Genomic DNA, 113,474 nt, shown 5'->3' on the forward strand with positions numbered 1-113,474 from the left:
TCTTCATGATCGCGATAGAAGTGGTGGGCACGCTGCGCTTTGCCCACCCTACGGTACTAAGCCAAGCCGCCGTCGACCCGAAAACACTGGCTGGTGATACGCTGGCTCTCGTCGGATGCGAGAAACAGCACCATGCTGGCGATGTCTTCCGGCGTCACCGCATCGGGAACGGCCTGGCGGGTGCGCAGCTCGGAGATCTTCTGCTCGTCCGGAAACCAGAGCCGGCGCTGGCGCTCGGTGATCACCATGCCGGGCGCGATCGCGTTGACGCGAATGCGGTCGGGGCCGACTGACCTGGCCAGCGAATTGGTGAAGCCGACGATCGCCGCCTTCGCCGCGGCATAGACCGGCAGCGCCGGCGCACCGCGGATCCACGCCACCGACGACATGTTGATGATCGAGCCGCCGCCGCGCGCCTGCATCTGCGGCACCACCGCCTGGGCCGCAAAGAAGACGTGCTTGAGATTGACGCCGATCGTCCAGTCGAATTCGGCCGGCGTCACCTCGGCCAGCACCTGACGCTGGTCGTTGGCGGCATTGTTGACGAGGACTGCGGCATCGCCGAGCGATCCGTGCACCCGCGCCATCGCAGCGCGCAAGGCGTCGATGTCGAGGAGGTCGCAGGGCACAAACAGGGGCGCGGAGCCGGATGTGGCCGCGACGTCCCGCACCAGCGCTTCGCCGGCGCTCGCATCGATGTCGAGGAAGGCGACGCGGGCGCCCTGGGTCGCGAAGGCGCGCACGAAGACGGCACCAATGCCGCTGGCGCCACCGGTGATCAACACCACGCGGCCGGCAAGGCTGGGATAGATAGTCCGGGTCATGCGATCAGCCGCTCCGTTTCGGGGTCGAACAGGCAAATGCGCCGCGTGTCGAGCGCGAAGGTGGCGGTCGCGCCGGGCGCGGGACGGATATCCGGGGTGATGCGCGCCAGCGCAGTCTCGCCGCCGAGACGCAGCAGCACGATTGTCTCGGCGCCGGTCGGCTCGATCATCTCGACCGGCGCGTCGACGAGGACGGGCGCCTCGCCGGAAAAGACGCGGCTGGCCTCGGCGATGCATTCCGGCCTGATCCCGACGACCACCTCGCGGCCGAGATAAGATGCTGCCGAATCGTGTCCATGCAGGCGCAGACGAACCTCGTCCGGTCGCCCCGCGCCGATCACGGCCACGGGTCCGCCGCTATCGGCCTCGAGCCGCCCCGGCATGGTGTTCATCGGCGGCGAACCCATGAAGCGGGCGACGAACAGATTGGCCGGATAGCGGTAGACTGTGTCCGGATCGGCGAACTGCTGCACCACGCCCCGATGCATCACGGCGATGCGCGTTGCCATCGTCATCGCCTCGATCTGGTCGTGGGTGACATAGATGATGGTGGCGCCGATGCGCTGGTGCAGCCGCTTGATCTCCATCCGCATTTCGACGCGCAGCTTCGCATCGAGATTGGAGAGCGGCTCGTCGAACAGGAAGAGCAGGGGATCGCGCACCAGCGCCCGTCCCATCGCCACGCGCTGGCGCTGGCCGCCGGACAATTGCGACGGCTTGCGGCTGAGCAGGGGCTCGATCTGGAGGAGGCGCGCCACATTCGCCAGCGCCTTTTCCTGCTCCGCCTTCGGAACGTGACGGCATTCCATGCCGAAGGTGATGTTCTGGCGCACCGTCATCGACGGATAGAGCGCGTAGGACTGGAACACCATGGCGATGTCGCGATCCTTGGGCGGGACGTCGTTGACGACGCGTCCGCCGATCTCGATCGTTCCGTCACTCGGACGATCGAGCCCGGCGACGATGTTGAGCAGGGTGGACTTGCCACAGCCGGATGGCCCGACCAGCACGGTGAACTCGCCGCTCTCGATGTCGAGGTTGATGCCCTTCAGCACCTCCAGATTGGCGTAGCGCTTGGACAGGGTGCGAATGCTCAGTGCTGCCATGACGACCCCATCATTTCACTGCGCCGGCGGTCAGGCCGCGCACGAAGTACCGTCCGCCGAGGAGATAGATCAGCAAAGTGGGCAGCGCTGCGATGATCACCGCGGCGCTCTGCACGCCATGCTGCGGAATGTCCGCAATTGCGGCAGAGAGCGCGATGAGCGCGGCCGTGACGGGCTGCTGCTGGCCGGTGGTGAATGTCACGCCATAGAGGAACTCGTTCCAGATATGCGTGAACTGCCAGATCACGGTGACGATCAGAATGGGAGCCGAGAGCGGCAGGATGATGCGCCAGAAAATACGAAAGAACCCGGCGCCATCGATGCGTGCGGCCCTGATCAATTCATGGGGGATGGCGACATAGTAGTTTCGGCAGAACAGCGTGGTGAAGGAGAGCCCCTGGATCGTGTGAATCAGCACGAGACCCGTCAGCGTGTTGATGAGACCGGTGTCCCGCAGCACGATGGTCCAGGGAAGCAGGCGCATCTGCTGGGGAAGGAAGAGGCCGAGGGTCACGATGCCGTAGATCCAGCTATCGCCGCGAAAGCGCCAGAGCGACACGGCGTAACCGGCGACAGCACCGAGCAGGGTCGAGAAAATCGTCGCCGGGATGGTGACGAGTGCGGAGTTCAGCATGTACGGCCGGATGCCGGCGCAAGTCTCGGCGACGCAGAAGCCGCTCCAGGCCTTGGCGTAGTTGCTCCAGGCCAAATGTTGCGGCCAGCCGATCATCGAACCCTGCGCGATCTCCTCGTTGGTGCGGAGAGAGTTCAGGACGACAACAACGAGTGGCGCGAGATAGGCCGCAGCGAACAATGTCACGACGAGATAGATCAGAATTCGGCTCGGTGCGAAGCTGCGGTCACGCATGGGTGGCCTGCCTTCGCTGGACATAACGCCACGCCGCATAGGGTAGCAGCACCGCAAGCAGGATGAGCAGCATGAGCACCGCCGCCGCGGCACCCCGGCCGAGCTGGCTGCGCTGGAACATGAGGTCGTAGACGACAAGGGCCGGCAGCTGGGTCGCGATTCCCGGCCCGCCATTGGTGAGCGCACGGACGAGATCGAAGGCTGAAATCGCGAACTGCAACTGGACGACGACGACGGTGATGGTGATCGGCCAGAGCGTCGGCAGAATGACCCGCCAATAGGTTCGGACCGGTCCGGCGCCGTCGATCTGGGCGGCCTTGATGATGTCGGAATCGACGGAGCGAAGGCCGGCGAGGAAGAGCGCCATGGCGAAGCCGGAGGATTGCCAGATCGCGGCAATCACGATCGTCCAGATCGCCATGTCGCGGTCGATCAGCCAGTCGAACCGGAAGGAGGTCCAGCCGAGGTCATGGACGAGCTTCTGGATCCCGATGCCGGGATTGAGTAGCCAGCTCCAGACCGTGCCGGTGACGACGAACGACACCGCGAGCGGATACAGGAAGATGGATCGCAGCACATTCTCGCCGCGAATGCGCTGATCGAGCAGGATCGCCAGCATAAGGCCGGTGATCAAACTCAGCAGCACGAAAGCACTGCCAAACAGCAGCAGATTGTCGAAGGCGATCTGCCAGTTCCGCGATGCCAGGACCGCGTTGTAGTTGCGCAAACCCACCCAGCCCGTAACCGGAACAAGCGTCGAGGGCGTGAACGAAATCCAGATCGTCCACAGCGAAAACGAAATGAGATGCGCAGCCGACAACAGCAGTGGCACCCAGATCATCAGATATTCGGGCAGCCGGCGCACGAGATCAGACGTCGCCGGCCGCGTTGCTGTGGAGACGGTGTCGGTCAACGCGAACCCTCGACGGCCTCGGCGAGGCGGGTGACCGCCTGCTCCGGCGTGATCGTCTTGTTCTTCACATACTCGGTGAGCACGTCGATCATCGCGGCCGTCAGGCCGTTTTCCTGTGCCATATTGTGCGCAAGACTCAGGACGGCCTGATTGTTGGCGACAGCGTCCTTGAGCGCGGCTGCGGTCCGCCGTTGACCGTCCGACCAGCCCTCACCGGAGAGGTCGACATCGGTGCGCACCGGGATCGATCCCGTGATCTGCGAGTACATGGTCTGGATCGCCGGATCCATGACGAGCTGGGCCATCAACGTCTGACCGGCCTGGAGATCCGGCTCCTTGCGCTGCCAGAAGATGAAGGCGTCGGCATTCAACAGGAAGACCGGTTTGCCATTGTCGCTCGGGCCCGGCGTGATCATGAAGTCGTCGAACTTGAAACCGGCGTTACGCAACACGCCCTGCGCCCACCCGCCCATGATCATCATGCCCATGTCACCGTCGACGAAGCGCTTCAAATTGGTGGCGTAGGGTTGGGCGCCGACGTTGGGGTCCATCCAGTTGGCGATCTTGCGGACCTGGACGAAGGCAGCCTTGATCTCGGGGCCCTCCAGGGCCTTCTTGTCGAGATTCATGATGGCCGCACGGTATGCCGTGGGACTGATGCCGGCCAAAGAGGCCTCGAATTTCTGCCCGTCATCGGGGCGAGTGCCGCCGTTGGCGATGGGGTAGGTGATGCCGCCCGCCTTCATCTTGTCGGCGAGATCGTTGAAGTCGGCCCAGGTGACCGGGACCTTGTCGGCCTTGGCCTTATCCATCGCGCGCTTGGAGAGAAACAGCATGTTGGTGCTGTAGATCTGCAGCGGCAGTGCAATCCACTTGCCTCCCGGCTTGTGCAATTTTGCGAGGTCCGGAGCGACGACCTTTTCGTAGCCGGCGGCCGCGACGAGGGCGTCGAGATCGACGGTCGGGGCGATCTTCGACCAGGCCGCAATCTCGGGGCCCTTCAGCTGCGAACAGGCCGGCGGATCGCCGGCGATGATCTGAGCGCGCAGCTTGTTCATCATCTCGGTGGTGAAGCCGGGGACGGGCGAGTGCTGCCAGACGCCGCCTTTCTCCTCGAATTTCTTGCCGAGTGCGGTGATCGCCGCGCCATCGCTGCCTGCGGACCATTGCGAGATCGCGGTCAGGCGCGGCTTGGCCGCGCCTTGCGCGCGGGCGAATGCCGGTAATGCGAGTGCGGCCGCAGATCCAGCGAGCAGACGGCGCCTTGTTGTCGTGATCGGCATGGCAGTTCCTCCCGGTGTGAACTTTCTTGGCGCGTTGAGCCACGCGGCTCAGGGCATGTCAGGCGGCCTCCGTGGAAGCCGCGGGCATCCCGCCGCGGCTGGCGAGACAAAAGGCGGCGAAGGCGAGAGCTGCTTGCGGATCGTTGCCGTTCGAGGGCGGCACGAAGGCGAGCGACACCTGCGCCAGTTTCCGTCCGCCGAGAAGGCAGGCGTCGATCCCATCGACCACCGCTTTCCGATCCTCCTCAGAGAGAAGCGACGGCCAGCCGCTGATCGCGACGCCGTTGCACGGCTTCACGTTCAGCGTGTTGCCGATCGAAAGGCCCAGCCGGAACAAGCGCTGGCGCAACTCCTGGCGCATTCGCGACGAGCGCGGGATCGTGCTCACCCATTCGCCGCCGAGCTGGAGCAATTCGGCCTCGGTTACGCCGAGGAGCTCGGCGAGGGCTGGAAGCGACGTATAGGCCTCGACGCAGCCATGGTGACCGCAGCGGCAGCGCGGCCCGTCGGCATTGAAAACCATATGGCCGAGCTCAACCGGCTGCGGGGCATCGGCCTCCAGCGGATCGTCCATCCAGGCGCCGGCAACGCCCTGGCCGACGAAGACGAAGAGATGTGCGCCGCTGAAGGGATAGTCCTGCGTACGGCAGCGGTGAAACGTGGCGTGTGCGACCACCGAGTTGGTGAACTCGACCGGCACGCCGGCGAACATTCCGCCGAGCATGTCGCCGATGCGTTCGACGTCGCACGGAATGATCGGATTGCCCGCGGCGCTCAGGCGGCCGAGGCCGGGAATGGTGATGCCGATCTGCGCGAGACTGATGCGGCGGCGGCGCGTCCAGTCGCGCAGCAAGGTGAGGGCTTCGCGGAACACCCGGCCGACGGTCTCGACGGTCGGCTTCTTCAGCAACGGAACACGCTCGGTGTAGTGCATTTCGCCCGACATGCCGCCCACGCCCACGCTGAGCCACTGGCCGGTCAGCTCGAGGGCCGCGAGCGCCACGGAGCCATCGAGCGACACGAGCCCTGTCGGACCGCCGACATAAGGGGCGGGGCGCCGCACTTCCTCGATCAGGCCTTCGGCTTTCAGGTCAAACAGGATGCGCGACAGGCTCGCCTCGGACAGGCGCACGGCCTTGGCCAGCGGCGGCCGGAACGAGCCGCCGGACTGGAGCAAGTGAGTCAAAATGGCAGCACGCGTCTGCCGCCGACTTCTCGGCTGCTCCGGCATTTCCATCCCTGTCGTCATTCTTACTTAGTGTAAGAATTTGCGCGCGGAGCGTTTCGACTGTCAAGCGATTGCGGACGCGATAAGTCGACTAGTTGTTGTGCGTGGCAGCAAGATGAGGCGAAGAACCGATCAAGCTTTCGGTGCGGTGCCTTCGGCCCACTCCGGTAATTCGGCCTTCGGGTCGTACCAGTTGGCGGAATCCGATCGCCAGATGTGCACCTCAGGCCGTTCTGCGATCGGTGTGTCGAGGCAGCCCATCCGCAGCAGGACCGTGCTCCTGCCCTCGCGCGAGGCGACGATGTGTGATCCGCATTGCGAGCAGAAATAGCGGGTTTTGCCGGGCGAGGATTCGAAGCCGCGCAGCAAGTCTTCGCCCTTGGTCCAGCGGAAGCGGTCGCGCGGCACGTTGGTGACTGTGGAGAAGGCCGATCCGTGCGTCTTGCGGCAGGTCTGGCAATGGCAGTGCATGATGGTGCACGGGGTCGCATCGACCTCGTAGGCAACGCCTCCGCAGAGGCAGCTTCCGGTCAGCATCGGGTTCTCCATATCGTAGGGTGGGCAAAGCGCAGCGTGCCCACCGTTTCTGGCTCCGTCTCGGAGAGGTGGTGGGCACGCTTCGCTTTGCCCACCCTACGGCGTCCTCCAAAACAAAAACGGCGCCATCGCAGGATGGCGCCGTTTCCAAAAGCCGCAATGGCCGATCTTACTTGCGATCCTTGATCGCGACGTAGTCGCGGCGGGTGACGCCGGTGTAGAGCTGGCGCGGACGGCCGATCTTCTGCTGCGGGTCCTCGATCATCTCGCTCCACTGGCTGATCCAGCCGACAGTGCGGGCGACCGCGAACAGCACGGTGAACATCGAGACCGGGAAGCCCATCGCCTTCAGCGTGATGCCCGAATAGAAGTCGACGTTCGGGTAGAGCTTGCGGTCGATGAAGTACTGGTCGCTGAGCGCGATCTTCTCGAGCTCGAGCGCCACCTTCAGCATCGGATCGTCGCCATGGCCGGTCTCCTTGAGAACGGCATGACACATCTTCTGCATGATCTTGGCGCGCGGATCGTAGTTCTTGTAGACGCGGTGGCCGAAGCCCATCAGGCGGACTTCGCTGTTCTTGTCCTTCACCTTGGCGATGAATTCCGGAATCTTGTCGACCGAGCCGATCTCGGCGAGCATCGCGAGCGCGGCTTCGTTGGCGCCGCCATGCGCCGGGCCCCAAAGGCAGGCGATGCCGGCGGCGATGCAGGCGAACGGGTTGGCGCCGGAGGAGCCGGCGATGCGCACCGTCGAGGTCGAGGCGTTCTGCTCGTGGTCGGCGTGCAGGATGAAGATCTTGTCCAGCGCGTCAGCGAGCACCGGATTGATCTTGTACTCCTCGCACGGCACGGCGAAGCACATGTGCAGGAAGTTCTCGGCGAACTTCAGCGAGTTCTTCGGATACACGAAGGGCTGGCCGATCGTGTATTTGTAGGCCATGGCCGCCAGCGTCGGGATCTTGGCGATCATGCGCATCGACGCGATCATGCGCTGCTTCGGATCGTTGATGTCGGTGGAGTCGTGGTAGAACGCGGCGAGCGCGCCGACGGAGGCCACCATCACCGCCATCGGATGGGCGTCGCGGCGGAAGCCCTGGAAGAAGCGGGCCATCTGCTCGTGCACCATCGTGTGATGGATCACGCGGTCGTCGAAATCCTTCTTCTGCGCGGCGGTCGGCAGGTTCCCGTAGAGCAGGAGGTAGCAGGTCTCGAGGAAGTCGCCGTTCTCGGCGAGCTGCTCGATCGGGTAGCCGCGGTATTCCAGCACGCCGGCGTCACCGTCGATATAGGTGATCTTGGACTCGCAGCTTGCGGTCGAGGTGAAGCCGGGATCGTAGGTGAACAGCCCGGACTGGGCGTAGAGCTTGCCGATATCGACGACATCAGGCCCGACGCTACCGCTGTGGATCGGGAGATCGTAGTTCTTGTTTCCGACCGTCAGCGTGGCGGTCTTATTGCTTGCTTTTGCGTCCATCAGAGGTCCCCGATGTGTGGTGAAACGGGCCGGACCCGGAAGGCCCCAATGACTTGGTAGGGCAGGCCGGATATTCCAGAAGGTACGGGTGAGATGGGTATATTATTGCTGTGTGCGCTGCAAGATCGCCGCACGCATGGTCGACTTACGTCGTAGCCTGGTCCTTGGCCTAGTCCTTGGACTGGTCCTTAAGCCGGCCCAGGCTTTCCTGGCGCCCCAGCACGTCCAAAACCTCAAATATACCAGGCGATGTCGACCGTCCCGTTAGCGCCGCCCGCAGCGGCTGGGCGACGGCGCCGAGCTTGAGACTATTTTCCTCGGCAAAGGCGCGCAGCGCGGCCTCCGCATTCGCCGCACTCCATGTCTCGACTTTCTCCAGCGCGGAATGAAGCTGGCCGATCAGCTTGCGGTTCTCGGGCGTCAGCAGCGCTGCCGCCTTGGGATCGAGCTCCAGCGGCCGGTCGGCGAAGATGAAATAGGCGCTGTCGATCAGCTCGATCAGCGTCTTGGCGCGCTCCTTCAGGGCCGGCATCGCCTTGAGAAGCTGTGCCCGCGTCGTGTCGTTTAACTTGGCCTTAAGCTCGTTGCGGCTGGGCACGACGTGGTCGAGCACGTCCTCGAACATCTTCACGAGTGATTGATCGTCGGCGTGGCGGATGTAGTGGCCGTTGAGGTTTTCGAGCTTGGCGAAATCGAAGCGGGCGGCGGCGCGGCCGACGCTGGCGAGGTCGAACGCGGCGATCATCTCCTCGGTCGAAAAGATCTCCTGGTCGCCATGGCTCCAGCCGAGACGGACGAGGTAATTGCGGAGCGCGGCCGGGAGGTACCCAATGGCGCGGTAGGCATCGACGCCGAGCGCGCCGTGGCGCTTCGACAGTTTCGAGCCGTCCGGGCCATGGATCAGGGGGATGTGGGACATGCTCGGCAGCGCCCAGCCCATGGCGTCGTAGATCTGCTTCTGGCGGGCGGCGTTGATCAGGTGGTCGTCGCCGCGGATGACATGGGTGACGCCCATGTCGTGGTCATCCACGACCACTGCGAGCATGTAGGTCGGATTGCCATCGCCGCGCAGCAGGACGAGGTCGTCGAGGTTCTCGTTCTGCCAGACCACGCGGCCCTGGACCTGGTCCTCGATCACGGTCTCGCCGGTCTGCGGTGCGCGCAGGCGGATGGTGGGCTTGACGTCGGAAGGCGCGGTTGCCGGGTCACGGTCGCGCCACATGCCGTCATAGAGGCGGGTGCGGCCTTCCGCGCGCGCCTTCTCGCGCATGGCGGTGAGCTCCTCTGCGGTGGCGTAGCAGCGATAGGCCTTGCCTTCGGCGAGGAGCTGCTCGGCGACCTCGCGGTGGCGGGCGGCACGGCTGAACTGGTAGATGACGTCGCCATCCCAGCCGAGCTCCAGCCATTTGAGGCCGTCGAGGATGGCGCCGATCGCAGCCTCGGTGGAGCGCTCCCGGTCGGTGTCCTCGATCCGGAGCAGCATCTTGCCGCCGTGCTTCTTCGCATAGAGCCAGTTGAACAGCGCCGTGCGGGCGCCCCCGATATGGAGGAAGCCGGTCGGCGAGGGAGCAAAGCGGGTGACGACGGAATCGGTCATTCTTGGCAGGGCCTATGCATTGGAGGCGGTGGTATATAACAGGACCGGAGCATAACTAAAGCCCGGCAGTGGACCGCTAAGCTCTTGGCTCAGCCAAGCGAATTTGGCAGAAGGGCCGCTGATTTCCCTACAGGATTTTCGTAATGACAGAACCGGTGGCGAACGAGGTTGGGCGCGATTTCATTCGTGACATCATCCAGGCCGACCTCGATCAGGGCAAATACCAGGAGATCGTGACCCGGTTCCCGCCGGAGCCGAACGGCTACCTGCATATCGGCCACGCCAAGTCGATCGCGCTCAATTTCGGCATCGCCCAGGAGTTTCCGGGCCGCTGCCATCTGCGCTTCGACGACACCAACCCGGTCAAGGAAGAGCAGGAATACATCGATTCCATCCAGGCCGACGTGCACTGGCTCGGCTTCGACTGGGGCAAGAACCTGTTCTTCGCCTCGGACTATTTCGACCGCCTGTACGAATGGGCGGAGAAGCTGATCCGCGACGGGCTCGCCTATGTCGACGACCAGACCCAGGAGCAGATCCGCCTCGCGCGCGGCACGCTGACCGAGCCCGGCAAGAACTCGCCGTTCCGCGACCGCAGCGTGGACGAGAATCTCGACCTGTTCCGCCGCATGAAGGCCGGTGAATTCCCGAACGGCGCGCGCGTGCTGCGGGCCAAGATCGACATGTCCGCGGGCAACATCAACCTGCGCGACCCCGTGCTGTACCGCATCCTGCATGCGCATCATCCGCGCACCGGGACCAAGTGGAGCATCTATCCGAGCTACGATTATGCGCACGGTCAGTCGGACGCGATCGAGGGCATCACGCACTCGATCTGCACGCTGGAGTTCGAGGACCATCGGCCGCTCTACGACTGGTTCATCGAAAAGCTGCCGGTGCCGTCCAAGCCGCACCAGTACGAAATGGCGCGGCTCAACCTGACCTACACGCTGCTGTCCAAGCGCGTGCTGACCCAGCTCGTCCGCGACGGTCATGTCGCCGGATGGGACGATCCGCGCATGCCGACTGTAGCGGGGATGCGCCGCCGCGGCGTGCCGCCGGCGGCCTTGCGCGAATTCGTCAAGCGCATCGGCGTCGCCAAGGCCAACAGCGTCGTCGATGTCGGCATGCTGGAATTCTGCATCCGCGAGGAGCTGAACCGCACGTCGCAGCGGCGCATGGGCGTGCTGCGACCGCTCAAGGTGGTCATCGAGAACTACCCGGAAGGGCAGACTGAAGAGCTCGAGGCGATCAACCATCCCGACGATCCCTCGGCCGGCACGCGCAAGATCACGTTCGGCCGCGAGCTCTATATCGAGCAGGACGACTTCATGGAGAACCCGCCGAAGAAGTTCTTCCGCCTGTCGCCCGGCAACGAGGTGCGGCTGCGCTACGCCTATTTCGTCAAGTGCACCGGCGTGATCAAGAACGACGCGGGCGAAGTGGTGGAGCTGCGCTGCACCTACGATCCCGCGACCAAGGGCGGCAACGCGCCCGACGGCCGCAAGGTCAAGGCGACCATGCACTGGCTGCCGGCGGCGACGTCGGTGCCGGCGGAGATCCGCATCTACAACCAGTTGTTCTCCAACCCGAGCCCGGACGCCTCGAACTTCGCGGCCGATCTCAATCCGCAGTCGCTGGAGATCCTCTCCAACGCGCGGATCGAGGCATCGGTTGCGGAGAGCAATGCGACCGTGCCGATGCAGTTCGAACGCCAGGGCTATTTCGTGCGCGACAGGGACTCGACGCCGGGCAAGCCGGTGTTTTCGCGCACCATCGGCCTGCGCGATACGTTCGCGAAGGAAGTCGCCAAGGGCTGAGGGGATTGGGCCTATGAGCAGTGAAGCCGACGCGATCGTTTCCGCCATCATCGCGAAATGGTGCGCCGGCTTCGCGACACTCGATGCGGCTGCGCTGTCGTCGCTCTATGCGAAGAACGCGTTCTTCTTCGGCTCGAATCCAAGACTCTATCGGGGCAGGGACGGCGTCGCCGACTACTTCAACGGCCTGCCGCGCTGGCGCCAGCCGAGCGCCGTGTTTTCCGAGGTGCGCGCCACGCAAGCCAGCCCGGACCTGATCAACATGGCTGCGATCGTGTCGTTTGACCTCGCTGGCGAGCGGGCGGAGTTCTCGGTCAAGATGAGCTGGGTCATCCTCCGTGAGGACGGCGACTGGAAGATTGTCAATCACCATGCCTCGTCGCGCGCGCCGTTGATCTAGCCGTCGCGCTACTCCGCCTCTCTCGTCATTCCGGGATGGCCCGAAGGGCTAGGCCCGGAATCCATAACCCCGGCTTGTGGTTATGGATTCCGGGCTCGCGCCAAGTGGCGCGCCCCGGAATGACAATAGCAACGAACGCTGCCCCCGCGCGTTGGGGTGGGTCCAACAAGGAACCCACCATGCAGAACATCGCAGAGCATATGGAAGTCATCGGCGCCGATGGCGTCCACATCGGCACGGTCGACAAGGTCGAGGGCCATCGCATCAAGCTGACCAAGAAGGACAGCGGCGAGGGCAGCCACAAGGGCCACCATCACTTCATCGACAAGGGCCTCGTCGCCGGTGTCGAGGGCAACAAAGTTCGGCTCTCGGCCAAGGCGGACGTCGCCGTGACGATGGAAGAGGAAAAGTAGGGGGCCGTTCGCTCCGTTCCTGATCCGTACCGCTATTCGCGCAGCCGCACGTTCCGGTAGCCTCCTGGCCTGTCGCGTATCGTAAGGTGCAGGGAATGGCGGAGCCGGGCCGGCCAGTTCGGTCCCAGGGGATTGCGGGGACTTGGATCGCGGGGACTTGGCCCGTCGGCCGAGCTGCATCCGCGGGCGGCCTCGTGCCGGCAGGGTTCGACCTCTGGACGTCGCTGGCCGAGACCCTGCGCGAATGGGCGCGCGCCGAGGCCGGCGCCGGGCGATTGTTGCCGTGGGTGCCGGTCGCGTTCGGCGGCGGCATCGCGCTCTACTTCGCCGCCGATCATGAACCGGTGCTGTGGGTCGTTGCTGCGACGGCCATCGTGCTCATGCTTGGCGCGGTGCTGTTGCGTCGGAGCCAGTTGTTTGCGCCGGCGATCATGATCGCGGCGGTGGCGGCCGGTTTTGCCATGGCGACCTGGAAGACGGCGCGGATCGCGCACACGGTGCTGGCAAAGCCGCTCTATTCCGTCTCGCTGTCGGGCTTCGTCGAGACCCGCGACATCCGCGAGCGCACCGACCGCTTCGTGCTGCGTGTCACCGCGATGGAGGCGCAGCGCAGCGACGTCAAGCTCGAGCGCGTGCGCCTCTCCGTGCGCAAGGGGACTGCGCCCGAGGTCGGCAGCTTCGTGCAGTTGAAGGCGCGGCTGTTGCCGCCGTTGTCGCCGGTGCGCCCCGGCAGCTATGACTTTTCGCGCGACATGTTCTTCCAGGGCATCGGCGCCTCCGGCTTCGTGATGGGCACGATTGCGGCATCGGTGCCGCCGGATGCCGGTGGCTTGCGGCTGCGTTATGCCGCCTTCATGCAGGGTCTGCGCGATGCGATCGACGCGCGCATCCGCGCCACGCTCGAGGGCGACAACCGGGCGATTGCGACCGCGCTGCTCACGGGCCGGCGCGATGCGATCACCACGCCCGTCAACGACGCCATGTTCATCTCGGGGCTCGGACATGTGCTCTCGATTTCCGGCTATCACATGGCGGTCGTCGCCGGCGTGGTCTTCTTCGCGGTGCGCGCGCTGCTGGCGTTGATCCCTGGAATGGCGGCCGGCTTTGCCATCAAGAAATGGTCGGCGGCTGCGGCGCTGGTCGCAGCCGCGTTCTATCTGCTGCTGTCGGGCGCGGAGGTCGCGACGCAAAGATCGTTCTTCATGACGGCGGTGGTGCTGATCGCGGTCATGGTCGATCGCCGTGCCATCACCTTCCGCACGCTGGCGGTGGCCGCGCTGATCGTGCTCGCGGTCGCACCGGAAGCACTTGTGCATCCGAGTTTTCAAATGTCCTTCGCCGCGACGCTCGGACTGGTGGCACTGGTGCAGATCGGCATGCCGAACCTGTTTGCGTCGCCAGATCATTCCGCGACCGCGCGGATTGCAATGTGGGGCGGGCGCGAGATCGCGATGCTGTTCCTGGCCTCGCTGATCGCGGGGCTCGCGACCACGCCCTATGCCGCCTTCCATTTTCACCGCGTGACGCCGTTCGGCGTGCTCGCCAACCTCGGGGCGATGCCGGTGGTCTCGGCCCTGGTGATGCCCGCGGGCCTGTTGGGCTTGATTGCAGCGCCGTTCGGACTCGATGGTCCGTTCTGGTGGCTGATGGGGATCGGCATCGACTGGATGGTTGCGGTGTCGCGCTGGGTGGCCGCTTTGCCGGGCGCGGTCGGCCGCATCTCGGCTTTCGGCATCGCACCGCTGATCGCGGCAAGCTTGGGGATCATCGTGATGGGCTTGTTGCGCACGCCGTTGCGCTGGGCCGGCGCGGTGGTGTTGTTGGCCGCGATCCTCTGGGGACTGTGCGCGCGGCAGCCCGATGTCCTGATCGCCGGTGACGGCCAGAGTGTCGCGGTGCGGGGCAGGGATGGGCACCTGCATCTGATCAGGTCGAGCAAGGATAGTTTTCTTCTGAAGGAATGGCTCGCGGCCGACGCCGATCCGCGCGATGCCGGGAGTGCGTCACTGGCTGCCGGCGTGTCGTGCGACGAGGCCGGCTGCGTGACGCCGCTCGCCGACGGGCGCCTGGTCGCGCTGGCCTTGCGCATCGATTCACTGGCTGACGATTGCAGCCGTGCCGCGCTGGTGGTGACGGCGCGGCCGGCGCCGCCGGATTGCGCAGCGATGGTTGTCGACCGTCAGCGTCTCGCAAGGCAGGGCGCGCTGGCACTGACGCGAAGCGGCGACGGCTTTGCGGTTCAGGCGGCGAAGGCAAGGGGGGCAGATCGTCCGTGGTCGCCGGCGGCCGCCGGTGAGGCGGATTTCGGCGCGAGCCTTGCGCCGCAGGCGGCGGCTCCCCGCAACCGCGACGCGACGCCATCGGAAGCCGACCTACAGGCCGAGGATTGAGCGGATGGGTTACAGATACCAGGCCAGCACGGCGTCGAGCCTGGCGTTGCCGATCACCGGCAGGACGACCATCTGGCTCAGTCCAGAGGCGCTGGCCTGCAAGGCCGCGACCGAGCCGTCACGCGCGAGATCGTCGTTGAGTGCGGGCATGCCGGTGGCCCAGGCCCCGCCGATGCTGCCTTCGCCTTTGGCGATGGATTTCGTCGCATAGAGCGCGGCGAGGTCGGTCTGCGCGCTGCAATCGCCGGCGCGGAAGACCAGCGCCGAACGGGCCTCGTCCGGGACCCAGATCTCGAAGCGTCGCGCAATCGGGGTCGCCTGCGCGGAGAGAAATGTCAGCACCCAGGTCTGATCGGTGCCGGCCCGGTAGGGAACGCCGACGCCGAGATTGATTCCGACCTTGGCGGCGTCCTCCCAGCGCAGAAAACTCCTGGCATCGTGCAGATCCTTGATGACCAGCGGCAGGCCGGCTTTCCAGATGCGGCCGGGCAGGCCGAAGCCACGCGGAAATCTGGTGTGGCGGGAGTTGAATTCGAACATGTCGGCGGTGCCGTAATAGCCGTCGACGAGCCCCATCTCGTGGGAGGTTTCGGCATCGTTGTGCCAGAGCTCGATCGCGCCGACATGGGCCTCGTCGTCGCCGCAGAACAGCACCATGACGGCTTGCAGGAATTCGCCTGAAAACACCGGCACCGCCACGCCGCAGGTCAGCCCGGCGGCGATGGCCTGATCGGTCCGCTTGAAATAGGAATCGGTGAATCTGGTGAGGATCACGGGGTGGCCGCCGGCCCAGGCCTTGCCGGGAAGCCCCTCGTCATATCCGAAGTGCAGATCCTCGCTCACGTCCCTAAACGCGGACAACCCTTCGCCGTAGAGGCCGCCGCCGAATTCCAGCCGCATGCGCGTGCGGTCAGGCACCCAGAGTTCAACGACGCGAATGAAGGTCTTCATCGAACGTGCCCGCCGTCTCAAGCCGCACCAAGCATCGGCCATTTGGCTGCGGAACGGACGTTCAAAATTCAGGCAGGACAGCGCAAACTTCGTGCGGTGGGAGACGCCACGGCTTGGTCCGCCCGATGGAGTTTCGCGGGACACAAACGACACCATCTCGCCGGCCTCGGCCGGCGATGGCGATTTTCAATCCTGGCCCGACCTGCCGGCCGGGAATGGCTGCATCAGCCGATCGGCAGGCGGGTGATGGTTGTCCGGCTGTCGGTGATGGTCTGCGGCTTGTGCTCGCGCTCGCCGAGCGGCTGGGTCACCGGTAGCTGCAGCACGGTCGCACGCTGGCCTTCGACCAGCTGCGTCACCAGCACGGATTTGCCGTCGGGGAATTCGATCGCATCATGATGGCGATCGGGAATGTGCGGATCGATCTTGCCGAACTTGCCGACGCGCGAATTGACGGTGCGCGTCCAGATCCAGCGATTGTCGTAGCGGACGTTGTCGGCGAAGGCGAGCTCCGTCCCCGGGAGCAGGCAGACCGCGACGGTCGGATCGGCCGCGGAGGCAAAGCCGCGCGTCGAGGTGCCGCGGAAGGTTGTCGTGACGATCGTCTCGCCGACTTCGGCGGGACGCGACGCGACGGCATGCAGGCTGTAGTCACACATCGGGTGCTCCTCATGCAGGGATAGCGACCCACGTCTCTTAATCGAGGCGCAGGCCTCTATCAGAGTGGAAATACCAAACGTTCTGCCGGGTTGTAGGCAAATCTACGGCTCGCCGCCGCAGGCCGCAATCACATTAACTTTCCCGAATCCACCAGGAACAAAGCCCGCCCCTTTGCATTGCAGGCGCGTGTCAGCGCCCCGCAGGCGCCGACCAGCCGGAATATTGCCAGCCCGGCCGCGACGGTCGGTCGATGGTGCCGCTGGCCTTGCGGACTTGCTCGCTCACGGCGGTGTCCTTGCGGACATGGGGCCGCGATTGCGCGGCCAAGGCTTGCACGGCCAAGGCTTGTACGTCCAAGGCTTGCGACGCTGATGCTGCGATCAGCGCCACAGCAATTGTGCTCAGAACGATCCGGCGCATGACTTCTCCTCGAACCTGAAGGCCGCGAAGCAGGGCTGCTTCGTGCKGCGTGCCGAGGATTTACCGCTGGAGGAGGGGCCGGATAATCTGCGCGAAACCAGAAAGACTATCCAGCGGAAGCGGACAATCGTCCGCTCCAATCTCGGATCGGCGATGCCGATCGAAAGCGCGCGGGGCGCCCAATAACCGATACCGGCACGTCCGGTATCAATACTTCCGGTACAGCCCGATCAGCTTGCCCTGGATCTTCACCCGGTTGGGCGGCAGAATGCGGACCTCATAGGCCGCATTAGCGGGCTCGAGCGCGATCGAGGCGCCGCGGCGGCGGAAGCGCTTCAGGGTTGCTTCCTCGTCGTCGATCAGCGCCACCACGATATCGCCGGTATCGGCGCTCTCGTTGCGCTGGATCAGCGCCATGTCGCCGTCGAGGATGCCGGCCTCGACCATGGAATCGCCGCGCACTTCGAGCGCGTAATGTTCGCCCGAGCCGAGCATGTCAGGCGGTACGCTGATGGTGTGGCTGCGGGTCTGCAAGGCCTCGATCGGCGTGCCGGCCGCAATGCGGCCCATCACGGGCACCGCGACGGGGCGCTCGCCCTCGTCCGCCGGCGGGCTGGACGTCGTGCGGACCTTGCCGAGATTGCCTTCGATGACGCTCGGCGTGAAGCCGCGGCGGCTGCCGGCGGCGGCCTGAAGCTCGGGCAGCTTGATCACCTCGATGGCGCGGGCGCGGTTGGGCAAGCGCCGGATGAAGCCGCGCTCCTCGAGCGCGGTGATCAGGCGATGGATGCCCGATTTCGAGCGCAGGTCGAGCGCGTCCTTCATCTCATCGAAGGAGGGCGGCACGCCGCTTTCCTTCAGCCGTTCGCTGATGAACCGCAGGAGCTCGTATTGTTTGCGCGTTAACATCTCGACCAAAATCCCCCGGTTGATGTCGTTCGATTCCGAGACGCTGAATTCAGCAGTAAGCCGCTACATTCTCGAAACAAATCATGAACGGACACTATATGTTCGATACATGTTCCGCAACTGCTTAATTTACCGTGAACGCGACAAAGTTCGCGGAACGCACGCGAACGAAGCGCTCAGACGGGCAGCCGCAAGACCTCGCAAGGCGTGCCGGCTTCGGCCTTCGACGCGAATGGCGCGCGCACGAGAAGTGCCTGTGCCGCAGCGAGATTCGCAAGCAGCGAGGAATCCTGGTGATTGACCGGAAGGGCGAGGAGTGTGCCGTCGTCGCGCAGCTCGAGGCATGCGCGCAGGTAATCCTCGCGCTGGTCATTGGCGCCGACATCGCGGCCGAGCACCGCGCGTTCGCGGCGGTGATGAATCATCGAACGGCCCGAAAGCGCGCGAATCAACGGCACCATGAACAGGAAGCCGCAAACGTAGGATGACACGGGATTGCCGGGCAGGCCGATCACGCGCATCGCGCCGAGCCGCCCGTGCATCATCGGCTTGCCCGGCCGCATCGCGATCTTCCAGAACGCCATCGAGATACCTTCGTCCCTCAGCGCCTGCTGGACCAGATCGTGGTCGCCGACAGAGGCGCCGCCGGTCGTGATCAGGATGTCCGCGCCGCTCTCCCGCGCGCGGCCGATGCCGGCCGTGGTGGCCTCCAGCGTATCGGCGGCAACGCCGAGGTCGATGGTATCGGCGCCCTCGCTGCGGGCGAGCGCGTGCAGGGCGTAGCCGTTGGAATAGACGATCTGGCCGTGGCCCGGCGTCGTACCCGGCATCACCAGCTCGTCGCCGGTGGCGAGGATCGCGACCTTCGGGCGTCGCCGGACTGGCAGTTGCGGGTAATTCATGCCGGCGGCGAGCGCGAGGTCGCGATCGGTGAGCCGGGCCCCTTTGCGCAGCAGCACGTCGCCTTCCGAGAAGTCGACGCCGGCGGGGCGGATGTGCCGCCCCGTTACGGCGGCTTCCTTGATGGTGATGCGCTTGCCGTCCGCGATCGTGTCCTCCTGGATCACGACCGCATCAGCGTCATCGGGAACGACACCGCCGGTGAAGATACGCACGGCCTCGCCGGCGCCGATCGATCCCGCAAACGGGCGGCCCGCCGCGACCTCGCCGATCAGGGTGAGCTGGGAGTCGATCTTCGCCGCATCGACCGCGCGCACCGCATAGCCGTCCATTGCCGACATCGCCTGCGGCGGCTGCGTGCGCCGCGCCGCGACATCGCGCGCGAGCACGCGGTGGAAGGCTGCGTCGAGCGCGATCATCTCTTCAGGCAACGGCTCTGCGCCCGCCAGCACCGCGGCGAGCGCGTCGGAAACCGGCATCAGGGCCACGGGTGAAAACTCCTGCTGGGCCCGTTCGGGCAAATCGGCGGCGAGAGTTCTAGCCGAGTGCAGGCGCAGAGGCAAAACAGTGGCCGCGCAGGATGATTTATCCTGCGTCATCCGCTCTGCGATGAAGGGTGAGCATCAAGTCCGCCCCGGCATGATCCAGAAGGCGAGACAGACCGGTACGAGGATGGCCATGGCGAGGACGAGAAAGACGAGAGCCACGGCCAGCATCGGTCAGCCCCCCGGCTGCTTGTACGGACTGACGTCCGGCGCTGCGGGGCCCTGATCCTTGTCAGGCAGCGGGTCGGCCTGGGATTTCAGGTCGGCGGCCTTGCTGATCAGTTTTGCGGAAAGGTCAGAATCCGAGGTGGTTCTGGCGAATTTCATCAGCAGAGAGGCCTGCTTGGTAAGGTAGGTTTTGCCTAACACGATGATAAGCCCGATGTAGAATTCCCAACGGACTCATGAGTCCTGAGAGGGGCAATCGTTCCGGGAACTCTGTATAAAAATGCACAAAGGGTTTTGGTTCCTTGCCCCCGGGCAGAATAGTTCCATTCGCGGCCCGTCGGCTTGCCGGCCAGAGATCAGATTCCGAGCGCCTTGAGGGCGTTCCCGACGTCGCGGGGCGAGGTCACGTGGACCGTGGTCAGGCCGCGCGACCGCGCTCCTTCGATGTTCTCGGCAAGATCGTCGAAGAACACGATGCGGTTCGCCGGCACGCCGATCGCGGCCACGACATGGTCGAAGGCCTCCAGGTCCGGTTTGCGCAGGCCGATGCTGGACGACAGATACAGCTCGCGGAAATGGCCGAGCAGGCCGGCATATTCCTTCGAGAAGTGGTCCACATGCGGCCGGTTGGTGTTGGAGAAGGCGTAGAGCGGCAACTGCTTCGCCGCGCGCGGCAGCAGCTCGGCGATATCGGGCATCTCGCCGGCGAAGATTGCGTTCCAGCCCTCCAGGAACTGCGCGTCCGAGATGCCGATCCCGAGCGCGACACGCAGCGAGTCAAAATAGGCCTCGTCGCTGATCTTGCCGACCTCGTGCAGCCGGTAGGCTTCGCTGTCCCGCACATAGCGCGCGACGATGGCTTCCGGCTTGCAGCCGGCATGTCCCGCCCAGCAGGCGATCGCCTTGGAGAAATCGATGTCGAGCACGACGCGCCCGAGATCGAACAGGAGCGCGTCCGCGCTGCCGGGAGAGAGCGAGCTCATTGCATCCTTTCACTCAATATCGATAGGGGTCGTGGTCGAACAGCGGGAACGCGCTGAACACGCTCGGCGCATTCGTTGCGGTCGCCTGGTGCAGGCAGGACTTGTCGACCTCGGCGAACGAGGTGGCGCCCAAGAGGCCGAGGCAGCGCAGCACCTCGTCCTCGAGCAGCTCCAGCGTTCGCCTCACGCCGGCCTCGCCGGCCGCGGCCAATGCCCAGCATTGCAGCCGGCCGATGCCGACCATGTCCGCGCCCGCCGCGATCGCCTTCACGATGTCGGTGCCGCGGCAGAAGCCGCCGTCGACCATGATCTTGGCGCGTCCCTTCACGGCGTCGACGATCTCGGGCAGCACATGCATGGCACCGCGGCCGTGATCGAGCTGGCGGCCGCCATGGTTGGAGACGTAGATCCACTCCACGCCGTGATCGACCGCGATCCGGGCGTCCTCGGCGGTGGCGATGCCCTTCAGGATGAGCGGGATCTTGAACTTGTCCTTGATCATCTTCACGGTCCGCCACTCCAGGCCCTTCTGGTAATCGCCGCCGGTGGCGCGCAGGCGGCTCTCGCGAACATAGCGCTTGGCAATGTCACGTTCGCGACGGCTGTAATGGGCGGTATCAACGGTCAGGCAGAAGGCGGCGTAGGCGTTCTTCTCGCTCCGGCTGACGACATCGGCGACGAAATCGTCGTCGCCGCGCACATAGAGTTGATAGAGCCGCAGCGCATCAGGGGCGGCCTCGGCGGTCTTCTCCAGGCCGGGCTCGGACACCGAGCTCAGCATGTGCGCCGCGCCGAAGGTGCCGCAGGCGCGGGCGACGCTCGCCGCGCCATCCGGATCGAAGATCTCCAGTGCGCCGACAGGGGCCAGCACCACCGGCAGCCGCATCCTGCGTCCGAACAGCTCGACCGAGCCGTCGACCTCGCGGACGTCGCGCAGCACGCGCGGCCGGAAGGCGATCTCGTCGAGCGCCATGCGGTTGCGGCGCATCGTGGTCTCGGTCTCGGCGGCGCCGACGATATAGTCCCAGGCGTTCTGGTTGAGGTTGGCGCGCGCCTTGCGGATGAATTCGTGCAGGTTCTGGAATGGCTCGGCGCTGGCGCCGAGTTCGACGTTCCTTTCCGGCCGGATGCGGGGCGCGTCATTCATTGTTGTCCTCCCGAGAATTTGAAGCGTTATTGTCATCGCCTATCGTGTCCGGCCCTCCAAAACCATCCTAAAATCGCATAGCTGAGAGGCGTGGGCCGGCCGGCCGATTCCCGCGTTGCGCGAAACGGTTTCGGAACGTTGCCAAAAGTTTAGGCCCGGGCGAAGGGATTTTTACGATGTACCCGCCAGCGTGGCGTCCCGGCCTTGAAGAAACCAGAATGGTATTGTGAACAGCGGGCTGGATCGCCATTTGCATGGCGCCTCACAAGCCCAAAGCAAAGCTCCAAGCAAGAAGGCCAGTCTATCCATGCGGAAAAACCTGCTGTTCCCCCTGGGCGCACTCACGGGAGCGTGTCTAACCCTTCTGGTCGCCAGCCCGCACGGTGGAGTATGGGCGGCACGGGCGGCAGCGAGCGCGGATGATGCCTATTCCCGGCTCAATCTGTTCGGCGAAGTGTTCGAGCGGGTGAAGGCGAGCTATGTCGAGAAGCCCGACAATTCCAAGCTGATTGAGGGTGCGATCACCGGCATGGTGACCTCGCTCGACCCACATTCACGCTACATGAACGACAAGGCCTGGACCGAGATGCAGGAGACCACCTCCGGCGAGTTCGGCGGGCTCGGCATCGAGGTCACGATGGAGGACGGCCTGGTCAAGGTCGTCTCGCCGATCGACGACACGCCGGCGTCCAAGGCCGGGATCATGTCCGGCGACCTCATCAGCAAGATCGACGGCGATGCCGTGCAGGGCATGACGCTCGAGCAGGCCGTCAACAAGATGAAGGGGCCGGTCGATACCCAGACCAAGCTCACCATCGTGCGCAAGGGCGCCGACGCTCCGCTCGACGTCGCGATCAAGCGCGAGATCATCCATGTGCGTCCGGTGCGCTTCCACGTCGAGAACGGCGACATCGGCTATATCCGCGTCACCTCGTTCAACGAGCAGACCACCGACGGCCTGAAGAAGGCGATCGCGTCGATCTCCAAGGAGGTCCCGCCGGAGAAGCTGGTCGGCTACGTGATGGACCTGCGCAACAATCCGGGCGGCTTGCTCGACCAGGCCGTCTCGGTGTCGAGCGCCTTCCTTCAGCGCGGCGAGGTCGTCTCGACCCGCGGCCGCAATCCCGAAGAGACCCAGCGCTTCACCGCCCATGGCGGCGACCTCACCAAGGGCAAGCCGCTGGTGATTCTGGTCAATGGCGGCTCGGCTTCGGCCTCGGAGATCGTCGCCGGCGCGCTGCATGACCACAAGCGTGCCACGATCATCGGTACGCGCTCGTTCGGCAAGGGCTCGGTGCAGACCATCATTCCGCTCGGCGCCGGCAATGGCGCGCTGGCGCTGACCACGGCGCGCTACTACACGCCGTCGGGCCGCTCGATCCAGGCCCAGGGCATCGCGCCCGACATCGAGATCCTCCAGGATGTGCCGCCAGAGCTGAAGGGCCGGATGGACACCATGGCGGAGTCCCAGATGCGCGGCCATCTGCAGGCCGCCGACGGCACCGAGCAGACCGGATCGCAGTCCTACGTCCCGCCGGAAGAGAAGGACGACAAGGCCCTGCATGCGGCCTACGACTTCCTGCACGGCGTGACCGCGAATGCGGTCGCCGCCAAGCCTGCGCCGAAGGCGGCGGTACCGAACTAAGCCTTACGACGTCCAGATATCGCCCGGGAGCGGATGACCGCTCCCGGGCGAATTCGTGCGGTGACGCTTCCAATTGTTGGGAAGACCGCCCTAGCTGGCCTCGCGGCGCCGGCTTCCTTCGCCGCCGCGCTGGGCGAGGCGGCTGCGGTGCAGCGCGAACAGCTCCAGCACCTTGTCGGCCGGTTTTGCGGCACTGAACAGGTAGCCCTGCATCTCTGAGCAGCCGAGCGCACGGAGCAGGCGCTGCTGCTCCTCGGTCTCGACGCCCTCGGCCGTGGTGGTCATGCGGCGGGCGGCAGCCAGGTTGACGACGGCCTGCACGATGCTGGCGGAGCCGTCGGGACCGGCGATGTCGCTGACGAAGCAGCGGTCGATCTTGATCTTGTCGAACGGGAAGCGGTGCAGATAGCTCAGCGAGGAGTAGCCGGTGCCGAAATCGTCGAGCGCGATCCGCACGCCGATGGCGCGGAGCTGATGCAGGATCGCAAGCGCGGTGTCGTCGTCGCGGATCAGCACCGCCTCGGTGATCTCGAGCTCGAGCCGGCTCGCCGGCAAATCGGAGGCGGCAAGGGCCGCCATGATCTTCAGCGCCAGCGTGCCGCTCTTGAACTGCACCGGCGAGACGTTGACGGCGAGGCGGATATCGTCGGGCCAGTTGGCGGCATCGCGGCAGGCCGTGGCCAGCACCCATTCGCCGATCTCGTTGATCAGGCCGGTGTCTTCGGCGATCGGGATGAACTCGGCGGGCGAGACCATGCCGCGTTCGGGATGGCGCCAGCGCACCAGCGCCTCGCAGCCGGTGATGCGGTCGTCCTTCAGGGCGAGGCAGGGCTGGTAGTAGACCTCGAGCCCGCCTTCGAGCCCACCTTGGGCGATGGCATGGCGCAGATCGATCTCGAGCTGCCGCCGTTCGCGGACCTTGGCATCCATCTCCGGCTCGAAGAAGCGATAGGTGCGGCGTCCGGCGGCCTTGGCGGCATACATCGCCATGTCCGCGTTCTTCAGGATCTGGTCCAGCGCGGTGCCGTGTCGTGGCGCCAGCGCGATGCCGATACTGGCGTCCGTGGTGAGATGATGGCCCATGCAGTCGAACGGCGCGCGGATGGCCTGGAAGACCCGCGCGACGAGCTCGTTGACCTGCTCCAGCGACGTCACCGCGCTCTGTACGATGGCGAATTCGTCGCCGCCTAGCCGCGCCACGAAGTCCTGTGGACCCGCGCAGCGGCTGAGGCTCGTCGCGATCGATTTCAACAGCTCGTCGCCGACGAGATGGCCGAGTGCGTCGTTGACGCCCTTGAACTCGTCGATGTCGATGTAATGCACCGCGATCTCTTCGCCACCGGCGATGGCGGCGAGCTCCGCGCGTAGGTGCTCGTGGAACATGGTGCGGTTGGGCAGGTCGGTCAGCGCGTCGTAATGGGCGAGGTGGGTGATGCGCTCCTCGGTCCGCCGGCGCTCGGTGACGTCTTCGTGGGTCGCCACCCAGCCGCCGTCAGCGAGCGGCTCGTTAAGGATGTGGATCGAGCGCCCGTCGGAGGTGTCGACCACCATGGAGTTGCGCACATGGATGTCGCGCAGCACACGGACGACATAGTCGCCGATGTCGCCAGTGAACGAGCCGGTCGCCTTGCGGTGGGCGATGATGTCGTGGAAGCTGGAGCCGGGCTTCACCACCTCGGCTGACAGGCCGTACATCTCGATGTAGCGCTGGTTGCAGATCACCAGCCGCCGCTCGGCATCGAACAGCAGCAGGCCCTGCGTCATGTTGTTGACGGCGCGGTCGAGGCGCTGCTTCTCCAGCGTCAGCCGCTCGCGAGAGGCGCGGTGCTGCTCCAGCAGCTTGCGCACGATCGCGATCAGCACGCCCGCGATGGCGAGCGCGGAGGCGCCCGCAACCGAGATCAGGATGCCGATCTGCTCGCGCCAGTCCGTCAGCGCCGCCGCGCGCGTCGTGGTGGCCATCATCAGGATCGGGAAGTGGGGCAGGGCGCGCGAGGAGATCAGACGGTCTTCTCCGTCGACGGGGCTCATGATGCGGCCGGCGAAGTGATCGAGCCCGAAGATCCTCTGCTGCTCGAACGGGCCGGTCTTGAAATTCCTGCCCATCTGCTCGCTGGAATGGGGATAGCGAGCGAGCAGCGTGCCGTCGCGATGCAGCATCGAGATCGAGGCGCCTTCGCCGAGCACGACGGAGGCGAAGAACTTCTCGAAATTGGCCGGTTCGATGCCGCGTCCGACCACGCCCATGAACTCGCCGTTCGGTCCCACGATCTTGCGCACGATCAGGATGGTCCAGGCGCCGGAGACGCGGCTGTGCACCGGCTCGATCAGCACGTTCGGCGAGTAAGGATCGTATTTGAAAGTGCGAAAATAGGCGCGATCGGCGACGTTCACTTTGGGGGCCGGCCACGCCGTCGACGAGTTGATGAGATTGCCTTCGGCATCGATGATGTTGACGCCGCCCATGTAGGGCAGCGCCTCGATCTTGGAGCGCAGCATCCGGTGGACGTCCTGGCCGGAGAGGCGTTTGCGATAGTCCTCGGCGCTTGCGATGCCGGTTGCGCGGACGTGGTCGACGAAATCCTTCTGGATGACCGCGAAATCCTGCAACTGCTGATCGAAATGATGAGCGAGCAGCAGCACGGTGTTTTCCAGCTCGCGCCCGCTGTTGCGCAGCGCACGCTCTCGGAAATTCTGCGCCATCAGGACCGAGCCAATGGCGATGGCCGCGATCAGCAGCGTGCCGCCCACCACCAGCCAGCGGATCGGTCCGCTGCGCACGAAGACCTGGTCAAAGAGGCGACTGCCGTATTTCGTCATCATGTCGATCGTTGCCGCGCACACGTCAGGATCGCTTCTTGATCCCGAGAACATCCGTTGGTTTACGAAAACGATATGGAGGCGAAGTTAGGAAGCGCGGTTAATGCGACATGAACGGCCGCGTACAAAAGCAATCGATGCGCGCGACGCAAGACGTGCAGGAATTGCCGGACTCTCTCGCGATGCCGGTCAATTCCTGCCGGTCGTGCCACGGTCAACCAAGGCTTAACCATCTAAGATGTTGGCGATCCTCGAGTCGGCATTGGCACGTGATTTGCGAACATGCCTGCCAGCGACACAGAGAGGACACGACGATGACAAACACCTTGAAGAACTTCCTCGCCGACGAGCGTGGTGCGACCGCGATCGAATACGGCCTGATTGCCGCCGGCATCGCGCTGGCCATCATTTCCGTCGTGAACGGCATGGGCTCCAAGCTTAACGCCAAATTCGGGTCGATCAGCTCTTCGCTGCGCTGATCGCGTGGGCTCCGCTGCGCGCCAATATCGCCGCCACGATCAGCGCCGCGACGACGTTCGCCGCGGCGCTGATCAGGATCGGCAAGGTATAGCTGTGGTTGACGTCGTAGGCGAAGCCGGCCGCACTCGGGCCAACCAGCGTGCCGAACGCCACGCTGGTGTAGAGAATACCGATGATTCCGCTGACATTGCGTCCGCCAAAATAGTCCATGACCACAGCGGGCAGCACCGCGACCCAGCCGCCGTAGAACACGCCGTAGACGAAGGCAAAAGCGGCGAGGGTCCAGACATCGGCGGCGATGGCCCAGATCGCCATCGCCAACGCCATTCCGACCAGGACCATGATGAGCGAGCGGTCGCGGCCCATCCGGTCGGCGAGCGCGCCGAGAAAGAAGCGGCCTGCGGTGCTGCCGGCCCCGATCACGCCGAGCAGCAGCACCGCAGAAGACGCCGCGACCCCGTGGTCGCGCGCGTAAGGCACGAGATGGACGAATGGGACGAAGGCGCCGAACGAGCAGACCAGACACGATACGTAGAGGGCGACGAACCGCGTCGACCGGACGGCCTCGCGCACCGAAGCGCCGCCGGCATTGCTTGCGCCCGCGGCCTCGCGAGGCGGATCGCCGTCGGGTCCGAGGCCGCGGTGCTTCGGATCGTTCTCGATCAGCAGCGACGCTCCGCCGCCCAGCACCAGCGCGATCGCGCCCAGCACCAGATAGGCGCCGCGCCAGCCCACCGATGCGATCAACAATGAGGCGAGCGGCGGCATCGCCAGCGTACCGAGCCCGATGCCGCTCACCGCGAGCCCGGAGGCAAAGCCGCGGCGTTTGACGAACCAGCGTTGCACCGCGCCGATCGCGGGAACATAGGCGCAGCCGAGGCCGAGGCCGACGCCCAGCCCGTAGGCGAGATAGACCTCGACAAGGGAACGTGCCGCGCTCGCCGCCGCAAGTCCGACCGCGATCAGGATCATGCCGGCGATGGCCAGCGGACGCGAGCCGAGCCGGTCGGCGAGGGGACCGCTGACGAGTCCGAGCGCGAAGTACAGAAAGCCCGCAATCGAAAACACGAGCGAGATCGAACCGCGCGAGGCGCCGAAATCGCGCTGGAGCGGCTCCAGAAATGCGCTGAACGTGTAGGCGGAGCCGAAGCCGACGAACATGACGGCAAATGCCGCTGCGACGACGAACCAGCCATGGAAAATGCTTCGCTGAGCGAGCGTGGATTGAACGGTCAATGCTGCCTCCGCGAGCTGAGGGAAGGATGGCGACGATGCCAGGACGTGGCACGCTGGAACGCCGCGCCGGCGCGCACGAGCATGGCCTCGTCGAGATGAGCGGCGACGAGCTGGAACGCGATCGGCAATCCGTCTGCCGATGCACCACCCGGTAGCGTGATCGTGGGATGACCGGTCATGTCGAACGGGCAGGTGTAGCGCTGCAGCTTCGCGATCAGATCCGGCTGCTCGCCGAGCGTCTGGATCATGGCGAGCGTCACCGGCGGGAACGGGTGTACCGGGATCAGCAGCAGGTCGATGGTCTCGAACAGCGCGGTGACGCGGCCGCGCAGCGCCAGCCGCCGCAGCAGGATCTTCTGATAATCGAGAGCGGAGAGCGACCGGCCTCGATCAGCGAGGCGAGCATCGGGCCATACTCGTTCTTGCGGGCAGGATAGGTCGCCTCGTGCGCGACCGCCAGCACGTGTTGTGTCTTAACGTCCACGTCGTCGCTGTTCCAGGCGGCATCGACGCCGATCCGCAAGCTTCGCACGTTCTGTGCGGCCGCGGCCAGATAGTCGGGCACCGGATTGAACACCGAGGTGGGGTCGTTGGGGTCGTGTCCGGCAATGACGCCGAGCAGCGCGCCCGCATCGGCCGCGCTGCGGCCGATCGGTCCGACATGGTCGAGCGTCGCGGCCAGCTCGAAGGCGCCGTGTCGGCTGACGCGACCCCAGCTCGGCTTCAATCCGGTCAGCCCGTTGGCGGCGCAGGGCCAGCGGATCGAACCGCCGGTGTCGGAGCCGAGCGAGCCGAAGCAAAGCCCGGCAGCGGTTGCGACCGCCGAGCCACTGGACGAAATGCCCGGCCAGTAACTCGCATTCCACGGATTCTTCGGCGGCATCACCAATGGATGGTGATCGGAATAGGCGCCCTCGGTGAGTTGCAGCTTGCCGAGTATCACGGCGCCTGCGTCCTTGAGCCGGCGCACGACGGTTGCGTCTTCGTGGGGACGAAAGTCGCGATGAAGCATGGTGCCGGCCGCCGTCGGAATGCCCTTGGTCCAGAACAGGTCCTTGAGCGCAATCGGCACGCCATGCAGCGGCCCCCGATACCGGCCTTGTGCGATTTCGGCGTCCGCGGCTTTTGCCTCGGCGATGGCCGTTTCTGCCATCACGTGAACGTAGCTGCCGAGATCCCGGTCCATGGCGTCGATACGGTCGAGTTGCGCGCGCGTCACGTCCAGCGCGGAGATGTCGCGCGCCTTGAGGCGTGCTGCGAGCGCGGTGAGTTCGAGATAGTGCAGGGCGTCGGCCATCGGTTCGGGGTCTCCGTTCTGGTGATCGCAATGGGCGCTCGATCCCGAAGGATTCGACACTAGTATAATTAGGATACAGGTGTCGCTTGCTGTCAACCAGTAAATCTGTTTTACTGGTGTTCCAATCTTTGGTGTCCCGATGTCGAAAGAGTCTCGCAAATTCCAGGTTCCCGACACGCTGGCGAACGTCTACGATTTCGCCAACACGCTCGATGTTCGCCACTTCATGCATTTCGGCGTGGAGCACCCGGAGAGCGATGAGCTTGGCGGGCCGAAGGAACTTGCGGACTGGATGCGGGAACGCGGCCTTGGCGCCGAAGGCGGGCGTGTCACGCCCGCGATGTTTGAGACCGCGCTAAGACTGCGCGGCGCCTTGCGCGCCTATCTGCAATGTGAGCCCGCCGAGCGGCCCCGGAACAGGAGCGTTCTCGGCACGCTCAATGAGGCGCTCGCGCCGTTTCCGTTGCGGGTGGAGGCGCGCGCAGGCCGTGGCGCGATGCTGTCGGCAGCGCGCGAGGATGCGCTCGCAGGCCTCTCGGCCATCGCGATCGAGCTTCATGACGCGACGCTTGTGGGAACGCTGGACCGGCTGAAGATGTGCGCGTCGGAGGAATGCCGCCGGGTGTTCTTCGACCGCTCGAAACCATCGACGCGGCGGTGGTGCATGTCGACGCTGTGCGGCAACCGGATGAAGACGCGCGCCTATCGCGAGCGGCAGCGCGAGGTGAAATAGATCACGCGGCGTTCAGGCGCGGTAGTGGCCCGACTTGCCGCCGAGCTTCTCGACCAGATGGATGCCCTCGATGCGCACGCCGCGTTCGACCGCCTTGATCATGTCGTAGATGGTGAGGCAGGCGACCGACACCGCCGTGAGCGCCTCCATCTCGACGCCGGTCGGGCCCGTCACCTTCACGCTGGCGCGGACGAGGCAGCCTGGCAGTTTCGCGTCGGGCTCGATGTCGACCGTGACCTTCGACAGCGCGAGGGGATGACAGAGCGGGATCAGCTCCGAGGTGCGTTTGGCGGCCATGATGCCGGCGATGCGCGCGGTGCCGAGCACGTCGCCCTTCTTGGCGTTGCCCGAGACGATGAGATCAAGCGTCGCCTTGGTCATGACGACGTGGCCTTCGGCGACCGCGAGCCGCTCGGTCGCGGGCTTGTCCGACACGTCCACCATCCGCGCCTCGCCGGAGGCGCCGATATGGGTGAGAGCAGGGCCGGCTTTCGCTTTGGATTGCCTGGCCTTGGCGGGCTTGCGCGCCATGTCAGCGCGTACCCGCCACGCGCGCAGTTTCACGCGCGAGCAGCGTGCGCGTGGCGGCGGTCACGTCGGCCTGGCGCATCAGGCTCTCGCCGACCAGGAAGGTCGACATGCCGACGCGCTCGAGCCGGGCGAGATCGGCGGGCGTGAAGATGCCGCTCTCGCCGACCATCAGCCGTTCCGCTGGGATCAGCGGCGCCAGCGTCTCGCTGGTCGCGAGCGTGGTCTCAAAGGTGCGCAAATTGCGGTTGTTGACGCCGATCATCGGCGAACGCAGCTTCAGCGCACGGTCGAGCTCGGCGCGATCATGGATTTCGATCAGCACGTCCATGCCGTAGGCGAAGGCGGCGTCCTCGAGGTCCTTGGCGGTGGCGTCGTCGAGCGCGGCCATGATGATCAGGATGCAGTCGGCGCCATGCGCGCGCGCCTCAATCACCTGATAGGTGTCGAACATGAAATCTTTGCGCAGCACCGGGAGCGACGTTGCCGCGCGCGCCGCCACCATGAAATCGAGATGGCCCTGGAACGAGGGCGTGTCGGTCAGGACCGACAGACAGGCCGCACCGCCGGCCTCATAGGCCTTGGCGAGCAGCGGCGGATCGAAATCGGCGCGGATCAGCCCCTTCGACGGCGAGGCTTTTTTGACCTCGGCAATCAGCGCGTGGTCGCCATTGGCGTGCTTGGCCTTGATCGCACGCACGAAGCCGCGTGGGGCTCCTTGTGCCTCGGCTTTGGCCTCGACTTCCGAGAGCGGCTGCGCGCGCTTGGCGGCTGCGATCTCGTCGCGCTTGTAGGCTTCGATCTTGGTCAGGATGTCAGACATGTCAGGTTCAGCCGTTCGAGACCGCGATCAGATGCTTCAGCCGCGCGCTCGCCGCGCCGCTGTCGAGCGACTTCGCACCGATCGCAACGCCCTCCTTGAGGTCCTTGGCGCGCCCGGCCACGACCAGCGCAGCGGCGGCGTTGATCAGCGCGACGTCGCGATAGGGGCTCGGCTTGCCGTCGAGCACGCTCTGCAAGGCGATCGCATTGGCGTCGGCGTCACCGCCCCTGAGCGCACCGGGATCGCAGCGCGGCAGGCCGGCGTCCTCCGGCGTCACCTCGAAATTCCGGATCTCGCCATTATGGAGCGCGGAGACGAAGGTCGGGCCGGTGAGGGTGATCTCGTCGAGACCGTCGGAGCCATGCACCACCCAGGCGGATTCCGAGCCGAGGTTTTTCAGCACCTGTGCCAGCGGCTGCACCCATTGCCGCGAGAACACGCCGACCATCTGCCGCTTGACGCCGGCCGGGTTCGACAGGGGGCCGAGCAGATTGAAGATCGTGCGTGTCGCAAGCTCGACCCGGGTCGGGCCGACGTTCTTCATCGCCGGATGGTGGGCAGGGGCGAACATGAAGCCGATGCCGCATTCGCGCACACAGCGGCCGACCTGCTCGGGCCTGAGGTCGATCTTCACGCCGAGCGACGCCAGCACGTCGGCGGCGCCCGAGCGCGACGACAGCGCACGGTTGCCGTGCTTGGCCACCGGCAGGCCGGTGCCCGAGACGATGAAGGACGCGCAGGTCGAGACGTTGACCGAGCCGGAGCCGTCACCACCGGTGCCGACGATGTCGACGGCGTCCGCGGGCGCGTCGACCGTGAGCATCTTGGAGCGCATCGCCGAGACCGCGCCGGTGATTTCGTCCACGGTCTCGCCGCGCACCCGCAGCGCCATCAACAGGCCACCCATCTGCGAGGGCGTGGCCTCGCCGGACATCATGGCGTCGAAGGCGGAAGCTGCTTCGTCACGCGACAGGCTGGCGCCGGTCGCCACTTTTCCAATGATCGATTTCAGGTCGTCCATCGCGTGCTTTCAACTCACTGGTTCGCGCCGGTCACCTGCGCGAAGGCGGCCTGATTAATGGTGGTCCCGATGTCGGTTTCAAGCTTGTTGACGTAGGAGGCGACCTGCTCGTCGGTCAACGCGCGGTCGAGGCTGTCCTTCAGCTTCTTCACCGCGTCGGACGCGGCGTCGACCGCGGGTTCGACGATGTCGGTGACGCGGAAGACGATCACCTCGCCGCCGCCGCTCACGGCGGTCTGTCCGACCCCGTCCTTGGCGGTGCGGAAGGCGGCTGCAACAACGTTGGCGGGCACGCCGGCGGGCGAGTCGTCGCGCTTGAAGCCGGAGGCGGTCTCGACCTTGGCGTTGATCGCGGCGGCCTCGTCAGCGAGCTTGCCGCCCTGTTCGAGCTTCTGCACCATCTCGGTCGCCTTGGTCTTCAGCTTGGCGGCGATCTGGTCCTGGCGCCAGCGCGCCTCGACCTGGTCGCGCACCTCGTCGAGATTGCGGTCGCGTGAGGGCGTGATGGCGAGCACGTCGTACCAGACATAGCCGCCCTTGAACGAGATCGCGTCGTTGTCGACGCCGACATCGGTGTTGAAGGCCTGCGACACCACGTCGAGGCCCTGCGGGATGCTGGTGACGGGCTGGCCGCTCGGGGCACGGCCGGAGCGGTCGACGGCGTCGATGGTCACGGCCGTGAGGCCGAGCTTCTGCGCCGCGTCGATCACGCTGGCGCCGCCGCCGCGCTCGTCTTCCATCTTGTCGCGGAGATCGTTGACCTTGACGCGGGCGCGCTCGGTGGCGATCTCGCGCTTGATGTCGCCGACAAGGCTGGCGTAGTTCGCTTCACTGCCCGGCTCGATCTTGTCGACCTTGACGATGGACGTGCCGAGACGGCCTTGGATCGGCTGGCTGATCTCGCCTGCGGGAAGGGCGAAGGCGGCATCGCCGACCGCGGGGTCGAGCGACGATTTGGTCACGAGCCCGAGGTCGACATCGGAGCTGCTCAGCCCGCGCTCCTTGCCGAGGTCCTCGAACGACATTCCGCCGGCGAGACGCTCGCGTGCGGCCTGCGCCTCGGCGACGTTGGGGAATACGATCTGATGGATCTGGCGCTTCTCCGGCGTGCCGAGCCGGTCCTTGCGCTGGTCGAACACTTTCTTGGCGTCCTCGTCGGAGACCTCGCTCCATTTGCCGATCTCTTCCGGCGAGACCACGACGAAGGAAATCTTGCGATATTCGGGCGCGCGGAACTGGACCTTATGGTCCTCGAAATAGGCGGCGAGGGCTTCGGGCGAGGGAGCGTCGATGGTGCCGGCCTGCGCGGCGTCGAGCCTGACGAATTCGATCGCACGCTGCTCGTTCTGGAAGCGCGTCAGCACGTCGATCATGGCCTTCGGCGGTTCGAGGCCGGCGCCGATCGTGCCGGTGATCTGCCGGCGCAGCGACACCTTGCGCTGCTCGGAGACGTAGCGCTGCTCGGTATAGCCGAAATTGCGGATCACGGCCTGGAAGCGGTTCGGATCGAAGCTGCCGCCGACGCCCTTGAAGTTGGGGTCGTTCATGATGACCTGGCGGATCTGCTCGTCGGACTGGCCGAGCCCAAGCCGGCGGGCTTCTTCGTCGAGGGCGGCTTCCGCGATCGTCTGCTGGAGCACCTGGCGGTCGAGGCCGAAGGCACGCGCCTGGTCAGGCGTCAGCGGCCGGCCGAACTGGCGGCTGATCTGTTGCAAGCGGTCAGTATAGGTCTGCCGGAACTCGTTCAACGAAATCTCGGTGCTGCCGACCTTGGCCACCGTGGACTGCCCGAAGCCCTTGAAGATGTCGGCGATGCCCCAAACGCCGAAACTGATGATCAACACGCCCATCACCACGGCCATAATGGTCTTGCCGAGCCAGTTTGATGAGGCCTTGCGCATTCCTCGAAGCATTTGGTCCAACTTGTTTGGCAGGAGGGGAACGGGAGCGCGTCTTAATGCAGATTCCGCAAAAGCGCGTCACCAAATTGATCAATCATCATAAAGTGGCGGCTTTCCCCCCGCAACCTCAGGCCACGCGGTCCCTCGACGCTGCGGTTAAAAGCCTTAGCTCTCTGGAACTGCCGCGACAGCTCTGCTAGCGCATGCACAAACCTCATTTTGCTGGAAATTGACATGACCGACGCCATCCGACCGCTGATCGCCGGCAATTGGAAAATGAACGGCCTCAAGGGCTCGGCTGCCGAATTCGACGCCATGCTCAAAGGCGCGGCAGAGGTGGCCGCCAAGGCCGATTTGCTGGTCTGCCCGCCGGCGACCCTGATCGCGGCCTTCGCCGACAAAGCGCGCGGCAGCAAGGTCGCGGTGGGGGCGCAGGATTGCCACCCCAAGGCCTCAGGCGCCCATACCGGCGATATTGCTGCCGAAATGCTGGCCGATGCCGGTGCGACCGCCATCATCGTCGGCCATTCCGAGCGTCGCGCCGACCACGGCGAGGGCGATGCCCTGATCCGGCAGAAGGCCGAGGCCGCATGGCGCGCTGGCGTCACCGCGATCGTCTGCATCGGTGAGACGCAAGGCCAGCGCGATGCCGGCCAGACACTGGACATCCTGCGCGGCCAGCTCGACGGCTCGCTGCCGGACGGCTCGACCGCCGCCAACCTGGTGGTGGCCTATGAGCCGGTCTGGGCGATCGGCACCGGCCTGACCCCGACGGCCCAGGATGTCGAGCAGATTCATGGCTTTATCCGGGAACTCCTGACCTCGCGGTTCAGGGCGGACGGGGCCAGGATGCGGATCCTCTATGGCGGCTCGGTCAAGCCGTCGAACGCGGCCGAGCTGATGTCCGTGAAAAACGTCAACGGCGCGCTGGTCGGCGGCGCCAGCCTGAAGGCGGCCGATTTCCTTGCGATTGCGAAGGGCTGCCCCTAGCTAATCTCAAAGCGCGGCCGTGGCCGATCGGGGGGTGGCAATGCCTCTTCTGATCGTGTAACACCGCGCAACTTCAGGAAAACCCGCGAAGCGCGATCGGCCGCCGTCTCGGCGCTGTCGGCTTGTGACGGAAGGACACTATGCAGACTGTTGTCATCGTCATTCACCTCATGATCGTCGCCGTCATGATCGGCGCCGTCCTGCTCCAGAAGTCGGAAGGCGGCGGCCTCGGCATGGGCGGAGGCGCAGGCTTCATGTCGAGCCGCGGCACCGCGAACCTTTTGACGCGGACCACCGCGATCCTGGCTGGGGGCTTCTTCCTCACCAGCCTGTTCCTGTCCTGGCATGCCGGCTACAACCGGGCGCCTTCGTCGATCATCGGCGCGCCGGCGTCCCAGACCCAGCCGGCCGGAGGCGCCCCGATCGCGCCGCCGACCTCGGGCGGCATCCTGGATTCGCTGAAGAAGGCTGACGAACAGCAGCAGAACCAGGCGCCAGCCGGCCCGCAGGTGCCGCGCTCGCAATAAAGCAGGGGGGCCATGCAGGGCGGCTTCTACCGTCCTGCATCAAAAATCCCCATCAAGGCTCTGTCACCACTCTTAGTTTTGGCTCACCCACAGGCCCGCAAATTATTTGGGGCGGAATACGAATCGCTTTGGCGAATCGAATTCGAGGGATTAGAGGTTAAGTCCCATGGCGCGGTACATATTCATCACCGGCGGCGTGGTCTCTTCGCTCGGCAAAGGTCTGGCTTCAGCGGCACTCGGTGCCCTGTTGCAAGCCCGGGGCTACAAGGTCCGCCTCCGCAAGCTCGACCCCTATCTCAACCTCGATCCCGGAACGATGTCGCCGTATCAGCACGGCGAAGTGTTCGTGACCGATGACGGCGCGGAGACCGATCTCGATCTCGGTCACTACGAGCGCTTCACCGGCCGGCCTGCGACCAAGCAGGACAACATCACCACCGGGCGCATCTACCAGGACATCATCTCCAAGGAGCGGCGTGGCGATTATCTCGGCGCGACCATCCAGGTGGTTCCGCACGTTACCAACGCCATCAAGGAATTCGTCCTCTCCGGCAATGACGATTACGACTTCGTGCTGGTCGAGATCGGCGGCACCGTCGGCGACATCGAGGGCCTGCCTTTCTTCGAGGCGATTCGTCAGCTCAAGAACGAGCTGCCGCGCGATCATGCCGTCTACATCCATCTGACGCTGCTGCCTTACATCCCGAGCGCGGGCGAGCTGAAGACCAAGCCGACGCAGCACTCGGTGAAGGAGCTGCGCTCGATCGGCATCCAGCCGGATATCCTGCTCTGTCGCACCGACCGCGAGATCCCGAAGGAAGAACGGCGCAAGCTGGGGCTGTTCTGCAACGTGCGGGAAAGCGCCGTGATCGAGGCGCGCGACGTCGACAACATCTACGCCGTGCCCGAGGCCTATCACAACGCGGGCCTGGACGACGAAGTGCTCGCCGCCTTCGGCATCGGCTCGCGGATTCCGCCGGAGCTGCGAAGCTGGCAGCAGATCAACGAGCGCGTCCGCAATCCCGAAGGCAACGTCACCATCGCCATCGTCGGCAAATATACCGGCATGAAGGATGCGTATAAGTCGTTGATCGAGGCGCTCTCGCATGGCGGCATCGCCAACAAGGTGAAGGTCAATCTCGACTGGATCGAGAGCGAGATCTTCGAGAAGGAAGATCCCGCGCCGTTCCTCGAACACGTCAACGGCATTCTGGTGCCGGGCGGCTTCGGCCAGCGCGGTGCCGAGGGCAAGATCCGTGCGGCGCAGTTCGCGCGTGAGCGCGACGTGCCGTATTTCGGCATCTGCTTCGGCATGCAGATGGCGGTGATCGAAGCCGCACGAAACCTCGTCGGCATCGAGGACGCCAACTCCACCGAGTTCGGCCCGACCAAGGAGCCGCTGGTCGGCCTGATGACCGAATGGCTGCGCGGCAACGAGCTCGAGAAGCGCTCCAAGGCCGGCGATCTCGGCGGCACGATGCGTCTCGGCGCCTATCCCGCGGCGCTCAACCGCGGCAGTCGCGTCTCGCAGGTCTATGGCGGCGCGACCGAGATTTCCGAGCGCCATCGCCACCGCTACGAGGTCAACACAGCCTACAAGGACCGCCTCGAGCAGCACGGGCTGAAATTCTCCGGCCTCTCGCCCGACGGCGTGTTGCCGGAGATCGTCGAGTACGAGGATCATCCGTGGTTCATCGGCGTTCAGTTCCACCCCGAGCTGAAGTCGCGGCCTTTTGAGCCGCATCCTCTCTTCGCTTCGTTCATTCAGGCGGCGATGGTGCAGTCGCGGCTGGTGTGATGCCTCAGGGCGCGGCGGTGTAGTCGCGCACGAGGTGCATCGGCGCCGGCGCGACCGGCATTGAGGCATCAGGCGCAAGCGTTTCCGTGACGATCTTCATCTGCGGCCGTCGCGTCAGCTTGTAGACGGCGGCCGGCGGCACGTTCAGCAAGGCGCGATCCACCAGCTTTGCACGCAAGCCCAGCCGGTCGAGCACCGGCCGCGGCACGGGGCAGCTCATCCCGTAGGTGAACTGATAGAACGCGCCTCCCGGGCGGACGTAACGGAACGCACCGCCGATAATGGAGACGACCTTGCGCGTCGACATGTTGAGCAGCGGCAGGCCGCTGACCACGGCGCCCACCGGCGCGCCGTCATAGAGCCGCTCCGTCGTGAGCCGCCCAGCATCCATCCACAACACGCGCGCGCCGGGAAAACGGATTTGCAGGAGCTTCGTGAAGTCCGAACCGTATTCGATCAGCGTGAGATCCTGCTGGCGCACGCCGCGTTTCAGAAGCTTGTAGGTGAAGGCGCCGGTGCCGGGGCCGAGCTCGAGGATCGGGCCTGTCGTTGCGGTGATCTCGCGGGTGATGAGATCGGCTAGGGCAGCGCCCGAAGGCGCGATCGCGCCGACCCGCCGCGGGGCCGACATCCAGGACAGGAAGAATGAGAGGAAATCGTTGGGCATGCGCACTCCGGCATTTCGATTGCGCCTCGCAAATCAGAGGTGAGGCGGTCGAAGAGTCGCCTGAGCGCATTGCGACAGCATTGCGCTTGAGACGCAGAGACGAATTGAATCAGCCCTGTTGCAGGGGCGGYAGCGTCATCCTGAAGCACGCACCGCCGTTCGGTCCGTCCAGGACCGAAACGTGACCGCCATGGAGGAGCATGATCTCGTGCACCATGTTGAGGCCGAGGCCGGCGCCGCGATCGAGCGGCGTGAGCCGGTAGAACGGCTCGAAGATCAGCTCGCGCTGATCGGCCGGAATGCCCGCGCCCTCGTCGGTGACCTCGATGCTGGCGGGACGGCTGACACGAATGACGATCGTGCCGCGGCGAGGGCCGTGCTGGATGGCATTCTGCACGAGGTTGGTCAGCGCGCGTTCGAGCGCGGCCGCGTCGCCGAGTACGTCGATCCGCGCCGTAGGCGCGTCGAAGGACAGCTCATAGCCAGCCGCAATCGCGAGCGGTGCGAGGTCGGCGGCAACGCCTTGCGCGACGGAGACCAGATCGACCGGCACGAATGGATGCCCRCAACGGTCGAGCCGCTGGATATCCAGCAATTGCTCGGCAAGGGTCGCGAGCCGCGCCGCATCCTCGATCAGGCGGGTCTTGTCCGGTCCCGACGGCAGCGATTCCAGCCGCGTGTTCAGGATCGCGATCGGCGTGCGCAGCTCGTGCGCGGCGTCGGCAACGAAGCGCTTGTGGCGGGCGTAACCCTGATCGAGCCGCGCGAGAGCGTCATTGACCGCGGCCACGAGCGGCACCACCTCGAGCGGAATCTGCTCCACCGACAGCCGCGCGCCGCGCTGATGGATATCGATACGCCGGGCCTGGTCTGCGGTCGCGTCCAATCCTCTGAAAGCGCGCTGCACGACCATCGGCGTCGCGATGAACGTCGCGGTCCCCATCAACAGCAGGCCGGGGAGCGCGATGCCCAGCAACACCAGCGACGTCGTGAACACCGCCTTGGCGCCGCTGAGCTTCCCCTGCGTCGCCGTGATGACCTGCACGTTGCCGACGGCCGTGTCGATGCGTTTCAACCGCGCCGCCGGCTTGCGTGGGTCGTCCTCGAAGAGCTGCCAGCCGAGCCGCGCCTGGCTGATCTGGTCGAGGGCGCCGCCGATCCCGGCGAATTCAGCCGGCACGGGGCCTTCACTGAGCGAATGCCCCTGCCTGTCGCGAACCAGCAACCAGAGGTCGGGGGCCTCCTCGCGCAACGCTTTCAGCTCAGCCGTCGGCCGCAGCGTCAGGCCGCCGGCTGCGTCGCGCGCGAGCGCGCTCTGCACGACGTCGATCACGCGGTCTTCGTCCCGTTGGACCAGCACGAAGCCTGTAGCGCACAGTGCGCCGATGATGACGACGACCAAAGCGACCAACAGCGCGGCCTGGAGCGAAAGCAGGCGCCAGCTCAGCCGAGAGCGCAGGCAATATGGGTCGGCGTGCCTGCTCACGGCAGTTTCTTCAGGAGATAGCCGACGCCGCGGATGCCGTGGATCTCCACGTGCGCGTCGGCTTCGGCAAGCTTGCGGCGCAGCCGCGAGACATGCGTATCGAGTGCGTTCGACTGGATCTCGTCGTCGAAACTGTAGACCGCTTCCTCCAGCGCCGATCGCAGCACGGTCCGGCCCATGCGGCGGACCAGGGCTTCCAACACAAGGAGCTCCCGCCGCGGCAGTTCGAGCGGAGCCCCGTCGACGCTCGCCTCGCGATGGCCGAAGTCGAAGGCGAGGCGGCCGGCGCGGATGATATCGGGCTGAACCCCGGCGGGCCGGCGCAACACCGCGCGCAGGCGCGCCAGCAATTCCTCGACCGCGAATGGCTTTGCGAGATAATCATCCGCTCCGCTGTCGAGCCCGGCGACGCGATCGGCGAGCTCGCCGCGTGCCGTCAACACGATGATCGGCACACCGTCGGCGCGCGCTCTCAGTTTCGGGATCAGGGCAAGACCGTCGCCGTCGGGCAGCTGGCGATCGAGCAGCACGGCGGCGTGCACGTCGGCGGAAATGGCCTCTTCGGCCTCGGCAAGCGTTGGCACGTGATCGACGATCATGTCGTACCGCTTGAGCGCCGAGGCCAGCGCCCCGGCCATCTCCGCTTCATCCTCGACGAGCAAAATCCGCATGATCCGCACCTGAGCCTCAACCGAGGCGTTGTAGCGGCAGTATCATTGCGGCAGCATTACGGGAACCGGGTGCGATCGGGGCCGGCAAGCCATGCGCCAGACGCCGCGGGCGGTATCGGGCAGCGCCGAAGACACCGTCACGGCCAGCCGTTATAACCCCCGACGTCATCAGGGAGGAACAAGAATGATCTATGAAATGCGCATCTACCGTTGCGTGCCCGGCCGCCTGCCGGCGCTCCTGAAGCGGTTCGAGACGGTGACGCTGAAGCTCTGGGAGAAGCACGGCATCAAGCAGGCCGGGTTCTTCACCACGCTGATCGGCGAATCCAACCAGGAGCTGACCTATTTCCTGGCGTGGGATTCGCTCGCCGACCGCGAAGCGAAGTGGGGCAAGTTCATGACCGACCCGGACTGGATGAAGGCGCGTGCCGAGAGCGAAGCGGACGGCCAGATCGTCGGCAACATCGTCAGCCAGCTCCTGACGCCGACCGCGTTCTCGGCGGTGAAGTAAGGGGCCGCCGGCGCAAGGGCCTCGCACGGAACCCCGGCGCAACCCTGATATTCGGGGGGCCCGGGGCGAATGGGGTTGATCCGACCCTGATGGCGGCTATGGTCGCGCCGAAACGAGGAACATTGGCCTTGAGCTCTTCGAATTCAGCGGCGCCGGTCGTCACCATTGGCACGGTCAAGTTCGGCAATGATCTGCCGATCTCGATCATTGCCGGGCCGTGCCAGCTCGAAAGCCGCCAGCATGCGCTGGAGGTGGCCTCCGCGCTGAAGGAGATCGCCGCGCGGCTGAATATCGGCCTCGTCTACAAGACCTCGTTCGACAAGGCCAACCGCACCAGCGCGTCGGCGGCACGCGGTCTCGGGCTCGCACAGTCGCTGCCGATCTTCGCCGAGATCCGCGCCTCTCTCGGCTTGCCGGTCCTGACCGACGTGCATGACGCCGCGCAGTGCGCCGAGGTGGCGCAAGCTGTGGACATCCTCCAGATCCCGGCCTTCCTGTGCCGGCAGACCGATTTGCTGCTGGCGGCCGCCGCGACGGGCAAGGTCGTCAACGTCAAGAAGGGACAATTCCTCGCGCCCTGGGACATGGCCAATGTCGTGACCAAGATCACGACCGCGAACAATCCCAATGTGCTCGTCACCGAGCGCGGCGCCTCGTTCGGCTACAACACGCTGGTCTCCGACATGCGCGCGCTGCCGATCCTGGCGCGCACCACCGGCGCGCCCGTGATTTTCGACGCCACCCATTCGGTGCAGCAGCCGGGCGGGAAGGGGACGTCCTCGGGCGGCGAGCGTGAATTCGTGCCGGTGCTGGCGCGCGCAGCCGTCGCGGTCGGCGTTGCCGGCGTCTTCATCGAGACCCATCCCGACCCTGATCGCGCGCCCTCCGACGGGCCCAACATGGTGCCGCTGCGCGAGTTCGAAGGGCTGATCCGCACGCTGATGGCATTCGACGCGGTGACGAAAAGCACAACGCGCTGATGTCCCCGCCTGCGACCGGGCCGTCGTCCGACCAGAAGTTTCCGCCCGCGATCAATATCATCGCGCTCGCGAGCTTCTCGGCGGCGTTGTCCACGCGCGCGCTCGATCCCGTCCTGCCGCATGTCGCGGAAGATTTTTCGATCAGTATCACGACGGCCGCCAGCATCGCGGCCGGCTACGCCTTGATCTACGCGCTGGTTCAGCCGGTGATCGGAGCGGCCGCCGATCTGTTCGGCAAGGCGCGGTTGATGACGCTGTGCCTGGCGCTGCTTGGCGTCTCCTGCATTCTTGGCGCGGTCGCGACCACCTTCTCGGGCCTGTTCGCGAGCCGCATCCTCGCCGGGATCGCCTCCGGTGGCGTATTTCCGGTCGCCCTCGGCCTGACCGCCGACCTCGTTGCACCCGCCAAGCGGCAGGTCGCGATCGGCCGCACGCTTGCAGGTTCGATGACCGGCAATCTGCTCGGTGCGACCGCCTCCGGCATCATCGGTGAACTCATCGGCTGGCGCGGTGTGCTCATGATGCTCGGCGCACTCGGCCTGATCGCGGCCGTTGCGGTGGCCGCGGGCTTTCGCGGTGCCGCGCTGACGGCGCCGCCGAAGACCGATCTGAAGGCCTTGCGGCAGGGCTACCGGACCATCTTCGCGAACCCCAACACGCGCTACTGCTACTCGGCGGTCTTCGTCGAGGGCTGCTGCGTATTCGGCCTGTTTCCATTCATCGCCGCGCTGCTGTTTGATCTCGGCGAGAAGTCGCCGTCGATCGCAGGCATCGTGATCGCGGGCTTTGCGATCGGCGGACTGTTCTACACTTTCACGGTCTCACGCTTCCTGCCGTGGCTCGGCGTCAAGGGCATGATGATTGCGGGCGCGGGCCTCGTCGGACTGCAGCTCGGCGTGCTCGCCTTCGGTCCCGGATGGAAGCTGCAATTCGCCAGCATGCTGGCGATGGGCTGGGGGTTCTACATGATCCACGGCTGCCTGCAGGTGTTCGCCAGCGAGCTGTCGATCGGGGCGCGGGCAACGGCGATGTCGCTGCATTCGTTCTTCTTCTTCATGGGGCAGACCGTTGGCCCGATCGCCTATGGCCTTGGCCTCCAGCACGGTGGCAAGGTCTCGACCCTGCTCACGAGCGCCGCGATCATGATGGTGCTTGGTCTCGTCTGCGCCCGGCTGCTCAAGCAGCGGGCACCCTCGGACGCACGGGTCTGAGGGGAGTATCGAACTACCGGTTTCCGTATTTTCCCGGAAGAGATTGGTAGCCAAAGCCGTTCAATCTTAAATCAAATCTCATCGTTCGCTCCGTAGATTGCCCGCGAACCGCGTATTGGCGGCAATATGGATCAGTCGATGCAAAAGCAGCGTTCAGTCGCCCGCATCCTCGGGGCGGTGGTTGGGTCTCTTGGTCTCGTTCTCGTCGTCATCTGTGCCTATGCGCTGAAGCTTGCGGTCACCCGCTACTCGGACAGCAACCGCATCGTCTCGCTCGCGGTCGCCAGCCGCGACCTGACCAATACGCTCGTGATTTTTCGCCTGGAGCGCGGTGACACGCTGAGCTATCTGGCGTCGGCCGCCCCCGCGCCCGACACCGTCATGAACAGCCTCGCCGAGCAGCGAGCCACGGTGCAGAAGAATTACGCGCAGGCCTTGCAGAGCCTCGCTTCCGCTGAAGCGCCCGGTCTTGCCGAAAAGCTCGACAAGCTCCGCGGCATCTGGGCGCAGCTCGAGGAGCTGCGGCCGCGCGCGGTCACTGCGCTGAAGCAGGAGAAGGCGGCGCGTGACGCGAACCTGCAACCGAGCTGGGCCAAGATCAGCGACGCCTATATGGACGCGATCGGCGACGTCACCGCCCATGTCGACAACGCGATGACGCTGATCGATCCCGTGGTCGATCGCCTCCTGATCGCCAAGCAGGCCTCCTGGCAGGCCCGCGCCAACGCAGGTCAGTCCATTCTCGTTCAGTTCTCCTCGATCCTCGCCAACAAGAACTGGACCGCAGCCGATGGCGTAACCTTTGCCGATCTGCGCGGGCGCATCCAGCAGTCCTGGGTGGTCGTGCGCGATCTCAGCCCGAATGTGGCCTCGCCCGAGCTGTTGCAGGCGATCCGTAACGCCGAGCCGGAAATCTCCGGCGCGCTTAGCGACGAACGCAACGCCATTGCGACCAAGCTGCTCGCCGGCGAGCCCGCCGGCGTCGCAGGCATCGACTACCGCGATCGTCAGCTCGTCGGCGCCAACAATGTCGTCATGGTTACCCAAACCGCGCTCGCCAACATGATCTCGCGGGCCGAGGAGGGCGCCTCGCGCGCCCGCTTCAGCCTGATCCTGTTCGGCCTGCTGGTGCCGGCCTCGCTGGCGCTGACGATCGGCGGGCTGATGCTGATGCGCAACCGCGTCACCCGRCCGCTGACCGCGATCACCGGTGTCATGACCCGTTTCGCGGCGCATGATTTCGCCGGCGAGGTGCCGGGTCTCGGCCGCAACGACGAGATCGGCCGCATGGCCGCGGCGCTCCAGGTGTTCAAGGAGGCCATGATCAACGCCGAGCGCCTGTCCGGCGACCAGGCCGCCGGGCGCGCCGACAAGGAGAAGCGTGCATCCGAATTGTCCGGCCTCGTGCGGCAATTCGAAAGCCGCATCGGCCAGATGGTACAGACGCTGTCGAGCGCGTCGGGCGAGCTGGAGACGACCGCGCGCTCGATKTCGGGCACGGCGGCCGAGGCCCAGACCCAGGCCGGCTCGGCCTCGACCTTGGCCGACCAGGTCGGCGGCGGCGTGCAGACCGTGGCGGCCGCAGCCGAGGAGCTCAACGCCTCGATCCGCGAGATCAACCGCCAGGTCGAGCAGGCGACGCGCGCCACCGAGCAGGCGGTTGTCACCGTCAAGGAAACCGACAGCACCATGCGCGCGCTTGCCGACGGCGCCGATCGCATCGGCGAGGTCATCGGCCTCATCACCTCGATCGCCGGCCAGACCAATCTGCTGGCGCTGAACGCGACGATCGAGGCAGCCCGAGCCGGCGAGTCCGGCAGGGGTTTTGCGGTGGTGGCGAGCGAGGTGAAGAACCTGGCCTCGCAGACGGCGAAGGCGACCGAAGAGATCAGCGCCCAGATCACGGAGATCCAGGGGGCGACGCAGAAGGCGGTCTCGGCGATCGACGGCATCGTCAAGACCATCGAGGAGGTCTCGAGCATCAACCGCGTCATCGCCGCCGCCATCGAGGAGCAGAACAAGGCCACCGCCGAGATCGCAAACACCGTGCAGCACACGGCGGAAGCGACCTCGACCGTCACCCGCAACATCGCAACCGTATCGTCAGCGGCGAACGAGACCGGCCGCGCCGCGTCCGGCGTGCTTAAGGCCGCCGCCAACCTGTCGAGCCAGTCGACCTCGCTGACGTCGGAGGTCGACGGCTTCATCAGCAAGGTGAGGGCGGTGGCGTAAGGGCTGCCGCGCGCTCTATCGAATGTCCTTGGCCCCCAGAGACGGCGCTTCGCGCCGCGCTGGGGTGGCACAATCAACGAGGGCGATGCGCGCGGGCGGCGATTGCTTGCGCGCGTTCGAGCAGCGCTTCGGCGCGCTGCACGATCGGAATATCAATCATCTTGCCGTCGATGGCGAAGGATGCGCGGCCCTCGGCAGCCGCCTGCTTGTTGAGCGCAACGACGCGCTCGGCGTCCGCCACCTCCTTGGCGGAGGGGCTGAAACCCTCGTTCAGGATCGGCACCAGCGACGGATGGATACAGGCAGAACCCACGAAGCCAAAGTCCGCAGAGCGCCTGACGATCCTTGTGTATCCTTCCAGATCGGAGAAATCGGCGACTGAGCCGATGGTGCCGAGCGGCATGATGCCGGCGGCGCGGGCTGCCTGCACGACCTGTTGCTTCGGCATCAACAGGGTTTCTTCCGTCGGCCTGGCGCCGATGGCGGTGGCATAATCTTCCGCACCCAGTGAAATGCCGGCCAGCCGCGGGATCGATCGCGCGATCTCGTGAGCCCTAGAGAGAGGACCGGGCGCCTCGATCAGGCCGACAAACCAGATCTTGCCGATGGGCAATCCGCGCTCGATCTCCAGTCTGGTCACCATCTCGTCGAGCAGGCGCAGATGCTCGGCGCCTTCGACCTTGGTGATCTTGATCGCGTCCACGCCGGCGATGACAGCCGCTTCCAGATCGGGCACCGCCAATTCGAGCGGCTGGTTGATCCGCACCATGACATCCGAACTTCCGGTGTCGCGAAAGCGCTTCACGATGCCCGGGATCAGCTTTCGAGCGTTGGCCTTTTCAGCCAGCGGCACGCTGTCCTCGAGATCGATGATCAGCGCATCCGCGCCGCGCTCGACGGCCTTGACCACGAACCGCTCGACGTTCGCGGGTACGAACAGCGCAGAGCGCCAGACCGGGAATTTTCGTTCAACTGTCATGTGCTGGTTTCCTTCACAACGCCCGAGGCGAGGGCGGCATCGATGTCGTCAGGGCTGAGGCCGGCTTCGGCCAGGATGGTGCGGCTGTGCTGACCGAGGCGTGGCGCAGGCGTCCGGATGCTTCCGGGCGTCTCGGACAGGCGTACCGGGACGGCGTGCATCGGGAACGTTCCCATGTCCTCGTCGGGATAGTCGGCCAGCAGTCCCCGGGCCTGCACGTGGCGATCGTTCATCAAGCGGACGGTGTCGTTGACCGGACCGATCGTGACCTCGGCCGCCTCGAAGAAGGCGACGTTGTCGTCGACCGTTCGTGTCGCGATGAAATCACCGATGATCTTGTCGAGTTCGGCGACATGGACGAGCCTCTGCTCGTTGGTCTTGAACTTTGGATCCTCGCAGAGCTCCGGGCGGCCGATCGAACGTAGCACGCGCATCGCCATGCCTTGCGTGGATGCCGACAGACAGACCCAGCCGCCATCGAGCGTGCGGTAGACATTGCGCGGTACCGAGCCGCTCGAGCGGCTCCCGCTGCGCGGTTTGACCACGCCGGTCAAACGGTAATTTGCCGCCTGAGGCCCGAGCGAGTTCACGATCGGGTCGAGCAGCGGCAGGTCGATCACCTGTCCCTTTCCGCCGTTGATCTCGACCTCCCGAAGGGCCGCCATCGCGGCGAACGCTCCGGTGAGACCGGACAGGGCATCGGCCAGATACATCGGCGGCAATACCGGCTCACGATCGGGGAAGCCGTTCATCTCGGCGAAGCCCGAAAAGCCTTCCACCAATGTCCCGAAGCCGGGCCGGCGATGATAGGGGCCGGTCTGCCCCCATCCCGATATGCGAACGATCACGAGCTTGGGCTCTAGCCGCAGCAGTTCCTCCGGCGAAAGCCCCATCTGCTCGAGCGTGCCGGGACGGAAACTCTCGACCAGCATCGCGGCGCCGGGAATCATCTTGCGGATCAGCGGCACCGCTTCGTCGTGACGGAATTCCAGGCAGATGCTGCGCTTGTTGCGCGAATGGATCTTCCAGTTGGTCTCGACACCCTTGGTGCGCCAGCCACGCAGCGTATCGCCTTCGCGCGGCTCGACCTTGATGACGTCGGCGCCGAAGTCGGCGAGATGCTGGGTGAGCAGATTGCCTGCGACCAGCCTCGAGAGGTCGATGACGCGGAGCCCTGTCAGCGGGCCGCGGACACCGGGGGTGTAATCGGCCTGATGCAGTCCGCTTTCGGGAGAGGTGGCGTCAGTGGGATTTGCCATGGTTCCGTTCTGTAAACAGGATGCCGCCGGTGACAGGCAGCCACAGGCGCAACTGGCGGTCAGTCGTTGCCTCCTGGGTTTCGATGCGGATCTGATTTCCGCCGACGCTCAATCCGATTTGCCATCGGCCGCCGACATAGGAATGGCTGACCACGTCGGCTTCAACGATCGAACCTCCGATCGCCTGATCGTTGGCCGCCGCCAGGCGCATCTGCTCAGGACGATAGGCAAACGTGACCTTGTCGCCCAGTAATGGACGTTTGTCGGACTTGATCAGAACGCGCTGACCATCGGCGAGACTGACTAGTGTCTGTCCATCGCCGTCGGGCGCCCCGACCACGTCGCCGTTCAGGAAATTGGTCGTTCCGATGAAGTCGGCGACGAAACTGTCTGCCGGCCGCGTGTAGATCTCTTGGGGCGAGCCGATCTGGCTGATGCGGCCGCCATTCATGACCACGATGCGGTCGGACAGAGCCAGCGCTTCGACCTGGTCGTGCGTCACGTAGATCGTCGTCAGGCCGAGGCGCGTGCGTAGTTCGGCGAGCCAGGTCCGGGCGCGGTCGCGCAGCTTTGCATCGAGATTCGACAGGGGCTCGTCGAGCAGGAGGATTTCGGGCTGGTAGACCAACGTTCGCGCGAGCGCGACACGCTGCTGCTGGCCGCCCGAGAGCTGATGCGGATAGCGGTCCTGAAAGCGCTCCATCTCGACGAGAGCGAGACTCTCCTCGACGCGGCGCTTGCAGTCGGCGGTCGATACCTTGCGCAGCTTGAGCGGAAACACGACGTTGTCATAGACCGTCATGTGCGGCCACAAAGCGTAGCTCTGGAACACGAGCCCGCAATGGCGCGCTTCCGGCGGCAGGAAGATTCCCTTTTCGCCGTCGAAATAGGTCTTGTTGCCGACGCGGATGCGTCCGCTCGTCGGTTGATCCAGTCCGGCAATGGCGCCGAGCGTTGTTGACTTGCCGCACCCTGACGGCCCCAGCAGCGTGACGAACTCGCCATCGGCAACGTGGATGTTGACGTCGTCGATCGCTTTGACCGGTCCGTACCGCTTGTGCAGGTTCTCGATCAGCAACTCAGCCATAAAGCTTCACTCCGAGAAAAGCGCGCGCCGCGGTGACACAGAGGCCGATCACCAGGATCTGGATGGTCGCCAGCGCGGACACCAGACCGACCTCGCCCTGCGTCCATGCCTGGAGCAGCGTGGTCCCGATCACTTCGCTGCCGGGTGCGAACAGGAAGATCGCTGTCGTGTATTCCTTGAAGAACGTGATGAAGAGGATGATGAAGCAGGCAACGAGTGCCGGCCGCAATAAAGGCAAAACGATGCGCCGGCTCGTCGTCCACCAGTCCGCGCCCTGCGTACGGGCGGCGCGATCGAAATCCGGGCTCATCTGCAACAACATCGGAGCAACCGCACCGAGCCCCACAGGAATGAAGTGCATCGTGAAGGCGGCAACCAGAATCCAGATCGTGTTTCGGAGGCCGCCCAGGCCGGGCACGAGCGCAAACGCGTAGAAGAAACCGATACCGGCGACGACGCCGGGCACGGCACGGGGAAACAGCGCGACGTAGTGCAGCGCGCCGCGCCAGCGGAAGTCGGACCGCAGCACGATGATGGCGATCAGGGCGACCATCGCAGTGGCGACGACGCCACCGACCGAACTGACGATCAGCGAGTTCCAGATCGAACGCGGGTAGACCGGGTATTCGAGTATGTTGGCGAAGTTGCCGAGCGTCAGCACCTCGCTGATCGGCACCATCGGCGACAGCAGGCTCGTGAAGGCGCGCAGCAGCAGCGCGCCGATCGGCATCACGACAGTTGCGGTGATGTAGATCGCCGAGACGATGCAAAGCGGCCAGCGCAGGTTGTTCAGGCGGAAAGGGCGCGGTCGCGTGGCCTTGCCGCCGAGCGTGACGAAGCGCCTTGTGTTACCGAGCAGGCGTCCTTGTAGCCACACCAACACGCAGACGACGGCAAGCATCAGCACGGCAGCCGTTGCCACCAGCCCGTGATCGGGGCGGGCCGACGCCACGCCGTTGTTGTAGAGGAACGTGGTCAGCACAGTGATGCCGGCGGGATCTCCGAACACCAGCGGAATTGCGAGGAGCTCCAGCCCCACAGTGAAGTTCAGCACGGCACTATAGGCGATCGCCGGCATGAGGAGCGGCAGCGTGATCCGCCACAAGGTCCTCAAGGTGCCGGCGCCGGTCACGCGCGCGGCTTCCTCCAAAGTCGGATCGGTGATCGAGGCCGACGACATGCAGTAGATGTAGGCGACCGGTGCTTGCGAGACGCCCGCGATCATCGCCATGCCCGGCAGCGAGTAGAGATTCCAGGGCGCGCCGTCGAAGATCGACTGAACCAGAAGCGTGAGGTAGCCGGCCGGTCCGTAGATCGTGTACCAGCCGAACGACAGTACCAGCGCCGAGAGATAGATCGGCCACAGGAAGAGCTCGCCAAACAACCGCGCAAACGGCATGTCGGTGCGGCCGAACAGCACCGCCGCCAGCGTGCCCAGCGTCTGCGAAATCACGGTGGTGAGGGTGGCGAACACGAACGTATTCCAGATGACGAGCGCGAAGCCGTCGGTGCGAAGCAGGCGCCCGAAATTGCCCAGCGTCAGTTGCTGGCCGGAATCGTAGAGCGCACGATCCAGGAAAGATTGATAGAGAACGGGCAGGAGAGGCGCTGCGATCAGGACAATGGTCAGCAGCGCCATGCCGTACTGGATGACGGTATCGCGGCCGGGCAGCGGCTTCGGCAAAGCGTCCGCGGCCGACGACCCCAGCGCGCTGCTTGCGTCAAGCGACATTGAAGGTCTTTTTCCAGCGCGCGAGGAAGCTGTCGTAGTCCCGCACCGCGTCCCGATCGTAGCCGATGTAGCAGATGTTCTGCTCGCCGACGGCTTCCACGATCGACGAGTAGGTGTGACGGATTCCGTCGCCCGGCTTCACACCAGGGCGTGCCGGCGTCAGGCCGCCCCGTCCGAATGCGCGCTGACCGTCCTCCGAGACGACGTAGTCGAGCATTAGTTTTGCTGCGTTGACGTTCTTCGAACCCTTCGGAATCGCGATGCCGCGCAGCACGACCGGCTGACCGTCTCTGATGAAGCTCCAGCCGAGGATCTTTGCCCGGGCCGGATCGTTCAGGCGCGGCCAGAAGGTGATGGCCGAAACGAAGAAGCCCATGGTGTATTCGCCGGAGGTGACCTTCTCGGTCATTGGGCCGCCGGAACGCTCGAATCGGGGCGAAAGCTTTGCAAGTTGGGCGAACCAGTCCCAGGCCTTTTCGCCGTGCTTCTTCACGAACGCGTAGCTGATGCCGTAGCCGAATGTTGTTTGATGCACGCCGTAGCTGGTGATGCGGTTGCGCCAGGTCTTCTCGTTTGCGACCGCAAGCTCGACGAACTCGGCAAGTGTCTTGGGACGCTTGCCGTCGGCCACCAGCGTGTTGTTCCAGATCAGCGCCATGGGGTCGGACGAGACGGTGTAGACGCCGGGAAACGGCTTTGACCAATCCGGCCAGGCCTTCGCTTCGGGCGATACGTAGTCGAGGACTTCACCGCGCTCCTGGAAATCGATCCATCCGCCCGGATCGGCCGTCGCGATGAGGTCGCAGGTGCGGCTGTTGGTGCTCCGCTCGGCCAGATATCGCTCGAAGCTCTCGCGGGAGGCGGGGAGATCCAGGGTCTCGACCTTGATCTTCGGGTAGAGCTTGTTGAAGCCCTCGATCACGGGACGCCAGTTTTCCGGCGACATAATCGAGTAAATGAGGAGGCTGCCCTCGTTATGAGCGTCGTCGATGATCTTCTGATAATTCTCGGGATACCCGTTCGGCGCCGCCTGGGCCGTGCCCCGGAGCCCCATCGTGACGCCGAGAACCGACATCACCATTAAGCTTCTACGATCGATGCCTGACATCTACTGTTCCTCCGCCCGCCGCGATTTGTTATGCACATTTATTGGCGCCAATTTGTGCGCAATAGTTTTGGCAAGTCAAGCGCTCCAAAAAGGGAAGCAGCCATGAAAGTACGGAAGGAGCAGAAGAGGCTGTTGGCGGCGGAAATCGGTGCCGCCATCCTGCAAGGCGACTACCGGCCGGGCGAATGGTTGCGCCAGATCGACCTGGAAGAAGCCTTCGCTGCCAAACGGTTTGACGTTCGCAGTGCGCTGACCCAGCTCGCCGCAAGCGGGATGGTGACGCATGTCGAAAATCGCGGATACCGGGTCGCGCAACCCGACTTGAACGTCGTTCGCGAGATATTGGCGATCCGCACGCTGCTCGAAGTTGAAGCGGCAAGGCAGGCGCTACCGAATATCGGCCCCGACGAACTCAAGAAGATCAAGCAGGCTCAGCAAATCTTCGAAGATGCTGTGGCGCGCGGCAGCAAGGCGGATCAGGCAAATACCAACGCAGCCTTTCACGACGAGATCTATCGCCATGCAGCGAACCAATCGCTCGCCAGCCTCATCGTGGAAATCAGAAATCGCGCCAGACCAGGGCCGATTGCTTTGTGGCCCTCGAACGCCGAGCTGCAGAGAAGTGCTGCACACCATGTCGAGATCGTCGATGCGATCGAGTCTCGCGATCTCGCCGCGCTCGTTGCAGCAGTGCGACGACACATCGTCGAATCCGGCGCCAACTATCCGGCGCGCGATCTCGGTCCGGTCAAGAAGACCTCAGCAGCCTCCGATTGACTAAGATTGGCGAAGCCAATCTGTTGAGGGCGTGTCAGGAGCAGCGCGTGGAGTAGGCCTGCCTCAATTCGCGCCCCCCGCCGGGATCGGCTCCATGCCGCTAGCGATGATCACGTCGCGCGCGGCGGGGGAGGCGAGGAATTTTATGAGGGCACGGCCGGCCTCGGGCTCCTTCGAACCGGCCGCGATCCCGGCCGAGAAGATCGTGATCTTCTGCAATTCGTTCGGCAGCGGTCCCACGATATCGATGCCCTTCACGGGCTTCAGCTCGCTGATCTGCTGGAAGCCGAGCTCGGCCTCGCCGTGCGCGACGATCTCGCCGACGGGTGTTGCCGGAATCTTTCGTGCCTTGTCCTTCATGACGTCGGCGATGCCGAGCTTGTCGAACATCTCGGTCGAGACGTAGACGCCGCTGGCGCTATCGGAATAGGCGATCGTCTTCGCTGCCAGCAGCGCGCGCTTGACCGCCTCCACCGAGCCGATGTCCGGCTTCGGCGCACCCGATTTCACGGCAACGCCGATCGGCGATCTGGTGAGGTCGACCTGGCTGCCGGCCACGACCTTGCCCTTGCCGGCGAGGTCGGTGAGGGCATAGCCCACCATGATCAGGACATCGGCKGGTTCGCCGCGCTCCAGCCGGACCGGGATCGCATTGGTGGTCGTCCCCATCGACGGCCCATATTCCGTCAGCACTTTGTTGCCGGTGGCCTTCTCGAATTCCGGCACGAGCGCCTTGTAGGCAGCCGTCAATCCGCCCGAGATCATCACATGGACCTCGGCAGCTTCGGCCGCGCCGGTCAGCCACAGGACGGTCAGAACGCCGAAGGCAATGTTGCGGAATGTTGCTGATATCGATGTCATCGTCATTCGTCTCCAACTAACCCCGTCCGCGATACGGCGCGACGCCTTGCTCCGGCACCCACAATCCCTTCGGCACGCGGCCGGTCTGCCAGAACACGTCGATCGGGATGCCGCCGCGCGGATACCAGTAGCCGCCGATGCGCAAGAACTTCGGCTTGATCTCGCTCGCGATGCGCTTGCCGATCATCACGGTGCAGTCCTCATGGAATGCGCCGTGATTGCGAAAGCTCGCGATGTAGAGCTTGAGCGACTTCGACTCCAGCAGCCACGGGCCGGGCGCGTAATCGATCATCAGATGCGCGAAATCCGGTTGTCCCGTGACCGGGCAGAGCGAGGTGAATTCCGGCACGGTGAAGCGCACCAGATAGTCCGTGCCCTTTTGCGGATTGGGTACGCGGTCGAGCTGAGCTTCTTCCGGTGTGTGCGGCCATTCGACCGCACGGCCGAGCTGGAGGGATTTCTTCGCCATCGTCGTCACATCCTGTTCGAGCATGATCCGGAAAAGTGGGCACCGGTTTTCCGAAAGATCATGCTCAACTAAAAAACCGGAGCGCGATAAGATCGCGCTCCAGAGGATGCCGGGATGGACGCAAATGTCGCCGCCGTCAACCGGCCGCGATCGTCTGGATCATGACGATCCGGTCGTTGCCGGACTCGCAGCCCCACAGCTCGCCCGGGCGGCCGTCGAGCTGGCGCACATTGGCATTGGCCTTGTCGCTGGCGAAAACGTTGAACCGCTCGGTCGTGGGATCGAAGCGGACGATGGCATTGGCGGAGAAATCCGTCAGCCAGACCTTGTCCTTGTCGTCGACATAGACGGCATAGGTGCGAGGGCGATCGCCCGGCAGCTTCCAGGTTTTCCAGGAGCCGTTGGCGGGATCGTGCACCGAGACGTGACCGCTGTTCCACTCGCTGACCCAGATCCGGCTTTGCGAATCTGACCAGACCCGCCGCGACCCCTGGCTCGGCGTCGGCGGCTCGACAATGGCAGCATTGCCGGTCGCAAGATCAATCTTCGCGATATAGCTGCCGGCCAGCGAGGCGTACCAGACCTCACCCTTGGGCGTCACCGCGATGCCGTAGGGTCCAACACCCTTGGGCGCCCTGAACACGTCCATCTCGCCCGATCCCGGCTTGAGCCTGCCGTAATAGCCGGACTGGCCGGTGAACCAGTAGGTACCGTCCTTGTCGAACACGCCGGTGTTGAGATTTGCGGAGGCGAACTTTTCGGGCAGGCGGAACAGCGTGACCTTGAGATCGCCGGGATCGACCCGGGCGATCGCGTTCTGGCCGCCCTCGGTGATCCAGGGGGCACCGTCGGGGCCGATCGTCACGCCGTGCGGCGCGGCGCCCTGGCCGAGGCTGACTGTCTTGAAACTGCCATCCCGGGGGGCGAGCCTGCCCAGCATGCCCTTGCCCTGCGCCGTGAACCAGACCGTGCCGTCGCGACCGGGGGCGAGGTCGTGCAGGCCGATGCCGGCGCTGATGGGGAAATATTTTGTCCGGAACAGGCCTTCCTGCGCAAAACTTGGGCGGACGGCGAGGAGGGCAGCGCTCGAGGCAAGAAACTGGCGGCGGTTCATGGCGTTACCCCGACTGTTTCAGATTGAGGTTGGACGCGCAGAGCAGGCGACTTCAAGGATAGTCCGAGCCTGCTCACGCGTCAGTCGAAGCACGCCGTCCAAGCGTTCACATTTGCTTGCGGCCCGTGTAAGACCCCCGGCACCGATCAGCCCTAACGAACGGAAGTGCACATCATGACCGCCATCATCGACATCATCGGCCGCGAAATTCTCGACAGCCGTGGCAATCCCACCGTCGAGGTCGACGTCGTGCTGGAAGATGGTGCGCTCGGCCGTGCCGCGGTGCCGTCCGGCGCCTCCACCGGCGCCCACGAGGCGGTGGAACTGCGCGATGGCGACAAGGCCCGCTATCTCGGCAAGGGCGTCACCAAGGCGGTCGGCGCTGTCAATGGCGAGATCTTCGAGGCCCTGAGCGGCCTCGATGTCGAGCAGCAGGCCCAGATCGACCAGATCATGATCGACCTTGACGGCACGCCGAACAAGAGCCGGCTGGGCGCCAATGCCATCCTCGGCGTCTCGCTCGCCTGCGCCAAGGCAGCCGCGAACTCGCTCGACATGCCGCTCTATCGTTACGTCGGCGGCACCTCGGCGCGTCTGCTGCCGGTGCCGATGATGAACATCATCAATGGCGGCGTGCATGCCGACAATCCCATCGACTTCCAGGAGTTCATGATCCTCCCCGTGGGCGCGTCGTCCTTTGCCGAGGGCCTGCGCTACGGCGCGGAGGTGTTCCACACCCTGAAGTCCGAGCTTAAGAAGGCCGGCCACAACACCAATGTCGGCGACGAGGGCGGTTTCGCCCCGAACCTGCCGTCGGCGGACGCCGCGCTCGAATTCGTCATGAACGCGATCGGCAAGGCCGGCTACAAGGCCGGCACCGACATCGTGATCGGCCTCGACTGCGCCTCGACCGAGTTCTTCAAGGATGGCAAGTACGTCTATGAAGGCGAGGGCAAGACCCGCTCGATCTCCGAGCAGGCCAAGTACCTCGCAGACCTGGTGTCGCGCTATCCGATCGTGACCATTGAGGACGGCATGTCGGAAGACGACATGGACGGCTGGAAGGAGCTCACCGACCTCATCGGCAAGAAGTGCCAGCTGGTCGGCGACGATCTCTTCGTCACCAACGTCAAGCGCCTGGCCGAAGGCATCAAGGCCGGCCGCGCCAATTCGATCCTGATCAAGGTCAACCAGATCGGTACGCTGACCGAGACGCTCGCTGCCGTCGAGATGGCGCACAAGGCCGGCTATACCTCGGTGATGTCGCACCGCTCCGGCGAGACCGAGGATTCCACCATCGCCGACCTCGCGGTCGCCACCAATTGCGGGCAGATCAAGACCGGCTCCCTTGCGCGTTCGGACCGCACCGCCAAATACAATCAGCTCCTGCGCATCGAGCAACAGCTCGGCAAGCAGGCGCTCTACGGCGGCAAGGCGGCATTGAAGGCGCTGGCATAAGCCAGCGCTCCAGCTAGGACAGGGGAGGATCGACATGAGCGACGGCAAGACCGGACTGCAACTGCGTTCGCTGATCAAGAAGAGCGGTGAACTGGAAATCTCGCTCGTCGACGTGCCGACTCCCGAGCCCGCCGCGGACGAGGTCGTCGTCCGCGTCGAGGCGGCGCCGATCAACCCGTCCGACCTCGGCCTTCTCGTCGGCGCGGCCGATATGAGCACGGCGAAGGCGTCCGGCAGCAAGGACGCTCCCGTCATCACCGCGAAGGTGCCGGAGGGTGCGATGCGGGCGATGGCCGGCCGGCTCGACGAAGCCATGCCGGTTGGTAACGAAGGCGCGGGCGTCGTCATCAAGACCGGCTCGTCCGATGCCGCGAAAGCATTGATGGGCAAGACCGTCGCGATGATCGGCGGAGCGATGTACGCGCAGTACCGCACGCTGAAAGTGCGCGAGTGCCTGCCGCTGCCGGCGGGCACCACGCCGGCCGAAGGCGCCTCCTGCTTCGTCAATCCGCTCACGGCGCTCGGCATGACCGAGACCATGCGGCGCGAGGGGCACAAGGCGCTGGTGCACACTGCGGCCGCCTCCAATCTCGGCCAGATGCTGAACAAGATCTGCATCAAGGACGGCATTCCGCTGGTCAACATCGTGCGCAGCAAGGAGCAGGCCGACATCCTGCACAAGATCGGCGCCAAATACGTCGTCGATTCCACCGCACCGAGCTTCCTCGGCGATCTCACCAATGCGCTGGTCGAGACCGGCGCCACCATCGCCTTCGATGCCATCGGCGGCGGCAAGCTGGCCGGCGACATCCTCAACTGCATGGAAGCCGCGATCAACAAGACCGCCAAGGAATACAGCCGCTACGGCTCCAACGTGCACAAGCAGGTCTACGTCTACGGCGCGCTCGATATCCGCCCGATCGAGCTGCCGCGCGGCTTCGGCATGGCCTGGGGCGTCGGCGGCTGGCTGCTGTTTCCGTTCCTGATGAAGATCGGGCAGGCCGACGGAGCCAGGCTGCGCCAGCGCGTCGTCGACGAATTGAAGACGACCTTCGCCAGCCACTACACCAAGGTGGTGTCGCTTCAGGAGGCGCTCGATCCCGCCAACATCGGGGTCTACGCCAAACGGGCCACCGGCGAAAAATTCCTCATCAACCCAAATAAATCTTCGTGATGTGCCACGGCACACCATCCAAAGAAGGACTTGCCTTCTGAGCGAAGCGCGGGAACATTTGCGCCGCAATTGAAAGCGGGGCAACCGCAAGCAAAGAAGGGGACACTTCCATGACTGATCTGAATCGCCGCGACCTGCTCGCGGGCGCTGCCGCTATGGGCGCGGCGGCCGTAACCGGACTTGGACCGACCACCGCCAGTGCCTCGGTGCCGCAAAGCGGGGCACAGGCGCCCGGCTTCTATCGCTACAAGGTCGGCAGCTACGAGTGCACCTCGATCAACGACGGCGCGCGCACCTTCCCGATGCCCGACAAGTTCGTGGTCAACCTGCCGAAGGAGGAAGCGCTGGCCGCGGGTGAGGCGGCGTACATGCCGAAGGGCATGGTCACGGTGCCGTTCAACCCGCAACTCATCAACACCGGCTCCAAGCTGGTCCTGATCGACACCGGCAACGGCGTTGCCAATCTCGAGCCGAGCAAGGGCGCGGTCGGCCGTACACTGCAGAACCTCGCCGCTGCCGGCGTCGACCCGAAGCACATCGACGTCGTGCTGCTGTCGCATCTCCATCCTGATCACACCAACGGCATTCGTCTCGCCGACGGCGCGCTCGCGTTCCCGAATGCGGAGATCATGGTGCCGGCGAAGGATTGGGAGTTCTGGGCGAGCGACGAGAACGCGGCCAAGGCTCCGAACGACATGACGAAGAACTACTTCGCCAATGTGAAGAAGACCTTTGCCGGCCTCGAATCCAAGGTCACGAAATACGAGTGGGGCAAGGAGGTCGCCCCGGGCATCACCTCGATTGCGACACCCGGCCATACGCCGGGGCACACCTCGTTCGCGGTGGCCTCTGGCGACAAGAAGGTGCTGATCCAATCTGACGTCACCAACATTCCGGAGTTCTTCCTGCGCAATCCGGATTGGCACGTAGCGTTCGACAACGACGGCGCGCTGGCGCAGGCGACGCGCCACAAATTCTACGACATGGCGGCGGCCGAGAAGGCGACCGTGATCGGCTTCCACTTCACCTTCCCCTCGGTGGGGCATGTCGAGAAGGACGGCGCGAAATACCGCCTGATCCCGTCGGCCTGGAATCCGACGATCTGAACCGGGCCAGGGGTTTGCGAGAAACGTCAGGCCGCCTTCGGGCGGCCTGATTGTTTTTGGATCGTAGCGACCATCTGCTTTCGAGAAACTCAGCGTTTCCGAATGGGACCGGTTCATGCACTTGCATCCATCGGCCGGGATCGCTTAAGTGCCGCCCCGGAACTTCCGCTCAAGCCCTCAAGGACAATCCATGGCCTACAACATCGTCGTGATCGCCGGCAGCCTGCGCAAGGACAGCTTTTCGCTGAAGATCGCCAATGCGCTCACAAAGCTCGCCCCGGCCTCGCTTAAGCTCGAGGTCGTCACGCTGGCAGGCATCTCGTTCTTCAACCAGGACCTCGAGGGCGCGCCGCCGGCTGACTGGCTGGCCTTCCGCGAGAAGCTTCAGAAGTCTGACGGCGTCATTTTCGTTACCCCCGAATACAACCGCGCCATCCCGGGTGTGCTCAAGAACGCCATCGACGTCGCCTCGCGCCCCTATGGCAAGAGCTCGTTCAACGGCAAGCCGGTCGGCATCATCTCGAACTCGCCGGGCCCGCTCGGCGGCGTCAGCGCCGCCAAGACGCTGCAGAACATCCTGCCGGGCATTGCCGGCCCGATCCTGCAGCAGCCGGAGATCTATCTGAACGCGGTCGGCGATGCCTTCGATGCGGAGGGGAACCTGACCAAGGAATCTCTGAAGCCCGTCCTCCAGGCCTATATCGACGCGTTTGCTGCGCACGTGGCCAAACACCACGGCTGACGTCTTTCTTCGTCATGGCCGGGCTTGTCCCGGCCATCCACGTCTTGGCTCGTGGTGACGAAAAACGTGGATGCCCGGCACAAGGCCGGGCATGACGGCTGGGGGTAGGGACTGGAACGCGAAGGGGGAAGCGATTAGCACTCCCTTAACCAACCTGCCGCATCTTCCCAAGATGGTCTCCCGCGCGCGCCTGAAATCGATCCTGACCGGCCTTGCCCTCTATGCGATGGCGGCCGCTATCGTCGGCTATTTCGGCGTCAACGCCTACACCGGAAAATACGGTCTCAACGCCCGCCAGGAACTCGACCAGGAGATCATCGCGCTGACGAGCGAGCTCGCCCAGCTCAAGCGCGAGCGCGCGAAGAGCGAGCAGCGCGTGTCGCTGCTGCGGACATCGCGGATCGATCCTGACATGCTGGACGAGCGGGCGCGCTATCAGCTCGACTATGTCAACCCGCACGATCTCGTTCGGATGATCCCGGCGAAGTAGCGCTTTCCGCAGCATTCGAAACCGGCATCGAAAGCCGCTGCCGAAATCCGACAACCGTGTAGCAATTCTACCGAAAGTCTTAGGCTTGGAACCGGGCTGCCGCCTTGACGGCAACGCAGCAACGGCCCCATGGCTTCTGCCGCCGTCGGCCTGAGTTGACGCAGATCAACCGGGCCATGCCGGCGCAGCCTAGACTGTCACCCGGAGGAAACAGTGATGAATGGGCCAATGTCCCGGCATCACGCGGCCCGCGTCGAGGCCGCCATTGCGTCAGGCCAGGCCGCGCGCTCCGCGCTGGTGGCCTCATGGCGCCGTTCGTCCCGATTGCATCATCTCGATCCCGCCGGCCGCAGCGCGCCGATGCGGCTGAGTGATGTCGAGTTGCGGCAGGCGCGCGAGCGCGTCGCGCCGCTGCTCGCCGCCGCGCAAGGCGCGATGGACCGGCTCTATCAGGCGGTCGGCGCGAGCGGCTGCTGCGTGCTGCTCGCCGACGGCGCGGGCGTGCCGGTCGACCGCCGCGGCACAGCGGTGGACGATGCGACGTTCCAATCCTGGGGCCTGTGGACCGGCGCGCTCTGGAGCGAGGAGCATGAAGGCACCAACGGTATCGGCACCTGCGTCGTCGAGCAGCGCCCGCTGACGATCGACCGCGACCAGCATTTCTTCACCCGCAACACGCTTCTGAGCTGCACCGCCGTTCCGATCTACGACCATGAGGCGGCGTTTGCGGGCGTGCTCGACGTCTCCTCCTGCCGCGCCGACCGGACCGATGCGTTTTCCAATCTGATCGCGCTCGCGGCAGGTGAGGCGGCGAGGCGCATCGAGGCTGATCTGTTTCGCCGCGCCTTCGCCCATGCCCGCATCGTGCTGACGCAAGGCGCGGACGGCCAGGCCGGCGGCCTCGTCGCGGTCGATGCGGATGATCTCGTGATCGGCGCGACCCGGTCCGCGCGGTTGGGACTCGGGATTGCGCCCGGCCGTCCCTTGCAGCCGGTGCCCGCGGCTGACCTCCTCGGAGGCGATACCGCGCATGACCATCTTGCGGGCGGCCAGCGCGCGGTGTTGCAGCGGGCGCTGCTGCGCGCGGACGGCAATGTTTCGGCCGCCGCCAAGGCCCTCGGCATCAGCCGCGCCACGCTGCACAGGAAGCTCAAGCGGTTCGAGCTGAAGCACTGAGCTGCGGCTCTATTTTTCTTCCGCGCCCACCAACTCAACCCTCATGGTAAGGAGGCCGCGAAGCGGCCGTCTCGAACCATGCAGGCCCGGCTGTGCCCGCGGCCATCCTTCGAGACGCGCGCAAGAGCGCGCTCCTCAGGGTGAGGGCTGAGTGTGAGGGGGGAAGCTGCGTCACCTGTCGCAGAACTGCGACAGGTCCGGCCGGCCATCGCTCACGCCTGGGCTGACAGGAAAACGCTCCCGCGACATCGTCGGCGCAAGTCGTGAACACGCGACGAATTGCGCAAACAGCAAACATCGGGAGTGATCAATGAACAAGGTGGAATTCCTCGGCGTCACCCAGGTTCCGTTCGCCGAACGCTATGACAATTTCATCGGCGGCAAATTCGTCGCGCCAATCTCCGGCAAGTACTTTGACAACGCCTCGCCGGTGAACGGCCAGATCGTCTGCAAGATCGCGCGTTCCGATGCGCAGGACGTCGAGGCCGCCCTCGATGCGGCGCACGCCGCCAAGGGCGCCTGGGGACGCACCAGCGTCGCCGAGCGCGCCGCGATCCTGAACCGGATCGCCGACCGGATGGAAGAGAATCTGGAGCGCCTTGCGGTTGCCGAGACCTGGGACAACGGCAAGCCGATCCGCGAGACCCGCGCCGCCGACCTGCCACTCGCGATCGATCATTTTCGCTATTTCGCCGGCGTGGTGCGCGCACAGGAAGGCTCGATCGGCGAGATCGACCACGACACCATCGCCTATCACTTCCATGAGCCGCTCGGCGTGGTCGGACAGATCATCCCCTGGAACTTCCCGCTGCTGATGGCCTGCTGGAAGCTCGCGCCGGCGCTCGCCGCCGGCAATTGCGTCGTGCTCAAGCCGGCCGAGCAGACGCCGGCCTCGATCATGGTCTGGGCCGAGATCATCGGCGATCTCCTGCCGCCCGGTGTCCTCAACATCGTCAATGGCTTGGGCCTCGAAGCCGGCAAGCCGCTCGCGTCCAGCCCGCGGATCGCGAAAATCGCCTTCACCGGCGAGACCACGACCGGCCGGCTCATCATGCAATATGCCAGCCAGAACCTGATCCCGGTCACGCTCGAGCTCGGCGGCAAGTCGCCGAACATCTTCTTCAACGACGTCACCGCCGAGGACGACGACTTCTTCGACAAGGCGATCGAAGGTTTTGTGATGTTTGCGCTGAACCAGGGCGAGGTCTGCACCTGTCCGAGCCGGGCGATTGTCCACGCCGACATCTACGACCGCTTCATGGAGCGGGCGCTGAAGCGCGTCGCCGCGATCAAGCAGGGCGACCCGCGTGCGGCCGACACCATGATCGGCGCACAGGCATCTAGCGAGCAGCTCGCCAAGATCCTCTCCTACATTGACATCGGCAAGCAGGAGGGCGCCAAGGTGCTGGCCGGCGGCGGTCGTGCCGAGCTCGGCGGCGATCTGTCCGGCGGCTTCTACGTCCAGCCGACGGTGTTCGAGGGCCACAACAAGATGCGAATCTTCCAGGAGGAGATCTTTGGTCCCGTCGTCTCGGTCACGACCTTCAAGACCGATGACGAAGCGCTCGCGATCGCCAACGACACGCTCTATGGCCTGGGAGCCGGCGTCTGGAGTCGCGATGCCAACCGTTGCTACCGCTTCGGCCGGGCGATCCAGGCCGGCCGGGTCTGGACCAACTGCTACCATGCGTATCCTGCGCATGCCGCGTTCGGCGGCTACAAGCAGTCGGGCGTCGGTCGCGAGACCCACAAGATGATGCTCGATCACTACCAGCAGACCAAGAATCTCCTGGTCAGCTACAGCCCGAAGAAGCTTGGCTTCTTCTGATCGGGCAAGATCTGATTGGGCAAGATCTGATGGGGCAAGATCTGATCGGGCAGGAGAGGGCGGCGCAACCTTGCGCTGCCCTCTCCGTCGTCATCCGTCTGTCAGAGTCTTGAGACAATACGACAGCGCCGACCGTATTCGGTTCGGCGCCTGCGGCATTCGAAGCGATGCCGGGCAAAGACGGAGGCTTGGTGATGCGGAACAGTCGTTCAGGACGGACAATGGGTGTCGCAGCGATGCTGTTCGGCGCGGCGGTGCTGCCGCTGTCGATGGCCTTTGCACAGTCCGGCCCGGCGCCAACTGGCGCCAAGCCCTTCCTGACCGTCGATGGAAAGGCGCCACTGGTCCTTGGCCATCGCGGCCTGCCGGGCCTGGTACCTGAAGAGACCGAGGCGTCGTACGACCTCGCCGCGGCGCTCGGGACCGATGCGCTCGAAGAGGATTTGCACCTGACCAAGGATTGCGTTCTGGTCGTGCGTCATAACCCCTGGCTGAGCGACAACACCAACATTGCCGAGGTGGCGAAGACCAATGCAGTCGTCGCCGCCCGCAAGCGAACCGTGCCCGGTGTGCGCGTCAAGGCCCCGTCGGCCACCGGCGTGCCTGCCGACTACCTGACGGATCTGAGCGACCCGGCCGATCCCAAATCGGTGCTGAAGTCGCTGATCGTGGACGGCGAGGATCATACCAACGATTGGTCGATCAGCGATTTCACCATGGCCGAGCTGAAGCAATGGATCGGCGGCACCACTTATGACGCGGCCAACGAGCGGCCGAAAGTCTTCAACGGCAAGCTCCCGATCATCAGCTTCCAGGACGTCATCGACATCGCCAAGGTCAAGAGCAAGGAGGCCGGGCGGTCCATCCTCGTTTATCCCGAAACCAAGAACCCGACCTGGAACAATGCCCAGGCGATCGCCAATGGCTGCGGCGCGGCCGGCAGCCGTCCGCTCGAGGATGCCCTGATCAAGATCATCGGGGATAACGGCCTCAACACCAAGGACGCTCCCATCCTGGTCCAGAGCTTCGAACCCGGCAGCCTGAAATATATGCGCAGCCACGGCCTTCAGACGCGGCAGGTCCAACTCGTCGACGGCAACGGAATCGACTTCAAAACCGGCAAGGTTCTCCTCAACAACATCACGAATTCGCGCCCGTTCGACTGGACGGTTGCAGGCGATGCGCGCTTGTACGATGCGATGCTGACAGCCGAGGGGCTTGCCGAGATCAAGACCTATGCCGAGGGCATCGGTCCGTGGAAGGCCTATATCGTTCCGCTCAAGATCGCGCCGTGGAAGGACAGCAACGCGGACGGCACGCCCTACAAGGGATCGACGCCGGAGGCTTCGACGCAGGACGCGACCAGCCTCGTCGCGGACGCGCACAAGCTCGGTCTTTTCGTCCATGTCTTCACGTTTCGGAACGAGAAGAAGTATCTTGCCGCCGACTATCGCGGCGACCCGAGCCTTGAATATCTCAAATTCTACCGGCTCGGCGTCGATGGGGTCTTCAGCGACTTCACGCATACCGGCGTTGCCGCCCGCGCGGCGTATTTGCGCGAGTTGGGCTGGTAAGGCCGGCACGGCGAATCGGACGCGCGTGGGATTTCGGATACAAAACAAGGCGTCCGATTTCTCTGCGTTGACCGCTCACGTTCCCCTCGCTGACGGGTGAGCTAAAGTTGCCCGATCGGCGCCAAAGGTTTTGCAAAGTTTCGGTCACGTTGCAGTGCGGCATAATGAAAGTCGCGCCATGCCGCCGCGGTCCTTTCCAAGGGCGTTTGACTTGGGTTAGAGAGGGCTGAAGTTTTCTCTGACCCGGAATTCCCATGGCCGCACCCAAGAAAGCCGCCGCAAGCACTCCACAGGACAAGACCGACGGCGGTTCGCCCCCGGAATTCACCAGAGAGCAGGAGCTCAAAGCGCTCCGCGACATGCTCCTGATCCGGCGGTTCGAGGAAAAGGCCGGCCAGCTCTACGGCATGGGCGCGATCGGCGGCTTCTGCCACCTCTATATCGGCCAGGAAGCCGTGGTGGTCGGCATGCAGATGGCCCTGAAGCAGGGCGATCAGGTCATCACCGGCTATCGCGACCACGGTCATATGCTTGCCACCGGCATGGAGGCCAACGGCGTCATGGCCGAGCTCACTGGCCGGCGCGGCGGCTATTCCAAGGGCAAGGGCGGCTCCATGCACATGTTCAGCAAGGAGAAGCACTTCTACGGCGGCCACGGCATCGTCGGCGCCCAGGTCTCGCTCGGCACGGGTCTGGCCTTCGCCAACCACTATCGTGGTAACGACAATGTCAGCGTCACCTATTTCGGCGACGGCGCGGCCAACCAGGGCCAGGTCTATGAGAGCTTCAACATGGCGGAGCTCTGGAAGCTGCCGGTGATCTACGTCATCGAGAACAACCGTTATGCCATGGGCACCTCGGTGTCGCGTGCTTCGGCGCAGCAGGATTTCTCCAAGCGCGGCGCGTCCTTCAATATCCCCGGCATGCAGGTCGACGGCATGGACGTCCGCGCCGTGAAGGCCGCGGGCGAGGAGGCGGCGGCCTGGTGCCGTGCCGGCAAGGGCCCCTTCATCCTGGAGATGCAGACCTACCGCTATCGCGGCCACTCAATGTCCGACCCCGCCAAGTACAGAACGCGCGAAGAGGTCGAAAAAGTCCGCCACGACCAGGACCCGATCGAGCAGGTGCGCAACCGCCTGCTCGCGGCCAAGGTGAGCGAGGCCGATCTCAAGGCGATCGACGCCGAGGTCCGCGACATCGTCAATGCGTCCGCCGACTTCGCCCAGCATGATCCCGAGCCGGATGCCGCCGAGCTCTGGACCGACATTTACCGCTGAACGCGCGCAAGCTTTCTTTTGGAGTCGATATGCCAATTCAAGTGCTGATGCCCGCGTTGTCGCCCACGATGGAGAAGGGCAACCTTGCCAAGTGGCTGAAGAAAGAGGGCGAGACGATCAAGTCTGGCGACGTCATCGCCGAGATCGAGACCGACAAGGCGACCATGGAGGTCGAGGCGACCGATGAAGGTACGCTCGGCAAGATCCTGATCCCCGAGGGCACCGCCGACGTTGCCGTCAACACGCCGATCGCGACCATTCTCGCCGATGGCGAGACGGCCGCCGATCTCGCCAAGGCGCCGGCCGCGCCCGCGCCGAGCGTCGCGCAGGAAGTCGCCGAATCCCGCTCGCCGGTCGGCGAAGGCAAGCCGATGATCTCGGCGCCGAAGGCTGCGGCTGCCCCTCAGGTAGTTGCCGAGCCCGATCCGGAAGTGCCCGCCGGCACCGCGATGGTGACGCAGACCATCCGCGAAGCGTTGCGCGACGCCATGGCCGAAGAAATGCGCCGCGACGCCGACGTCTTCGTGATGGGCGAGGAAGTCGCTGAATATCAGGGCGCCTACAAAGTGACCCAGGGCCTGTTGCAGGAATTCGGCGCCAAGCGCGTCATCGACACGCCGATCACCGAACACGGCTTTGCCGGCATCGGCGTCGGTGCCGCCATGACCGGGCTGAAGCCCATCGTCGAGTTCATGACCTTCAACTTCGCCATGCAGGCGATCGACCAGATCATCAACTCAGCGGCCAAGACGCTCTACATGTCCGGCGGCCAGATGGGCTGCTCGATCGTGTTCCGCGGCCCGAACGGCGCCGCCGCGCGTGTCGCCGCCCAGCACAGCCAGGACTACTCGTCCTGGTATTCCAACGTCCCGGGTCTCAAGGTGGTCGCGCCGTTCTCCGCAGCGGACTACAAGGGCCTGCTCAAGGCTGCGATCCGCGATCCCAATCCGGTGATCTTCCTCGAGAACGAGGTGCTCTACGGCCATACCGGCGAAGTGCCGAAGCTCGATGACTTCGTGATCCCGATCGGCAAGGCGCGCATCGTGCGTTCGGGCAGCCACGTCACCATCATCTCCTGGTCGAACGGCATGACCTATGCGCTGAAAGCCGCCGACGAACTCGCCAAGGACGGTATCGAGGCCGAGGTGATCGACCTGCGCACGCTGCGGCCGATGGACACCGAGACCATCGTCAACTCGGTCAAGAAGACCGGCCGTGCGGTCACGGTGGAAGAGGGCTGGGCGCAGAGCGGCGTCGGCGCCGAGATCGCCGCGCGCATCATGGAGAACGCCTTCGACTATCTCGACGCGCCGGTTGCGCGCGTCTCCGGCAAGGACGTCCCGATGCCCTATGCCGCGAACCTGGAGAAGCTCGCGCTGCCGTCGGCAGCCGAAGTGGTCGAGGCCGCCAAAGCCGTCTGCTACAGGTAGATCATGGCGGGCCCGAAGGAGCAGCCATTGCCACCCGACGTCCTCGCCCGCGACGATGCGGTCGAGATCCTGCGCGTATTCGTGCTGGACGGCGGGCTGTCGATGGCGTTCCAGCGCGCCTTCGAGGAGCCCGACATGTGGGGTCTCCTGCTCGTCGATCTCGCCCGTCACGCGGCGCGCGCCTATGCGCGCGAGAGCGAATACACCGAGGAGGATGCGCTGAGCCGGATCCTCGAGATGTTCCAGGCGGAGATTGAACGGCCAACCGATACGGGCACGACGACACCGCGCGGGAAGGGGCACTGATCGTGGCGATCGAAGCCCATCATTTCGATTTCATGCTGGAGGCGATCCGTGAGGCGGAGGCCTCGATCGCGCAGGGCGGCCTGCCGATCGGCGCCGTGCTGACGCGCGGCAGCGAGATCATCGCCCGCGGCCACAACAACCGTGTGCAGGAAAAGAACGTCATCCTCCACGGCGAGATGAGCTGCCTGCGCGAAGCCGGCGTGATCTCGTTCCACGACACGGTCATGTACACCACGCTGTCGCCATGCTCGATGTGCGCCGGCGCACTCGCTCTGTTCAAGGTGAAGCTGGTGGTGATCGGAGAATCCGTCACCTTCCCGGGCTCCAAGGACATCCTCGACAAGTTCGGCATCCCCTGGATCGACCTTGCCGACGACCGCTCCATCACCATGATGAAGAATTGGCGTTCCATCCCTGCCAACGAGCGCCTGTGGCAGGGCGACATCGGCAACTAAACCTGGTCGTCTTCGCTGTCGGAGACGACGTATTGCAAAGTTCTTCTTGAGGTCAGCATGCCCATCAACATCCTGATGCCCGCTCTCTCGCCGACAATGGAGAAGGGCAACCTCGCCAAGTGGCTGAAGAAGGAAGGCGACAAGGTCAAATCCGGCGACGTCATCGCCGAGATCGAGACCGACAAGGCGACCATGGAGGTCGAGGCGATCGACGAAGGCACGATCGCCAAGATCCTCGTGCCCGAGGGCACGCAGGACGTCCCGGTTAACGACGTGATCGCAGTGCTGGCCAGCGAGGGCGAGGACGTGAAGGCGGCTGGTGCCGCCAAGCCCAGCGCCTCGGCCGCACCTCCGAAAGCTGCTGAAGCGCCCGCCGCCGCGCCGGCTCCCGCAGCCGCGCCCAAGGCTGCGCCGCCTGCCGCCGCACCGGCGCCGCAGGCCGCAGCTCCAGCCGTGCAGAGCAACGGCCACGGCGGCCGCGTGTTCTCGTCGCCGCTCGCGCGCCGTCTTGCCAAGGACGCCGGCATCGACGTGTCGATGGTGACGGGCACCGGCCCGCACGGCCGCGTGGTGGCGCGTGACGTCGAGCAGGCCAAGTCCGGCAAGGGCCTGAAGGCGCCTGCCGCTGCGCCGTCCGGGGCGCCCTCGATCGCGCCGACCATGTCGGACAAGCAGATCCTGTCGCTGTTCGAGCCCGGCTCCTACGAGATCGTGCCGCATGACGGCATGCGTCGCACGATCGCGCAGCGCCTGACTGCGTCGATCCAGAACGTCCCGCACTTCTACCTCACCATCGACTGCGAGATCGGCAAGCTGCTCGCCGCGCGCGAGGAGATCAATGCGGCTGCTCCCAAGGACAAGGAGAAGAAGCCGCTCTACAAGATCTCGGTCAACGACTTCGTGATCAAGGCGATGGCCGTTGCGCTCCAGAGAATCCCGAACTGCAACGTCAGCTGGACCGAAAGCGGCATGGTCAAGCACCACCATTCCGACGTCGGTGTTGCCGTGGCGATGCCCGGCGGCCTGATCACGCCGATCATCCGCAAGGCAGAGACCAAGACGCTCTCCACCATCTCCAACGAGATGAAGGATTTTGCCGCGCGCGCCCGCTCGCGCAAGCTGAAGCCCGAGGAATACCAGGGCGGCACCACCGCGGTCTCCAACCTCGGGATGTTCGGCATCAGCCACTTCACCGCCGTGATCAACCCGCCGCATGCGACCATTCTCGCGGTCGGCACCAGCGAGGAGCGCCCGGTCGTGCGTGGCGGCAAGATCGAGATCGCGCACATGATGAGCGTGACCCTGTCCTGCGATCACCGCGCCATCGACGGCGCGCTTGGCGCCGAGCTGATCGGCGCGTTCAAGCAGCTGATCGAAAATCCCGTCATGATGATGGTCTGAGATGGCGCATGAGGACGCGCTGGCCCTGGATCTCGATGCTGGTCTCGCTGATCCTCACGCTCAGCCCGCTCGGCCGCGACATCGTTGACTCCGCCTTCTTCGCCGGCGAGGCGCTGTCGCGCAACATCTGGGCGCCGATCGCGCTCACCATCTCCGCCGTCATGGCGGCCGCCATTCTCTCGGAATGGCTGATCAGAACCTACATCCGCAATCGCCGCGCCCGCGGCGCAACGACCGCTTGAGTTGAACGGGAGCCGCCATGGCCGATACATCCTTCGACGTCATCATCATCGGCTCCGGCCCCGGCGGCTATGTCACCGCGATCCGCGCCGCGCAGCTCGGCTTCAAGGTCGCGATCGTCGAGAAGTCGTATCTCGGCGGCATCTGCCTGAACTGGGGCTGCATTCCAACCAAGGCACTGCTGCGCTCGGCTGAGATCTACCACTACATGCAGCACGCCAAGGACTACGGCCTGTCGGCGGAGAAGGTCTCGTTCGACCCGAAGGCCGTGGTGCAGCGTTCGCGCGGCGTCTCGAAGCGGCTGAACGACGGCGTCGGCTTCCTGATGAAGAAGAACAAGGTCAGCGTGATCTGGGGCGCGGCCTCGATTGACGCGCCCGGCAAGGTCACCGTGAAGAAGTCCGACGTCGAGGGCCCGAAGGGCGCGCTGGGTGAGGGGGCTTACCAGGCCAAGCACATCATCATTGCAACCGGTGCGCGGCCGCGCGTGCTGCCGGGGCTCGAGCCCGACAAGAAGCTGATCTGGACCTATTTCGAAGCGATGGTCCCGGAGAAGATGCCGAAGTCGCTGCTGGTCGTCGGCTCCGGCGCGATCGGCATCGAGTTCGCCTCGTTCTTCCACACCATGGGCTCCGACGTCACCGTGGTCGAGGTGCTGCCGCAGATCCTGCCCGTCGAGGACGCCGAGATCGCCGGCCTGGCCCGCAAGCGTCTGGAAAAGCAGGGCATCAAGATCATGTCCTCGACCAAGGTCACGAAGCTGGAGAAGAAGACCGACAGCGTCGTCGCCACCATCGACGATGGCAAGGGCAAGCCCGTCACCACCGAGTTCGAGCGCGTGATCTCGGCGGTCGGCGTCGTCGGCAATATCGAGAATCTCGGCCTGGAAAAGCTCGGTGTGAAGACTGACCGGGGCTGTATCGTCATCGATGGCTACGGCAAGACCAACGTCCCCGGCATCTACGCCATCGGCGACGTCGCCGGTCCCCCGATGCTGGCGCACAAGGCCGAGCATGAAGGCGTGATCTGCGTCGAGGCCATCAAGGGCCTGCATCCGCATCCCATGGACAAGAACCTGATCCCGGGCTGCACCTATTGCCAGCCGCAGGTCGCCTCCGTCGGCCTCACCGAAGCCAAGGCGAAGGAAAGCGGCCGAGAGATCCGCGTCGGCCGTTTCCCGTTCGTCGGCAACGGCAAGGCGATTGCGCTGGGCGAGGACCAGGGTCTGGTCAAGGTGATCTTCGACAAGAAGACCGGTCAGCTCCTCGGCGCCCATATGGTCGGTGCGGAAGTCACCGAGCTGATCCAGGGCTACGTCGTCGCGATGAATCTGGAGACGACCGAAGAAGAGCTGATGCACACGGTGTTCCCGCATCCGACCCTGTCGGAGATGATGAAGGAAGCCGTGCTGGATGCGTATGGAAGAGTGTTGAATATTTGATGGGCGCCATCGCCGCCCGCCGCCGTCATTGCGAGCGCGGCGAAGCAATCCAGACGGCCTCTGCGGAAAGATTCTGGATTGCTTCGCTGCGCTCGCAATGACGAGCAGAGAGCCGTTTGCAAAATAAGAAGGAAACCAACCCATGCACGATAACGACAACCTGACCATCGAACGCCCTACCTTCGTCACCCATCTCGAATGCGCGATGGAGGGCGATCATTACGCCGCCGACCAGGTCCACAATCTCTCCAAGGCCGGCAAGCCGCTTTTGGTACGCTACGACCTCGCGGGCGTGAAGAAGGCGCTGACCAAGGATGCGCTTGCCCAGCGTCCTGGCGACATGTGGCGCTACCGCGAACTCTTGCCCGTGCGCAAATGCAAGGACATCGTCTCGCTCGGAGAGGTCACGACGCCGCTGATCCGGCTGCCGAAGCTCGGCGCCAGGCTTGGCGGCGGCGAGATCATCGTGAAGGACGAGGGACGCCTGCCGACCGGCTCGTTCAAGGCGCGGGGCCTCGTGATGGCGGTGTCGATGGGCAAGGCGCTCGGCATCAAGCACATGGCGATGCCGACCAACGGCAATGCCGGCGCGGCGCTCGCAGCTTACGCCACGTCGTGCGGCATCAAGACCACGATCTTTTGCCCGGCCGACACGCCGGAAGTGAACGTCAGCGAGATCGAGCTTCAGGGCGCGACCGTCTATCGCGTCAACGGCTATATCGACGATTGCGGCAAGATCGTCGGCGAAGGCAAGGCAAAAGTCGGCTGGTTCGACACGTCCACGCTCAAGGAGCCGTACCGCATCGAGGGCAAGAAGACGATGGGCCTGGAGCTCGCCGAGCAGCTCGGCTGGGACGTGCCCGACGTGATCTTCTATCCGACCGGCGGCGGCACCGGCCTGATCGGCATGTGGAAGGCTTTCGACGAGCTGGAGAAGATCGGGTTTATCGGCTCCAAGCGCCCGCGCATGGTCGCGGTGCAGGCGTCGGGCTGCGCGCCGATGGTGCGGGCCTATGACGCCGGCACAGAGCATGCGACGCGCTGGGAGGACGCCCACACGATTGCGTCGGGCATCCGTGTGCCGCAGGCGATCGGCGACTTCCTGATCCTGCGCGCCGTGCGTCAGAGCAAGGGTTTTGCCATCGCGGTCGACGATGACAAGATCTCGTCGGCGCTCAATGAGGTCGCGCGCGAGGAGGGGCTCTTGCTGTGCCCCGAGGGGGCTGCGACCTACGCCGCCTACAAGGACAGCCTCGCCGATGGCCGCGTCAGCAAAACCGACCGCGTGATGCTGTTCAATTGCGCGACCGGCCTGAAGTACCCGCTGCCGCCGGTCACCCGCACGCTCGATCGCCACAAGCCGATCGACTACACGCAGTTCTAAGCAAGATCAGGCAGCCGGAGCGCGATGGTCGCGCTCCGGCGCGTCATTTCGTCTCTTCACGAACGATCCCTCTTCCCGTACGCGGGAGGGCAACAATAAAAATGACATCGCTGGGGAGCAGACAATGAAGAAGGCCATCTGGGCTGGGCTGTTCGGTATTCTCGCTGTGACCGGCGCCGCGCGCGCCGACGACTATCCTTCGCATCCCATCACCGTCATCGTTCCCTTCGCCGCCGGCGGCCCGTCGGATGCGATGGCGCGCGTGCTCGCCGAGCGCATGCGGGTGACGCTCGGCCAGCCGCTGGTGATCGAGAATGTCACGGGCGCGGGCGGCTCGATCGGCGTCGGTCGCGCCGTGCAATCGGCGCCGGACGGCTACACCATCTCCTTCGGCCATCTCGGCACCCACGTTGCCAACGGCGCCGTCTACAAGCTCAAATACGACCTCGTCGCCGATCTCGAGCCGGTGGTGCTGCTGCCGAGCAATCCGATGATCGTGGTGAGCAAGAACGCGGTGCCCGCGACCTCGTTGAAGGAGCTCATCGAGTGGCTGAAGTCGCGGCCGTCGCCGCCGACMGCCGGCACCGCCGGCGCGGGCTCCGGCAGCCATATCGCCGGTGTCTATTTCGAGAGCGTCAGCGGCATCAAGCTGCAATATGTGCCGTATCGCGGCACGGCTCCCGCGCTGAACGATCTCATCGCCGGCCAGATCGACGTCATCATCGATCAGACCTCCAACTCCATCAACCAGGTCCGCGCCGGCACGATCCGCGCCTATGCCATCACCGACGACAAGCGGCTCTCGTCGGCGCCGGAAATTCCGACGGCAGCCGAGGCGGGGCTGAAAGGCTTCAACATGACGTTGTGGTCGGGCCTGTGGGTGCCGAAGGGGACGCCGAAGGAGATCGTCACCAAGCTCAATGCGGCCGCCGTGGAAGCGCTGAACGATCCCGCCGTGAAGAAGCAGCTCGAAAGCCAGGGCCTCGAGATGACGCCCAAGGACCAGCTCACGCCCGAAGCGCTCGGCGCGCGCCAGAAGGCGGAAATCGCAAAATGGTGGCCGATTATCAAGGCCGCCGACATCAAGGTGGATTGAGGCGGATTGCCTCTTCGGATGCGGCCACAACGTCAAGTGGCCGCACCCTGTGGAACAATCAGGTTCACGCGGCGCCGCGTTACGTCTTGGCTTCGCTGTGCTTCGACAGGGCCGCCTCCAGACAATTGATCAGAGCCGGCGTGGAAAACGGCTTCGCGAGAAAGCAGATGGCGCCAGCTTTCAGCGCGCGGTCGCGCACGGCATCGTCGGGAAAGGCGGTCATGAAGATAAACGGCGTGCGGTGACCGAGGCCGCGCATATGCATCAGGAGATCAACGCCGCTCATGACCGACATCTGCACATCCGCGATCACGCAGGACGTCGTCCTCAGTTCGGCCGACTGGAGAAATTCGAGAGCGGAGCCAAAGATGTAGACGGTGTATCCCCGCGACGTCAGCAGATTGTTGGTCGCAAGGCGGACGGATGGATCATCGTCAATGACGGAAATGACCGAAGGGACTGACAAGATGATCGCTCCTGATCGGGGAGCGGCCGCGCGCGGCGCAGCCGCCCATCGGAAAATGGGCCCCCGGAGCGACCTTGGAAAGCATACTTAGGTTTGCACCTTTCCCCCCGGGCGTGGAATTCCGAGCACCTCGGTCATTCTGACGAGATCGGCCAATGACTTCGCACCCATTTTCCGCATGATTTGCCCGCGATAGATCTTGACGGTAATCTCAGCCAATCCAAGCTCGGCAGCGACTTGCTTGTTCATCAGGCCGGACGCAACCAGGGCGAGAATGTCGCGCTGACGCGGCGTCAGGCCTTCGAAGCGAGTCCGCACGCTCGACACCGACTTCTCGGCATCGCGCCGCTTGCGATCGCGTTCGATCGCAGCCTGGACCGCGTCCAGCATGTCCTGGTCGCGCACCGGCTTGGTCAGAAAATCGATGGCGCCACTCTTCATGGCCCGGACGGTCATGGGGATATCGCCATGACCCGTGATGAAGATGATGGGCGTGCGAATGTCGGCCTTTACGAGATCCGCCTGGAGGTCGAAGCCGCTCGAGCCGGGCAGGCGGATGTCGAGCACAAGGCAACTGGGGACCCCCGGCGGCTTGGCTTCCATGACCTCCGCCGCCGAGCCGAAGGCCTCCACCCTGAGGCCGACCGATTGGAAGAGATTGGTGAGCGCCCGCCGCATCGACGGATCGTCATCGACGATCAGGACGATCGGATCATCGGCCCCCGCCTGTGCCTGCGCCTGCGTTGGCTTGGCGTGGTCGGTCACGACGCGGCCTCGTGTGGGAAGGGCAGGGCAATCTGGAATGTTGCACCGCTCCCCTCATTTGGGAATGCCGAAAGCCGGCCCGCGTGAGCCTCGATGATCGATCGGCAGATCGATAGTCCCATCCCCAGGCCGCTCGACTTTGTGGTGAAGAACGGCATGAACATGCGGTCTGTCACGTCGCTGTCAAGGCCGAGACCGCGATCCGTCACGGTAAGAAGCAGGTGCTCGTCGCCGTCTCGACTGGAGCGAATTGCCAGCTCGCGCGGGAGCTCGACATTGGCTTGCATGGCTTCGATCCCGTTCATGACGAGGTTGATCAGCACCTGCTGGAGCTGGATCCGATCGCCGCAAATGTTGGGCAGGCCCGACGACAACTCCATCCGCACCGACACGGCATGGGTAGCGAGCTCGCGCCGAACGAGGGCCATCACCTCCCTCACGACCTGATTGATGTCGACCGGAACCATCTCGATCTCGGTCTTTTTCGCGAGCGCCCGGATCCGGCGGATCACCTCGCTGGCCCGATTGGCGTCCTCGACGATCCATTCCACGGAACGGCGCGCAGCGTCGAGATCGGCCGGGTCGCGGCCGAGCCAACCGATGCAGGCGTCGGCATTGGAAATGACGGCGGCGAGCGGCTGGTTGATTTCGTGGGCAATCGAGGCGGTGAGCTCGCCGAGCGTCGTGATGCGCGTGACATGCGCGAGCTCAGCTTGCGCTTTGCGCAGGGCATCTTCGGCCTGCTCGGTGCGGATCGCCGCCGTCACATCGCTGCTGACGCCCCTATAGCCGAGGAAGTTACCATTCTCGTCATGGAAGGGCTTGCCGCTGGTGCGTACGTAAATCTGAGATCCGTTGCGATCCCTGCTGCGGTAAACCAGGTCGCGGAACGGAAGGTGGGCATCGAGCGCCGCGCGATGCTGCTCCCATTTCTCGGGCTCGAACTCGGCATCGGGCGGAATGTCCCAACGGGTCAGCCCGATCAAGCCCGTCGGCACGGGACTGGCCGTGTCGGCGTGTTCCGATATCCGGGTGATGCGGTGATCCGGCCCAGTCTCCCAAAACCAGTCCGATGCGGTTTCGGCATAGTCGCGGAAGCGCTGCTCGGATTGCTTGAGCTCGTCAAAGGCCTTTTGCAGTGCTTCTTTTGCGGCGAACTGCTCGGTGACGTCCACGTGCGTGCCGATGATTTCCATCACRTCGCCATCGCCGCCTTTGACAGGATGTCCCTCCGTATGGACACGTCGTATCGAACCGTCCGGACGTGCAATCCGAAAGTCGATTTCGAAGGGCTCCCCTTGGTGGATTGCGCGACGTTCCACGTCGGCAATTCGTCGAAAGTCATCGGCGAGAATCCGTTGCTGGAAAGCCCGCGCCGGGACATCGATCTGGTCCGGCTCAAATCCGAACAGGCGGTAGAGCTCAGCCGATCGGTAGGCAAACTCCTGACGACGCACGTCCCAGGCCCAGCTGCTCGTATGGCTGAGGCGCTGGGCTTCGGCCAGATAGGCCTCACTGCGGCGCAGCCTCTTCTCTGTTTCCTTTGCAATCGTGACATCGGTGACAGCGCCGGCGAACTCGATGCGCCCGGATGCACGTCTCACCGCGCGTGCCACGGAATGGAGATATTTGATGGATCCATCCGGCATCAACAGGCGATATTCATGGTCGAAATCCTCCGCTACGCGGAAGGCTCGATCAAGGGTCTTGCGGACCGCATCGCGGTCCTCCGGATGGATGCGCTGAAACACGAAGCCCAGGTTCGGCTGCATGGCCGGGTCACATTGGAAAATGCGAAAGGTTTCCCTCGACCAGAAGATCTCGTCGGTCGCGGGGCTCAAGCCGAAGCTGCCCGTGCGGCTCAGTTCCTGAGCCTGGGCGAGGTAGGCCTCGCTCTGCCGCAGCGCATCCTCGGCCTCCTTGCGCTGGGTGATGTTTTCGCAGGCCACCAGCACGACCGGCGTGCCGTCGCCGCGCAGCATTGCCTTGGCGTTTTCACGGACCCAGAGAACCGAGCCGTCCTTGCGGATCTTGCGAATCTCCCAGGTATGCGACTGGTCCACCGTTTCCAGGCACAACCCTACGCATTGACGGACGAAGTCGCGGTCTTCCTCGAAAAAGACGTTCAGCACGGATTGGCCGGTCAACTCGGCCGCCGTGTAGCCCAATTGTGCGGCGCCAAACGTGTTCACGTTGAGCACCGTCCCGGACGGATCGACCATGAAGTACATGACCGGATTGTGCTCGAACACCTCGCGCCACTGCTTCACGGCGTCGCGTAGATCGACGATGTCCTGTCGCGAGTCATCACCGACCGCGGGACTGTCCTTCTCGCCGGTACCGAAAGATCGAAGCGCCGCGAGGCCGCCGAGCAGCAATTGTGCAGCCGAATTACCAAATTTCGCGATTTGGCCAGGCATCATCGCGGGCGTCCCGGCTCGCAGGGGTCGAAGCAAGTAGAGCACTTTGCAATCAGGGGAGCAATTCCCTCCGACCAAAGTAGACTCGGCGCCGAAACTCGCGGCAGCCGTGCAGCCTGCCGGCCTTGCGCCGTCTCGTTGCGAAGGTGCGGCGAAGGCCCGGAAAACTACGGGACAAACCTACGTATAGCTCGCGCATCCCAAGTCATAGCGCACATTTACCTCCGTACAATTGAGTCGTCCGTTGCATGCGGACTAGTCTCACAACCATCGAAGGGACGCGATGTGCAAGGCCACAAGCCGGCGATTAGCTCGATGTGCTGCCGATAGCTCCGCGTCCATTGCCCGACTTGCCGCACGATTGGCTGGTCGCGATTGAGAGGCCGCATTTCACTAACGAGCGTGGATGGCCGGGCGTCAGCGTACGCGCGAGGCCACGACCATGAGAGCCGGGAGGAGAGCATGATGTGCGATACGCCTGAACACTCCGAGCGTGGCCCTGCCGTAAAAGCTTGCGCTGTCTGTAGCGGCAAGTTTGGCCTGATCCGATATTATTCGTGGCGAGCGCCGCTGTGCTCCAGAAAATGTCTCGATCGCTTCAGGGCGCGCCGCGAACGCGACCGCCGATGGTTGTTTCGATTTCAGGCGGCATGAGGATTAGCCCTTCGATCGGCTCCATTCGGCAATTCTGAACCGGAGGCTGCGTGCTGAACCGTGCTTGCAAGCTCCTCTTGATGATCGCGCTGCCGCTTCCGTTGGTAACGGGAGTGAAGGCCGACGAGCTCGGACAGGATGGTGCACATCGTCATCATCCACTCCAGGATCAGCTCCTGCACGAGAAGTTCTATTCCAGTTGGCACATGCCCGATAATCCCGTGCTCAGCTGCTGCAACAGTGCGGATTGCTACCCGACCGAGGTGCGATACGTCGACGGCCGGATCTACGCGCGGCGCCGGGAAGACGGGAAGTACATTCTCATTCCATCCCAGAAGGTCGAGCGAAACAGGGACAATCCCGACGGCCGCAACCATCTTTGCGCGCCGCCGCCGTCCGCCTCTCTGGTCGACACGGTCTACTGCTTCGCGTTGGGAGGTGCCACGTGAGATTCATATTGGTGAACGGCAGGACCCCTTTCCGCAAGACGTTCTGTCTATGGTGCTGCGAGGAGATCAGCGCCGGTTATCTGCGCGACGCGAAGACGCTGCTGCCCTATTGCGGCTACGAGTGTTACGCGCTCCATCACGAAGCGGCGCCGTTGATCGAGAGGCGAGCGCAAGCGGCGTCTTGAGCTGACGGGTGGGCGAAGCGCATCGGCCGATGCGACTGCTGGCAGGGGAGGACAGGACGTTGAAATTCATGCTCGTCAACCAGGACCAACCGCGCCATGGCGTCACTTGCAGCGCGTGCGCCCGGCCRCTGGGCTCGAGCTACGTCCGGCATGTGTCCACGCAACGGCAGTACTGCGAGTATGATTGCTACCGCCGGTATCAGCAGACGAGCATGGAAGCGCTCTGGCCTTACCGCAGTTCGCTCGAGATGGTCACGGTGTTAGCGGCCATTTCGAGCTGGAGCTGGATGATGCAATTCGGCGCGCTCTCGGGCGCGCTGACGGAAGCATTTCTGCGCGCGCACGAACCTTCTGACCACGGAAGGAGGTGACGGCTAGCCTAACGATGCGGGCCGCGCAGAGTCGGCGGCCGCAGTCACTGCATCCAGCTTCGCGCCGCGTCCAGCCCCGGCGTTGCGAAGCTAGGGCGCGGCGGCTGCGGCCGCTGCCGTGGGTGCCGCGCTGACTTCGTGCGTCGTGACGCGTTGCTCGGACTTCGCCGTGGCTGTGCCGCTGCCCTCGAACCGGGCGCGGTAGACCAGCACATTCTCCATCACGCGCTGGACGTAGTTGCGTGTCTCCGACAGCGGGATGCGCTCGACCCAGTCGACCGGATCGACCTTGGGGTCGCGCGGGTCGCCGCGCGCCTGCACCCATTCGCGCACCCGGCCGCGGCCGGCATTGTAGCCCGCGAAGGTCATGATCTGGTCGCCGCGATATTCCGACAGCAGCGCGCTGAGCTCGGCCGCGCCCATCTGCGTGTTGTAGACGGGATCGGACACCATCCTGTCCCAGTCATAGGTCAGGCCAAAGCGCTTTGCGGTATCGCGGCCCGCCTCCGGCGTCACCTGCATGAGGCCGACCGCGTTGGCGGGTGACTTGTCGCGCTGGTCGAATGAGCTTTCGGTGCGCGCCACCGAATAGATCACGCTGGTCTCGATTGCGGGCGCGACCTGCTTGTGCTCGGGAATGCCGATGGTCGGGAAGGCGTAATGGTCGAGCGCAAGCCCGCGCGCCAGCGCCGACTTGCCGACCTCCAGCATCACGCGCGCATCGTTGCGCCGGCCGGCGAGTTCGCCGAGCGCTTCCAGCGCTGCGACGTCGGTGCTCTCCTTGGCAAAATCCTCGGCGTAATAGAACACCATGTCGCGCTCGCCGACGCCGTAGAGCATCTCGGCGGCGCGGACGCGCTCGTCCGCGGGCTGTGTGTCGGCCGCGGCCAGCACGGGCGAGGGCGGGCGCAGCTCGATCCCGTCGAGGCCGAGCCTGGCGCGTGCGAGCTGGCCGTAATAGGCGGTCGGATAGCGCGCGGCGGCCTGATAGCTCATGCGCGCATCCGCCGTCGCCCCCATCGCCTCGGCCGCGCGGCCGCGCCAGTAATGCGCACGCGACAGCGCGATCGGATTGGCCGAGCCTTCGTCGATCGCGGCGAAATGCACCATGGCCGCCTTGGGATCGTCGAGATAGCGCAGCGCGATCCAGCCGCACATGAAGTGGTAGTCGACGCGATAGACTTCCATCGCGGGCACCGCCGCCGCGCGCACAACGTCGTAGGCGGTCTTGAACTTGCCCTGGTCGAGCAGCTTTCGCGCGAGCAGGCGCCGCTCGCGCCACCAGGCATCGGTGTCCTGGGCCGCCATCGTGTCGGGCGCGGCGGCGAGGATCACCTCGGCGGCGTCGTCGATGCGGTCGTTCTGGAGATGCCACTGCGCGCGGCACAGGACGTAGCCGAGATCGCGGCGTGCTTCGGTCGAGACGTCCTCGAGATAATCCTTGGCCTTGTTGGCCTTGCCGGTGACCGCCGAGCAGGCCTTGACGATCGCGAGCGCATCTTCGCCAAGCCGCTTGGCCGCGCGCCTTGCGGCGGCGTAGTCCTTGGCGCCGAGGCGCTTGTCCATGCGGGCGCGATGATCGTCAGCGGTCAGGAGATCGCGGAACGCCTCGTAGGAATCCTCCTCGCTGCGCTCGGACAATTCGTCCGTGCGCCAGGCCTCGCGCACCAGGCGCGTAGCCCTGTCATTGTCGCCTTCACTCAGGAGCACGCGGGCGAGCGCGAACTTGCCCTTGGCGCTGGTCGGCCGGTCTATCGTGAACTTGTGCACGGTCGCCGCGTCGGTCTTCTCCTGCCACAGCCGCGCTTCGGCGCGGCGGCGGAGCAGGGCGCTGCTCGGCCAGTCCGGATTGGCGGCGAGGAAGGCGGCGTAGCGCTTGAAAGGTGCCGTGCTCTCGGAATGGCGCAGCATGAACCAGTCGGCGAGCTTCTGTCCGGCCGGGTCGGCAATGCGGTCGCGCGCCGCGCTCGCATCGTCGGTCTTGCCCTTGCGCGCGAGATCGATGGCGTCCTTCAGCGCGGCGAGGTCGCCGGTGAGCGGCGGCGGCGCCGGCTTGTCCGAGGGCTCGTCGTCCTTCTTGGACTTGCGCTTGGCGTCGGCATGCTTACCGTGGCGCGACTTCGCGGCAGCGTGACGCTGCTTGCCGCMGGCTTTCGTCTCATGCGTTTTCTTTGACGCCGACGATTTGTGACTGCTCTTCGCTGCCAGCTCGGCAGGAAGAAGGGCCAATGCGGCCACGGCAACGACACACGCGAGCGAGCGTAGGCACTGGTTCATTCGATGGTCCCCCTGCGAAACCACTACAAACCAAGGTCCGCGACGACATGCGGCTTGAGAATCAAAGACGACACCCAAAACGATGCCACGACATCGTTTCGCAGTCCTCACGCTCCTTCAACAATGCGGCAAAATACCGATGGGAACTCGGGAACTTCCGAAATGGCGGAAAGGGTAATGCCTTCAACCTTTGTTAACGAATAGGGCTCGCGCGACGGTTGCGCGCGGTTCAGGGCGCCGCGAAGGCCAGATTGCGCGTGTTCCCGCGTCCAAATCCGGTGTATTGAGTTCCCAACCGATCCTTTCAGCTCTTACCCCCACCGCTCATGCCACTTTTCAACCAGTCGATCAGGCGCAAGATCGTCGGGATCGCCCTCGGATTGATCGTCCTGATGCTGGTCACCGCGATTCTTTCGATGGTGATGTCGAGCCAGGTCGGTGTCCTGCTCGACGAGCTGACCGATCGCTACATTCCGGCCTACGGCCATCTGGCGCGCGCCAACATCCGCTCGCTGGAGCGCTCGGTGGCGCTGCGGCGGATGGTCATGATGAAGATGCAGGCCCCCTCGGAGGAGGAGGCCTATGCGGCGCGCCTGCGCGAATTCGAGGAGGCCGATCGGAAGATCGACGAGGAAGGCGAGGCCGCGCGCACGCACATCAACGCGATCATCGACGACAAGAGGACGCCTTCCGACAATGCCGGGCTGGCGCGGATCGAGACCCGCATCGAAACCGCTCTCACCGAGCTGCGTCACGACATGAATGAGGACCACGCAAAACTCCTCAAGCAGGTCGAAGGCAAGCAGATGACGGAGGCGCGCGGGACCCTGGAGCATCTCGACACCATACGCGACCAGTTCAACCAGAAGATCGACGCGATCCGCGCCGACATGCTGAAGCAGGTCTTCGCCAGTACGGCGACAGTGATCGGTCGCCAGCGCCAGGCGATGATCATTTCGGGCATCGTCACCATCCTCGCGGCGGTGGTCGGATTTGCTTTCGCGCTCCTCGTCTCCAGTGGCATCACGCGACCGGTGCGGCTATTGCTCGCCGGCACCCGCGAGGTCGAGGCGGGCCGCTTCGACAAGACCATCACGGTCTCGACCCAGGACGAGATCGGCGAACTCGCCGCCGCCTTCAATCGCATGATCGAGCAGTTGCGGCACAACGAGCGCATCCGCGAGACCTTCGGCCGCTATATCGATCCCAAGGTAGCGCAAGGGCTGATCGACCGCCCGGAGGTCGCCATCGACGGCCAGCGCCGGGTGATGACTATCATGTTCTCCGACATGAGCGGCTTCACCTCGATGAGCGAGGGCATGACCCCACGTGGCCTCGTCAAGGTCATGAACCACTATTTCACGGTGATGTCCGCGCCGATCCGGAGCCATCGCGGCGTCATCGATAAATATATCGGCGATGCCATCATGGCCTATTGGGGCCCTCCCTTCATTGAGGAGGACGAGCCGGCGCTGTTCGCCTGCTACGCCGCCATCGACATGGCCGATGAGGTGCCGGCGTTGCAGAAGCAATTGCCTGACCTGCTCGGCATCCGCGCCATGCCAGGCCCTTGCGATCTGCGCATCGGGATTGCCACCGGCGAGGTCCTGACCGGCAGCATCGGGTCCGAGCTGATGATGAGCTTCACCGTGATGGGCGATGCCGTGAACCTCGCTTCGCGGCTCGAACTGGTCAACAAGATCTACGGCACGCGGATCCTGATCGCGCAGGCGACGGCGGACGCGATCGGATCGAACCTCGAGCTGCGCGAGATCGATCGTCTCGCGGTGGCCGGTCAAAGCGCATCGCAGGCCATTTTCGAGGTGATGAGCAAGGCGCACGGGCTCAGCGTCCCGCAGGAGAGCCTGCGCGCGCGCTACGCCGAAGGCCTCGCCGCCTACCGCGCGCAGCGCTTCGACGAGGCTCGTGCCGCGTTCAATGCAGCGCTCGAAGCCGTGCCCGGCGACGGTCCCTCGCGCACGCTGCTCGGCCGCATCGCGCAGTTTGAAGCCAATCCGCCGGACGCCAATTGGGACGGCGCCTGGCGGCTGGAGCAGAAATAGCCGTCCTTGCCAGGCCTGCACCGCCCTTGCCGGAAAAAACGTTTCTACTCGATAACGATGTTCGCCGTGACCTATTTCTCAGGCTTAGGTTTGACGTCCCTTGTGGCGTTTGATGGGGACACGCCGATGACAGAACTTCATGACAGGCTGGAACGGTTCGAGACGCTCACCGCCGAATGCGAGCTGATTGCCAAGCTCGCCACCGACAGCACCAAGCGCGAGTTCTATCTGAGACTCTCGGAGCAGTATCGTCAGCTGGCGGTGGATATGCGGAAGGCGATCGCGACCAAGGCCGCGGCCTGACGCCGCCTGCAATCCGTTCTTAATGTTTGGCGCGCATCCTTCGGGATGCGAGCGTCGCGATCATGATTGCTCGCATTGGGAATGCCGAGGTCCGTTGCTGTGCAGCGTACCTCGCTGACGTCGCTTTGCCGCTCCCTACCAGGGCAATCCCATGCGCCTTCTCGCAGTCCTCATCTTCGCGCTCATGACGGCCGCCTGCAATCAGGAGCAGGACATCACCGGCTCGACCCCGGTCTGTGCGATGCGGAACTACAGCTCCTACAATGCCCGCGACATGAACCAGTGCGTTGCCGCCTGCAAGGCGTGCGACCACGGCAACACCGTCACCTGCACCACGTCATGCACCCTCAAGGGTGCCCACTGAGCGGCGGCGCTGGCTGGAGCTAGCGCTGAGGGTGCTCGGGCACCGGAACGATTCACATGGGTTAGTCATTGAAGCGGCAGGCAGGACGCGGAGTCCTATGGAATGGGTATGCTCGATCCCGGTCGGTTCCTGGTGTCGTGCTCGCAGTGCGATGCATGGCCGATGGCGGCCAACGTCAAACGTTCGAGCTGGTCTTCGTCGCCGCACGAGGTCCGCTTCGTGTGCCCGCGCTGTCGCCGCGAGGAGACAGCCATCATCTCGGCCTCCGGTGAGCTGACCCCGATCCGGCGCATCGACGCTCCGCTGCGCGATGTCACCGCGGCCTGGGCTCAGGCCCAGCGGCCAAGAGGTCGGGCGTAGCCCGCCCGTCGCAGGACCAAGAGGTCGGGCGTAGTCAGCTCTGCGCAAGTTTTGGAACCCAGCCTACGCCGACGCGTTTCCGCTCCGACATCAACGCACCGAGGCCCTGCGAATGATCAGCGAGCATTTCGACACCCGCACCCGGATCAACATGAAGCTGGCGCTGGATCGGGTTTGCCGCAATCGCCCGGTCGGCGAGGACCATTGCTTTCGCAGGTCCGTTGCCGAGAACATCATCCGCTGCGCGCTCACGGGCCGCACCGGCATCGGCCAGCTCGTCGATGCCGGCGAGCGGGCGGTGATCAGGACGCGTTCGGAGCGGGAGCCGGCCTGATTGCGCCGGCTCAATCTCCGGTGCGGTGCTTTGCCCGTCATGCAACCGGCCGATTGACTCTCCGCTTGCCCGCCCCGTAGATTGGCCGGTGACGGTTCTCCTCACGGAGATCAAAAGGGAACGTGGTGCGAGGTTTTCCCGATACCGGGATATTCTCAACGCCACGGCTGCCCCCGCAACTGTAAGCGGTGAATCTTTCGTCATATGCCACTGGGAATCTCGGTCCTGGGAAGGCGACGTAAGGTAACGACCCGCGAGCCAGGAGACCTGCCGTCAGCCGTGGTCACACGCGAAGATGTCGGTCGGGGAGTACAGACATTAGCTTCACCGGAGCAATCGAACGCTCCGCCGTGAAACCTCGTTCGCTGTGACGTGCCACTGACGTCATACCGAGGTTACAAGAGTGTCCCGTATTGTCTTTGCCGCCAGGCGCTTCCGCGCCGGCGTTGTCGCGTTCGTTTCCCTGTATTCGCTCGATCTGTCCATTGCCCATGCCCAACAGTCGGCATCGCCCGATCTGCTGCCGCCGGTCGAGGTCGCGCCGACCGAGCGTGCGGCCAAGCCGCAAGTCGTGCGGCTTGCGCCGGACAAGCCCGAGCGGCAGCGCGTCGCTCGGCTGCCGAAACCCGAGCTGGTGCCGGCGTCGCCCCCGGTTGCCGGGGTATCCGCGGCCAACCTGTTTCCGACGGTCGTCGTCAGTCCGACGGGCGTTGTCACTCCGACCAATCTGGTTGCGAGCTCGGTGACGGTTCTGACCGCCAGAGACATGGAGCGCGATCAGCGCCGGACCGCATCCGATGCACTGAGCGCGGTTCCCGGCCTCAACCTCGTGCAGACCGGCGGCCCCGGCGGACAGACGTCGATCTTCATGCGCGGAACGAATTCCAACCACACCAAGGTCCTGATCGACGGCATCGATGTCAGCGATCCCGGCAACCCGAACCGTTCGTTTGATTTCGGCCAGTTGCTCACCTCCGACATTCAGCAGATCGAAGTCCTGCGCGGTCCGCAGGGCGGTCTCTACGGCGCAGACGCGCTGGGTGGCGTGATCTCCATCGTGACGAAGAAGGGCGACGGTCCCGCCCGCGCCACCGGCTCGGTCGAGGGAGGCTCGTTCGGAACGTTCAACCAGACTGCAGGTCTGAGCGGTTCACAGGACCACTTCAACTATGCCTTCAACGTCGCGCATTTCCACGCGAACGACGTGCCGGTGACGCCGGTCGAATTGCTCCCGCCGGGGCAGAAGGCGATCGGCAACTATTACGACAACATGACCTATTCGACGAAGCTTGGCGCCGAATTGAGCGAAAACCTCACGCTCAACGGCGTGGCGCGGTACACCGACGCCACCCTGCGCTTTACCGGAGACACCTTCGATCCCGTCACATCCGCGAGCTTTCCCGCGGCCGCGCAAAGCACGCAGACGGTGCACCAGCTCTTCACGCGCGGGGAGGCGGTCTGGTCCGCTCTCGACGACCGGATGAAAAGCTATTTCGGTGTCAACTACACCAATCACTGGAACTACAACATCTCGCCCGGCGACGCGATGGCCACGATCACGACCGGCGACCGCGTCAAGTATGATTGGCACACCACGACCCAGCTTGCGCCCAACAACAATGTCATCTTTGGTGCGGAGCATGAGACCGAAACACTGCAAACGGCGACGGTCTCGGCGCAAAACATCAACAAGGCCGGATATATGGAGCTGCAGTCCCAGTTCCGGGATCGCGTCTTCTTCACGGCCAACGTCCGGCAGGACGATAACGAGCGGTTTGGGGAACATCCGACCTTTCGTCTGGCGTCTGCCGTGATCGTGCCGGTCACGGATACGAAGTTCAAGGGAAGCTACGGCACGGGGTTCAAGGCGCCCACGCTCAACCAGCTTTACGTCAGCTTTCCCGCGTTCTTCTTCTTTGCAAATCCCAACCTCAGGCCGGAGGAAAGCGTCGGATACGACGCCGGCTTCGAGCAACCCTTGTTTGGCGATCGCGTTCGCTTCGGGTCGACCTACTTCCGCAACAACATCACGGACCTGATCCAGAGCACGTTCGATCCCGTGACATTCACGAGCACCAACACCAATATCGGCAAGGCGATCACGGAGGGCACGGAGAGCTTCGTCGCGGCTGCGATCACCGACCGGCTTCGCGTTCGTGCCGACTACACTTTTACCCGCGCGGTCGATGCGACCGCGGGACTGGAGCTGCTGAGGCGTCCGAAGGAGAAGTGGAGCGCAAATGTCATCTGGAATCCGATCGATCCGCTGACACTTTCCGCAACCGTGTTGCACGTCGGGAGTTTCGTCGATGGTAACCGCGACTTCAGCATTCTGCGTCTGCTGGCTCCGGCCTACACTGTCGTCAACGTCGCAGCCGAATATCTGGTCACCGACCAGGTGAAGGTGTTCGGCCGGGTCGATAATCTCGCCAATGTGCACTATCAAAATCCGACCGGCTTTCTGCAGCCGGGACTGGGCGTCTATGGCGGCATTCGCCTGGCGAATTACGACGTCAGATAGCGAGAGAGAGAGAGAGAAGCCTCATGACGACGGCCGATCCGCTCATGGACCTGATCGCAAGCCAGCTTGCCGACGCTGAGGCCGGCTGGAGCGTCGGCACGTTCGGTGCCATTGCCGAGTTCACACGCGAGCCCGGTGAGGCCTTCGATATGGAGCAGTCGCGCAACGGGGGCAGCGTCGTGACGCAGAAGGGTGGGATGCGCGTTGTCTCCCACCCGGGCCTGCGCCTGATCGCATCGGAATCGCCGACCACGGAGAGCTGGAGCCACCGCATCGCGCTGTGTCTCCCGCATGAAGCCAGCGCCATGAGCGGTCGTACCGTGCTGACCGAGCTCGGTCCGGATATCGAGGCGCTCCTGAGGAGGGATCGCAGCGGCATCCTGTTCGACCTTGGCCTCGGAACGTTGCAGATCGACGCTTGCATCCGCGTCAGCGATGCCGATGCCGTCGCTGTGCTCAGGAGCCGCACGGGCCAATCCGTGTTCGCGCCCGAAAGTGACGCCATGCGGATCATTCTGGCCGCCAATCCGCACCGCGTCTTCATCAGCCGCATCGGGCGTGCCGAGGTATTCCAGCCGATCCCCCCGCCGGGTGGGCGAAGCCCTGACGGCCCGCACACCCACGTCCTGCCAAAGCTGCTCGCGCATCGCCGCACCCATGCCGCCACCGAGCCGCTGCCTGAGGGGTGGATCCCCTGCGCGCATCTCTATCCGGCCCATCCGCTCCGCGATCAGCTCGGCCGCAAGCGCGCTTTTCGGCCGGATCATCACGCAGCCTTCCAGGCGCTGCTCGAACTCTATGGGCTGCCGGAGCTCACGGCGTGCAAGTGCGCCGTGGTCGAGGCGGTCGCGAAGGGGCGGGGACCTGAGATGGTGACGCTTCCGCCCGATCGCACAGCGCGCGCCACCGTTCGCGTGGCCTTGCGCCAATTGGCGGCCATGGAGCCGCACAGCGCGACACTTGCCGCCTGGCTTGCCGTCTACGACCGGCGCGATCCAGCCGAGACTGAAGATCCCATGGAGGCTCTTCACTGAGTCAGACGTGATGCCGCGTTCCAGCAAAAATGTGCTACAGATCCCACAAGGAGATCGTCCCATGACTGTTACTATCCTGCCGCCCCACGCCGACCGTTTCCGCCTTCATCCGGTCACCTCGCGCCTTGCGCCGATGTTCTGCTTTGCGCTGCTGACCGTGTCATGCGCGCTCGCGAGCTTCGCGCTTGCCTGCGCGACGCCGTTTGCTGCGTTCGCCGTCGTCGCCGCCGCGATGCTGCCGATGCGTCCGGCGCTGCTCGTCGTCACCGGCGCCTGGCTCGTGAACCAGACCATCGGCTTCGGCGTGCTGCACTATCCCATCGATGGCAGCACCATCGCCTGGGGCTTTGTCATCGGTGCTGCCGCGTTGCTGTCGACGGCAGCGGCATCGACCGTTCTCCGCCTGCTGCCGCAGGGCCGTACGCCGCTGATGCTGGCCATCGCGCTCGTCGCCGCCTACGCCGCCTATGAGCTCGCGCTGCTTGCCGCGACGCCGTTCCTTGGCGGAGAGGGCGCGTTCACTGCGGCCATCGTGACGCGCATCGGGCTGACCAGCGCCGTCTGGCTCGCCGGCCTCGTCGCCGCCTGCGAGATCGTCCGCCTGGTCGATCCGTTCGGGCGCGGACGCGCGATGTCGGCTTGAACGACGAGGCCCATTGGCGTGATGGCATCACGTCCCTTGTCTTTGCAGTCAGGGGACACGGCGCGATTTGCGCCGTGCATCGCGGCGCATTCCGGACTTTGATCGGCGTGGAGCCCTCTGCGGAGGATTGCCTCAGCTATTTCCGGCGTTTTGAGGCTGTATTTCGGGAGGCCGCTGGCGCCAAGATCGCCCGTAAAGGCATTTCGGCAGGGACGAGCCTGCATCTTACCAGTCGCGATATCACCCGGAAGCTGTTAGAAAACGACCAAATCGCTAACGGAGAACAGCTATGAGCCAGTCCCATGTCGCACATCTTCCGATCGCAGCCGGACAGGCGGGACGGCTTTCGCAAGCCCTGATGGCCATGGTGCTCGGCTTGTTCATCGTCGGCGTCGTGGGATTCTCGCATATCGACATCGTTCACAATGCCGCGCACGACGTGCGCCACTCGAACGCATTCCCCTGCCACTAACCGGGGCGGCATGAGTACGTTTCGTTCGATCGTTTTCTCGTCGGTCATTGCCGGTTTCATCGTTGGTCTCATCGTCACGGTCGCCCAGCAGTTCGGCACCGTTCCCCTGATCCTGAAAGCCGAGGTCTTCGAGAAGGCGGCGGAGACCCATCAGCACGACGCGCCGCAGGCGGCTGCGGCTGGCCATGACCATGCAAGCCATGATCACGCCGACCATGATCATGGCGCCGAGGCGTGGGAGCCGCGAGACGGATTCGAGCGCAGCGCCTATACAGCGGCCGCGAACGTGCTGACCGCGATCGGCTTCGCACTGCTCCTGGCTGGCTTCTTTGCTGTTCGCAGCGGCGCGACCGGCGCGGGCGTCTCCTGGCATGAAGGCCTGATGTGGGGATTGGCAGGTTTTGCCGTGTTCACCATTGCCCCCGGCCTCGGCTTGCCGCCGGAGCTGCCGGGCGTGCCGGCTGCACCGCTGCTGTCGCGCCAGATCTGGTGGCTGGCCGCCATATTTGCGACGGCTGCTGGCTTGGCGTTGATCGTCTTTCGCCACTCGGTGCCGGCGGCAATTGCGGGCGTCATCCTGCTGATCTTGCCCCATATGATCGGCGCTCCCGAGCTGGCGCACGTCGAGACCAACGTGCCGTCCTCGCTGTCGCATCAGTTCGTCACCGCGGTCACGGTGACGAGCTTGATTTTCTGGAGCCTGCTCGGTGCTGTGACAAGTGCGATCTTCGCGCGCTTCGATCATAGTACGGATGTGCGTGCCTAGAATCCGGCCTGGCTTCACGCCCGCCATCACCGCATTCCACAGGAAATCCGCGCCAAGCCTGCCAACGAATCGTTGACACCCGGCTGCATATGTCACCACATGTGGGCGTCACGGTTCCGCTGGATCGCAAGATTTAGTGGCTAAGAGGGAAGCCGGTGAACCGCGCGAGAGCGTGGAATTCCGGCGCTGCCCCCGCAACTGTCAGCAGCGAGCTGCTTCCGAACAATCGTCACTGGTGCCTTTCGCGCCGGGAAGACGGGAAGTGGGCGACGACCTGCGAGCCAGGAGACCTGCCGCGACGATCTGAACGTCCACGGGCGGGGTGTCCGGCGGTCGCTTGCATGCACCGCCCGGCAACTCCGCTGCCGGCGTTTCTGCAGCGTCCTTCCTTACAGCCCCGTTCAAACACAACGCGCGCATCACGGGGCCCATTGATGTCACTCAACCTGCACGACGCGGACACCGCCTCCGCACCCATCGTTCATTTGCGTCCACAATCGCTTTCGCCTGCTTCGAGCGAGCCGGCCATGCAGATCATCCGTCGCAACGGCAAGGTCTCGCCGTTCGATTCCGCCAAGATCGCGGTCGCCATGACCAAGGCTTTCCTCGCGGTCGAAGGCACCAGCGCGGTCGCCTCGCGCCGCGTCCATGAGAGCGTGGAGCAGCTGACGGCCGAAGTCGTCGCTGCGTTGATGCGGCGGGCAGGCGAGGGACGCACCTTCCATATCGAGGACGTGCAGGACCAGGTCGAGCTCGCCTTGATGCGGAGCGAGCACCACAAGGTCGCACGCGCCTATGTGCTGTACCGCGAGGAGCGGTCGCGCCAGCGCGCCGAGGAGGCGGCCGCGGAAGTGACGCCCGCTGTCGCGCCGGTCCTTCATGTCACGCTCGCCGACGGTTCGCGCGTTGGTCTCGACACCAAGCGGCTCGCGCTGATTATCGGCGAAGCCTGCGCCGGCCTCGACGGCGTTTCCGCGGCACCCGTGCTCACCGAGACCACCCGCAATCTCTACGACGGCATCAGCCAGGACGAACTGGCGCTGGCCTCGATCATGGCCGCGCGCACGCTGGTCGAGCAGGAGCCGAATTACGCCTATGTCAGCGCGCGCCTGTTGCTGGACAAGCTGCGCGGCGAGGTGCTGTCCTATGTCCATGCCGTGCCGACCTTCGCCTCGCAGGCCGATATGGCTGTGCGCTATGCCGAATATTTCCCGGCCTATGTGAAGACCGGCATCGCTGCCGAACTGCTCGATCCTGAACTGGCCCGCTTCGACCTCGGCCGGATCGCGGCTGCTCTCAAGCCCGAGCGCGACCTGAACTTCCAGTTCCTCGGCCTCCAGACGCTGTACGACCGCTACTTCCTGCACGTCCGCGGCAAGCGGGTCGAACTGCCGCAAGCCTTCTTCATGCGCGTCGCGATGGGTCTTGCGGTTCGCGAGATCGACCGAGAGGCCAAGGCGATCGAGTTCTACGATCTGCTGTCGTCGTTCGACTTCATGGCCTCGACGCCGACGCTGTTCAATTCGGGTACGCTGCGTCCGCAGCTCTCGTCCTGCTTCCTCACGACCGTCTCGGACGACCTCGACGGCATCTTCAAGTCGATCAAGGACAACGCACTGCTGGCAAAATATTCCGGCGGCCTCGGCAACGACTGGACGCCGGTCCGTGGTCTCGGCGCCCACATCAAGGGCACCAACGGCGAAAGCCAGGGCATCATCCCGTTCCTGAAAGTCGCCAACGACACCGCGATTGCCGTCAACCAGGGCGGCAAGCGCAAGGGCGCGCTCTGCGCCTATCTGGAGACCTGGCACGTCGACATCGAGGAATTCCTCGATCTGCGCAAGAACACCGGTGATGACCGCCGCCGCACCCACGACATGAACACCGCCAATTGGGTGCCGGACCTGTTCATGCAGCGCGTCGATGCCGATAGCGAATGGACGCTGTTTTCGCCGGACGAGACGCCCGATTTGCACGATCTCTACGGCGAGGCGTTCAAGACGGCTTACGAGGCCTATGAGGCCAGGGCGAAGGCCGGCGGCATGCGCGTCTTCAAGACCGTGCGCGCGAGCGACCTCTGGCGTCGCATGCTGACCATGCTGTTCGAGACCGGTCATCCCTGGATCACCTTCAAGGACCCCTGCAATCTGCGTTCGCCGCAACGCCACGTGGGCGTGATCCATTCCTCGAACCTCTGCACCGAGATCACGCTGAACACCTCGGGCGACGAGGTCGCGGTCTGCAATCTCGGCTCCATCAACATGCTCAACCATGTCGGCCCCAATGGACTCGACCATGCCAAGCTGAAGCGGACGGTGACGACGGCCGTCCGGATGCTCGACAACGTCATCGACATCAATTTCTACACGATCCCCGAAGCGCGGCGTTCCAACATGCGTCATCGTCCCGTCGGGCTCGGCCTGATGGGCTTTCAGGAAGCGCTTCAGGTCCAGCGCATTCCGACCGCGTCCGACGCGGCCGTGGCGTTTGCCGACACCAGCATGGAGGCAATCTCGTTCTACGCGATCGAAGCGTCGTCCGATCTCGCCGCGGAGCGCGGACGCTATCCGAGCTTCGAGGGCTCGCTGTGGTCGAAGGGCATCTTGCCGCTCGACTCCATCCAGCTTCTCGCCGACTCGCGCGGTGGTCTCGACATCGATCGCTCCGCAACGCTCGACTGGGATTGCCTACGCAAGAAGGTCACGTCCAGCGGCATGCGCAACTCGAACGTCATGGCGATCGCGCCGACGGCGACGATCTCCAACATCTGCGGCGTCTCGCAGTCGATCGAGCCGAACTATCAGAACCTGTTCGTGAAATCGAACATGTCCGGGGACTTCACGGTCGTGAACGAGTTCCTGGTCCGCGACCTCAAGGCGAGGGGGCTTTGGGACGAGGTCATGGTCTCCGATCTCAAATATTTCGACGGCAGCGTCGGCCAGATCGACCGCGTCCCTGACGATCTGAAGGCGCTCTACGCCACCGCCTTCGAGATCGACAGCGCCTGGCTGATCGAGGCGGCCGCGCGTCGGCAGAAGTGGATCGACCAGTCGCAGTCGCTTAACCTCTACATCGCCAATCCCTCCGGCAAGAAGCTCGATGCGCTCTACCGGCTGGCCTGGCGGCGCGGCTTGAAGACGACCTACTATTTGCGCTCGCGCAGCGCCACGCATGTCGAGAAATCGACCTTGAAGGGCACCGACGGAAAGCTCAATGCGGTGTCCGCGTCAGTGGCGGTGTCGCACGCGCCGATCGTGATCCCGACCGCAGCGGCACCGGACCTCGACGGCATCAAGGCCTGCCGGATCGACGATCCCGAATGCGAAGCGTGCCAGTGAGGAGATGACGATGCTCGACTGGTCCGATACCGAAACCACAGCAGCCGCTCCGGCCGCCTCAAGTCTCGCCACCGCACTGCGTCCGCAGACCCAGCTCAAGCTCGAGCCGGCCGACCCGACCGGCTTAGGTGCGATCGATCGCGCCGGCGGCCGCGTCTCCGTCGACGACAAGCGGATGATCAACTGCCGCGCCGACGTCAACCAGCTGCTTCCGCTGAAGTACAAATGGGCCTGGGAGAAGTATCTCTCAGGCTGCAACAATCACTGGATGCCGACCGAAGTTTCGATGCAGGCCGACATCGCGCTATGGAAGTCGCGGGACGGGCTGACCGAGGACGAGCGGCGCGCGATCAAGCGCAATCTCGGCTTCTTCGCAGCCTCTGAATCGCTGGTCGCCAACAACATCGTGCTGGCGATCTACCGTCACCTCACCAATCCGGAGTGCAGGCAGTACCTCCTTCGGCAGGCCTTCGAGGAGGCGGTGCACACCCACACCTTCCAGTATATCGTCGAAAGCCTCGGCCTCGACGAGGGCGAGCTGTTCAACATGTACCGCGAGGTGCCGTCGATCACGGACAAGGCGGCCTGGGCGCTCAAGCACACGCAGCACCTGGACGATCCATCGTTCCTGACGGGGACGCCGGATAGCGACCGCGCCTTCCTGCGCGATCTCGTCGCCTTCTATGTCGTGTTCGAGGGGATGTGGTTCTACACCGGCTTTGCGCAGATCCTGTCGCTTGGCCGCCGCAACAAGATGGTCGGCATCGCCGAGCAGTATCAATACATCCTGCGCGACGAGAGTATCCATCTCAACTTCGGTATCGACGTGATCAACCAGATCAAGATCGAGAACTCGCATCTGTGGACGGCAGCGTTCCAGGACGAGATCCGCGGCATGATCCGCGACGCAGCCGAATTGGAGGCCGCCTACGGACGGGACACGATGCCGCGCGGCTTCCTCGGGCTGAATGCCGCGCTGTGCGAGCAGTACATGCACTTCATCGCCAACCGGCGCTGCGCCCAGATCGGGCTCGCACCGGTGTTTGCCGAGGTCGAAAATCCGTTCCCGTGGATGTCTGAGGCGATGGACCTGAAGAAGGAGAAGAACTTCTTCGAGACCCGCGTCATCGAATACCAGAATGGTGGTGCGCTAACTTGGGAATAGCACCGATCATGGCTATGCCGCGGGCGTGTCACCTGTGCTTAAACGGTGGCACGCGTGCGACAGCAGGGGGATGAGGTGGAGATCCGACGAGACGATCCGACGGCGCCCTATGTCGCCGACTTGTTGGCGCATCATCTCGAGGAGCTGCGCAGCGTCATGGCCGAGCGCGCGTTCGCTCTCGATGCCACCGGCCTTTCGGCTGCCACCGTGACCTTCTGGACGGCTTGGCAGGACGATATCCTGCTCGGATTCGGTGCTCTGAAGGAGCTGGATCATACGCATGGCGAGGTGAAGTCGATGCGTGCCGCTCCCGCTGCACGGGGCACCGGGGTAGGGCGCGCACTGCTGAGTCATATCATTACTGAGGCCCGCAGGCGGGGTTACGTGCACCTCAGCCTGGAGACCGGCACGGCAGCCCTGCACGCGCCCGCCATCTCGCTCTACCGCAGCGCCGGTTTCGTCTCCTGCGCGCCGTTCGCCGACTATGAGGCAAGCCCGCACAACCAGTTCATGCGGCTCGACCTGACGGATTGAACTGGGCGCTTCGCGCTCATCACTCCCGCCTCAGGACGGGGTTGGTACTGCGGGCCGCCGCGACTCAGGTGAGGCACACTCCGTTCCTGAGACCCGCGCTGGGGCGCGCCGGAACAGATTTGAAATCTCAAGTTGAGCATTGTCATAATCACGAGGGTATCGCAGTAAGCCAACCCGTGTCTTCCCGGTAACGATTGTGCTGTCCCTGCAACACTCATCTTGGATTAAACCCTTTTCTCCGTCCGTTCGCATCAGCGCCGCTTTTTAGCCACACCCGAACATGAATAAAATCGCTCTAAAGTTTGAAGGGCATCGGCGGTCTTCGAAGGACGGGAAATCCCAAGGTCGATTCAAATCTTGGCTCTGATTTTTCGGGTCTGAAAGGGTTGGCCGGGGAAACTGGTTTGCGATGGACGCAAAGACCGACATCAAGCAGAGGCTGCCGAGCCGTCACGTGACGGAAGGCCCGACGCGCGCGCCGCACCGGTCCTATTTCTACGCCATGGGTCTGACCACCGAGCAGATCCACCAGCCCTTCGTCGGCGTCGCCTCCTGCTGGAACGAGGCCGCCCCCTGCAACATCTCCCTGATGCGCCAGGCCCAGGCGGTGAAGAAGGGCGTCGCGTCGGCCGGCGGCACCCCCCGTGAATTCTGCACCATCACCGTCACCGACGGCATCGCCATGGGCCATGACGGCATGCGCTCGTCGCTGCCGTCGCGCGAGTGCATCGCCGATTCCGTCGAGCTGACCGTGCGCGGCCACGCCTATGATGCGCTCGTGGGCCTTGCCGGTTGCGACAAGTCGCTGCCGGGCATGATGATGGCGATGGTCCGTCTCAACGTGCCCTCGATCTTCATCTACGGCGGCTCGATCCTGCCCGGCAATTTCCGCGGACAGCAGGTCACCGTGCAGGACATGTTCGAGGCGGTCGGCAAGCATTCGGTCGGCGCCATGTCGGACGAGGACCTCGACGAGATCGAGCGCGTGGCCTGCCCCTCGGCGGGCGCCTGCGGCGCGCAGTTCACCGCCAACACCATGGCGACCGTCTCCGAGGCGATTGGCCTGGCGCTGCCGTACTCGGCCGGCGCCCCGGCACCGTATGAAATCCGCGACGCTTTCTGCATGACCGCGGGCGAGAAGGTCATGGACCTGATTGCCTCCAACCTCCGGCCGCGCGACATCGTCACACGGAAGGCGCTTGAGAACGCCGCCGCCGTGGTCGCGGCGTCCGGCGGCTCGACCAATGCTGCACTGCACCTGCCGGCAATCGCGCATGAGTGCGGCATCAAGTTCGACCTGTTCGACGTCGCCGAAATCTTCAAAAAGACACCATATGTCGCGGATTTGAAGCCGGGTGGCCGTTATGTCGCCAAAGACATGTTTGAAGTAGGTGGCATACCGCTTCTGATGAAGACGCTGCTCGACAACGGATTTCTCCACGGCGACTGCATTACGGTCACCGGTCGAACGATCGCCGAAAACCTCAAAAGCGTTAAATGGAATCCGCACCAGGATGTGGTGCACCCGGCAGACAAGCCGATCACCGTCACCGGTGGTGTGGTTGGTCTGAAGGGCAATCTGGCGCCAGAAGGTGCGATCGTGAAAGTCGCGGGAATGTCTAACCTGAGGTTCACCGGTCCGGCGCGATGCTTCGACCGGGAGGAGGACGCCTTCGAGGCCGTCCAGAACCGCACCTACAGGGAAGGCGAAGTCATCGTGATCCGCTACGAGGGCCCCAAGGGCGGTCCCGGCATGCGGGAAATGCTCCAGACCACCGCGGCGCTGACCGGCCAGGGCATGGGCGGCAAGATCGCGCTCATCACCGACGGCCGCTTCTCCGGCGCCACCCGCGGCTTCTGCATTGGCCATGTCGGGCCGGAAGCCGCCATCGGCGGCCCGATCGGGCTGCTCGAGGATGGCGACATCATCGAGATCGACGCGGTCGCAGGTACCCTTAACGTAAAATTGAGCGACCAAGAGCTCGCCCAGCGCAAGACCAAATGGAGCGCTCGCGCGACTAACCACACGTCGGGTGCGCTCTGGAAGTATGCTCAGCAGGTTGGACCAGCGGTCGGTGGGGCAGTGACCCATCCGGGCGGCGCGCACGAGAAACAGTGCTATGCGGACATCTAGGCGTGCCATAGTTGCGTTTGTGTTGGGGGTCGGTGCGCTGGCCGCGCCGGCGCTCGCCTTTGACGGCTCGGCCAGCAAGGATGCGGCCCTCCCGGTCGTGACCACCTTGCCGGGCGCCGCGGGTGCCGTGCGCAGCAAGGTGGCGGCACCGGCGACCACGCCCCAGGAAACCTCGCTCAGCGCCCTGCAATATGCCGCCGAAGGCGGTCATCCCGGCGCTCAGTTCAAGCTCGGCCGCATGTATGCCGATGGCGACGGCGTCGCCCAGGACGATGTGCGCGCCTTCGAATATTTCAGCCGCATCGCCAATGCGCATGCCGAGGACAGCCCGTCGGCGCCGCAGGCGCAGGTCGTGGCCAACGCCTTCGTCGCGCTCGGCCGCTACTATCTGAGCGGTATCCCGAACTCGAAGATCAAGTCGGATCCGGACCGGGCGCGGGAGATGTTCTCCTATGCGGCCTCCTATTTCGGCAATGCGGATGCGCAGTACGATCTCGCCCGGCTGTATCTGAAGACCCCGGACGCCTCGCGCGAGGATTTCCGCTATGGCGCGCGCTGGCTCGGCCTTGCCGCCCAGAAGGGCCAGCACGAGGCGCAGGCGCTGCTCGGCCAGATGCTGTTCAATGGCGACCGCCTGCCGCGGCAGGCCGCGCGTGGCCTGATGTGGCTGACGCTGGCGCGTGACAGCGCCGGTATCGAGGAAACCTGGATCAAGGAAAGCTACAACCGCGCTTTCGCCAAGGCCTCGGACGACGACCGCGCCATGTGCCTGCAAATGCTGGAACAGTGGGTGCAGGGCGTTCAGGGCCGCCGGTAGTAGGTACCCCCGCCGGGTAGGTTATTAGCCCGCGGCTGCGCAAAGCGCAGTCCGCCGGCGCCATCCAGCGCCTCCAGGCATCTGCTCAAGCCGCCTCCAGATCCAGATCCGCCCAAACCGGCACGTGGTCCGACGGCTTCTCCCAGGCCCGCACATAGCTGTCGATGCCGACATTGGCGAGCCGGTCGCTGGCCTGCGGCGACAGCAGCAGATGGTCGATCCTCAAGCCATGGTTCTTCTGCCAGGCGCCGGCCTGGTAGTCCCAGAAGGTGTAGAGCCCGGGCTCGTCGGTGACCGCGCGCAGGGCGTCGGTGAGGCCGAGGCCCAGCAGGGACTGAAAGCTCTCCCGCGTCTCGGCCTTGAACAGGGCGTCCTCGGTCCAGGCGGCGGGATTATGGACATCGCGGGCATGCGGGATGACGTTGAAGTCGCCTGCGAGGATCAGCGGCTCCTCGGCCTTGAGGCGCTCCCTCGAATACTCAAGAAGCCGCGACATCCATTTGAGCTTGTAGGGATATTTCTCGGTCCCAACCGGATTGCCATTGGGCAGATAGAGGCAGGCGATGCGCAGCACCCCGTGCTTGAGCGTGACCACGCCCTCGAGGAAGCGGGCATGGGCGTCCTCGTCGTCGCCGGCGAGGCCCGACTTGGTCTCGTCGAAGCGGAGCTTCGAAAGCAAAGCGACGCCGTTGAAGGTCTTCTGACCGTGGGTGACCACGTTGTAGCCCAGCGCCTCGATCTCCAGCCGCGGGAAGGCCTCGTCGACGCATTTGATCTCCTGGAGGCAGACGATGTCCGGCTGGCATTCCTTCAGCCAGGTCAGCAGCAGGTCGATCCGCTGCCGGACCGAGTTCACGTTCCAGGTAGCAACTCTGATGGGCATTGGTGGGGCTCCGGGCAGGGGTCATGGTTAGAACAAACTGCAAACGCGCCCGTCAAGGACGCCGCAAAATCTCCCACAAAATTAACCCGGCTTAAGCCGGGCTCGGGCCATTGATACCGAAAAGGTTTTTCGAATGGGATGGCCGGACAAATCCATGAAGCAAGCTGAGCCGCGCGACGGCCTGATCGGCGCGTTCCTGTACTGGCTCGGTGGCTTCGAGATCGAGGACGGCCTGACTGCCAATCTCAGCGAGCGCGAGCTGCGCCGCATCCGCGCCAAGCAGATCGACGCGGTGATGCGCGCGATCCCGGTGACCATGGCTGTCACCATGCTCAACGTCGCCATCGTGCTGATCCTGTTCTGGGGCAGGGGCTGGAACGATTTCCTCGCAATCTGGGGCATGACCCTCGCCGTCACCGCTTCGCTTGCCGTGCGCGCGTGGCGGCGGTCGCATCAAAACCCGCCGCAGGAAGCGTCACCGCGCGCCGCGCGGCAGATGCTGCGGCAGGCGTTCTTCCTCGCGGCGATCTGGGGCACGCTGCCGCTCGCCCTGTTCAGCCGGGTCGAGCCGACCAGTCAGCTCATCCTGGCCTGCCTGATGGTCGGCATGATGTCCGGCGGCGCCTTCACGCTGTCGACCTTCCCGCGCGCGGGCCTCGTCTATCTCGCGACCGTGACGATGGCCTGCGCCGGCGCGCTGTTCCTGTGCGGCACCGGCCCGTATCTGCTGACCGCGGTGTTCCTGCTGCTGTTTGCGTTCTTCATGGCGCGCAACATCGTCTCGCAGGGCAATCTGTTCCTCGGCAATCTCAAGGCCCGGCTCGAGCTCGAACGTCAGACCGAGATCATCTCGCTGCTGCTGAAGGACTTTCAGGAGAACGCCAGCGACTGGTTGTGGCAGACCGACGCCGAAGGGCATCTCGTCGACGTGCCCCAACGCTTCGCCGAAGTGGCGCAGCTTCCGCTTCCGCTGCTGAAGGGCTCGCATTTCGTCGACGTGCTCGACATGCTCTGTCCCGACGACAAGAGCGCAGCCTACAACGTCGTCGGCCTGATGGAGCAGAGCGAGCCGCTGCACGAGATGAACCTCAAGGTCGTCGCCGGCGGCGAGGCGCGGCTGTGGTCGCTGACCGCGAAGCCGGCCTACGACCGCGACGGCCAGTTTCTCGGCTATCGCGGCTTCGGCCGCGACGTCACCGAGCGCTGGCGCGCGGAAAAGGCGGAGGCCGAGAGCCGCGCGAAGTCCGACTTCCTCGCGGTGATGAGCCACGAGATCCGCACGCCCATGAACGGTGTGCTCGGGCTTGCCAGCATGCTGCTGGAAACCAAGCTCGATCCGGAGCAGCACGAGGCCGTCACCTCGATCCGCGAGTCCGGCGACAATCTCCAGCGCATCCTCAACGATATCCTCGACCTGTCCAAGCTCGAGGCCGGACGCTTCGCGTTCGAGGCGATCGACTTTGCGCCGCAGGCGCTGGTCGAGACGGTTGCGACCGTCGTGCGCGCAGGCGCCAAGAGCAAGGGGCTCGCCGTCAAGGTCGAGCTCGATCCGAACCTGCCGCCGACGCTGCGCGGTGATGTCGCGCGGATCCGGCAGGTGCTGCTCAACCTCGCCTCCAACGCGGTAAAGTTCACCGACGAAGGCGAGGTGACGATCAAGGCCACCTGCCAGGCGCGCCGCGATCTGCTTGCGACCGTCGAATGGACCGTGACCGACAGCGGCATCGGCATCGCGCCCGAGAAGCTCGGGGAGTTGTTCTCCGACTTCGCGCAGGCCGACGCCTCGATCAGCCGCCGCTTTGGCGGCACCGGGCTTGGGCTTGCGATCTCCCGACGCATCATCGAGCAGATGGGCGGCACCATCGGCGTCACCTCGACGCCGGGCGAGGGCTCGACCTTCCGCTTCACGCTGGTGCTGCCCTGGAGCCAGGCGCAGGTCTCCGACCAGGCGGCGGGCAGCGATGAAGCCGACGAGCTGAAGGCACGGATCGCAGGGCTCGACCGGCCGCTGAAGGTGCTGGTGGCCGAGGACGATGCCGTCAACCGCATGGTCGTGACCAAGATGTTGGGGGCGTTCGAGGTCGAGCTGCGCGTCGTCACCGACGGCGTCCAGGCGGTCGAGGCTGCCTCGGAGAGCGACTACGATGTCGTGCTGATGGACGTGCGCATGCCGGACATGGACGGCCTTGCCGCGACGCGGGCGATCCGCGCGCAGGGCGGGCGTTTCGAAGCCTTGCCGATCGTCGCGCTGACCGCCAACGCCTTCCCCGAGGACGTCAAGATCTGCCGCGAGGCCGGCATGTCGGATTTTTTGGCAAAGCCGCTGCGTAAGCCCGCGCTCGCCGCCGCCTTGCTGCGCGCGCTCGACGGCCACACGATGTCGGAGGACGCGCCGCTTCAGCCGGAGCTGACGCCGATCGACGTCGCGTGGACGGACGAGGAAAGGCAGATGACCGGCGTCTAGCCGGTCAGATCGAGAAGCTGGTCCCGCTGAGCTACTGGCGCGTGCGCCGGCAATGTAACGCGGCGCCGCTACAGTTTTCCATAGACGCGCCCGGCGACCGCCTTCAGGCGCTCGACCGAGCCGGACTCGGGATGCGGCTTGACCGGCGCGAACAGGATCGAAGCCTGCCTGCCGTTCTTCCAGACATAGATGTTGACGGCGTTACCGTTGCCCTTGGTGCAGGAATGCTCGCCGAACGCTTCACTGCCGAGCTCGGGTATCGCCAAATGTTTGCACGGGCCCGAGCGCTTCATCATGCTGATGACCGTGTCGTGCGAGATCGCGATCACCGCGACGGTCATGGTATTGGCCTCGCGATCGAACATCATGCAGCTGCCGGCGCCGGTCCGCTGGACCGTCAGCGTGCTCTTGTCGAGAAAGCCCTCGGCATCGGCGGCCGTGAGCCACTCGCAATTGCCAAACCGCTCGCTGCTCTTGCTCACGTTGGCGATGGCAACGCGCGCGGCATCTGTGAGCGGTCCGAGCAGCGCGTCGTCGGCACGGCGGCCGATCGGATAGACGCTGATCTGCAGAATGTAATCGCCGGACAAGGCGACGACCGAGGCTTCCTGGCGTTCCGCGCCGGCGGCGCTCGTTCCGCCCTGGCCTTCGTCGCCGATCCCCGCGACCGCGTTCAGCGGCATGCGCTCACCAAGCGTCTTGACGAAGGTCGCGTACAATTCCCTGGCGCGGTCCTTGTCGGGATTGCGGAACACGGTCAACATCATCGTGTCGCCGCGCCCGCCCTGGTAGATGCAGCCGCGGCCGTCCTGATTTGAAATCAGTGACCATTTGAGCGCCGGCATCGCGCGGGCGAGCTCCTGGGCGCTGATGAACGGGCAGGTTTCGGCCGCGCGCGCGGGAAGCACCGGGACGGCTGCGATTGCAAGGAATAGAGCGAGGCAAGAGAACAGACGATCAATAATGCGCATTGGATAATTTAATACCGCTATTGGCGCCGCTGACGAGATTTAAGCTTTCTAGAATGATTGGACAGGGGCCGCTTCGGCGTCAGACTGTATCGGACCCGCCGAGCCCCCTTGGGGACCTCGCGATGATCGCAACTTACCCCTGATTTGCCCGACGCGTCAAACAGTTTTCGTAAAGTCCGAAATGCATCGCGCCGGCTCCCGGCTACTTTGCATGGGGTTGTTTTTCAGATTTTAAGTCGGGCTAGATCGAGAAGCTGGTCCCGCAGCCGCAGGACGCCGTCGCATTGGGATTGTTGACGCGGAACGAGGCGCCGATCAGATCGTCGACAAAATCGACCTGCGAGCCCGCCAGGAACGGCTGGGAGGCGGAATCGACCAGCACGACCGCATTCTCCTGCTCGATCACAAGATCGTCGTCGGTGCGGTCGCGGTCGATGTCGAACTTGTACTGGAAGCCCGAGCAGCCGCCGCCCTCGACGGAGATGCGCAGCATCGCGCCAGAACCTTCGCCCTTGAGGATCTCCCCAATCCGGCGTGCGGCGCGGTCACTGATGGTCACGTCAGTCGTCATAGTTCATCTCCGATAGTCCCGCGGTCATACCAACTTCACTTGCCCAATTCATTTGGTATCCCGCGTCCGGCATAGTTAAGTGCAAGCATACGCAGAATCAAATGGATAGGGACTAAATTCGTCGTGTCCGTCGGAATGGCAGCCCCCCGTGCGCCCTATGCCTGCGACCCCGACCGCAGCCGCGGCCGGCTGGTCGTGGAGCCGCCGAGCCGGACCCGCAGCCCGTTCCGGCGGGATTGCGACCGGGTGATCCACTCCACCGCGTTCCGCCGCCTGAAGTACAAGACCCAGGTCTTCGTGTTCCACGAGGGCGACCACTACCGCACCCGRCTGACCCATTCGCTGGAGGTGGCGCAGATCGCTCGCGCCCTAGCCCGGCAGCTCGGGTTGGACGAGGACCTCACGGAAACGTTGGCGCTGGCTCATGATCTCGGCCATCCGCCGTTCGGGCACGCCGGCGAGCGGGCGCTGGATGCCTGCCTGAAGGATTTTGGCGGCTTCGACCACAACGCCCAGACCTTGCGGGTCGTCGCGTCGCTCGAGCACCGCTATCCGGAGTTCGACGGTCTCAACCTGACCTGGGAGTCGCTGGAGGGCATCGTCAAGCACAACGGCCCGCTGACGGATCGCAGCGGCACGCCGGTCGGGCCCTATCGCGAGCATGGCATTCCGGTCGGCATCGCCGACTACATCAAGACCTACGATCTTGAATTGTGGAGCTTCGCCTCGCTGGAGGCGCAGGTCGCCGCGATCGCCGACGACATCGCCTATGACGCCCACGACATCGATGACGGTCTGCGCGCCGGCCTGTTCCATCTCGATGATCTCAAGGTGATGCCGCTGACCGCGGAGATCATCGCCGAGACCTCAGCGCATTATCCCGATCTCGAAGACGTCCGGCGCGGCGCCGAGCTGGTGCGCGAGCTGATCTCACACCTGATCKGTGCGGTGTATTCGGAGGCGCAGAAGAACCTCGCCGCCGTGAAACCGCAGTCGGCCCAGGACGTGCGCCGGCAGAGCCGGGCGCTGGTCACGTTCCCGGCGGCGGTTGCCGAGGAGGAGGCCGCCATCAAGCGCTTTCTCTATCAGCACATGTACCGCCACAAGCGGGTGATGCGGGTGATGGGGGAGGCGGAACAGATCCTGTTCGACCTGTTCGCAAAATACCTGACATCGCCCGGAGAGCTGCCACCGGAATGGCTGCTGGGGGCGGAGGCGGACAATGAGGGCGACCGGGCCCGCCGGATCGGCAATTTCATTGCCGGAATGACCGACCGTTTCGCCCTGACCGAGCACCAGCGGCTCTTTGACTCGACCCCGGATTTGCGTTAGGCGGCGGCCATGCCCGACACATCCTCAGCACTGCACCTGTTCGCCGACGTGCTCGCACGCGTGCACGCCGCCTGCCGCGCGCTCGCAGCGGACGCCAACTGGCCCGAGGGTATCGATTTCTCGCGCGTGGTGGTCGAGCCGCCGCGCGACGCCTCCCATGGCGACATGGCGACCAACGCCGCCATGGTGCTTGCGAAAGAGGCAAAGGCAAAGCCCCGCGACCTCGCCGAGCAGATCGCCGAGCGGCTCCGTGCCGACGCGCTGATTGCCAAGGTCGACGTCGCCGGCCCCGGCTTCATCAATTTGACGCTGAAGCCGACCGCCTGGGCCGAGGCGCTGCGGACGGTGCTGCGCGAGGGGGCTGACTACGGCCGTGTCCGCGGTGGCTCCAAAGTCAATGTCGAATACGTCTCGGCGAACCCGACCGGACCGATGCATGTTGGCCATTGCCGCGGCGCCGTGTTTGGCGACGCGCTCGCAAGCCTGCTCCAGTTCGGCGGCCACGACGTCACCCGCGAATACTACATCAACGATGCCGGCGCCCAGGTCGACGTGCTCGCGCGTTCTGCCTTCCTGCGGTACCGCGAGGCACTTGGCGAAAACATCGGCGCGATCCCGGAAGGGCTGTATCCCGGCGACTATCTGAAGCCGGTGGGCGCGGCGCTGGCGAAGGAGCACGGCGACAAGCTGCTCGCGATGAGCGAGGCCGAGTGGCTGCCGACGGTGCGCGCCAAGGCAATCGCGATGATGATGGACGAGATCAAGGACGATCTCGCCGCCCTCAACATCCGCCACGACGTGTTTTTCTCGGAGCGCTCGCTGATCGAGACCGGCAACAACAAGGTCGCCGAGACCATCGACTTCCTGAAGGCCAAGGGCGACATCTATGAAGGCCGCCTGCCGCCGCCGAAGGGCGCGCCGGTCGAGGATTGGGAAGACCGCGAGCAGCTCCTGTTCAAGGCGACCGCTTACGGCGACGATGTCGATCGTCCGCTGATCAAGTCGGACAATTCCTACACCTACTTCGCCTCGGATATCGCCTACCACAAGAACAAGTTCGATCGCGGCTTTGCCGAGATGATCGACGTGTGGGGCGCCGACCATGGCGGCTACATCAAGCGCATGCAGGCGGCGGTGAAGGCGACGACATCAGGCAAGGGCGCGCTCGACGTCAAGATCGTCCAACTCGTGAAGTTGCTGCGCAACGGCGAGCCGGTGAAAATGTCGAAGCGGAGCGGGGACTTCGTCACCTTGCGCGAAGTGGTGGATGAGGTCGGCCAGGACGCCGTCCGCTTCATGATGCTCTACCGCAAGAACGATGCGGTGCTCGACTTCGACCTCGCCAAGGTCATGGAGCAGTCGCGCGACAACCCGGTATTCTACGTCCAGTACGGCCACGCCCGCGGCCACTCGATCTTCCGCAACGCCCGGGCCGAAGTGTTCCCGGAACTGCCTGAGGATACCGGCAAGCGCATCGCGTGGCTCGGCGAGTCGGCGGTGGAACGACTATCGGACCCGGTCGAGCTCGAGCTGCTCAAGCGCCTCGCAATTTTTCCGCGCATGCTGGAGGCCGCCGCCGCAGCCCATGAGCCGCACCGAATTGCCTTCTATCTCTATGACTTAGCGAGCGAATTTCACGCACTTTGGACGAAGGGGCGCGATTTGCCCTATTTACGCTTCATTATCAATAATGATGCAGATCTTACAAAGGCGCGACTGGCCATGGTCCAGGGCGTCGTCTCTGTCCTGGCATCGGGCCTCGCCATCCTCGGCGTCCATGCTCCGGACGAGATGCGGTAGTTTGGGGCGAACTACTTAAGGGGAATTTTGGGGGTAACCGGCAGAAGCCGGACCGCTTAGACTTGGTTGAATGCCTTGTGGGTCGAAAGCCGCGCCTTGGTCGAGGGGCGCGCGGCTTTCCCGAAGGGACGCATCATCACGATGGCCGAACGATATCAGGACAGAACGTTTCCTTCCGATGGCTATGGTCGCGGTGGCGATCAGCATGGGAAGGCGGACAACGATCCCTTGGCCGAACTCGCCCGCCTGATCGGACAGACCGATCCATTCGCAGCGCAGGGACGGCCGAGCGCTCAGCCGCCGGCACCGCCAACGCAGAGCTATCAGGACCACGACTATCCGCAGGACGACTATCGGCAGGATTATGCCGAGCAGGCGCCGCCGGCTCCGCCCGGGCCGCCCTCATGGATGCGGCGCGCCAACGTGCAGCCGCAGCCCGCGCCCGAGCAGCCCGACTATCCCGTTTCTGTGAACCCGGTTCATCCATTGCACCGCTATTCAGCCCAGCCGACCGCGCCCGAGCCTGATTTCCATCAGCCGCAGGCCTATCAGGACCACGCTTACCAGGATCAGGCCCATCAAGCGCAGGCCTATCAGGATCAGGCCCATCAGGGCCGCGCTCACCAGCAGCATGATCAGGCTTACCAGGAGCAAGCCTATCAGGAGCCGCATCAGCCGCCCGATCCGGCACGCTACGACGACGCGCTCTATGGACGGCTGGAGGGCGGCGAGCAGGATTATCAGCGCGACCCCGCCTATCCAGACGATCCTTACGCGTTCCAGAGCGACTATCCCGAGGCCGATCTCGACGAGCCGAAGAAGCCGCGCGGCGGCATGATGACGGTCGCAGCGATCCTCGCGCTTGCCGTGGTCGGCACTGGCGCGGCCTTCGCCTACAAGACCTATGTCGGTTCGCCCCGCAGCGGCGAGCCGCCGATCATCAAGGCGGACAACACGCCAACCAAGATCGTGCCGGCGCCGACCGACTCCTCGGCGAAGGTGCCGGATCGCATGGCGAGCGGCGATGGCTCCGAGAAGATCGTGCCGCGTGAAGAGGCTCCTGTCGACGTCGCTGCCAAGGCGGGCGGTCCGCGCGTGGTGTTCCCGCCGCTGAATCAGAACGCGAACCCGCCAACGGTGGCGAGCGTCTCGCCGTCCACGATCCCGCCGCCAAGCGCGGGTCCAATCCCGAGCAACGGAACGCTGCCGGCCAACACGCCACGCGCGATCAGGACTGTGGCCGTGAGGGGCGATCAGACCGATAGCACCGCGCCGCAATCCGCGGCCGCCAAGCCGACGTCAGCCGCGCCGAAGCCCGTTGCCGCGCCCGCCGCACCGCCTGCGCCGCGCAATCCGCCGACTTCGGCCAATGCCAGTGCCAACCAGCCGCTCTCGCTTGCGCCGCAATCGACGCCGGTTGCGGAGGTGCCGCAGCGGATGGCTGCGACCAACCCGACGCAAATCACGCCCGCCAGCAATGGTGGTGGCGGCTACGTCGTGCAGGTCTCCTCGCAGCAGAGCGAGGACAGCGCGGCCGCGTCCTACCGGGTGCTTCAGAGCAAATATGGCAGCGTGCTCGGATCGCGCTCGCCGGTGATCAAGCGGGTCGATCTGACCGACAAGGGCAAAGGTGTCGTCTATCGCGCTTTCGCCGGACCCTATGGTTCGGCCGAGGAAGCGACGCAGGCTTGCAACAGCCTGAAGTCCGCTGGCCTGTCCGCCTGCTTCGTCCAGAGGAATTAACGGCCGTTTCCTTGACCCCCTCGCGGGGCAGGGTTAATCGGCCGTTATGAGCACGCGGGCCTTCATTACCGGTGTATCCGGAACGGAACTAACCGCCGCCGAGCGGGAGTTTATCCGTGCCGAACGCCCATGGGGCTTCATCCTCTTCAAGCGCAATGTCGAGGCGCCGGCTCAAGTTGCTGCGCTGGTTGAGGAATTGCGGGCGGCTGCGGGCGCAGCTGACGCGCCTGTCCTGATCGACCAGGAGGGGGGCCGGGTGCAGCGGCTGGGCCCGCCGCACTGGCCGGTCTATCCGCCGGGCGCGATTTTCTCGACCTTGTACGACGCTGATTCGGTACTTGGATTGACGGCTGCGCGCCTCAGCGCCCGGCTGATCGCGTCTGATCTCGCCGATCTCGGCATTACCGTGGATTGCCTGCCGCTGGCTGACGTGCCGGTGCCGGGTGCCGACGCCGTCATTGGGAACAGGGCTTACGGCACTGAGCCGGGCAAGGTTGCCGCGATCGCGCGCGCGGTCACCGAGGGCCTAGAGCAGGGCGGCGTGCTGCCGGTTCTGAAGCACATTCCCGGACATGGACGCGCCACCGCCGACACCCATTTTAAGCTGCCGACGGTCGATGCTCCGAGGGACGAACTCGACCGGACCGACTTTGCGGCATTCAAGCCACTGGCCGACCTGCCGATGGCCATGACTGCACATGTTGTGTTTAGCGCGGTCGACCCCGCCCATCCGGCGACGACTTCTGCGACAATGATCACTCAGGTGATTCGCGGCGTGATCGGGTTCCAGGGTTTGTTAATGAGTGATGACGTGTCGATGAACGCGCTGTCGGGGAATATCGCCGAACGGACCCGCGCCATCTTCGCGGCTGGCTGCGACATGGCCCTGCATTGCAACGGCAACATCGAGGAGATGCGCGAGGTCGCCGGCCAGACACCTGAGCTGTCCGGCACGGCGCTGGCGCGGGCGAAGGCCGCACTTGCGTCGCGCAGGGTACCGCAGCCGTTCGACCGGGCGGCCGCACGCGCCGAACTGGACGCATTGATCGCACGGGCAAACACGGCATCCGCATGACCGCAGAAATCCTATCGTTTGAAACCGGGCGGCCTGCAGAGCTCGCCGAGGGTGAGCCGGCGTTGGTTGTGGACGTCGAGGGCTATGAGGGCCCGCTCGACCTGTTGCTCGCGCTGGCGCGGCAGCAGAAGGTCGATCTCGCCAAGATCTCGATCCTGGCGCTGGCCGACCAGTACCTCCACTTCATCGAAGCCGCGCGAAAGATCCGGCTGGAGCTTGCCGCCGATTATCTCGTGATGGCGGCCTGGCTTGCCTTCCTGAAGTCGCGCCTGCTGCTGCCGGAGCCGCCCAGTGCGGAAGGCCCGAGCGCAGAAGAGATGGCGACCGCGCTCGCCAACCGCCTGCGCCGGCTGGAAGCCATTCGCGAAGCCGCCAACCGGCTGATGAACAGGCAGCAATTGCTGCGCGACATCTTCCCGCGCGGCGAGCCCGAGCAGATCGCGGAGATCAAGCACCCGAAATACACCGCGACGCTGTACGATCTGCTCACCGCCTATGCCGCGCAGCGCCAGTCGCGCGTGCTGGCGAGCGTGCATCTGGCCAAGCGCACGGTGTGGTCGCTCGCTGAGGCGCGCGCCACGCTGGAGCGGCTTGTCGGCAGCATCAGCGAACAGGACGACTGGGGCGTTCTCGACGACTTTCTGCTCCGGCACGTTGCCGATCCGACGCAGCGCGCGACGGTGCTCGCCTCGAGCTTTGCGGCTGCGCTCGAACTGGTGCGTGAAGGTCAGCTCGAGTTGAACCAGAAAGAGGCGTTCGCGCCCATCTATTTCCGGAAGGGGCGCCCGAAACCGGTCGTGGACGCAGCTCCTGCGCCTGATGCGCCGGTCGGTTAAGTGCAAGAAGGAGAAGCTACCATGGCAAGCCTGGCTGAAGTGCGGGTAGAAGAGGCCGAGCCGATGGAGAACGAGTCCCAGGCACGTCCTGAAGAGCTGCGGCTGCTGGAAGCGCTGCTGTTTGCTTCGAATGAACCGCTGGACACCGCGACGCTGGCCAAGCGCATGCCTGATGGCGTCGACGTCAAGGCTGCGCTCGAACAGCTCCAGGCCGACTATGCCTTGCGCGGCGTCAATCTCGTGCGCGTCGCCAACAAATGGACCTTCCGTACCGCCGGCGATCTCGCCTGGCTGATGACGCGGGAGAGCACCGAGACCCGCCGCCTGTCGCGCGCCGCGATCGAGGTGCTGGCGATCATCGCCTATCACCAGCCGGTGACGCGCGCCGAGATCGAAGAGATCCGCGGCGTCGTCACCTCGAAGGGCACGCTCGACGTGCTGCTGGAGACCGGCTGGATCAAGCCGCGCGGTCGTCGCAAGACGCCCGGCCGCCCCTTGACCTTCGGAACCACCGAGGACTTCCTGTCGCAGTTCACCCTGGAACAGCTTGGCGATCTGCCGGGCCTGGAGGAGCTGAAGGGCACAGGCCTGCTGGATTCGCGCCTGCCGACCGGATTCAGCGTGCCGACCCCCTCGGATGATCCGCAGCTGCGCGAGGACGAGGATCCGTTGGAACCGGGCGAGGACCTGGATCTGGCGCTGGCGCCCGCGGTCGAGCCCGAGGCGCCGGAAGGCGGCAATGAGGGCGGCGAGGGTGGCAGCGAGGACTGACGTCCCGGCCGTTTAGAGGCTCCCTGCGACCAGTTAACACTGCCAAGATTACGTAGCGCCAACAGCGAATTGGCGCTGCCTTGGTCCTTGTTTTTGAGGCCTGCCGAGCCTAGGTTTCCGGGAAGATCGGCCGGGTCCCCGGCCAGGTGTGTTTGGAGGGTTGCAGGATGGGTTCGCTTAGCATTTGGCACTGGATCCTGGTGATCGCAGTCGTCCTGCTGCTGTTCGGCCGCGGCAAGATTTCGGATCTGATGGGCGACGTGGCCCAGGGCATCAAGGCCTTCAAGAAGGGCATGCAGGACGACGACAAGGTCGCCGACAAGCCCGAGCCGGCCAAGTCGATCGAGCACGCCGCCGCGCCGCCGACCGCGGCCCGGTCCGACGTCGGCAGCAAGGCCGTCTGAGTAAGCGTACGCGAGACGCGGGTGACGGCGCCGATCCTAAGCGCGAAGGATTGGGCCGGTCTCGGCTGGCGTGAACGGAAGACCTCATGTTCGACATCGGGTGGAGTGAACTGGTCCTGATCGGGGTCGTGGCCCTGGTTGCCATCGGCCCGAAAGAGCTGCCGGGCGTTCTGCGCATGGTCGGGCAGTGGATGGGCAAGGCCCGCAAGATGGCTGCCGAATTCCAGGGCCAGTTCCAGGAAGCGATGCGCGAGGCCGAAATGGCCGACCTCAAGAAGAGCTTTGACGAGGTCAAGGAAGCCGCTTCCGGCTTTGCCGGCAACAATCTAATGACCTCGCTCCAGAAGGATGTCAGCGACGCGCTCCGCGTCGATGCGCTGGACAAGCCGGCCGAGACCACCACGACCACCGCCGTCGAAGCGACTTCAAGTGAAGCGCTGGCGATTTCAAGCGAAACGCTGGCGACACCGACCACGCCGGAAGCGCCGACGCCCGAGACCTTCGTGGAAGCCGAGGCGCATGCGGCTGCGAGCGAACCGCTCGCGATCACCCGTGAGGTCGAGCAGGCTCAGGTTATGCAAGACACTGCGCCACCCGAGGCGATCAAGGACGTCAAAGCGTCATGAGCGACGCCGATATCGAGGCCAGCAAAGCCCCTCTGATGGACCACCTGATCGAGCTGCGGTCGCGGCTGATCAAGGCGCTGCTTGGCTTCGGCGTGGCCTTCATCTTCTGCTTCTTCTTCGCCAAGCAGATCTACAACGTGCTGGTCTGGCCGTTCGTGTGGGTCGCGGGTCCCGAGAATTCGAAGTTCATCTACACGGCGCTGCTGGAATATTTCATCACCCAGCTCAAGCTCGCGTTGTTCGGCGCCGGCTTCATTTCGTTCCCGATCGTCGCGACGCAGATCTACAAGTTCGTCGCGCCCGGACTCTACAAGCACGAGAAGCAGGCCTTCCTGCCGTATCTGGTCGCGACCCCGTTCTTCTTCGTGCTCGGCGCGGCGCTGGTCTATTTCGTGGTGCTGCCGATGCTGGTCCGCTTCTCGCTCGGCATGCAGCAGGCCGGCAGCGACGAGACTGCGCAGATCCAGCTGCTGCCCAAGGTCGGAGAATATCTGTCGCTGATGATGTCGCTGATCTTCGCCTTCGGCATCGCTTTCCAGCTTCCGGTGATCCTGACGCTGCTCGGCCGCATCGGGATCGTCACCTCGAAAATGCTGCGCGAGAAGCGCCGCTATTTCATCGTCATCGCCTTCGTCATCGCGGCCGTTCTGACGCCGCCCGACGTGCTGAGCCAGTGCTCGCTGGCGATTCCCCTGCTCCTGCTCTACGAGGGCTCGATCATCGCGGTCGGTATGGTGGAGAAGAAGGCGGCGGCGTCGAAGGCCGCCACCGGCACCGACGTGTCGACGCCGGCCAATCCGGCAGAGTAGGGCGCCACGTCCACCGGTGTCATTCCCCGCGAAGGCGGGGAATCCAGTACGCCGCAGCCTCTCGGAGAATCTCACGGGCGCCTCTGGAATACTGGATCGCCCGCTTTCGCGGGCGATGACAGCTGTGCTAGGGGGAACGCGCTGACGTACAACGTTTGCCGTTGTAGGTTTACGCGCTGATCCAGGACCACCGCCATGCACGACATCAAATCGATCCGCGACAATCCGCAAGCCTTCGACGCCGGCCTCGCCAGGCGTGGCCTGAAGCCGTTGTCGGCGTCGCTGCTCGCGATCGACGAGAAGCGGCGGGCGGCGATCCTGGCCTCGGAGCAGGCGCAGGCGCGGCGCAATGCGGCCTCCAAGGAGATCGGCGACGCCAAGAAGGCGAAGGATGACGCGCGCGCCGCCAAGCTCATGGCGGAGGTCGCCGAGCTCAAGACCACGATGCCGCAGCTCGAAGCCGTTGCGAAAGCCGCCGACGAGGAGCTTGCCACGGCGCTGTCGGCGATCCCCAATCTGCCGCTCGGCGAAGTGCCCGACGGCGTCGACGAGCACGGCAATGTGCAACGCCATGTCTTCGGCAACCGACGCAACTACGCGTTTGCGCCCAAACCCCATGATGATCTCGGCGGCGCGCTCGGTGACATGGATTTCGAGACGGCGGCAAAGCTCTCCGGCGCGCGCTTCGTCGTGCTGAAGAAGGGGCTGGCGCGGCTCGAACGCGCGCTCGGCCAGTTCATGCTGAATCTGCACATCGACGAGCACGGCTATACCGAGATCAATCCGCCGCTGCTGGTCCGCAACGAGATCATGTTCGGCACGGGACAATTGCCGAAATTCGAGGATGACCAGTTCTGGGCGATCAAGGGCGAATTGCTCGCCGCACCCGATCTGGAGCGGCTGCGGACGGAGCGTCTCGGCATCATTCCGACAGCGGAGGTGGCGCTTACCAACCTCGTTCGCGAATCCATCCTCGATGAGAAGCAGCTGCCGATGCGCTTGACTGCGCTGACGCCGTGCTTTCGCGCGGAGGCGGGCGCCGCAGGACGTGATACCCGAGGCATGATCCGCCAGCACCAGTTCACCAAGGTCGAGCTGGTGTCGATCACGACGCCGGAGACCAGCAAGGACGAGCATGAGCGGATGCTGGCATGCGCCGAGGAAGTGCTGCGCCGGCTCGATCTGCATTACCGCGTGATGACGCTGTGCACCGGAGACATGGGCTTTTCGTCGCAAAAAACCTATGACATCGAGGTCTGGATGCCCGGGCAGGGTGAGGGCGGCGCGTTCCGCGAGATCTCGAGCTGCTCGGTCTGCGGTGACTTCCAGGCCCGTCGCATGGACGCCCGCTCGCGCGGTCCGGACGGCAAGCCACGATTCGTGCACACGCTGAACGGCTCCGGCACCGCGCTCGGCCGCGCGCTGATCGCCGTGATGGAGACTTATCAACAGGAGGACGGCTCGATCGCAGTCCCCGACGTGCTCCAGCCCTATATGGGCGGGCTGAAGGTGGTCGCGCGCGAGTAGCGCGTTTTCGAGCGAAGTCGATACCGGTTCGCGTCAAGAAAACACGTCAAACGAGATAAAAATCTGGACTCCCGTTCCGATTCTATCGGAACGGGAGTCCAGGGCGTGTTGCCCGCCCTGTCACGCAGAAACGTTTGGTTGCGATGATCGGGCGGCTGGTTATTCTGCCG

General features: G+C 64.7%; 105 protein-coding genes and 2 riboswitches. Of the genes, 62 read left to right on the forward strand and 43 right to left on the reverse strand.

All coding sequences use genetic code 11. The annotated features are described in order from the left end of the window. Positions 1-56: 56 nt before the first annotated feature. The 9 genes from AC1DW2_RS14340 to gltX form a co-directional block, all read right to left on the reverse strand. Entirely contained in the window at positions 57-824 is a 768-nt protein-coding gene (locus tag AC1DW2_RS14340; protein WP_477006374.1) for an SDR family NAD(P)-dependent oxidoreductase, read from the reverse strand. Next, positions 821-1,930, reverse strand: coding sequence for an ABC transporter ATP-binding protein (locus AC1DW2_RS14345; RefSeq protein WP_477006375.1), 1,110 nt, complete (start codon positions 1,928-1,930; stop codon positions 821-823). Before AC1DW2_RS14345 ends, AC1DW2_RS14340 begins: the two co-directional genes overlap by 4 nt. A gap of 10 nt (positions 1,931-1,940) precedes the next feature. Next, positions 1,941-2,798 carry a carbohydrate ABC transporter permease gene (locus AC1DW2_RS14350; protein WP_014494951.1) on the reverse strand — a complete coding sequence of 286 codons (858 nt, stop codon included), beginning with the start codon at positions 2,796-2,798 and terminating at the stop codon, positions 1,941-1,943. Then, the gene (locus tag AC1DW2_RS14355; RefSeq protein WP_028153748.1) at positions 2,791-3,711 is read right to left on the reverse strand and encodes a carbohydrate ABC transporter permease; all 921 of its coding nucleotides are present in this window, start codon (positions 3,709-3,711) and stop codon (positions 2,791-2,793) included. Before AC1DW2_RS14355 ends, AC1DW2_RS14350 begins: the two co-directional genes overlap by 8 nt. Then, positions 3,708-4,994 (reverse strand): ABC transporter substrate-binding protein, encoded by a 1,287-nt coding sequence (locus AC1DW2_RS14360; protein ID WP_014494953.1) that lies wholly within the window; start codon positions 4,992-4,994, stop codon positions 3,708-3,710. The genes AC1DW2_RS14355 and AC1DW2_RS14360 overlap by 4 nt, the downstream gene beginning before the upstream one ends. A gap of 58 nt (positions 4,995-5,052) precedes the next feature. Next, positions 5,053-6,231 carry an ROK family transcriptional regulator gene (locus AC1DW2_RS14365; protein WP_354097724.1) on the reverse strand — a complete coding sequence of 393 codons (1,179 nt, stop codon included), beginning with the start codon at positions 6,229-6,231 and terminating at the stop codon, positions 5,053-5,055. 123 nt (positions 6,232-6,354) lie between these two features. Next, positions 6,355-6,759 carry a GFA family protein gene (locus AC1DW2_RS14370; RefSeq protein WP_477006376.1) on the reverse strand — a complete coding sequence of 135 codons (405 nt, stop codon included), beginning with the start codon at positions 6,757-6,759 and terminating at the stop codon, positions 6,355-6,357. A gap of 169 nt (positions 6,760-6,928) precedes the next feature. Then, positions 6,929-8,233, reverse strand: a complete 1,305-nt coding sequence (gene gltA / locus AC1DW2_RS14375) for a citrate synthase (RefSeq protein ID WP_071913479.1) — start codon at positions 8,231-8,233, stop codon at positions 6,929-6,931. A 169-nt stretch (positions 8,234-8,402) separates the two neighbouring features. After that, the gene (gene gltX, locus AC1DW2_RS14380; RefSeq protein WP_477006377.1) at positions 8,403-9,830 is read right to left on the reverse strand and encodes a glutamate--tRNA ligase; all 1,428 of its coding nucleotides are present in this window, start codon (positions 9,828-9,830) and stop codon (positions 8,403-8,405) included. Between the two features lie 143 nt (positions 9,831-9,973). Between gltX and AC1DW2_RS14385 the strand changes: the two genes are divergently transcribed. From AC1DW2_RS14385 to AC1DW2_RS14400, 4 genes are all read left to right on the forward strand, one after another. After that, positions 9,974-11,650: a glutamine--tRNA ligase/YqeY domain fusion protein gene (locus AC1DW2_RS14385; protein ID WP_477006378.1), complete on the forward strand. Its 1,677-nt coding sequence runs from the start codon at positions 9,974-9,976 to the stop codon at positions 11,648-11,650. Positions 11,651-11,663: 13 nt separating this feature from the next. Next, positions 11,664-12,050, forward strand: coding sequence for a YybH family protein (locus tag AC1DW2_RS14390; protein ID WP_477006379.1), 387 nt, complete (start codon positions 11,664-11,666; stop codon positions 12,048-12,050). A gap of 179 nt (positions 12,051-12,229) precedes the next feature. Further along, positions 12,230-12,463: a DUF2171 domain-containing protein gene (locus AC1DW2_RS14395; RefSeq protein ID WP_028149639.1), complete on the forward strand. Its 234-nt coding sequence runs from the start codon at positions 12,230-12,232 to the stop codon at positions 12,461-12,463. 95 nt (positions 12,464-12,558) lie between these two features. Further along, the gene (locus AC1DW2_RS14400; protein ID WP_477006380.1) at positions 12,559-14,853 is read left to right on the forward strand and encodes a ComEC/Rec2 family competence protein; all 2,295 of its coding nucleotides are present in this window, start codon (positions 12,559-12,561) and stop codon (positions 14,851-14,853) included. A gap of 9 nt (positions 14,854-14,862) precedes the next feature. Here the strand turns inward: AC1DW2_RS14400 and AC1DW2_RS14405 are convergent, their stop codons facing one another. The 8 genes from AC1DW2_RS14405 to AC1DW2_RS14440 all read right to left on the reverse strand — a co-directional run bounded on the left by AC1DW2_RS14405 (position 14,863) and on the right by AC1DW2_RS14440 (position 21,536). Beyond that, positions 14,863-15,804, reverse strand: coding sequence for a GAF domain-containing protein (locus AC1DW2_RS14405; RefSeq protein WP_477006381.1), 942 nt, complete (start codon positions 15,802-15,804; stop codon positions 14,863-14,865). A gap of 224 nt (positions 15,805-16,028) precedes the next feature. Continuing rightward, complete coding sequence (locus AC1DW2_RS14410) at positions 16,029-16,463, reverse strand: hypothetical protein (RefSeq protein WP_063983046.1); 435 nt, start codon at positions 16,461-16,463, stop codon at positions 16,029-16,031. Positions 16,464-16,653: 190 nt separating this feature from the next. After that, on the reverse strand, positions 16,654-16,884 hold the full coding sequence (locus AC1DW2_RS14415; RefSeq protein WP_477006382.1) for a hypothetical protein: 231 nt from the start codon (positions 16,882-16,884) through the stop codon (positions 16,654-16,656). Between the two features lie 207 nt (positions 16,885-17,091). After that, positions 17,092-17,793: a transcriptional repressor LexA gene (gene lexA / locus AC1DW2_RS14420; protein ID WP_014494969.1), complete on the reverse strand. Its 702-nt coding sequence runs from the start codon at positions 17,791-17,793 to the stop codon at positions 17,092-17,094. A 176-nt stretch (positions 17,794-17,969) separates the two neighbouring features. Beyond that, entirely contained in the window at positions 17,970-19,181 is a 1,212-nt protein-coding gene (locus AC1DW2_RS14425; protein ID WP_477006383.1) for a molybdopterin molybdotransferase MoeA, read from the reverse strand. A gap of 231 nt (positions 19,182-19,412) precedes the next feature. Then, the gene (locus AC1DW2_RS14430; protein ID WP_207794746.1) at positions 19,413-19,565 is read right to left on the reverse strand and encodes a hypothetical protein; all 153 of its coding nucleotides are present in this window, start codon (positions 19,563-19,565) and stop codon (positions 19,413-19,415) included. 197 nt (positions 19,566-19,762) lie between these two features. Continuing rightward, positions 19,763-20,389, reverse strand: coding sequence for an HAD family hydrolase (locus AC1DW2_RS14435; RefSeq protein ID WP_477006384.1), 627 nt, complete (start codon positions 20,387-20,389; stop codon positions 19,763-19,765). 13 nt (positions 20,390-20,402) lie between these two features. After that, positions 20,403-21,536, reverse strand: coding sequence for an alpha-hydroxy acid oxidase (locus tag AC1DW2_RS14440; protein WP_477006385.1), 1,134 nt, complete (start codon positions 21,534-21,536; stop codon positions 20,403-20,405). 307 nt (positions 21,537-21,843) lie between these two features. Between AC1DW2_RS14440 and AC1DW2_RS14445 the strand changes: the two genes are divergently transcribed. After that, on the forward strand, positions 21,844-23,181 hold the full coding sequence (locus AC1DW2_RS14445; RefSeq protein WP_028149630.1) for a S41 family peptidase: 1,338 nt from the start codon (positions 21,844-21,846) through the stop codon (positions 23,179-23,181). Positions 23,182-23,271: 90 nt separating this feature from the next. Here AC1DW2_RS14445 and AC1DW2_RS14450 read toward each other — a convergent pair whose 3' ends face one another. Further along, entirely contained in the window at positions 23,272-26,004 is a 2,733-nt protein-coding gene (locus AC1DW2_RS14450) for a bifunctional diguanylate cyclase/phosphodiesterase (protein WP_477006473.1), read from the reverse strand. A 311-nt stretch (positions 26,005-26,315) separates the two neighbouring features. Here AC1DW2_RS14450 and AC1DW2_RS14455 point away from each other — a divergent pair, with 311 nt between their 5' ends. Further along, positions 26,316-26,480, forward strand: a complete 165-nt coding sequence (locus AC1DW2_RS14455; RefSeq protein WP_028149628.1) for a Flp family type IVb pilin — start codon at positions 26,316-26,318, stop codon at positions 26,478-26,480. Here the strand turns inward: AC1DW2_RS14455 and AC1DW2_RS14460 are convergent. Genes AC1DW2_RS14460 through AC1DW2_RS14470 form a run of 3 tightly spaced genes read right to left on the reverse strand, consistent with a single transcriptional unit; the run spans position 26,461 to position 29,014 of the window. Then, positions 26,461-27,717 (reverse strand): MFS transporter, encoded by a 1,257-nt coding sequence (locus AC1DW2_RS14460; protein ID WP_477006386.1) that lies wholly within the window; start codon positions 27,715-27,717, stop codon positions 26,461-26,463. The two genes, AC1DW2_RS14455 and AC1DW2_RS14460, sit on opposite strands and share 20 nt — an antisense overlap. Further along, complete coding sequence (locus AC1DW2_RS14465) at positions 27,714-28,070, reverse strand: amidase family protein (protein WP_477006474.1); 357 nt, start codon at positions 28,068-28,070, stop codon at positions 27,714-27,716. The genes AC1DW2_RS14460 and AC1DW2_RS14465 overlap by 4 nt, the downstream gene beginning before the upstream one ends. After that, positions 28,001-29,014 carry an amidase gene (locus AC1DW2_RS14470; protein WP_477006387.1) on the reverse strand — a complete coding sequence of 338 codons (1,014 nt, stop codon included), beginning with the start codon at positions 29,012-29,014 and terminating at the stop codon, positions 28,001-28,003. Before AC1DW2_RS14470 ends, AC1DW2_RS14465 begins: the two co-directional genes overlap by 70 nt. Before the next feature lie 139 nt (positions 29,015-29,153). Between AC1DW2_RS14470 and AC1DW2_RS14475 the strand changes: the two genes are divergently transcribed. Then, positions 29,154-29,747 (forward strand): CGNR zinc finger domain-containing protein, encoded by a 594-nt coding sequence (locus AC1DW2_RS14475; RefSeq protein WP_477006388.1) that lies wholly within the window; start codon positions 29,154-29,156, stop codon positions 29,745-29,747. A 12-nt stretch (positions 29,748-29,759) separates the two neighbouring features. Here AC1DW2_RS14475 and moaC read toward each other — a convergent pair whose 3' ends face one another. The 4 genes from moaC to AC1DW2_RS14495 are packed head-to-tail and all read right to left on the reverse strand — an operon-like array spanning position 29,760 to position 34,032. After that, entirely contained in the window at positions 29,760-30,278 is a 519-nt protein-coding gene (gene moaC, locus AC1DW2_RS14480; RefSeq protein WP_477006389.1) for a cyclic pyranopterin monophosphate synthase MoaC, read from the reverse strand. 1 nt (position 30,279) lies between these two features. Continuing rightward, positions 30,280-31,098, reverse strand: a complete 819-nt coding sequence (trpC, locus tag AC1DW2_RS14485) for an indole-3-glycerol phosphate synthase TrpC (protein WP_477006390.1) — start codon at positions 31,096-31,098, stop codon at positions 30,280-30,282. 7 nt (positions 31,099-31,105) lie between these two features. Continuing rightward, the gene (trpD, locus tag AC1DW2_RS14490; RefSeq protein WP_166341966.1) at positions 31,106-32,119 is read right to left on the reverse strand and encodes an anthranilate phosphoribosyltransferase; all 1,014 of its coding nucleotides are present in this window, start codon (positions 32,117-32,119) and stop codon (positions 31,106-31,108) included. 14 nt (positions 32,120-32,133) lie between these two features. Further along, entirely contained in the window at positions 32,134-34,032 is a 1,899-nt protein-coding gene (locus tag AC1DW2_RS14495; protein ID WP_477006391.1) for a SurA N-terminal domain-containing protein, read from the reverse strand. Positions 34,033-34,254: 222 nt separating this feature from the next. Between AC1DW2_RS14495 and tpiA the strand changes: the two genes are divergently transcribed. The 3 genes from tpiA to AC1DW2_RS14510 all read left to right on the forward strand — a co-directional run bounded on the left by tpiA (position 34,255) and on the right by AC1DW2_RS14510 (position 37,335). Next, positions 34,255-35,010 (forward strand): triose-phosphate isomerase, encoded by a 756-nt coding sequence (tpiA, locus tag AC1DW2_RS14500; RefSeq protein WP_354096064.1) that lies wholly within the window; start codon positions 34,255-34,257, stop codon positions 35,008-35,010. Positions 35,011-35,150: 140 nt separating this feature from the next. Then, positions 35,151-35,537, forward strand: a complete 387-nt coding sequence (gene secG, locus AC1DW2_RS14505; RefSeq protein ID WP_063983061.1) for a preprotein translocase subunit SecG — start codon at positions 35,151-35,153, stop codon at positions 35,535-35,537. 166 nt (positions 35,538-35,703) lie between these two features. Next, complete coding sequence (locus AC1DW2_RS14510) at positions 35,704-37,335, forward strand: CTP synthase (RefSeq protein ID WP_014494987.1); 1,632 nt, start codon at positions 35,704-35,706, stop codon at positions 37,333-37,335. Positions 37,336-37,339: 4 nt separating this feature from the next. On the opposite strand, the gene AC1DW2_RS14515 is transcribed toward AC1DW2_RS14510, so the two are convergent. The 3 genes from AC1DW2_RS14515 to AC1DW2_RS14525 all read right to left on the reverse strand — a co-directional run bounded on the left by AC1DW2_RS14515 (position 37,340) and on the right by AC1DW2_RS14525 (position 40,159). Next, a complete protein-coding gene (locus AC1DW2_RS14515) occupies positions 37,340-38,002 on the reverse strand; it encodes a class I SAM-dependent methyltransferase (protein WP_038943059.1) in 663 nt (220 codons plus the stop codon). Between the two features lie 109 nt (positions 38,003-38,111). Further along, positions 38,112-39,488 carry a sensor histidine kinase gene (locus tag AC1DW2_RS14520; RefSeq protein ID WP_477006392.1) on the reverse strand — a complete coding sequence of 459 codons (1,377 nt, stop codon included), beginning with the start codon at positions 39,486-39,488 and terminating at the stop codon, positions 38,112-38,114. Continuing rightward, positions 39,485-40,159 carry a response regulator transcription factor gene (locus AC1DW2_RS14525; protein ID WP_063983064.1) on the reverse strand — a complete coding sequence of 225 codons (675 nt, stop codon included), beginning with the start codon at positions 40,157-40,159 and terminating at the stop codon, positions 39,485-39,487. The genes AC1DW2_RS14520 and AC1DW2_RS14525 overlap by 4 nt, the downstream gene beginning before the upstream one ends. A 184-nt stretch (positions 40,160-40,343) precedes the next feature. Between AC1DW2_RS14525 and AC1DW2_RS14530 the strand changes: the two genes are divergently transcribed. The 4 genes from AC1DW2_RS14530 (at position 40,344) to AC1DW2_RS14545 (ending at position 45,093) form a co-directional block, all read left to right on the forward strand. Beyond that, the gene (locus tag AC1DW2_RS14530) at positions 40,344-40,670 is read left to right on the forward strand and encodes an NIPSNAP family protein (RefSeq protein ID WP_063983065.1); all 327 of its coding nucleotides are present in this window, start codon (positions 40,344-40,346) and stop codon (positions 40,668-40,670) included. A 128-nt stretch (positions 40,671-40,798) separates the two neighbouring features. After that, entirely contained in the window at positions 40,799-41,650 is an 852-nt protein-coding gene (gene kdsA / locus AC1DW2_RS14535) for a 3-deoxy-8-phosphooctulonate synthase (protein WP_477006393.1), read from the forward strand. Further along, positions 41,650-42,861: an MFS transporter gene (locus AC1DW2_RS14540; RefSeq protein WP_477006394.1), complete on the forward strand. Its 1,212-nt coding sequence runs from the start codon at positions 41,650-41,652 to the stop codon at positions 42,859-42,861. Before kdsA ends, AC1DW2_RS14540 begins: the two co-directional genes overlap by 1 nt. A gap of 138 nt (positions 42,862-42,999) precedes the next feature. Beyond that, entirely contained in the window at positions 43,000-45,093 is a 2,094-nt protein-coding gene (locus AC1DW2_RS14545; protein WP_477006395.1) for a methyl-accepting chemotaxis protein, read from the forward strand. Positions 45,094-45,166: 73 nt separating this feature from the next. On the opposite strand, the gene AC1DW2_RS14550 is transcribed toward AC1DW2_RS14545, so the two are convergent. The 5 genes from AC1DW2_RS14550 to AC1DW2_RS14570 are packed head-to-tail and all read right to left on the reverse strand — an operon-like array spanning position 45,167 to position 51,258. After that, a complete protein-coding gene (locus AC1DW2_RS14550; RefSeq protein WP_477006396.1) occupies positions 45,167-46,072 on the reverse strand; it encodes an HpcH/HpaI aldolase/citrate lyase family protein in 906 nt (301 codons plus the stop codon). Further along, entirely contained in the window at positions 46,069-47,331 is a 1,263-nt protein-coding gene (locus tag AC1DW2_RS14555; protein ID WP_028156065.1) for a CaiB/BaiF CoA transferase family protein, read from the reverse strand. Before AC1DW2_RS14555 ends, AC1DW2_RS14550 begins: the two co-directional genes overlap by 4 nt. After that, positions 47,315-48,418, reverse strand: a complete 1,104-nt coding sequence (locus AC1DW2_RS14560; protein WP_477006397.1) for an ABC transporter ATP-binding protein — start codon at positions 48,416-48,418, stop codon at positions 47,315-47,317. The genes AC1DW2_RS14555 and AC1DW2_RS14560 overlap by 17 nt, the downstream gene beginning before the upstream one ends. Beyond that, the gene (locus tag AC1DW2_RS14565; RefSeq protein WP_477006398.1) at positions 48,411-50,150 is read right to left on the reverse strand and encodes an ABC transporter permease; all 1,740 of its coding nucleotides are present in this window, start codon (positions 50,148-50,150) and stop codon (positions 48,411-48,413) included. The genes AC1DW2_RS14560 and AC1DW2_RS14565 overlap by 8 nt, the downstream gene beginning before the upstream one ends. Continuing rightward, complete coding sequence (locus AC1DW2_RS14570) at positions 50,140-51,258, reverse strand: ABC transporter substrate-binding protein (protein WP_477006399.1); 1,119 nt, start codon at positions 51,256-51,258, stop codon at positions 50,140-50,142. The genes AC1DW2_RS14565 and AC1DW2_RS14570 overlap by 11 nt, the downstream gene beginning before the upstream one ends. A gap of 102 nt (positions 51,259-51,360) precedes the next feature. Between AC1DW2_RS14570 and AC1DW2_RS14575 the strand changes: the two genes are divergently transcribed. Next, positions 51,361-52,035 (forward strand): GntR family transcriptional regulator, encoded by a 675-nt coding sequence (locus tag AC1DW2_RS14575; protein WP_167767911.1) that lies wholly within the window; start codon positions 51,361-51,363, stop codon positions 52,033-52,035. 63 nt (positions 52,036-52,098) lie between these two features. On the opposite strand, the gene AC1DW2_RS14580 is transcribed toward AC1DW2_RS14575, so the two are convergent. The 3 genes from AC1DW2_RS14580 to AC1DW2_RS14590 all read right to left on the reverse strand — a co-directional run bounded on the left by AC1DW2_RS14580 (position 52,099) and on the right by AC1DW2_RS14590 (position 54,479). Next, positions 52,099-52,896 carry a substrate-binding domain-containing protein gene (locus AC1DW2_RS14580; RefSeq protein WP_231142077.1) on the reverse strand — a complete coding sequence of 266 codons (798 nt, stop codon included), beginning with the start codon at positions 52,894-52,896 and terminating at the stop codon, positions 52,099-52,101. Between the two features lie 16 nt (positions 52,897-52,912). Next, on the reverse strand, positions 52,913-53,389 hold the full coding sequence (gene queF / locus AC1DW2_RS14585; RefSeq protein ID WP_041960296.1) for a preQ(1) synthase: 477 nt from the start codon (positions 53,387-53,389) through the stop codon (positions 52,913-52,915). 112 nt (positions 53,390-53,501) lie between these two features. Further along, on the reverse strand, positions 53,502-54,479 hold the full coding sequence (locus AC1DW2_RS14590) for a Vgb family protein (RefSeq protein ID WP_477006400.1): 978 nt from the start codon (positions 54,477-54,479) through the stop codon (positions 53,502-53,504). A gap of 174 nt (positions 54,480-54,653) precedes the next feature. On the opposite strand from AC1DW2_RS14590, the gene eno reads away from it, so the two are divergent. From eno to AC1DW2_RS14675, 17 genes are all read left to right on the forward strand, one after another. Continuing rightward, positions 54,654-55,937, forward strand: coding sequence for a phosphopyruvate hydratase (gene eno, locus AC1DW2_RS14595; RefSeq protein ID WP_028149603.1), 1,284 nt, complete (start codon positions 54,654-54,656; stop codon positions 55,935-55,937). Positions 55,938-55,971: 34 nt separating this feature from the next. After that, positions 55,972-57,111: a zinc-binding dehydrogenase gene (locus tag AC1DW2_RS14600; RefSeq protein ID WP_208087053.1), complete on the forward strand. Its 1,140-nt coding sequence runs from the start codon at positions 55,972-55,974 to the stop codon at positions 57,109-57,111. A 110-nt stretch (positions 57,112-57,221) separates the two neighbouring features. Next, positions 57,222-58,217, forward strand: a complete 996-nt coding sequence (locus tag AC1DW2_RS14605) for an MBL fold metallo-hydrolase (RefSeq protein WP_477006401.1) — start codon at positions 57,222-57,224, stop codon at positions 58,215-58,217. A 190-nt stretch (positions 58,218-58,407) separates the two neighbouring features. Continuing rightward, on the forward strand, positions 58,408-58,959 hold the full coding sequence (locus AC1DW2_RS14610; RefSeq protein ID WP_477006402.1) for an NADPH-dependent FMN reductase: 552 nt from the start codon (positions 58,408-58,410) through the stop codon (positions 58,957-58,959). 172 nt (positions 58,960-59,131) lie between these two features. Next, complete coding sequence (locus AC1DW2_RS14615; RefSeq protein WP_028149600.1) at positions 59,132-59,449, forward strand: FtsB family cell division protein; 318 nt, start codon at positions 59,132-59,134, stop codon at positions 59,447-59,449. A 216-nt stretch (positions 59,450-59,665) separates the two neighbouring features. After that, positions 59,666-60,625, forward strand: a complete 960-nt coding sequence (locus tag AC1DW2_RS14620; RefSeq protein ID WP_477006403.1) for a GAF domain-containing protein — start codon at positions 59,666-59,668, stop codon at positions 60,623-60,625. Between the two features lie 310 nt (positions 60,626-60,935). After that, positions 60,936-62,453, forward strand: coding sequence for an aldehyde dehydrogenase (gene adh / locus AC1DW2_RS14625; protein WP_477006404.1), 1,518 nt, complete (start codon positions 60,936-60,938; stop codon positions 62,451-62,453). A 221-nt stretch (positions 62,454-62,674) separates the two neighbouring features. Continuing rightward, entirely contained in the window at positions 62,675-64,027 is a 1,353-nt protein-coding gene (locus AC1DW2_RS14630; protein ID WP_477006405.1) for a glycerophosphodiester phosphodiesterase family protein, read from the forward strand. Positions 64,028-64,281: 254 nt separating this feature from the next. Continuing rightward, positions 64,282-65,304: a pyruvate dehydrogenase (acetyl-transferring) E1 component subunit alpha gene (gene pdhA, locus AC1DW2_RS14635; protein WP_063983080.1), complete on the forward strand. Its 1,023-nt coding sequence runs from the start codon at positions 64,282-64,284 to the stop codon at positions 65,302-65,304. A 29-nt stretch (positions 65,305-65,333) separates the two neighbouring features. Continuing rightward, the gene (locus AC1DW2_RS14640; protein WP_354175408.1) at positions 65,334-66,734 is read left to right on the forward strand and encodes a pyruvate dehydrogenase complex E1 component subunit beta; all 1,401 of its coding nucleotides are present in this window, start codon (positions 65,334-65,336) and stop codon (positions 66,732-66,734) included. A 3-nt stretch (positions 66,735-66,737) separates the two neighbouring features. Further along, positions 66,738-67,040: a DUF5076 domain-containing protein gene (locus tag AC1DW2_RS14645; protein ID WP_028149595.1), complete on the forward strand. Its 303-nt coding sequence runs from the start codon at positions 66,738-66,740 to the stop codon at positions 67,038-67,040. A gap of 2 nt (positions 67,041-67,042) precedes the next feature. Next, complete coding sequence (locus AC1DW2_RS14650) at positions 67,043-67,495, forward strand: nucleoside deaminase (protein ID WP_477006406.1); 453 nt, start codon at positions 67,043-67,045, stop codon at positions 67,493-67,495. A 57-nt stretch (positions 67,496-67,552) separates the two neighbouring features. After that, a complete protein-coding gene (locus AC1DW2_RS14655; protein WP_477006407.1) occupies positions 67,553-68,896 on the forward strand; it encodes a pyruvate dehydrogenase complex dihydrolipoamide acetyltransferase in 1,344 nt (447 codons plus the stop codon). Between the two features lie 8 nt (positions 68,897-68,904). After that, entirely contained in the window at positions 68,905-69,138 is a 234-nt protein-coding gene (locus tag AC1DW2_RS14660; protein ID WP_477006408.1) for a hypothetical protein, read from the forward strand. 17 nt (positions 69,139-69,155) lie between these two features. Beyond that, complete coding sequence (lpdA, locus tag AC1DW2_RS14665; protein WP_477006409.1) at positions 69,156-70,577, forward strand: dihydrolipoyl dehydrogenase; 1,422 nt, start codon at positions 69,156-69,158, stop codon at positions 70,575-70,577. Between the two features lie 142 nt (positions 70,578-70,719). Next, entirely contained in the window at positions 70,720-71,961 is a 1,242-nt protein-coding gene (locus AC1DW2_RS14670; RefSeq protein ID WP_477006410.1) for a threonine synthase, read from the forward strand. A 124-nt stretch (positions 71,962-72,085) separates the two neighbouring features. Then, a complete protein-coding gene (locus tag AC1DW2_RS14675) occupies positions 72,086-73,057 on the forward strand; it encodes a tripartite tricarboxylate transporter substrate binding protein BugD (RefSeq protein WP_477006411.1) in 972 nt (323 codons plus the stop codon). Between the two features lie 79 nt (positions 73,058-73,136). Here the strand turns inward: AC1DW2_RS14675 and AC1DW2_RS14680 are convergent, their stop codons facing one another. The 3 genes from AC1DW2_RS14680 to AC1DW2_RS14690 form a co-directional block, all read right to left on the reverse strand. Then, positions 73,137-73,523 carry a response regulator transcription factor gene (locus AC1DW2_RS14680; protein WP_071913559.1) on the reverse strand — a complete coding sequence of 129 codons (387 nt, stop codon included), beginning with the start codon at positions 73,521-73,523 and terminating at the stop codon, positions 73,137-73,139. A gap of 87 nt (positions 73,524-73,610) precedes the next feature. Next, the gene (locus tag AC1DW2_RS14685; RefSeq protein WP_063983088.1) at positions 73,611-74,288 is read right to left on the reverse strand and encodes a response regulator transcription factor; all 678 of its coding nucleotides are present in this window, start codon (positions 74,286-74,288) and stop codon (positions 73,611-73,613) included. Further along, complete coding sequence (locus tag AC1DW2_RS14690) at positions 74,285-76,711, reverse strand: PAS domain S-box protein (protein WP_477006412.1); 2,427 nt, start codon at positions 76,709-76,711, stop codon at positions 74,285-74,287. The genes AC1DW2_RS14685 and AC1DW2_RS14690 overlap by 4 nt, the downstream gene beginning before the upstream one ends. Before the next feature lie 731 nt (positions 76,712-77,442). Here AC1DW2_RS14690 and AC1DW2_RS14695 point away from each other — a divergent pair. From AC1DW2_RS14695 to AC1DW2_RS14705, 3 genes are all read left to right on the forward strand, one after another. Next, positions 77,443-77,811 carry a hypothetical protein gene (locus AC1DW2_RS14695; RefSeq protein WP_049831710.1) on the forward strand — a complete coding sequence of 123 codons (369 nt, stop codon included), beginning with the start codon at positions 77,443-77,445 and terminating at the stop codon, positions 77,809-77,811. Further along, entirely contained in the window at positions 77,808-77,996 is a 189-nt protein-coding gene (locus AC1DW2_RS14700) for a hypothetical protein (protein ID WP_477006413.1), read from the forward strand. Before AC1DW2_RS14695 ends, AC1DW2_RS14700 begins: the two co-directional genes overlap by 4 nt. A 212-nt stretch (positions 77,997-78,208) precedes the next feature. Continuing rightward, positions 78,209-78,367 carry a hypothetical protein gene (locus tag AC1DW2_RS14705; protein WP_474817006.1) on the forward strand — a complete coding sequence of 53 codons (159 nt, stop codon included), beginning with the start codon at positions 78,209-78,211 and terminating at the stop codon, positions 78,365-78,367. 90 nt (positions 78,368-78,457) lie between these two features. Here AC1DW2_RS14705 and AC1DW2_RS14710 read toward each other — a convergent pair whose 3' ends face one another. Continuing rightward, complete coding sequence (locus AC1DW2_RS14710) at positions 78,458-80,644, reverse strand: transglycosylase SLT domain-containing protein (RefSeq protein ID WP_477006414.1); 2,187 nt, start codon at positions 80,642-80,644, stop codon at positions 78,458-78,460. Between the two features lie 326 nt (positions 80,645-80,970). On the opposite strand from AC1DW2_RS14710, the gene AC1DW2_RS14715 reads away from it, so the two are divergent. From AC1DW2_RS14715 to AC1DW2_RS14790, 16 genes are all read left to right on the forward strand, one after another. Next, positions 80,971-82,707, forward strand: coding sequence for an adenylate/guanylate cyclase domain-containing protein (locus tag AC1DW2_RS14715; RefSeq protein WP_354123719.1), 1,737 nt, complete (start codon positions 80,971-80,973; stop codon positions 82,705-82,707). Positions 82,708-82,833: 126 nt separating this feature from the next. Then, positions 82,834-83,010 (forward strand): hypothetical protein, encoded by a 177-nt coding sequence (locus AC1DW2_RS14720; protein ID WP_166341944.1) that lies wholly within the window; start codon positions 82,834-82,836, stop codon positions 83,008-83,010. Between the two features lie 151 nt (positions 83,011-83,161). Continuing rightward, entirely contained in the window at positions 83,162-83,374 is a 213-nt protein-coding gene (locus AC1DW2_RS14725; protein ID WP_477006415.1) for a hypothetical protein, read from the forward strand. 102 nt (positions 83,375-83,476) lie between these two features. After that, positions 83,477-83,734 carry a hypothetical protein gene (locus AC1DW2_RS14730; protein WP_477006416.1) on the forward strand — a complete coding sequence of 86 codons (258 nt, stop codon included), beginning with the start codon at positions 83,477-83,479 and terminating at the stop codon, positions 83,732-83,734. A gap of 112 nt (positions 83,735-83,846) precedes the next feature. Then, positions 83,847-84,068, forward strand: coding sequence for a hypothetical protein (locus tag AC1DW2_RS14735; RefSeq protein ID WP_071913576.1), 222 nt, complete (start codon positions 83,847-83,849; stop codon positions 84,066-84,068). A 75-nt stretch (positions 84,069-84,143) separates the two neighbouring features. Continuing rightward, positions 84,144-84,357: riboswitch (cobalamin riboswitch) on the forward strand. A 114-nt stretch (positions 84,358-84,471) separates the two neighbouring features. After that, the gene (locus tag AC1DW2_RS14740; RefSeq protein ID WP_477006417.1) at positions 84,472-86,589 is read left to right on the forward strand and encodes a TonB-dependent receptor domain-containing protein; all 2,118 of its coding nucleotides are present in this window, start codon (positions 84,472-84,474) and stop codon (positions 86,587-86,589) included. Between the two features lie 23 nt (positions 86,590-86,612). Next, positions 86,613-87,623, forward strand: coding sequence for a DUF6925 family protein (locus tag AC1DW2_RS14745; protein WP_477006418.1), 1,011 nt, complete (start codon positions 86,613-86,615; stop codon positions 87,621-87,623). A gap of 61 nt (positions 87,624-87,684) precedes the next feature. Beyond that, entirely contained in the window at positions 87,685-88,266 is a 582-nt protein-coding gene (locus AC1DW2_RS14750) for a hypothetical protein (protein ID WP_477006419.1), read from the forward strand. Next, the gene (locus tag AC1DW2_RS14755; RefSeq protein WP_477006420.1) at positions 88,263-88,559 is read left to right on the forward strand and encodes a hypothetical protein; all 297 of its coding nucleotides are present in this window, start codon (positions 88,263-88,265) and stop codon (positions 88,557-88,559) included. The genes AC1DW2_RS14750 and AC1DW2_RS14755 overlap by 4 nt, the downstream gene beginning before the upstream one ends. Continuing rightward, positions 88,556-88,738: a CbtB domain-containing protein gene (locus tag AC1DW2_RS14760; protein WP_071913585.1), complete on the forward strand. Its 183-nt coding sequence runs from the start codon at positions 88,556-88,558 to the stop codon at positions 88,736-88,738. Before AC1DW2_RS14755 ends, AC1DW2_RS14760 begins: the two co-directional genes overlap by 4 nt. Before the next feature lie 10 nt (positions 88,739-88,748). After that, positions 88,749-89,504, forward strand: coding sequence for a CbtA family protein (locus tag AC1DW2_RS14765; RefSeq protein ID WP_477006421.1), 756 nt, complete (start codon positions 88,749-88,751; stop codon positions 89,502-89,504). 94 nt (positions 89,505-89,598) lie between these two features. Beyond that, a riboswitch (cobalamin riboswitch) is annotated at positions 89,599-89,816 on the forward strand. 122 nt (positions 89,817-89,938) lie between these two features. Further along, positions 89,939-92,842, forward strand: a complete 2,904-nt coding sequence (locus AC1DW2_RS14770; protein WP_477006422.1) for a ribonucleoside-diphosphate reductase subunit alpha — start codon at positions 89,939-89,941, stop codon at positions 92,840-92,842. Between the two features lie 10 nt (positions 92,843-92,852). Then, positions 92,853-94,007 (forward strand): ribonucleotide-diphosphate reductase subunit beta, encoded by a 1,155-nt coding sequence (locus AC1DW2_RS14775; protein ID WP_477006423.1) that lies wholly within the window; start codon positions 92,853-92,855, stop codon positions 94,005-94,007. 75 nt (positions 94,008-94,082) lie between these two features. Next, positions 94,083-94,541, forward strand: a complete 459-nt coding sequence (locus AC1DW2_RS14780) for a GNAT family N-acetyltransferase (RefSeq protein WP_477006424.1) — start codon at positions 94,083-94,085, stop codon at positions 94,539-94,541. Positions 94,542-94,950: 409 nt separating this feature from the next. Further along, positions 94,951-96,675, forward strand: a complete 1,725-nt coding sequence (ilvD, locus tag AC1DW2_RS14785; protein WP_038976266.1) for a dihydroxy-acid dehydratase — start codon at positions 94,951-94,953, stop codon at positions 96,673-96,675. Then, positions 96,662-97,492, forward strand: coding sequence for a tetratricopeptide repeat protein (locus tag AC1DW2_RS14790; RefSeq protein ID WP_071913596.1), 831 nt, complete (start codon positions 96,662-96,664; stop codon positions 97,490-97,492). Before ilvD ends, AC1DW2_RS14790 begins: the two co-directional genes overlap by 14 nt. Positions 97,493-97,577: 85 nt before the next feature. Here AC1DW2_RS14790 and xth read toward each other — a convergent pair whose 3' ends face one another. Beyond that, on the reverse strand, positions 97,578-98,375 hold the full coding sequence (xth, locus tag AC1DW2_RS14795) for an exodeoxyribonuclease III (RefSeq protein ID WP_014495040.1): 798 nt from the start codon (positions 98,373-98,375) through the stop codon (positions 97,578-97,580). A gap of 133 nt (positions 98,376-98,508) precedes the next feature. Here xth and AC1DW2_RS14800 point away from each other — a divergent pair, with 133 nt between their 5' ends. After that, on the forward strand, positions 98,509-100,839 hold the full coding sequence (locus AC1DW2_RS14800) for a hybrid sensor histidine kinase/response regulator (protein WP_477006425.1): 2,331 nt from the start codon (positions 98,509-98,511) through the stop codon (positions 100,837-100,839). Positions 100,840-100,907: 68 nt separating this feature from the next. Here the strand turns inward: AC1DW2_RS14800 and AC1DW2_RS14805 are convergent, their stop codons facing one another. Together AC1DW2_RS14805 and erpA are read right to left on the reverse strand one after the other, a co-directional pair. After that, the gene (locus tag AC1DW2_RS14805) at positions 100,908-101,810 is read right to left on the reverse strand and encodes a hypothetical protein (RefSeq protein WP_477006426.1); all 903 of its coding nucleotides are present in this window, start codon (positions 101,808-101,810) and stop codon (positions 100,908-100,910) included. Positions 101,811-102,051: 241 nt separating this feature from the next. Beyond that, a complete protein-coding gene (gene erpA / locus AC1DW2_RS14810; protein ID WP_014495044.1) occupies positions 102,052-102,381 on the reverse strand; it encodes an iron-sulfur cluster insertion protein ErpA in 330 nt (109 codons plus the stop codon). Between the two features lie 123 nt (positions 102,382-102,504). Here erpA and AC1DW2_RS14815 point away from each other — a divergent pair, with 123 nt between their 5' ends. The 10 genes from AC1DW2_RS14815 (at position 102,505) to serS (ending at position 113,304) form a co-directional block, all read left to right on the forward strand. Beyond that, a complete protein-coding gene (locus tag AC1DW2_RS14815; RefSeq protein WP_477006427.1) occupies positions 102,505-103,713 on the forward strand; it encodes a deoxyguanosinetriphosphate triphosphohydrolase in 1,209 nt (402 codons plus the stop codon). 9 nt (positions 103,714-103,722) lie between these two features. Beyond that, the gene (gene argS, locus AC1DW2_RS14820; protein ID WP_208087025.1) at positions 103,723-105,513 is read left to right on the forward strand and encodes an arginine--tRNA ligase; all 1,791 of its coding nucleotides are present in this window, start codon (positions 103,723-103,725) and stop codon (positions 105,511-105,513) included. Positions 105,514-105,654: 141 nt separating this feature from the next. Beyond that, positions 105,655-107,256, forward strand: a complete 1,602-nt coding sequence (locus AC1DW2_RS14825; protein WP_477006475.1) for an SPOR domain-containing protein — start codon at positions 105,655-105,657, stop codon at positions 107,254-107,256. 46 nt (positions 107,257-107,302) lie between these two features. After that, complete coding sequence (gene nagZ, locus AC1DW2_RS14830; RefSeq protein WP_477006428.1) at positions 107,303-108,331, forward strand: beta-N-acetylhexosaminidase; 1,029 nt, start codon at positions 107,303-107,305, stop codon at positions 108,329-108,331. Next, the gene (locus tag AC1DW2_RS14835; protein WP_063983110.1) at positions 108,328-109,167 is read left to right on the forward strand and encodes a segregation and condensation protein A; all 840 of its coding nucleotides are present in this window, start codon (positions 108,328-108,330) and stop codon (positions 109,165-109,167) included. The genes nagZ and AC1DW2_RS14835 overlap by 4 nt, the downstream gene beginning before the upstream one ends. 21 nt (positions 109,168-109,188) lie before the next feature. Then, complete coding sequence (gene scpB / locus AC1DW2_RS14840) at positions 109,189-109,938, forward strand: SMC-Scp complex subunit ScpB (protein WP_477006429.1); 750 nt, start codon at positions 109,189-109,191, stop codon at positions 109,936-109,938. Positions 109,939-110,105: 167 nt separating this feature from the next. Further along, positions 110,106-110,342 (forward strand): twin-arginine translocase TatA/TatE family subunit, encoded by a 237-nt coding sequence (locus AC1DW2_RS14845; RefSeq protein ID WP_028156107.1) that lies wholly within the window; start codon positions 110,106-110,108, stop codon positions 110,340-110,342. A gap of 86 nt (positions 110,343-110,428) precedes the next feature. Continuing rightward, positions 110,429-110,968, forward strand: coding sequence for a Sec-independent protein translocase protein TatB (tatB, locus tag AC1DW2_RS14850; RefSeq protein ID WP_477006430.1), 540 nt, complete (start codon positions 110,429-110,431; stop codon positions 110,966-110,968). After that, positions 110,965-111,777, forward strand: coding sequence for a twin-arginine translocase subunit TatC (gene tatC, locus AC1DW2_RS14855; protein WP_063983113.1), 813 nt, complete (start codon positions 110,965-110,967; stop codon positions 111,775-111,777). The genes tatB and tatC overlap by 4 nt, the downstream gene beginning before the upstream one ends. Positions 111,778-111,972: 195 nt before the next feature. Further along, positions 111,973-113,304, forward strand: coding sequence for a serine--tRNA ligase (gene serS, locus AC1DW2_RS14860; protein ID WP_063983114.1), 1,332 nt, complete (start codon positions 111,973-111,975; stop codon positions 113,302-113,304). Positions 113,305-113,474: the final 170 nt, after the last annotated feature.

This window comes from Bradyrhizobium sp. P3_C3 (assembly GCF_056402655.1).

Bases quoted from the DNA above. Each gene is read 5' to 3' on its own strand.
- AC1DW2_RS14340 (WP_477006374.1), bottom strand. From the start codon at position 824: ATGACCCGGACTATCTATCCCAGCCTTGCCGGCCGCGTGGTGTTGATC.
- AC1DW2_RS14345 (WP_477006375.1), bottom strand. From the start codon at position 1,930: ATGGCAGCACTGAGCATTCGCACCCTGTCCAAGCGCTACGCCAATCTG.
- AC1DW2_RS14350 (WP_014494951.1), bottom strand. From the start codon at position 2,798: ATGCGTGACCGCAGCTTCGCACCGAGCCGAATTCTGATCTATCTCGTC.
- AC1DW2_RS14360 (WP_014494953.1), bottom strand. From the start codon at position 4,994: ATGCCGATCACGACAACAAGGCGCCGTCTGCTCGCTGGATCTGCGGCC.
- AC1DW2_RS14365 (WP_354097724.1), bottom strand. From the start codon at position 6,231: ATGGAAATGCCGGAGCAGCCGAGAAGTCGGCGGCAGACGCGTGCTGCC.
- AC1DW2_RS14370 (WP_477006376.1), bottom strand. From the start codon at position 6,759: ATGCTGACCGGAAGCTGCCTCTGCGGAGGCGTTGCCTACGAGGTCGAT.
- gltA (WP_071913479.1), bottom strand. From the start codon at position 8,233: ATGGACGCAAAAGCAAGCAATAAGACCGCCACGCTGACGGTCGGAAAC.
- gltX (WP_477006377.1), bottom strand. From the start codon at position 9,830: ATGACCGATTCCGTCGTCACCCGCTTTGCTCCCTCGCCGACCGGCTTC.
- AC1DW2_RS14385 (WP_477006378.1), top strand. From the start codon at position 9,974: ATGACAGAACCGGTGGCGAACGAGGTTGGGCGCGATTTCATTCGTGAC.
- AC1DW2_RS14390 (WP_477006379.1), top strand. From the start codon at position 11,664: ATGAGCAGTGAAGCCGACGCGATCGTTTCCGCCATCATCGCGAAATGG.
- AC1DW2_RS14395 (WP_028149639.1), top strand. From the start codon at position 12,230: ATGCAGAACATCGCAGAGCATATGGAAGTCATCGGCGCCGATGGCGTC.
- AC1DW2_RS14400 (WP_477006380.1), top strand. From the start codon at position 12,559: ATGGCGGAGCCGGGCCGGCCAGTTCGGTCCCAGGGGATTGCGGGGACT.
- AC1DW2_RS14405 (WP_477006381.1), bottom strand. From the start codon at position 15,804: ATGAAGACCTTCATTCGCGTCGTTGAACTCTGGGTGCCTGACCGCACG.
- AC1DW2_RS14410 (WP_063983046.1), bottom strand. From the start codon at position 16,463: ATGTGTGACTACAGCCTGCATGCCGTCGCGTCGCGTCCCGCCGAAGTC.
- AC1DW2_RS14415 (WP_477006382.1), bottom strand. From the start codon at position 16,884: ATGCGCCGGATCGTTCTGAGCACAATTGCTGTGGCGCTGATCGCAGCA.
- lexA (WP_014494969.1), bottom strand. From the start codon at position 17,793: ATGTTAACGCGCAAACAATACGAGCTCCTGCGGTTCATCAGCGAACGG.
- AC1DW2_RS14430 (WP_207794746.1), bottom strand. From the start codon at position 19,565: ATGAAATTCGCCAGAACCACCTCGGATTCTGACCTTTCCGCAAAACTG.
- AC1DW2_RS14435 (WP_477006384.1), bottom strand. From the start codon at position 20,389: ATGAGCTCGCTCTCTCCCGGCAGCGCGGACGCGCTCCTGTTCGATCTC.
- AC1DW2_RS14440 (WP_477006385.1), bottom strand. From the start codon at position 21,536: ATGAATGACGCGCCCCGCATCCGGCCGGAAAGGAACGTCGAACTCGGC.
- AC1DW2_RS14445 (WP_028149630.1), top strand. From the start codon at position 21,844: ATGCGGAAAAACCTGCTGTTCCCCCTGGGCGCACTCACGGGAGCGTGT.
- AC1DW2_RS14450 (WP_477006473.1), bottom strand. From the start codon at position 26,004: ATGATGACGAAATACGGCAGTCGCCTCTTTGACCAGGTCTTCGTGCGC.
- AC1DW2_RS14455 (WP_028149628.1), top strand. From the start codon at position 26,316: ATGACAAACACCTTGAAGAACTTCCTCGCCGACGAGCGTGGTGCGACC.
- AC1DW2_RS14470 (WP_477006387.1), bottom strand. From the start codon at position 29,014: ATGGCCGACGCCCTGCACTATCTCGAACTCACCGCGCTCGCAGCACGC.
- AC1DW2_RS14475 (WP_477006388.1), top strand. From the start codon at position 29,154: ATGTCGAAAGAGTCTCGCAAATTCCAGGTTCCCGACACGCTGGCGAAC.
- moaC (WP_477006389.1), bottom strand. From the start codon at position 30,278: ATGGCGCGCAAGCCCGCCAAGGCCAGGCAATCCAAAGCGAAAGCCGGC.
- trpC (WP_477006390.1), bottom strand. From the start codon at position 31,098: ATGTCTGACATCCTGACCAAGATCGAAGCCTACAAGCGCGACGAGATC.
- trpD (WP_166341966.1), bottom strand. From the start codon at position 32,119: ATGGACGACCTGAAATCGATCATTGGAAAAGTGGCGACCGGCGCCAGC.
- AC1DW2_RS14495 (WP_477006391.1), bottom strand. From the start codon at position 34,032: ATGCTTCGAGGAATGCGCAAGGCCTCATCAAACTGGCTCGGCAAGACC.
- tpiA (WP_354096064.1), top strand. From the start codon at position 34,255: ATGACCGACGCCATCCGACCGCTGATCGCCGGCAATTGGAAAATGAAC.
- secG (WP_063983061.1), top strand. From the start codon at position 35,151: ATGCAGACTGTTGTCATCGTCATTCACCTCATGATCGTCGCCGTCATG.
- AC1DW2_RS14510 (WP_014494987.1), top strand. From the start codon at position 35,704: ATGGCGCGGTACATATTCATCACCGGCGGCGTGGTCTCTTCGCTCGGC.
- AC1DW2_RS14515 (WP_038943059.1), bottom strand. From the start codon at position 38,002: ATGCCCAACGATTTCCTCTCATTCTTCCTGTCCTGGATGTCGGCCCCG.
- AC1DW2_RS14525 (WP_063983064.1), bottom strand. From the start codon at position 40,159: ATGCGGATTTTGCTCGTCGAGGATGAAGCGGAGATGGCCGGGGCGCTG.
- AC1DW2_RS14530 (WP_063983065.1), top strand. From the start codon at position 40,344: ATGATCTATGAAATGCGCATCTACCGTTGCGTGCCCGGCCGCCTGCCG.
- AC1DW2_RS14540 (WP_477006394.1), top strand. From the start codon at position 41,650: ATGTCCCCGCCTGCGACCGGGCCGTCGTCCGACCAGAAGTTTCCGCCC.
- AC1DW2_RS14550 (WP_477006396.1), bottom strand. From the start codon at position 46,072: ATGACAGTTGAACGAAAATTCCCGGTCTGGCGCTCTGCGCTGTTCGTA.
- AC1DW2_RS14555 (WP_028156065.1), bottom strand. From the start codon at position 47,331: ATGGCAAATCCCACTGACGCCACCTCTCCCGAAAGCGGACTGCATCAG.
- AC1DW2_RS14560 (WP_477006397.1), bottom strand. From the start codon at position 48,418: ATGGCTGAGTTGCTGATCGAGAACCTGCACAAGCGGTACGGACCGGTC.
- AC1DW2_RS14565 (WP_477006398.1), bottom strand. From the start codon at position 50,150: ATGTCGCTTGACGCAAGCAGCGCGCTGGGGTCGTCGGCCGCGGACGCT.
- AC1DW2_RS14570 (WP_477006399.1), bottom strand. From the start codon at position 51,258: ATGTCAGGCATCGATCGTAGAAGCTTAATGGTGATGTCGGTTCTCGGC.
- AC1DW2_RS14575 (WP_167767911.1), top strand. From the start codon at position 51,361: ATGAAAGTACGGAAGGAGCAGAAGAGGCTGTTGGCGGCGGAAATCGGT.
- queF (WP_041960296.1), bottom strand. From the start codon at position 53,389: ATGCTCGAACAGGATGTGACGACGATGGCGAAGAAATCCCTCCAGCTC.
- AC1DW2_RS14590 (WP_477006400.1), bottom strand. From the start codon at position 54,479: ATGAACCGCCGCCAGTTTCTTGCCTCGAGCGCTGCCCTCCTCGCCGTC.
- eno (WP_028149603.1), top strand. From the start codon at position 54,654: ATGACCGCCATCATCGACATCATCGGCCGCGAAATTCTCGACAGCCGT.
- AC1DW2_RS14600 (WP_208087053.1), top strand. From the start codon at position 55,972: ATGAGCGACGGCAAGACCGGACTGCAACTGCGTTCGCTGATCAAGAAG.
- AC1DW2_RS14605 (WP_477006401.1), top strand. From the start codon at position 57,222: ATGACTGATCTGAATCGCCGCGACCTGCTCGCGGGCGCTGCCGCTATG.
- AC1DW2_RS14610 (WP_477006402.1), top strand. From the start codon at position 58,408: ATGGCCTACAACATCGTCGTGATCGCCGGCAGCCTGCGCAAGGACAGC.
- AC1DW2_RS14615 (WP_028149600.1), top strand. From the start codon at position 59,132: ATGGTCTCCCGCGCGCGCCTGAAATCGATCCTGACCGGCCTTGCCCTC.
- AC1DW2_RS14620 (WP_477006403.1), top strand. From the start codon at position 59,666: ATGAATGGGCCAATGTCCCGGCATCACGCGGCCCGCGTCGAGGCCGCC.
- adh (WP_477006404.1), top strand. From the start codon at position 60,936: ATGAACAAGGTGGAATTCCTCGGCGTCACCCAGGTTCCGTTCGCCGAA.
- AC1DW2_RS14630 (WP_477006405.1), top strand. From the start codon at position 62,675: ATGGGTGTCGCAGCGATGCTGTTCGGCGCGGCGGTGCTGCCGCTGTCG.
- pdhA (WP_063983080.1), top strand. From the start codon at position 64,282: ATGGCCGCACCCAAGAAAGCCGCCGCAAGCACTCCACAGGACAAGACC.
- AC1DW2_RS14640 (WP_354175408.1), top strand. From the start codon at position 65,334: ATGCCAATTCAAGTGCTGATGCCCGCGTTGTCGCCCACGATGGAGAAG.
- AC1DW2_RS14645 (WP_028149595.1), top strand. From the start codon at position 66,738: ATGGCGGGCCCGAAGGAGCAGCCATTGCCACCCGACGTCCTCGCCCGC.
- AC1DW2_RS14655 (WP_477006407.1), top strand. From the start codon at position 67,553: ATGCCCATCAACATCCTGATGCCCGCTCTCTCGCCGACAATGGAGAAG.
- AC1DW2_RS14660 (WP_477006408.1), top strand. From the start codon at position 68,905: ATGAGGACGCGCTGGCCCTGGATCTCGATGCTGGTCTCGCTGATCCTC.
- lpdA (WP_477006409.1), top strand. From the start codon at position 69,156: ATGGCCGATACATCCTTCGACGTCATCATCATCGGCTCCGGCCCCGGC.
- AC1DW2_RS14670 (WP_477006410.1), top strand. From the start codon at position 70,720: ATGCACGATAACGACAACCTGACCATCGAACGCCCTACCTTCGTCACC.
- AC1DW2_RS14695 (WP_049831710.1), top strand. From the start codon at position 77,443: ATGATCGCGCTGCCGCTTCCGTTGGTAACGGGAGTGAAGGCCGACGAG.
- AC1DW2_RS14705 (WP_474817006.1), top strand. From the start codon at position 78,209: ATGGAAGCGCTCTGGCCTTACCGCAGTTCGCTCGAGATGGTCACGGTG.
- AC1DW2_RS14715 (WP_354123719.1), top strand. From the start codon at position 80,971: ATGCCACTTTTCAACCAGTCGATCAGGCGCAAGATCGTCGGGATCGCC.
- AC1DW2_RS14720 (WP_166341944.1), top strand. From the start codon at position 82,834: ATGACAGAACTTCATGACAGGCTGGAACGGTTCGAGACGCTCACCGCC.
- AC1DW2_RS14725 (WP_477006415.1), top strand. From the start codon at position 83,162: ATGCGCCTTCTCGCAGTCCTCATCTTCGCGCTCATGACGGCCGCCTGC.
- AC1DW2_RS14730 (WP_477006416.1), top strand. From the start codon at position 83,477: ATGGGTATGCTCGATCCCGGTCGGTTCCTGGTGTCGTGCTCGCAGTGC.
- AC1DW2_RS14735 (WP_071913576.1), top strand. From the start codon at position 83,847: ATGATCAGCGAGCATTTCGACACCCGCACCCGGATCAACATGAAGCTG.
- AC1DW2_RS14745 (WP_477006418.1), top strand. From the start codon at position 86,613: ATGACGACGGCCGATCCGCTCATGGACCTGATCGCAAGCCAGCTTGCC.
- AC1DW2_RS14750 (WP_477006419.1), top strand. From the start codon at position 87,685: ATGACTGTTACTATCCTGCCGCCCCACGCCGACCGTTTCCGCCTTCAT.
- AC1DW2_RS14760 (WP_071913585.1), top strand. From the start codon at position 88,556: ATGAGCCAGTCCCATGTCGCACATCTTCCGATCGCAGCCGGACAGGCG.
- AC1DW2_RS14765 (WP_477006421.1), top strand. From the start codon at position 88,749: ATGAGTACGTTTCGTTCGATCGTTTTCTCGTCGGTCATTGCCGGTTTC.
- AC1DW2_RS14770 (WP_477006422.1), top strand. From the start codon at position 89,939: ATGTCACTCAACCTGCACGACGCGGACACCGCCTCCGCACCCATCGTT.
- AC1DW2_RS14775 (WP_477006423.1), top strand. From the start codon at position 92,853: ATGCTCGACTGGTCCGATACCGAAACCACAGCAGCCGCTCCGGCCGCC.
- ilvD (WP_038976266.1), top strand. From the start codon at position 94,951: ATGGACGCAAAGACCGACATCAAGCAGAGGCTGCCGAGCCGTCACGTG.
- AC1DW2_RS14790 (WP_071913596.1), top strand. From the start codon at position 96,662: ATGCGGACATCTAGGCGTGCCATAGTTGCGTTTGTGTTGGGGGTCGGT.
- xth (WP_014495040.1), bottom strand. From the start codon at position 98,375: ATGCCCATCAGAGTTGCTACCTGGAACGTGAACTCGGTCCGGCAGCGG.
- AC1DW2_RS14800 (WP_477006425.1), top strand. From the start codon at position 98,509: ATGGGATGGCCGGACAAATCCATGAAGCAAGCTGAGCCGCGCGACGGC.
- AC1DW2_RS14805 (WP_477006426.1), bottom strand. From the start codon at position 101,810: ATGCGCATTATTGATCGTCTGTTCTCTTGCCTCGCTCTATTCCTTGCA.
- erpA (WP_014495044.1), bottom strand. From the start codon at position 102,381: ATGACGACTGACGTGACCATCAGTGACCGCGCCGCACGCCGGATTGGG.
- argS (WP_208087025.1), top strand. From the start codon at position 103,723: ATGCCCGACACATCCTCAGCACTGCACCTGTTCGCCGACGTGCTCGCA.
- AC1DW2_RS14825 (WP_477006475.1), top strand. From the start codon at position 105,655: ATGGCCGAACGATATCAGGACAGAACGTTTCCTTCCGATGGCTATGGT.
- nagZ (WP_477006428.1), top strand. From the start codon at position 107,303: ATGAGCACGCGGGCCTTCATTACCGGTGTATCCGGAACGGAACTAACC.
- AC1DW2_RS14835 (WP_063983110.1), top strand. From the start codon at position 108,328: ATGACCGCAGAAATCCTATCGTTTGAAACCGGGCGGCCTGCAGAGCTC.
- scpB (WP_477006429.1), top strand. From the start codon at position 109,189: ATGGCAAGCCTGGCTGAAGTGCGGGTAGAAGAGGCCGAGCCGATGGAG.
- AC1DW2_RS14845 (WP_028156107.1), top strand. From the start codon at position 110,106: ATGGGTTCGCTTAGCATTTGGCACTGGATCCTGGTGATCGCAGTCGTC.
- tatB (WP_477006430.1), top strand. From the start codon at position 110,429: ATGTTCGACATCGGGTGGAGTGAACTGGTCCTGATCGGGGTCGTGGCC.
- tatC (WP_063983113.1), top strand. From the start codon at position 110,965: ATGAGCGACGCCGATATCGAGGCCAGCAAAGCCCCTCTGATGGACCAC.
- serS (WP_063983114.1), top strand. From the start codon at position 111,973: ATGCACGACATCAAATCGATCCGCGACAATCCGCAAGCCTTCGACGCC.